The sequence below is a fragment of the Candidatus Methylomirabilota bacterium genome, assembly GCA_035936835.1.
Taxonomy (GTDB): domain Bacteria; phylum Methylomirabilota; class Methylomirabilia; order Rokubacteriales; family CSP1-6; genus AR37.
The window spans coordinates 1-93,149 of record DASYVT010000135.1 but is presented as its reverse complement, the minus strand read 5'-3'; the positions used below and the strand labels follow the sequence as shown (position 1 = coordinate 93,149).

The window sequence follows — 93,149 nt, the reverse complement described above, 5'->3', positions numbered from 1 at the left end:
GACGGCCGCGCGAGTGCTCGGAGCGCAGGCGGCGCATTCCTCGGTGACGCTCCACCGCCTGGCCGCGAACCACGGCAAGGGCTTCGCCGTCCGGGCGGGCATGCGCGCGGCGCGCGGCGAGCTCCGACTCATGGCCGATGCTGACGGCGCCACGCCCATCGGCGAGGTCAAGCGCCTCGAGGCGGCGATCCACGCGGGCGCCGATGTCGCCATCGGCTCGCGCGCGCTGGCCGACCCGTCGGTGAGCCGGCGCGTGCGGCTGCACCGGAAGCTCTCGGGCGACGTCTTCAACTTCCTGGTGAGACGGCTGGGCGTCCCCGAGGTCAGCGACACGCAGTGCGGCTTCAAGCTCTTCCGTGGCGCCGCCGCCGAGGCGCTGTTCGGGGAGCTGCGGACGGAGGGCTTCGGCTTCGACGTGGAGCTGCTCCTCCTGGCGCGCCGGCGCGGCTATCGGGTGACGGAGGTCGCCATCAACTGGGCCGACCAGCCGGGCTCGAAGGTCGGCGTGCTCACAGACGGCCCGCGGATGCTCGTGCAGATCCTGGCGGCGCGCCGGCGGCTGGCGCGGGCCGGGGAGACGCGGCAGTGACGTCGAAGCGCTCGCAGGTCATCGAGCCCTTTCTCGCCGTCGAGGTCTTCCAGCGTGCGCAGGAGCTCGAGCGCGAGGGCAAGGACATCATCCATCTCGAGTTCGGCGAGCCGGACTTCGACACCCCGCCGGTGATTCGCGAAGCGGCCGAGAAGGCGCTCAAGGACGGCCGGACGCGCTACGCGCACAGCCTGGGACTCGTCCCGCTGCGGGAGGCCATCGCGGAGCACTACCGCGCGCGCTACGGCGTCACGGTCTCGCCGGAGCAGGTGCTCGTGACCGCTGGGACCTCGCCCGCCATGCTGCTGCTCTTCTCGAGCTTGCTCGACCCGGGCGACCAGGTGCTGCTCACCGACCCGCGATACGCCGTCTACCCGAACCTGGTCCGCTATCCCGGCGGCGAGTGCGTCGAGGCGCCGACCTGGGAGGAGGACGGCTTCCAGTGCCGGCCCGCCGAGTTCGCGGCCCGCCTGTCGCCCCGGACGCGGGCCGTCCTCATCAACTCGCCCGCCAACCCCACGGGCGCGGTGATGACCGCCGAGACCCTCAAGGCGGTGGCGGGGCTCGGTCCCTTGGTCGTTTCCGACGAGATCTACCATGGCCTGACCTACGAGGGAGCCGAGCACACCATCCTCGAGTACACGGACCACGCCTTCGTGCTCAACGGCTTTTCGAAGGCCTACGCCATGACGGGCTGGCGGCTCGGGTATGTCATCGCGCCGCGCGAGTTCATGCGCGCGCTCCAGACCGCGCACGGCAATTTCTTCATCTCCACCAACGAGTTCGTCCAGTGGGCGGCGCTGGCGGCGCTGACGGAGGCTGGCGAGGAGACCGCGCGCTTCCGCACGATCTTCGACCAGCGGCGGCAGGCGATGGTGGCGGGGCTCAGGCGCATCGGGCTCGGTGTCGCGGTGCCGCCGACGGGCGCCTTCTATGTCCTGGCCAATGCCAAGCGCTTCGGGGCGGATTCCAAGGCCCTCGCCTTCGACATCCTGGAGCACGCACACGTAGGGGTAACGCCCGGGGTGGACTTCGGCAGCCGCGCCGAGGGGTTCCTCCGCTTCTCCTATTCCAATTCGCTCGAGCGCATCGAGGAAGCCGTCGAGCGCATCGGGCGGTACCTGCGGGAGCGGCGGCCATGACGGCTGCCGAATGCGTCATGTGCGCGCGCGTCGCCGCCGAAGGCCCGCTCTTCATCGCCGACCTCGGAACGAGCCGCGCCTATCTCAACGAAGACCAGTTCTTCCCCGGCTGGGTCTTCGTCGTGCTCAAGCGCCACGCCGTCGAGCTCTACGACCTCGAGGCCCGCGAGCGGGCGGCAATGATCGAGGACGTGAACCGCCTGGCGCAGGCGCTGGCGCAAGTCTATCGGCCCGTGAAGATGAACTACGAGCTGCTCGGCAATCAGGTGCCGCACATCCACTGGCACCTGGTGCCGCGCCTTACGGACGACCCCGAGCCCCGCTGGCCGGTGTGGCGCGTGTCTCACGACCCCAAGCCACTTCCGGCTGACGAAGCCGCGCGGCGCGTCGCGCTGATCCGCGTGGCGCTCGCGTAGAGCGCGCCACCGTGGCCGAGCCGGCGCAGGCGAAGAGGGCAAGGGCCGCCAAGATCCTGGCGCGGCTCGGGAAAGCCTATCCCGACGCCCGGATCGAGCTGCGATTCAGGACTCCGCTCGAGCTCCTGGCGGCCACCATTCTCTCGGCGCAGTGCACCGACGAGCGGGTCAATGCCGTGACGGCCACGCTCTTCGACCGCTATCGCAATGCGGAGGACTTCGCCCGGGCCGACCCGCCCACGCTCGAGCGGGAGATCCACTCGACGGGCTTCTTCAAGGCCAAGGCGCGCTCGCTCGTCGGGATGGGCCGGGCCCTCTGCGAGCGCCACGGCGGCGACGTGCCGCGAACCGTCGACGAGCTGACGGCGCTGCCGGGGGTAGGCCGGAAGACGGCCAACGTCGTCCTCGGTAACGCCTTTGGCATTCCGGCCCTGGCCGTGGACACCCACGTCACCCGCGTATCGCAGCGGCTCGGGCTCACGCGGGCCGACGAGCCTGAGGAGATCCACGACGATCTTTGCGTGCTCATCCCGAAGCCGAAGTGGACCCGGGCGACCCATCTCCTGATCATCCACGGGCGGCGGACCTGTGGGGCGCGCAAGCCCGACTGCCCCCGCTGCCCGGTTCTGGCCCTGTGCCCCTGGTCCGGCAAGACGCGGGCAGAGCGCGGGCAAAGCGTGGTTGACTCGGCTGCCGATTTCCTATAGCATTACCCGTTGCCAATTTACGGAAGAGCGGTCCCCAAGTAGCTGACTTCTAAAGCGGGAGAAGGACTGAGATCATGGCGACGGTAATGCCGAAGGAAGACGAGATCGACCGGAAGTGGTTCGTGGTGGACGCCAGCGGCAAGGTACTGGGAAGGTTGGCCAGCCGGGTGGCGCACGTGCTGCGCGGCAAGCACAAGCCCACGTTCGCTCCAAACCTCGACGTGGGCGACCACGTGGTGGTGATCAACGCCGAGAAGATCCACCTGACGGGACGCAAGCTCACCGACAAGATGTACCGGTGGCACTCCGGCTATATCGGCGGTCTGCGCGAGGTGAGCGCGGAGCGCATGCTCAAGAGCCATCCCGAGCGCGTGGTCGAGTGGGCCATCCAGGGCATGCTCCCCAAGGGGCGCCTCGGCCGGGCCATGGCACGCAAGCTCAAGGTCTACAAGGGATCCGACCACCCGCACGCCGCGCAGAAGCCGGAAGCCCTGCCGACCGGCGGCCGGACCAAGAACTGACGCAGGATCCACGAGGAGAGCGAATGGCCGCAGCGACGCAGTTCTACGGTACGGGAAGGCGGAAGACGTCGGTGGCGCGCGTATGGCTCCGGCCGGGCGGCGGCCGGATCCTAGTGAACCGCCGCCCATTCGAAGATTACTTCCCTCGGGAGACGCTGCGCATGATCATCGCGCAGCCGCTCCAGCTGACGAACACCTTCGGGACCTTGGACGCGACCATCAACGTGGGCGGCGGGGGGCCGTCGGGCCAGGCAGGCGCGGTGCGCCACGGCATCGCCCGGGCGCTGCTCGTGTTCGACGTCAACCTGCGGCCGACGCTCAAACGGGCGGGCCTTCTCACGCGCGACCCGCGGATGAAGGAGCGCAAGAAGTACGGCCAGCCGGGCGCGCGGTCGAAGTTCCAGTACTCCAAGCGGTAGGCGCCGTGCTGCGCGTGGCGGTCGCGGGGGCGAGCGGCTACATGGGGGCGGAAGCCCTCCGCCTGCTCTGCGTCCACCCCAAGCTCCAGCTGGTCGCGGTGACATCCGAGCGACTGGCCGGTCAGCGGCTCGACACGGTCTTCCCGCACCTGCGCGGCCTCTCGACGCTGGTGTTCGGCGAGCTCGACCCCGCGCGCATCAGCGACGAGGCCGACCTCGTCTTCCTCGCGCTGCCGCACATGGAGTCCCAGCGCGCGGTGCCGGTCCTCCGGAAGCACGGCCGCAGGGTCATTGATCTCTCGGCCGACTACCGGCTGCGCGACGGAGCGCTCTACGCGACCTGGTACAAGGCGGGCCACATCGATGCCGAAGGGCTCGGGGATGCCGTGTACGGCATGCCGGAGCTGTACCGGAAGGCCATCTCGGGCGCCTCGCTCGTGGCCAACCCCGGGTGCTACGCCATGGGCGCGATCCTGGCGACGGCGCCGCTACTCAAGAGCGGGCTCGGGCGGGTCGAGGGCATCGTGATAGACGGCAAGTCGGGCGTGACGGGGGCAGGGGCGCAGGGGCGGATGATCGACCCCATGTACCTCTACGCCGAGGCCAACGAGAACATGCAGGCGTACGCCATCGGGACTCACCGCCACACGCCCGAGATGGAACAGGAGCTTTCGGCCCTGGCGGGCAAGCCCGTCGTGGTCGGCTTCACTCCGCATCTCGTGCCGCTCAACCGCGGGATCCTTACCACGGCCTCGGTGCCGCTCGCGAAGAGCGCGGGCACGGCCGACCTTCTCGCCCTCTACGGCGAGTTCTACGCGGGCGAGCCCTTCGTGCGGGTGCTGCCCGAGGGCGAGCGGCCGACGACCCGCTCCGTGACCGGTTCCAACTTCTGCGACATCGCCGTCGTCTCCGATCCGCGCACGAGGCGCGCCGTCTGCGTCTCGACCCTGGACAACCTGGGCAAGGGCGGCTCGGCCAACGGCGTCCAGAACCTCAACCTCATGATGGGGTGGGACGAGCGGACGGGTCTCGAAGCGCCACCGGTGTACCCGTAGGGCCCGCATGGCGGACATGCAGTGGCTCGACGGAGGCATCACGGCCGTCCCGGGCATCCTGGCCTCGGGCATGGCGGCCGGCATCAAGCCCGGCGGCAAGAAGGATCTCGCCCTGATCTATTCCTCGGCGCCCGCGCGCGCCGCCGCCGTCTTCACCAGCAACCAGGTCAAGGGCGCGCCGGTGGTCGTTTCGCAGGAGCACATCCGCGATGGCCGGGCCCAGGCCATCCTCGCCTCGAGCGGCTGCTCCAACGTCTGCACGGGTGAGCAGGGGATCAAGGACGCTCGCGAGATGACCAGGACGGTCGGCGAGCTCCTGCGTATCAAGCCCGGCCAGGTGCTGATCGCCGCCACGGGGGTGATCGGCCAGCCGCTGCCGATGGACAAGATCCGCGCGGCGCTGCCGAAGCTCGTCAAGGGCCTCTCGCCCCAGGGCGGCCGGAGCGCCGCCGAGGCGATCATGACGACCGACACGCGGCTCAAGGAAGCGGCCCTCCGCATCGAGATCGGCGGGCGCCCGATCACGATAGGGGGCATCGCCAAGGGCGTGGGCATGCTCGAGCCGCACCTCGCGACGATGTTCTGCTTCCTGGCGACGGACGCGATGGTCGCATCGGACGCGCTGCCGCGGGTGCTCAAGCGGGCGGTCGACGGGTCGCTCAACCGGATCACGGTGGACGGGGACCAGTCCACGAGCGACACGGTCGCGGTGCTGGCGAACGGGCTCGCGGAGAATGCGCCGCTCGAGCGCGGCAGCCGGGGCCTGCGGGTGTTCGCGCGCGGGCTCGAGGCCGTCGTGGCGAAGCTCGCGCGCATGCTTGTGGCCGATGGCGAGGGCGCGACCAAGGTGGTCGAGGTGAGCGTGAGCGGGGCGCGGACGCGGCGCGAGGCGCTGCTGGCCGCCCGATCTGTCGCAAACTCGCCGCTCGTCAAGACCGCGGTCAACGGCGCCGACCCCAACTGGGGCAGGATCATGATGGCGCTGGGCAAGTCGCCGGCTCGCGTGGCGCAGGACAAGGTTGCGATCAGCGTAGGCGACGAAGCGCTGGTGGAGAAGGGCATGCTCAAGGCGGGCGCGCGGCTCGACAAGATCCGCGCGCTCATGGCGGAGCCCGAGTATTCGATCAGCATAGACCTGGGTCTCGGCCGCGGTCAGGACCGGGTGTGGACATCGGATCTCAGCGAGGAGTACGTCCGGATCAACGGCAAGTACACGACGTAGTTCGAGCGGAGACGGGGCCCGCACTTCGAGCTGAGCGGCGCAGCCGCGAGGCGAGAGCTGAGTGGATCCCGTAGGTGAGGCGAGTGCTGAGATAGAGCAGTTAGGCAGTTAACTACGCACGATCGCGAGCTTCGGTCCCTGCGGCATGCGCCGCAGGGGAGTGCAAGGCACGGACCTTGCCGCTCCCGATCGGAGGCCAACCGAAGAGGAGAATGAGATGGCGGCACTGACCATGAAGGAGCTGCTGGAGGCCGGCGTGCACTTCGGTCACCAGACGAAGCGCTGGAACCCCAAGATGCAAAAGTACATCTTCGGGGAGCGCAACGGCATCTACATCATCGACCTCCAGAAGACCCTCAAGAAGTTCCGTGAGGCGTACGCCTACGTGCGCGACCTCGCGGCCGGCGGCGGCACGCTCCTGATGGTCGGCACCAAGAAGCAGGCGCAGGAGACGGTGCTCGAGGAGGCGACCCGCTGCGGCATGTTCTACGTCAATCACCGCTGGCTCGGCGGCACCCTGACCAACTTCGCCACGATCCGCAAGTCCATCGCGCGGCTCAAGAAGCTGGACGAGATGAAGGAGACGGGCGAGTACGATCGGCTGCCGAAGAAGGAAGTCATCGTGCTCGAGCGGGAGCGCGAGAAGCTCCAGCACACGCTGGTCGGCATCAGGAACCTGGATCGGCTACCGTCGGCCGTCTTCATCATCGATCCCAAGAAGGAGACGATCGCGGTGGAGGAGGCGCGGCGGCTCGCCATCCCCATCGTCGCCATCGTAGACACCAACTGCGACCCGAGCGGGATCGACTACCCGATCCCGGGCAATGACGACGCCATCAGATCGGTGCGGCTCATCACCTCCCGTATCGCCGACGCGGTGCTCGAGGGCGCCGGCACGCTTGCCAAGGAGACCGCGGCGGCCGACGAGATCCCGGCCTCTCCGGACATGCCCGTGGTGACCGAGGCCGAGATGGCCGCGTCGGCCGAAGCCCCGGCGCAGGCCTGAGGAGCGCGCGCCCAATGGCATCGTCAGCCGAGCTCGTAAGGGAGCTCCGGGACCGCACCGGGGCGGGAGTCATGGACTGCAAGGCGGCGCTCGAGGCCTCGAAGGGCGATCTCCAGGGCGCCGTCGAGCACCTGAGAAAGAAAGGCCTTGCCGACGCGGCCAAGAAGCAGCACCGCGAGGCCAAGGACGGCCTCGTGCACGCCTACATCCACCCGGGCAGCAAGATCGGCGTCCTGGTCGAGGTCAACTGTGAAACGGACTTCGTGGCCCGCACCGACGACTTCCAGCAGCTGGTCAAGGACCTGGCCATGCAGGTGGCCGCCGCCAGCCCGCTCTACGTCTCGCGGGAGCAGGTGCCGGGGCCCGTGGTGGAGAAGGAGCGCGAGATCTACGGGCAGCAGATGGCCGACCAGAAGAAGCCGCCCCAGGTGATCGACAAGATCATCGAGGGCAAGCTCGAAAAGTTCTTCGCGGAGATGTGCCTGCTCGAGCAGCCTTTCATCAAGGACGCGACCGGCAAGACCCGGATCAAGGAGATGGTCGACGGTGCGACGGCCAAGATGGGCGAGCGCGTGGTGGTCAAGCGCTTCGTGCGCTTCCAGGTCGGCGCGGACTAGGCCCCATGGCCGACGCCCAGGCCCCCGCTGTGTACCGCCGCGTCCTGCTCAAGATCTCGGGCGAGGCGCTGGCGGGCAAGCAGGGCTACGGTATCGACCCCGAGACCATCGCCGGCATCGCGGAGGAGATCCGCGAAGTGATCGACATGGGGGTGCAGCTGGCCGTGGTCATCGGCGGCGGCAACATCTTCCGCGGCATCGCGGCGAGCGCCGGCGGCATGGATCGCGCCACCGGCGACTACATGGGCATGCTCGCCACCGTCATCAACGCGCTGGCGCTCCAGGATGCTGTCGAGAAGGCGGGTGTGCCGACGCGCGTGCTCTCCGCCATCGAGATGCGCGCGGTGTCCGAGCCGTACATCCGTCGGCGCGCCATCCGCCACCTCGAGAAGGGACGCGTGGTGGTCTTCGCCGCGGGCACGGGCAACCCGTTCTTCACGACGGACACCGCGGGCGCCCTGCGCGCGGTCGAGATCGGAGCCGAGGCGCTTCTAAAAGCCTCCAAGGTAGACGGTATCTACACCTCCGACCCGGCCAAGGACCCGAAGGCCGTCAAGCTGGCGCGCGTCGGATACATCGAGGCGCTCAACCGGGGCCTCGCGGTGATGGACACCACGGCCATCTCGCTCTGCATGGACAACAAGCTGCCCATCGTGGTCTTCGACCTGACCCGGCGGGGCAACATCCGGCGCATCGTCGCCGGCGAGGCGGTGGGCTCCGTCGTCACCAACGACGCCACACCGCCCAAGGGGTAGCGCCATGCAAAACGTCATCCAGGATCTCGAAACGCGGATGCAGGCGGCCGTCGATCTTCTCGCGCGCGAGTTCTCCGGAGTGCGCACGGGCCGCGCCAACACGGCGCTGCTCGACAACCTTCGGGTCGAGGCCTACGGCAACCTGACGCCGCTCAACCAGCTGGCCTCGCTGTCGGTGCCGGATCCCAAAACGCTCGTCATCCAGCCGTGGGACGCCTCCCAGATAGGGAATATCGAGAAGGCCATCCATAAGTCGGACCTCGGCATCACGCCGTCGTCCGACGGCAAGGTCCTGCGCCTGACCATGCCGACGCTCACCGAGGAGCGCCGCAAGCAGCTGGCCAAGACGGTCGGCAAGTACGCGGAGGATGCCCGCGTGGCGATCCGCAACGTCCGCCGCGAGGCCAACGAGAAGCTCAAGGCCATGGCCAAGGACAAGCACGTCTCGCAGGACGAGGAGCGCCGCGGACACGATTCCATCCAGAAGGCGACGGACAAGTCCACCGCCAAGGTGGATGAGCTGGCGAAGAAGAAGGAGCAGGAAATCCTGGCGATGTAGGTCACCCAGCAACGGGGGCCCAGAGATGGCCCCCGTACTCCCCCCGTTGGCTGATTCCCCGACGGGCGATTTCCCGCTGGGATTTTCCCAGTTTTGCCTTGTATCGCGGCGATTTGCGTAGAATTTGCCCTTGCCGTCACGTAAAATGGCGCGATATGGCGCTCAAGGCTGGGACCGATGCCGCGGCGGCGGAGTTGACCTCACTCGGAGAGCGCGAGCTGCGTGACCGCATCCTCACGCGCCCGCTGCCTCGTCACGTCGCGATCATCATGGACGGCAACGGCCGCTGGGCGACCTCGCGCGGCCTGCCCCGGGTGGCCGGACACAGCGAGGGTGTCAAGGCGGTTCGCAACACCCTCCGGGCCGCGGGCGAGGTCGGCATCGAGTACCTGACGCTCTATGCCTTCTCCTCGGAGAACTGGAACCGGCCGAGCCACGAGGTCTCGACGCTGATGAGCCTGCTCGAGCGGTCGATCGACCGGGAGCTGCCGGAGCTCATGGCGCGCAATGTCCGCTTCCGCGTCATCGGCCGCCCGAATGGCGTGCCGCCCGAGGTCCAGCGGCGCATCGACCACGTGGTGGACGCGACGGCGGCCAACAGCGGGTTGACGCTTGTGATGGCGTTCAACTACGGCGCGCGCGACGAGATCGTGGACGCCTTTAGGCAGCTCGCCAAAGATGTCCGGGACGGGCGGGTCGAGCCCGAGGAGATCGACGAGGTGCGGATCGGCCGCGCGCTCTACACCGACGGCGTCCCCGATCCCGATCTCTTGATCCGCACGAGCGGCGAGATGCGCCTGTCCAACTTCCTGCTCTGGCAGGTCGCCTACACCGAGCTGTGGGTGACGCCCACGCGTTGGCCCGACTTCGGGCCGCGCGATCTCTATCTCGCGGTGGCGGACTTCCAGCAGCGGGATCGGCGCTTCGGGCGCGTGTGATGTCCAAAGCCCGGGGCATGCCGCTGCAGGCGCCTGTGGACGCCCCCACCCCGTCGCGCATGAGCGAGCTGGGCAAGCGCGTCCTCAGCACCCTCGTGCTCGTCCCGATCTTCGTCTGGATCCTGATCGGCGGGCCTGCATGGCTCTTCACGCTGATGATCGTCGGCGTCGGCATGCTCGGGAACTGGGAGTTCACGCGCATGTTCCACCGCGCGGGCGTGCCCGTCCTCCGCGAGGCCGGGCTTCTCTGGGGCGGGCTCGTCACGCTCGCCTTTGTGCGTCCCGACCGCGCGGGCGCGGCCTTCGCGATCGTGGTCCTGGGGCTCCTGGCCGCCAGCCTCGACAGGGACGCCGCCGGCCCCGCCCGCTGGCAGCGCGTGGCGGTCACGCTCCTCGGCGTCTGCTACGTCAACTGGCTCCTCGGCCACGCGATCTCGCTCCGCGCGCTGCCCGACGGCGTCCACTGGGTCCTGCTGCTGGTCTGGGTGACGTGCATAGGGGAGACGGCCGCCTATAGCGTTGGCTCGCTGCTCGGCCGCCACAAGCTGGCTCCCGGTATCAGTCCGGGCAAGACGGTCGAGGGCGCCACAGCACAGCTCGCGGCCTCGCTGCTCGCGGCGCTGACCGCCGGCGGGTGGCTCTTCCCGGGCCTGCGGCTGCGCGACGCCCTCGCCGTCGGCGTCCTGCTCGGCGTGCTCGGACAGGTGGGTGACCTGGTCGAGTCGGCGCTGAAGCGGAGCGTGGGCACCAAGGACACCGGGCATGTCATCCCCGGGCACGGCGGCATTCTCGACCGGATCGACGGTTTCCTCTTCAACGCGCCGGTGCTGTTCTACTATGTGACGTACGGAAGGGCATGGAGCGCATGAAACGGCTGACGGTGCTGGGGGCGACGGGCTCGGTGGGTCGGCGCGCGCTGGAGCTGATCGAGCACTTCCCCGGTCAGTTCCGGGTCGAGGGCCTCGCCGCGCGCGGCACAAACCCTGACCTCGTGGCGGAGCTGTGCCGGACTCACCGGCCGCGCGTCGTGGCGCTCGCCGACGAGCGCGCGGTGGACGTCCTGGCCCGGGCTCTCGGACATCCGCGCCCGGAGATCTTGGGCGGCGCGCGCGGGCTCGTTGCCCTGGCGCGCGACGTCCCAGCCGACGTCGTCCTCTCGGCGATCGTGGGCGGCGCCGGGCTCTTGCCCACCATGGCCGCCATCGAGACCGGCAAGGCCGTGGCCATCGCGAACAAGGAGCCGCTCGTCATGGCGGGCAGCCTGATGACGGCCGCCGCGAGACGGCACAAGGCGCCGCTCCTGCCGGTCGACTCCGAGCACAGCGCCATCTTCCAGTGCCTCGAGGGGCAGCAGCGGAGCCAGGTCCATCGCATCCTCCTCACGGCCTCGGGCGGACCATTCCGCCGGATGTCGAAGGCCGACATGGCCTCGGTCACCGTCGAGGACGCGCTCAATCATCCCACGTGGAAGATGGGGGCCAAGATCACGGTGGATTCGGCCACGCTCATGAACAAGGGGCTCGAGGTCATCGAAGCCCGCTGGCTCTTCGGCCTCCCTGCGGAGCAGGTGCAGGTGGTGGTGCACCCGCAGTCCATCATCCACTCCATGGTCGAATACGTGGACGGCTCGGTCATCGCCCAGCTGGGCGTGGCCGACATGGGCATCCCGATTCTGTACGCGCTCAACTATCCCGATCGTCTGCCGTGGCCGGGGGAGCGGCTCGACCTGACGAAGGTCGGCTCGCTTACGTTCGAGGAGCCGGACGACGAGCGCTTCCCGTGCCTGGCGCTCTGCCGCCAGGCCCTGGCCGCGGCCGGCTGCGCTCCGGCGGTCCTCAACGCGGCGAACGAGATCGCCGTCGGCGCCTTCCTCGCAGGAAGGATCCGCTACACGCAGATCGCCGAGCTTATCGCCTTGGCGCTCGAGCGGGTGCCCGCTCGCGCGCTCGACAGCGTCGAGACCTGCATGGACGTCGACGCCGAGACGCGCCGCTTCGTCGAGGGCCGGCTGCCCGGCGGGGCGCCCGCCGCCGCGGCAGGCGTGTCCGGGAGGGCGGGCCGGTGACGACCATCGTGGCCTTCGTCGCGGTGCTGGGCATCCTGATCCTCATCCACGAATGGGGCCATTTCATCGTGGCCCGCCTGTCGGGCGTGGGCGTGGAGCGCTTCTCCATCGGCTTCGGCCCCGTGCTGTGGCGGTTCAAGGGCAAGGAGACGGAGTACTGTCTCTCGGCCATCCCGATGGGCGGCTACGTCAAGATGATGGGTGACGACGAGAACCCCCTCGAAGGCGGCAAGACCGGGGCGATGGACCCCGCGCGCGCTTTCAACCTCAAGCCCGTGTGGGTGCGCTTTCTGATCGTGTTCGCGGGCCCCGGGATGAACTTCGTCCTCGCCGTGGTGCTGACGGCGCTCGCCTTCATGATCTGGGGCAAGCCCGTGGTGCCGGCCGTCGTCGGCCGCGTGGCCGAGGGCAGCGCGGCGGCGCAGGCCGGGATCATGGCGGGCGACAAGGTACTGACCGTGGACGGCCGCGCCGTCCAGTACTGGGACGAGGTGCAGTCGCTCGTCCAGGAGGGGCGTGGCCGCAAACTCGAGCTGAAGGTTACCGGTCCGGGCGGGGAGCGTACGCTCGCGGTGACGCCGCAGCGGGTGGCGGGGCGCGATCTCTTCGGCGACGAGCAGGACTACTGGGACCTCGGCGCCCGGCAGTCGGTGTCGGACCAGGCCAAGATAGGGGAGGTGGTATCGGGTGGGCCGGCCGCGAAGGCCGGGCTCAAGGCCGGCGACCTCGTCGTCTCGCTTGAGGGCAAGCCCGTCGGCTCGTGGGACGATTTCGCCGACGCGATCAGCAGGCGCGCGGGGCAGCCGACCGACCTCGGGATCAAGCGCGGGGAGCAGACGCTGACGCTGTCGGTGACGCCGGCGCCGACCGGTCCCGAGAGCAAGGGGCGGATCGGCGTCAGCCACTCGATGGCTCTGGGCGCCGGTGTCGTGTTCGTCCGCTCCAACCCGGCGACCGCGCTCTGGGAAGGGGCGCTGAAAACCTGGGATTGGACGTACCTGACGGTCAAGGGTATGTACAAGCTCGTCACCGTGCAGCTGGCGCCGTCGAATATCGGGGGCCCGATCCAGATCGCCGCGGCGGCAGGCGAACAGGCGCGGCAAGGGATCAACTACCTCACGCTGTTCACCGCGCTGATCAGCGTCAACCTCGCCGTCCTGAATCTCTTGCCCGTGCCCATGCTCGACGGCGGCCACCTGCTCTTCTTCGCCTGCGAGGCGGTCCTCGGGCGGCCGATCTCGCAACGCAAGCGCGAGATCGCGCAGCAGGTCGGCTTCGTGCTCCTGATGATGCTGATGGTCTATGCCGTGTACAACGATCTCTCGCGGCTCGACGTCTTCAACCGCTTCTTCCGCTGAGGCGAGCGCCCATGGGCCAATACCGCTGCCACGTGTTCGTATGCACTTCCGGCGAGACCTGCCCCCAGCAAGGTGACGTCGAGAAGTACGTCAAGACGCTCCGTACCGGCGCCGCCACGGCGGGCAAGCACGCCGAGGTGCGCGTGAACAAGTCCGGCTGCTTCTCGCAGTGCGGCCACGGCCCGATGATCGTCGTCTACCCGGACAACGTCTGGTACGCGGGCGTCAAGGAGTCCGACCTCCAGGAGATTCTGGACTCCCATATCCTGGGCGGGAAGCCTGTCCAGCGCCTGATCTACGACCCGGGCGTGCCCGGGTCCAACAAGGTCAAGGCGGCGCCGTAGTCCATGCGCTGGACCCGCTCGCTCATCCCGACGCTGCGGGAGGACCCTGCCGACGCCGAGGCGATCAGCCACAAGCTCATGGTCCGGGCGGGGCTCGTCCGCCAGCTGGCCGCGGGGATCTACGTGTACCTGCCGCTAGGACAGCGCGTCATCGACAAGGTCAACGCGATCATCCGCGAGGAGATGAACGCGATCGGAGGGCAGGAGATCACGATGCCGGTCCTCCACCCGGCCGAGATCTGGCGGCAGTCGGGGCGCTGGGACGTGATCGGCGGGGAGATGTTCCGGCTCAAGGACCGCAACCAGCGCGACATGTGCCTCGGCATGACCCACGAGGAGGTCGTGGCCTGGCTCGCCGCACGCGAGATCCGCTCCTACCGCGAGCTGCCGCAGATTTGGTACCAGATCCAGACCAAGGAGCGCGACGAGGCGCGGCCGCGCTCCGGCGTGCTCCGCACGCGGGAGTTCCTGATGAAGGACTCCTACACCCTCGACCCCGACACGGCGGCGCTCGACGTTTCCTACAGCGCCCACAGGCAGGCCTATTGCAAGATCTTCGACCGCAGCGGTCTGCGCTACGTCATTGTCAACTCGGATCCCGGCATGATGGGAGGCTCTGGGTCCGAGGAGTTCATGGCGCCGTCGGACGCCGGAGAAGACGACGTCGCCCTGTGCGCCGGTTGCGGCTATGGCGCCAATGTCGAGCTGGCCCGCGGTGTGCCCCTACCGGCCGGGCTTCCCGAGGCCGGGCGCCGCGAAGTCGCGACACCCGGGGCCCGGACCATCGCAGAGGTCTCGGCCATGCTTCAGATAGACCCCGCCTGCACCATCAAGTCGCTCGTCTTCATGGCCGGTGAGCAGGCGGTGCTGGTCCTCGTGCGCGGTGATCACAACCTGCACGAGCGGAAGTTGACCCGTGCGCTCCGAGCGGAGGCGCGCGCCGCCCACCCAGAGGAGATCCTCAAGCACCTCGGCGTCTCCGTGGGCTCTGTCGGGCCCGTGGGAGCGAAGGGTGTCGCCCGCATCGTGGCGGACGAGTCGCTCAAGAGCGGAGCCTACGTCGTGGGTGCCGGCCGCGATGGCTACCACCTGGTCGGGGTCACGCCGGGGAAGGACTTCGCCTGCGACTGGGCCGACCTCCAGGTCGCGCTGCCGGGCGAAGGCTGCCCCATGTGCGGCAAGCCGCTCGCGGTCGAGCGCGTCATCGAGGTTGGCAACATCTTCAAGCTCGGCACGAAGTTCTCTGAGCCCCTGGGCGCCATGTATCTCGACGAGCAGGGGCAGCAGCAGCCGATCGTGATGGGCTCCTATGGCATCGGCCCCGCGAGGATCGCGGCCGCCGCCGTTGAGCAGCACCACGATGCCGACGGGATCATCTGGCCCTGGGCCATCGCGCCCTTCCACGTGCACCTCGTACCTATCGCGATCAAGGATGCCGCCCAGATGGCGGCCGCCGAGGAGATCGAACGGGCGCTGGCGGGGGCCGGCTTCGACGTCCTGATGGACGACCGCGACGAGCGCGCGGGCGTCAAGTTCAAGGACGCCGACCTGCTTGGCGTGCCGATCCGGATCACGGTCGGCAACGCGCTCGCCAAGGAGGGTGTGGTCGAGATCCGCGAGCGGGCGACGCGGGCGGACCGGAAGGTGCCCTGTGACGGGGTCCTTGACGCCGTCCGCGACATCGCGAAAGGGCTCGCCATGGCTTGAGGCACCCCTCGCGCCCCCACTCCTTGGATCACCCCCACTCCTTGAGTTACTCTATGACGCTCGGTGAGCCTTGCGGGTGGTGGCTACATGTGCTAAAGTTTTGACAAAAGTGGGCGCCGCCCACTTTTTTGTTCTCTACGGGGCAGGGGGTGGACGGAGATGGACCCTCGGGCGGGTGACGGGGAGGCGTTCCTGGCCAAGGTCGAGGCCGTCGTCTCGCCGGTCCTGGAGGCCCACGCGCTCCGGCTGGTGGATCTCCAATGGCGCCGGGAGGGGCGGCGCTGGGTTCTGCGGTTCTTCGTGGACAAGCCGGGTGGGGCGGGGGTCGTCGACTGCCAGCGCCTGAGCCACGAGGCGGGTGACGTGCTCGACGTATCCGGGCTGATTCTGGAGAGCTACGACCTAGAGGTGTCCTCTCCGGGGCTCGACCGCGAGCTCAGGACCGACCGTGAGTTCACCTGGGCATTAGGCAAGGACGTGCGGTGCTGGGTGCGCGAGCCGGTGGACGGGCGGCTGGAATTCGCGGGGCGGCTGGAAGCGGCCGGGCCCGAGCGACTGGCCATCGCGGCGCCGGACGGGCAGACCGCCGAGGTTCCGCGGGCGCTGCTGACGAAGGCGCGTCTCGACCCGGCGTTCAGGCGGAAGTGAACGGGCAGCGACACGATGAACAAAGAACTGATCTACGTCATCGGGCAAATGGCCACGGAGAAGGGGATCGACAAAGAGATCCTCTTCGAGGCGCTGGAGTCCGCCCTCCTGTCGGCGTCCAAGAAGACCATGGGCGTGGCCGACAACACGCGGATGGAGCTCGACCGCCACACGGGGGTGCTCAAAGTCTTCGCGCGCAAGAAGGTGGTCGAGACCGTCGCGGACCCCAAGCTCGAGATCGCGCTCACCGAGGCGCAGAAGCTCAACGCCGAAGCGGAGCTCGAGGACGAGATCGAGATCGGGCTGCCGACCCAGGAGTTCGGCCGCATCGCCGCGCAGACGGCCAAGCAGGTCATCCTGCAGCGCGTGCGGGACGCCGAGCGCGACGCGGTCTACTCGGACTTCATCGACAAGCAGGGCAAGATCATCCGCGGCACGGTGCACCGGATCGAGAAGCGCAACGTGATCGTGGACCTCGGCAAGGCCGAGGCGGTGATCACCGAGCGCGAGCAAATCCCGGGGGAGCGCTACAACCCCAACGATCGCGTCCGCGCCTTCGTCCAGGAGGTCAAGAAGACCGCCAAGGGACCGCAAATTCTACTGTCGCGTGCCGACGCGGGATTCCTCGTCCGTCTCTTCGAGGCCGAGATCCCCGAGATCGCGGAGGGCATCGTGCAGGTCAAGGCCGCCGCGCGCGAGCCCGGGGAGCGCGCCAAGGTCGCCGTCATGTCCACCAAGCGCGACGTCGATCCCATCGGCGCCTGCGTGGGGCTCCGCGGCACCCGGATCCAGGTGATCAGCCGCGAGCTGCGGAGCGAGAAGATCGACATCGTCGAGTGGGCGCCGGACCCGGCGACCTTCATGGCGCGGGCGTTGTCCCCGGCCAAGGTCTCGTCGGTGACCCTCGGCCCGGCCGACGAGAGCGGGGGGCCGCGCTCGGCGCTGGTGATCGTGCCGGACAACCAGCTCTCGCTCGCCATCGGGAAACGGGGGCAGAATGCGCGCCTCGCGGCCAAGCTGACCGGGCTGCACGTGGACATCAAGAGCGAGGGCGAGGTCGAGGAGGAGCGCCGCCTTGTGGAGGAGGAGTTGGCCCACGGCCGGGAGGCGCTCGCGGAGTTCCCGGGCGTCGGTCCGCAGATGATCGAGCGGCTCGTGGAGCACGGCCTCTTTTCCCCGGCGCGCATCGTCCAGGCGGGGCTCGAGGCTCTCGAGGCCGTGCCCGGCCTCGGCGAGAAGAAGGCGGCGGGGATCCTCGCCGCAGCGCAGGAGTGGATCGAGCAGCACCCGCGCGTGGATCCTGCGCCTGAAGCAGTCGAGGAAGTCGCGGGCGATGCGCTCCCGGCGGCGGACGATGTCCCGCCGGCGGAGCAAGTCCTGCCAGCGGAGCAAGTCCGGGCAGTCGAGGCGCCTCCAGAGAGCGTGGCGAGGACCTCCGCTGAGTGACGGCGGCGCCCCAGCGGACCTGCATCGGGTGCCGGAAGGTCCGGCCCAAGGCCGCGCTCGTGCGGCTGGTGCGCGGCGCGGACGGGCGGGTACACGTGGATGACGGTGGTCGGGCCGAAGGGCGGGGTGCGTACGTGTGCCCCGATCCCGGGTGCCTGGGCAAGGCCCTCCACACGGGCCGGCTCGGGCATGCGTTCAAGCGGCCCTGCGAGCCGCCCGCATCGGGCGCGGCGGCGATTCTGAACGGCCGGGTCGTGAACGACAAGGCAAGGAGGTAAGCAGGCTGTGGCGGCACGAATCAAGGTCATCGACCTCGCGAAGGAGCTGGGTGTCACCAGCAAGGATTTGATCGTCGCCCTCGAGGCGATGGGCCAGAAGGCGATGCGGGCGATGAGCCCGCTGCAGGTGGCGACGGCGAACGAGCTGCGGGTCAAGCTGGGCCGCGGCCGGGACTTGCCCGAAGAAGCCAAGCCCAAGCGGGCGCCCAAGGCCAGGCCCGCCCCGGGCGAGGCCGAGGAGCCCGCGGTCGCGAAGAAGAAAGCCGCCGGGTCAGCGACGGCACCCAAGGGCACGCGCAAGAAGGTCGTGACGATCGAGGCCGAGACGCCTCTGGCGCCGGAGCCCGCGGAAGAGATCAAGCCCGCGGCGACGCTCTTCCGCCACAGCGCCGCTCCGATCGCGGAGCCGGTCCCCGCTCCCGCGCCTGCGGCTGATCCAACTCCCGTCGCTCCGCCTCCGGCGCCGATGGTCCTCAGGAAGGAGCCGACGCTTCTCCGTCCGACGGCGCCGGCCCCGCCGACCCAGCCGCGAATCGGGATGCCGCCTGCGGCAGTCGGTCCCGCAGCGCCGCCCGTGCCCGCGAGGCCCGCCGTGCCCGCGCGTCCTGCCGCCGCGGCGCCTGTGGCGCCGGCCGCACCTCCCAAGGTGGAGGTCAAGCGAGAGCCCAGGCCCGAGCCGACCCCGCCCGAGCCGCCCGTCGAGATCAAGCGCGAGTTGATCAAGCTGCCGGAATCCGTGACCGTCGGTGAGCTGGCGGCGGCCATGCGTCACAAGTCCGGCGAGGTGATCAAGGCGCTCCTCGACCTGGGCGTCATGGCCACCGTCAACGAGGTGTTGGACCCGACGGCGGCCAAGCTCGTTGCCGACAAGTTCTACTTCGACGTGGAGATTCGCTCGCTCGAGGGCGACATCTTGGAGGAGGAGGAGACAGATCCAGGTCAGCTCAAGCTGCGCCCGCCGGTGGTCACCGTCATGGGCCACGTCGACCACGGCAAGACGTCGCTCCTCGACGCGATCAGGACCACCAAGGTGGCGGAGAAGGAGGCTGGAGGCATCACCCAGCACATCGGCGCCTACCAGGTCGAGACCTCCCACGGCAAGGTTACGTTCCTCGACACCCCGGGTCACGAGGCTTTCACGGCCATGCGCGCCCGCGGCGCCCAGGCGACGGACATCGTCATCCTCGTCGTGGCGGCCGACGACGGCGTGATGCCGCAGACGGTCGAGGCCGTCAACCATGCCAAGGCCGCGAACGTGCCGATCCTCGTCGCGGTCAACAAGATCGACAAGCCGGGCAGCGACCCCGACCGCGTCAAGCGCGAGCTGTCGAACCTGGGCCTCGTGCCCGAGGACTGGGGTGGCCAGACCATCTTCATCCCGACCTCCGCCAAGCGCGGCGACGGCATCCCGCAGCTGCTCGAGATGACGGCGCTCCAGGCGGAGGTGCTGGAGCTGCGCGCCAACCCGAACCGGGCCGCTCGCGGCATCATCGTCGAAGGCCGGCTGGATCGAGGCCGCGGCCCGGTGGCGACGGTGCTGATCCAGTCGGGCACGCTCAAGGAAGGCGACGCGGTCGTCATTGGCCAGCACTCGGGCCGGGTCCGCGCCATGTTCAGCGACCGCGGCAAGAAAGTCACCAAGGCCGAGCCCTCGGACCCGGTCGAGATCCTCGGCCTCTCGGGCGTGCCCCAGGCGGGCGACACCCTGCTGGTCGTCGCGGACGAGCGCAAGGCGCGGCAGATCGCGACCGTGCGCGCCGACCGTGACCGTCTCAAGGGCAAGGGCACCGCGCGGATCACGCTGGAGGACCTGCACAAGCAGATCGAGGCGGGCGAGGTCAAGGAGCTGCGGCTTGTGCTCAAGGCCGACGTGCAGGGCTCGGTCGAGGCGCTGACGGAGTCTCTCGAGCGATTGTCGACCGACGAGGTGCGTCTCAAGGTCATCCACGGTTCCGTGGGCGCGGTCAACGAGTCCGACGTCATGCTCGCTTCGGCCTCGAACGCCATCGTGCTCGGCTTCAACGTCAAGGCCGAGCCCAAGGCCGCAAGCCAGGCCCAGTCCGACGGCGTGGACCTCAGGAACTACAGCGTCATCTACGACGTCATCAACGACGTCAAGGCGGCGCTCAGCGGCATGCTCGCGCCGGAGATCCGCGAGACGGTCCACGGCCGCGCCCAGGTCAAGCAACTCTTCCCCATCTCCAAGGTGGGGACGATCTTCGGTTGCGTTGTGATCGAGGGCAAGATCATCCGGACGGCGCGGATCCGCATCAAGCGGGGCGACACCCTGCTCGGCGAGAACACCATCGCCTCCCTCAAGCGCTTCAAGGACGATGTCCGCGAGGTCCTGCAGGGGCTCGAGTGCGGCATCGGGGTCGAGGGGGTCAAGGGCGTCCAGCCCGGCGACATCATCGAGGCCTATACGACCGAGGAAGTCGCTCGGAGCCTCTAGCGTGTCGGCGGCGCGGGTGGCGGTCGGCACCGTCGAGCTGCACCTGCCGGACGTGGGCTCGCTCAAGGGCAAGCGCCACGTCTTGAAGGGCCTCAAGGACAAGCTCCGCCAGCGCTTCGAGATCTCCGTTGCGGAAGTGGACCACCACGACGCCTGGCAGCGGGCCACGCTCGCCGTCGCCTGCGTCTCGGGCGATTCGCGCCACGCCAACGAGGTCATCTCCAAGGCGCTCGATTACATCGAGGACAACGTGGACGGATACGTCACCGATATTCAGGTGGAGATTTTATGAACATTTCACCGCTCGCGATCAACTCAGCCCTCGGTTCGCGCCTTCAGCGCTCACCTCGTACTGCCACGCGCTCGTGCCTGCGGCAGCTCGGCCGCGTCTCGGCTCGCACTGCATAGCCATGCAAGGCAAGAGGCTCGAGCGCGTCAACCAACTCATCAAGGAGGAGATCTCCGCGGTCCTCCAGCGTCAGATCAAGGACCCGCGGCTGGGCTTCGTGACCGTGACGGAGGTGGACACGACGGCCGACTTGAAGCTCGCCCGTGTCTACGTCTCCGTCCTCGGGCCGGAGGAACAGTGGGCCAAGTCGTTCAAGGCGCTCGAGAGCGCCCGCGGTTTCGTCTGGAACTGGTTGCGGAAGCATCTCGACCTCCGCGTGACGCCCCAGCTGGCCTTCCGCCCTGACCGCTCCATGGAGCATGCGGCGCATATCCAATCGCTGCTGGCCGGGCTCCGGCTCGATGACGGACCCGCGGGAGACGACGAGTGAGCCAGGGGTTCTCGGTCACCCCTCCGCCGCAACTGCTCGAGAGCCTCTCGGACCCGTCCGGCAGTGTGCTCTGTCTCGGCCACGTCCACCCCGACGGTGACGTCCTGGGCACGCTCTTCGGCCTCGGGCTCGTGCTCGGCGCCGCCGGCGCGTCGGTGACCTTTGCCGGGCCGCACCCCGTTCCGGAGACTCTCTCCTTCCTTCCCGGCGTCGACCGCTGGCAGGTGTGGAAGGCGGCCCCGGTGACGTTCGATATCATCGTCATGACCGACTGTCCCAATCCCGCCCGCTCGGAGGGGCTGCTCGAGGGCGCGCGCGGGCCCCAGACGCGGGTGCTCAACATCGACCATCACCCCGACAACCGGCGCTACGGCACGGTCGACTGGATCGATCCGTCGGCGGCCGCGACCGGGGAAATGGTCTTCGACCTCGTGCGCGCGCTCGGGCTCCGGGTGACGCCCGCGGTGGCGCTCAACCTCTTCACGGCCATCCACACCGACACGGGCTCCTTCCGCTACTCCAACACGACACCCCGCACGTTCAGGATCGCGGCGGAGCTGGCGGCGGCCGGCGCCGACCCGGCCCTCGTCTCCGACCGCCTCTACCAGCAGCGTGCCGGGGACTCGCTGGTCCAGCTCGGCGAGGTCCTGCGGCGGGTCGAGATCAGCGACGACGGGCAGGTCGCGTGGCTCTGCGTGCCGCGCGGCCTCGTCTCGCGCGAGTTCCTCGAGGCCGAGGACCTCGTCGGCTATCCGCGCTCGGTGCGCGGGGTCAAGGTCGCGGTGCTGTTCAGCGAAGAGGCGCCGGGGAAGATCAAGGCGAGCCTGCGCGGCAAGGGCGACGTGCCGGTCAACGCCATCGCCCACCGCTTCGGCGGCGGCGGCCACGAGAACGCCGCAGGCTGCACGCTCTCGGGCACGCTGGCCGAGGCCTCGGCGGCTCTGCTCAAAGTCGTGCGCGAGTCGCTGGGCGCCGCGCGACCGTGACTCGAGAAGTGATCCAGGCCGGGCGCTCCGGCGTGCTGCCGGTGGACAAGGGCGCCGGCCTCACGTCCTTCCAGGTCGTGGCGCACCTGCGCCGGGTGCTGCGCGCGCCCAAGATCGGTCACGGCGGCACGCTCGACCCGGCGGCTACTGGCCTTTTGCCTATCCTGGTCGGCGAGGCGACGAAGCTCACCCCCTACCTCGTGGACCTCGACAAGGAGTACCTCGCGACGGTGCGGCTCGGCGTCACGACCGACACCCAGGACCTCTCGGGGGCGGTGCTCGAGACGCGGCCGGTGCCAGGCCTCGGCGTCGCGGACGTCGAGCGGGAGCTCCTCGCCTTCGTCGGGAGCGTCTGCCAGGTGCCGCCCATGTACTCGGCGCTCCACCACGAGGGGCGCCGGCTCTACGAGCTGGCGCGCGAGGGCGTCGAGGTCGAGCGACGGCCGCGCGAGGTGACGGTGCACTCGATCGCGCTCGAATCCCTCGCGCTGCCGGACTTCACCATTCGCGTCCGCTGCGGCAAGGGCTTCTACGTCCGGACGCTCGCCGCCGATCTCGGCGCGGCGCTCGGGCCCGGCGGCGCGCTGGCGACGCTCGTGCGTACGCGCGTGGGCCCGTACCGCCTGGAAGACGCGGTGACGTGGGAGACCGTGCGCGAGGCCCGCGACGGCGGCGCGCTCTGGCCGCGGCTGCTCCCGCCCGACTCGGCGCTCGCGGTCATGCAGGAGGCGCGGTTGTCGTCGGATGGCGCACGCGCCTTCGTCAACGGGCAGTCGGTGACGGACCCCGGCGCGCCCGGTCCCGTTCGCGTGTACGGCCCGGATGGCGTCTTCCTCGGGATCGGCGCGCGGCGCGGCGCACACGTCAAGCCTGAACGGCTCCTCCATGCGGATCCTCCGCGGCCTCGCGTCCTACCCGCCTGACCTTCGGCCCTGCGTGGCGGCGCTGGGCGCCTTCGACGGCATCCATCTCGCCCACGCGAAGCTCATCACGACAGCCGTCGAGCGGGGCCGCGCCCTCGGCCTGCCCTCGGTTGTCTGCACCTTCGACCCGCATCCGGCGAGCGTGCTGTGGCCGGAGCGGGCGCCGCTGCCTATCGCCACCCTCGAGGACAACCTTGGGCGGATCGATGGCCTGGGCGCCGATGCGGCGCTGGTCATCCCCTTCACGCTCGAGTTCTCGCGCATGGAGGCCGAGGCCTTCGTGCGGGACGTGCTCGCGGGCACGCTCGGCGCCAAGGAGATCGTCGTGGGCTTCAATCACACCTTCGGTCACGACGCTCGCGGCACGGCGGCGCTCCTGACCGAGCTCGGGCCCCAACACGGTTTCGCCGCGCGCGTGCTGCCGCCGCTCAGGTTGCGCGGGCAGACCGTGTCCTCGGGCGCGATTCGCGCACTGCTACACGAAGGCGACGCCGCCCATGCGGCCGAGCTGCTCGGCCATCCCTACGCCATCACGGGCGCTGTGCTGCGGGGGGCGGGGCGGGGGAGGACGCTCGGCTTCCCCACGGCCAACCTCCGCCCCGACAGGCCGCTGGCGCTGGCGGCGGGCGTCTACGTCGCGCGGGCGACTTGGGTCGGCAGTGGGGCCGGCAGTGGGGCCGGCAGTGGGGCCGGCAGTGGGGATGGCGGGGCGGCCGACGCCGTGGTCAATGTCGGCTACCGGCCGACCTTCGGCGAGAACCAGTACTGGGTCGAGGCCTACCTCCTCGACTTCTCGGGCGACCTCTACGACCGGACGCTCAGACTCGAGTTCCTGGACCGCATCCGGCCCGAGATGAAGTTCTCCGGGGTGGACGCGCTCAAGCGTCAGGTGACGGCCGACATCGAGGCCGCGCGGGCGCGCCAGGGTGGTCGCACGGCATAGTCCTGAGCGGCTTTACACCTCGCAGCGCCCGTGGTAAACTCCTTTTGTCCTTGAAGGTTTAGGCTATCCACACGAACCCGTCCCATCGGAGCCGCGGCCAGGGCCCTGGGGGCGTGGCGATTGGGGGGGGAACCCCCGGGAGGATCCGCGCATGAAGCTGTCCGTAGAGAAGAAGAAGGGCCTCATCGAGCAGTTCAAGACCCACGAAGGGGACACCGGGTCACCCGAGGTGCAGATCGCGCTCCTGTCCGAGCGGATCAACGGGCTGACGGACCACTTCAAGACCCACCAGAAAGATCACCACTCGCGTCGCGGCCTGCTCATGCTCATCGGCAAACGCCGCGGGCTGCTCGAGTACCTGCGCAAGAAGGACACGGAGCGCTACCGAGTCGTGACGGATAAGCTCGGAATCCGCAAGTGACCGCGGATCCCGACTGGAGTCGACCCTCGACGGCCCGGACGTGCCGGGCGCGCAGGACCCACGTTTCCCACACCCCTGAATCAGCCCGGGCACCGCTTGCTGCCGCTTCATCGCCGGCGGCCGCCGCTTCGTTGGCTGCCCACGCCTCATTGGCTGGAGAAAGATTGATCTCATGACGAGTCATACTGTACAAACCAAGCTCAACGGCACCGCTATCTCGATCGAAACCGGCAAGGTCGCCAAGCAGGCCGACGGCGCCGTCGTCGTCCGCTGCGGCGGCACCGTCGTGCTGTCCACCGTGGTCGCGACCAGGTCGCCCATGGAAGGCCGCGACTTCCTGCCGCTCACGGTCGAGTACCGCGAGAAGGCCTACGCCGGCGGGAAGATCCCCGGCGGCTTCTTTAAGCGCGAGGGCCGGCCGGACGAAAAAGAGACGCTGACCTGCCGCCTGATCGACCGCCCCATCCGCCCCCTGTTCCCGAAGAACTTCCGCAACGAAATGCAGGTGATCAACCTCGTCATCTCGGCTGACAACGAAAACGACCCCGACGTGCTGGCCATGATCGGCTCCTCCGCCGCGCTCTGCCTCTCGGGCATCCCCTTCGCGGGGCCCATCGGCGCCGTGCGCGTGACCATGACCGACGGCAAGCTCGTGGTCAACCCGACGTACGCGCAGGTCGCGGCCGGGACGCTCGAGCTCGTGATGGCGGCCACCGAGGACGCGGTCCTCATGGTCGAGTCCGGCGGCCTCGAGGTTCCCGAAGACCAGATGCTCGAGGCGCTCGCCTTCGGCCACGAGTACTGCAAGCAGCTCGTGCGTATCCAGAAGGAGCTGATCGGGCAGGCGGCCAAGCCGCGATGGGCCTTCGACGCGCAGGCGGGTTCGGATCCCGCGCTCCAGGCCAAGGTCCAGCAGGTGGCGGCCCCGCGCGTGGTGGAGGTGCTGGCCATCCATCAGAAGCAGGCGAGGGCCGAAGCCATGGCGGCGGCGTTCGAGGCGGTGTGGGCCCATCTTACGAGCGTGGATCACGTGCCCGACGAGCCGGCTTCGAAGGCCAAGGCGCGCGAGTACTTCGAGAAGGTCGAGAAGGCAGAGGTCCGGCGCCTGATCGTGGACAAGGGCATCCGCGTCGACGGACGCAGCGTCAAGGAGGTCCGGCCGATCTGGTCGGAGGTCGCCTACCTGCCGCGGGCCCACGGCTCGGCGCTCTTCACGCGCGGCGAGACCCAGGCTCTGGTCGCCGCGACCCTCGGCACCAAGAACGACGAGCAGAAGATGGAGTCCTTCGAAGGCGACAGCTACCGGAACTTCATGCTCCACTACAACTTCCCCTCGTTCTCCACCGGCGAGGTGAAGCGCTTCGGCAACCCCGGTCGCCGCGAGATCGGCCACGGAGCGCTGGCCCATCGGGCGATCGCCGCCGTGCTGCCGACCAAGGAAGTGTTCCCGTACACGATCCGCATCGTCTCCGAGATCCTCGAGTCCAACGGTTCCTCCTCGATGGCGACGGTGTGCGGCGCGTCTATGTCGCTGATGGACGCGGGCGTGCCGCTCAAGGCGCCCGTGGCGGGCATCGCCATGGGCCTCGTCAAGGAAGGCGACAAGGTCGGGATCCTGACCGACATCATGGGCAGCGAGGACCACTACGGCGATATGGACTTCAAGGTCGCCGGCACGGAGAAGGGCATCACGGCGCTCCAGATGGACATCAAAATCGCGGGGGTGTCCGTCGACATCATGCGCCAGGCCCTCGCGCAGGCCCGCGAAGCCCGGCTGCACGTGCTGGCAAAGATGGCCGAGACGATCAAGGCGCCGCGGGCGGTGCTGTCCGAGTACGCGCCGCGCTTCGTCACCATCCGCATCCGGCCGGAGAAGATCCGGGAGATCATCGGCCCAGGCGGCAAGGTCATCCGCAGCATCCAGGAGAAGACTGGCGCCAAGATCGACGTCGAGGACGACGGCAAGGTGACGGTGTTCTCGTCGTCCAGCGAGAAGGCGCAGATGGCGGTGGACATCATCCAGGACATCTGCCGCGAGGCGGAGCTGGACCGCATCTACCTGGGCAAGGTCAAGAGCATCAAGGAGTTCGGCGCCTTCGTCGAGATCATGCAGGGGACCGAAGGGCTCCTGCACATCTCGCAGATCGCCGAGGCGCGCATCCGCGCCGTCGGCGACGTGCTGACCGAGGGTGACGAGGTGCTGGTCAAGGCCATCGAGATCGACGCCAACGGCAAGGTCCGGCTCTCGCGAAAGCAGGCGCTGCGCGACCAGCCGGCGCTGGCCGACAAGGAGAAGCTGAAGATCGCACCCACGGCCGGCGCCTAGCGCCGATGGAGAGGAGCGGGGCGCGTGGCATCGCCTAGCCGGGCGGAGGCGTACCGCAAGACGGTGCTGCCGAACGGCATCCGCGTGGTCACGGAGTCGCTGCCCTGGGTGCGCTCCGTCGCCGTCGGCATCTGGGTCGAGACGGGCTCGCGCGTCGAGCCCCTCGAGCGCGGCGGGATCTCCCACCTCATCGAGCACCTCGTCTTCAAGGGCACCGACACCCGCTCGGCCGAGGACATCGCCCGCGCGATCGACTCGGTGGGCGGGCAGATGGACGCCTTCACCGCCAAGGAGCACACCTGCTTCTACGTCAGCGTGCTCGACGAGCACCTCGAGATGGCGGCCGAGCTCCTGGCCGACGTCCTCCTGCGGCCCCGCTTCGCCCCCGGCGACATCGAGCGCGAGAAGGCGGTGGTCTTCCAGGAGATCAAGATGGTGGAGGACACGCCGGACGACCTGGTCCACGATCTCTTCCTGGACAAGGCCTGGCCGGGGCACCCGCTCGGGCGTCCCATCCTCGGGCGGCGCGAGGTGGTCGAGGCGCTCGACCGCGACACCATCCTGCGCCACTTCCACACCGAGTACGCCCCGGCCAAGATAACCGTTGCCGTGGCCGGCAACGCCGAACACGCGCGCGTCGTGGACGCCTTCGCCAGGCACTTCGACGGCTTTACCCGGCCCGCGGCCCAGCATGCGAGCACCGCCCCGACCTTGCTGCCGGGTGTGCACATGGTCTCCAAGCCGCTCGAGCAGGTGCAGGTGGTCCTGGGCTTTCCCGGCGTGTCGGACACGGCGCCCGATCGCTACGCGCTGTACCTCCTGAACGACATCATGGGCGGCAGCATGTCCTCCCGGCTCTTCCAGGAGGTACGCGAGCGCCAAGGGCTCGTCTACTCCGTCCATTCCGGCGCCCAGCAGTTTCGCGACAGCGGCCTCGTGTATCTCTACGCCGGCACCGAAGCGGGCAACTTCGGCAAGGTGCTTAAGGCCTTCCTCCACGAGGTGCGGGCGCTCAAGAAGGACGGGGTGACGGCCGACGAGCTTGCCCGCGCGAAGGACCACCTCAAGGGCAACCTCATGCTCTCGCTCGAGTCGTCGTCCTCCAGGATGAACCGGCTGGCGAGGCAGGAGCTGCGCTTCGGCGCGTTCCACTCGGTGGACGAGATGCTGGGCGAGATCGACCGGGTGCGCCCCGACGAGGTCGAGGCCCTCATCCATCGCGTGCTCGACGAGGAGCAGCTCTGCCTCGTCACTCTGGGCCCCGTGGACAAGAGAAACCTCCCGAGAGAGTTTGGCGCCCAGACATGATTCCGCGCTATTCGCGCCCGGAGATGGCCCACCTCTGGAGCCAGGACGCCAAGTACGAGGCGTGGCTCAAGGTCGAGCTGGCCGTGTGCGAGGTCTACGCGAAGCGCGGCGTCATCCCGGCGGACGCCCTCGGCCGGATCAAGGCCAAGGCCCGGGTGGACGCGGCGCGGATCGACGAGATCGAAGCCAAGACGCGTCATGACGTCATCGCCTTCCTGACCAACCTCGAGGAGTCCATCGGGGCGGATTCGCGCTACGTCCACATCGGCATGACGTCCTCCGATGTCCTGGACACGGCGCTTGCCCTCCAGCTCCAGCAGGCCTGCGAGGTGCTGCTGGGCGAGCTCGAGCGCTTCCGAGGCGCGCTGCGCACCCTCGCGCTCCGCCACAAGGACACGCTCTGCGTCGGGCGCAGTCATGGTGTCCACGCCGAGCCCATGGTGTTCGGCCTCAAGCCGGCGCTCTGGTATGCCGAGGCCGGGCGCAACATCGACCGGCTCAAGCGGGCCAAGGAGGCGGTCAGGGTCGGGAAGATCTCGGGGTCGATCGGCACCTTCGCCCACGTCGACCCCGACGTCGAGGAGGAGGTCTGCCGCCTGCTCGGCCTCGAGCCCGATCCGATCTCGACCCAGGTCGTCCAGCGCGACCGCCACGCGGAGCTGTGCGCGGTGTTGGCCATCGTCGCCGCCTCGCTCGAGAAGGTCGCGGTGGAGATCCGCTCGCTCCAGCGCACCGAGATCCTGGAGGCCGAGGAGCCGTTCGCGGAGGGGCAGAAGGGCTCGAGCTCCATGCCGCACAAGCGCAACCCGGTCGGTAGCGAGAACGTGAGCGGGCTGGCGCGGCTCGTCCGGACCAATGCCCTGGCGGCGCTCGAGAACGTCGCCCTGTGGCACGAGCGGGACATCAGCCACTCCTCGGTCGAGCGCGTCATCCTGCCGGACTCGACCATTCTCGTTGACTACATGCTCCACCGGATGACCGGGATCATCGAAGGGCTCCAGGTGTACCCGGAGCGGATGAAGGAGAACATGGAACGGAGCTACGGCCTCATGTTCTCCCAGCGCGTGCTGCTCAAGCTCGCCGACAAGGGCCTGCCGCGCCAGCAGGCCCACGAGATCGTCCAACGGAACGCCATGCGGGCCTGGCGCGAGCGGACCGATTTCCACGCGCTGCTCGCCGCCGACCCCGACGTGACGGCGCACCTCGATCCCGCCGATCTGAAAGCCTGCTTCGAGCCGACCTGGTATCTCAGAAACGTGGACGCCATCTATCGCCGAGCTGGTTTGCTCTGAGGAATCCCTGACATGGAGAAGCGGGACAAGCTCTACGAAGGTAAGGCCAAGATCGTCTACGCGACCGACGATCCGGGCAAGGTCATCCAGTACTTCAAGGACGACGCCACGGCCTTCAATGCGCTGAAGCGCGGCACCATCGTCGGCAAGGGCGTGATCAACAACAAGATGTCCGCCGCGCTCTTCCAGCGGCTCGCCAAGGCGGGCATTCCGACGCACTATCTCGCCACCCTGTCCGACCGCGAGATGCTCTGCCGCAAGCTGGACATCATCAAGATCGAAGTGATACCCCGCAACATGGTGGCGGGCACGCTCGCCAAGCGCACGGGTCTCGAGGAGGGCGTGGCGATCAAGCCGCCGATCTGTGAGCTCTTCTACAAGTCGGACCCGCTCGGCGATCCAATGATCACCGAGGACCACGTGCGCATGCTCAAGCTCGCCACGCCCAAGGAGCTGGTGTGGCTCAGGCGCATGGCGCTCAAGGTCAACGCCGTGCTCCGCCCTCTCCTCAAGCGAAAGGGCCTGATCCTCGTGGACTTCAAGCTGGAGTTCGGTCGCCACGGCGGCAAGCTCTACCTGGGCGACGAGATCAGCCCCGACACCTGCCGGCTCTGGGATGCCGATACGCTGGAGAAGCTCGACAAGGACCGTTTCCGCCGAGACCTCGGCAACGTGGAAGAGGCGTACCAGGAGGTCTACCGGCGCATCGTGGGGTCGGGATCGTGAGGGCCCGCGTCTTAGTAAGGCTCAAGCCCGGCATCCTGGACGTCCAGGGCGCCTCCGTCCAGCGGGCGCTCCAGGGCCTGGGCTTCGCCGAGGTCGAGGCCCTGCGGGTGGGCAAGCTCCTCGAGCTCGAGGTCAACGGGACGAGCGCCGAGGCGGCACGGCGGCGGATCGAGGAGATGTGCTCGAAGCTCCTCGCCAACCCCGTGATCGAGGATTTCACGGTCGAGATGGTGGGCTAACCTCCCTGCCTCTTGTCAGATCAGGACGGGCAGGGTAGAGTGGGGTTGCACCCACACAGGGAGGATGACCTAGCCCCATGAACTTCGGCGTCGTGGTGTTCCCGGGCACGTGGAGTGATTGCGATTTTCACTACATCGTCAGCGAGGTCCTCCACCAGCCGGTGCGCTACGTCTGGCACCGGGACGCCCAGCTGGCCGACTTCGACTGCCTGATCCTCCCCGGCGGTTTCTCCTACGGCGACTACCTGCGGGCCGGCGCCGTCGCCGGGCGCTCCCCGGTGGTCGAGGCGCTGCCCGAGTTCGTGGCAAAGGGCGGTCTCGTCCTGGGCTCGTGCAACGGCTTCCAGATCCTCTGCGAGGCCAAGCTCCTGCCGGGCGCGCTCACGCGCAACGAGTGCCTCCAGTACCGCTGCCAGTCCACATGGCTCCGCGTCGAGAACGCGGAGACATCGTTCACGCGCGCGATGCGGCCGGGGCAGGTGCTCAAGATGCCCATCTCCCACGGCGAGGGCAAGTTCTACGCCGACGCGGACACGCTTCGCCGGGTCCGCGATCAGAAGCAGATCGTCTTCCGCTACTGCAGCGAGGACGGCCGCGTCGTCAAGGACGCCAACCCCAACGGCTCCCTGGACAACATCGCGGGTCTCGTCAACGAGGAGGGCACCGTCCTCGGCCTCATGCCCCATCCGGAGCGCGCCGGCGAGAACGCCATGGGCGGCACGGACGGCCTGCTGATCTTCCACTCGCTCCTCGGCAGCCTGGTCGAGGATGGCTCGTTTCTCAAGCGGTAGGAGGCATGCGCCTGGGGTGGAGACGGGGTGACCGGGGCCGAGCCTAAGGTCACGCTGGACCTCGCCCTCGCCTCAGGCCTGACCGGCGAGGAGTACGACCATATCATCCGGCGCCTCGGCCGGGAGCCTTCCTTCACCGAGCTCGGTCTCTTCTCAGCCCTCTGGTCCGAGCACTGCGCCTACAAGCACTCGCGCGTCTTCCTGCGGGGCCTGCCCACGACGGGGCCGGCCGTGCTGCAGGGGCCCGGCGAGAACGCCGGCATCGTGGACCTCGGCGGCGAGCTGGCGCTGGCGTTCAAGATCGAGAGCCACAACCACCCGTCGTTCATCGAGCCCTTCCAGGGCGCGGCCACCGGGGTCGGCGGCATCCTGCGCGACATCTTCACCATGGGCGCGCGCCCCATCGCCGTGCTGGACTCGCTCCGCTTCGGTCCCGCGGAGGACCCCAAGAGCCGGCGCCTCATCGAAGGCGTGGTCTCGGGCATCAGCTGGTACGGCAACTGCTTCGGTGTCCCGAACCTGGGCGGCGAGGTCGGCTTCGCCCCCGAGTACGCGGGCAACCCCCTCGTCAACGCGATGGCCGTCGGGCTCGTCAGGAAGGACAGGATTTTCCGCGCCCGCGCCGAGGGGCCGGGCAATCCCGTCTTCTACGTCGGCGCAAAGACCGGGCGCGACGGCATCCACGGCGCGACCATGGCATCGGCCACCTTCGACGTGGGCGCCGAGGAGCGCAGGCCGACGGTGCAGGTGGGCGACCCGTTCACCGAGAAGCTCCTGCTCGAAGCCTGTCTCGAGGCCATGGAGACGGGTGCCATCGTCGGCATCCAGGACATGGGCGCGGCCGGGCTCGCCTGCGCCTGCTCCGAGATGCCCGCGCGGGCCGGGACGGGCATGGAGGTGGAGCTCTCGCGCGTGCCGCAGCGCGAGACCGCGATGACGCCCTACGAGATCATGCTGTCCGAGTCGCAGGAGAGGATGCTCCTCGTCGCCGCGCGCGGCCGGGAAGAGGAGATCAAGCGCGTCTTCTCCAAGTGGGAGCTCGACGCGGTCGAGATCGGTCACGTCACCGACGACGGGATCCTGAGGGTCAAGATGGACGGGCGCGTGGTCGTCGAAGTGCCGGTGCGCGCCCTCGCCGACGAGGCGCCGGTCTACGAGAAGCCGATTTCAAGGCCCGAGTGGCAGGACGGGCTCGAAGCCTTTGATCCCCTGTCGCTGCCCGCGCCCGTCGATCTCGCGGAGACGCTCCTGGCGCTGATGGGCTCTCCCGCCATCGCGTCCAAGGAGTGGGTCTACCGGCAGTACGACCAGCAGGTCGGGATCAACACGCTCGTCATGCCGGGTTCGGACGCTGGAGTCCTGCGCATCAAGGGAACTCGAAAGGCGGTTGCCGTAACTACCGACTGCAACGCCCGTTTCGTCTATCTGAATCCACGCCTCGGCGCAGCCATGGCGGTGGCTGAGGCGGCGAGAAACCTGGCCGTGACAGGCGCCCGGCCCCTCGGGCTGACCGACTGCCTCAACTTTGGTTCGCCGGAGCGGCCCGAGATCCTCTGGCAGTTCAAGGAGGCGGTAGCCGGCATCGCGGAAGCCTGCCGCGCCCTCGATATCCCTGTAGTCGGCGGCAACGTCTCCTTCTACAATGAAACTCTGGGGCAGGCGATTCTGCCGACCCCGGTCATCGGCATGGCGGGGCTCATCGACGAGGCCGAGAGCCGGCGCACGCAGTGGTTCGAGAGCGAGGGCGACCGGATCGCCCTCCTGGGTCCGGAGGCCGTGAGCCTCGGCGGCTCGGAGTATCTCTGGGCGATTCACGGCAAGATGGCCGGCCGCCTGGCGCCGCTCGACCTGCAGCAGGAGCGCCGGGTCCACGAGGCCTGCCGCGCCGCTATCGCCGCCGGGCTCGTGCGGGGGGCCCACGACTGCTCGGAGGGCGGACTCGCCGTGACGCTCTGCGAGAGCTGCGTGTCCGGGCCCAAGCCCATCGGCGCCACCGTGGAATTGGATGGAGGCGAGTTGGATGGTGACGGCCGGCGCGCGGACTTGGTACTCTTCGGTGAGGGGCCGTCGCGGGTCGTCGTGTCCGTGCCGCCGGAGGCCGAGCGGCACTTCGAGCGGCTCATGGGCGAGTTCGCGCTGCCGTGGCGCTGGATAGGGCGGGTTGGGGGCGAGGCACTGGTGGTGACCCGGGGCGGTGCCGTGGCGATCGCTGCGCCGCTCGATCGGATGGCTCACGCGTGGAGGTCCGGCTTTGAGCGACATGTCGCCTGAGGACGAGGAGTTCCGGCTCGACGACAAGTTCCACGACGAGTGCGGGCTCTTCGGCATCTGGAACCACACCGAAGCGTCCAACGTCGCCTATCTCGGGCTCTACGCGCTCCAGCACCGCGGCCAGGAGTCGGCAGGCATCGCGGCGACGGACGGGCAGGCCTTCCACGTCGAGAAGGCCATGGGGTGGGTCGCCGACGTCTTCAGCCGCGACCGCCTGAGGCGTCTCCCGGGCCACCGTGCGATCGGGCACGTGCGCTACTCGACGGCCGGCAGCTCCAACCTGCGCAACGCCCAGCCCATCACCGCGACCACGGCCCACGGGCCTGTCGCGATCGCGCATAACGGCAACCTGATCAACGCCGAAGAGTTGAGACGCCAGCTCGAGGCCGACGGCGCCGTCTTCCAGTCCTCCTCCGACACCGAGGTGATCCTGCACCTCCTGGCGCGCGCGGAGGGCGGGACCCTCGTGGACCAGCTGGCGCGCGCGCTCAGCCAGGTCAAGGGCGCCTACACGCTGCTGCTCCTGACGCCGACCTCGATGATCACGGTGCGCGACCCCTCGGGCTTCCGCCCCATGACCCTCGGCAAGCTCGAGGGCTCCTGGGTGCTGGCCTCCGAGACCTGCGCGCTTGACCTCATGGAGGCGCAGGTGGTGCGCGACATCGAGCCGGGCGAGATCGTCGTGGTGGACGATTCGGGGCTCCAGAGCTTCAAGCCCTTCCGGCCCCAGGAAAAGCTGCAGTGCGTGTTCGAGTACGTCTACTTCGCGCGCCCCGATTCGCTCCTCTGGGGGCGGAACGTGCACGTCGTCCGCAAGGCGCTGGGGCACCAGCTGGCGCGAGAGCACCCCGTCGTCGCCGACCTCGTCATCCCCGTGCCCGACTCGGGCGTGGGGGCGGCGCTCGGCTTCGCGGAGGAGGCGGGGTTGCCCTACGACTCGGGGCTCGTCCGCAACCACTACGTCGGGCGCACCTTCATCGAGCCCAAGCAGGGCATCCGGCACTTCGGCGTCAAGGTCAAGCTCAACCCGAACCGCGAGGTGCTGGCGGGCAAGCGCGTGGTCGTCGTGGACGATTCGATCGTCCGCGGCACCACGAGCCGCAAGATCGTCAAGATGGTCCGGGCCGCCGGGGCCCGCGAGGTGCACATGCGCATCTCGTCGCCGCCCATCCAGTGGCCCTGCTACTACGGCATCGACACGCCGACCCGCAAGGAGCTGATCGGGTCGAGCCACGAGGTGCCGGAGATCCAGAAGTATCTCGGCGCGGACTCGCTCGGCTACCTCTCGCTGGACGGCATGCTCAAGGCCACCGGCAACGACCCGGCCCACTTCTGCCACGCCTGTTTCACGGGGCAGTACAAGGTCGGCTTCGATGACGGCGAGGTCGCGCAGCTGAAGCTCTTCGACTCGTAGACCGGAGTTCATGGACCCACTGACGTATCGATCGGCCGGCGTGGACATCGGCGCCGGCGACGAGGCCGTGCGCCGGATCGCGCGTCTCGCCGCCTCCACGGAACGCCCCGAGGTTTTGGGCGGCATCGGCGCCTTCGCGTCGTTGGTCTCCCTCCCGGCCGGCTATCGCGAGCCCGTCCTCGTCTCCTCCACCGACGGCGTCGGCACCAAGCTGAAGGTCGCCTTCCTGGCCGATCGTCACGACACGGTGGGGATCGACCTCGTGGCGATGGGCGTCAACGACGTTCTCGTCCACGGCGCCGAGCCGCTCTACTTCCTCGACTACCTGGCGGTGCACCGGGTGGATCCCGCTCGGATCGAGGCTATCGTCTCGGGCGTCGCCGAGGGGTGCCGTCGCGCGGGCTGCGCGCTGGTCGGGGGCGAGACGGCCGAGATGAACGAGTTCTATGCCCCTGGCGAGTACGACCTGGCGGGTTTCGCCGTGGGCGTGGTGGAGAAGAGCGAGATCGTCACGGGGTCAGAGGTCAGTCCGGGAGACCGCGTGCTGGGCCTCGCCTCGTCCGGCCTCCACTCGAACGGCTACACGCTGGCGCGCAAGGTGGTCTTCGAGCGCCTCGGTCTCCAGCCCGGGGATAGAGTGCCCGGGCTTGGGCGATCCGCCGCCGACGAGCTGCTCGAGCCCACGCGCATCTACGTCAAGCCGGTGTTGGCGCTGCTGAAGACCGTGCCGGTGCTCGCGATGGCCCACGTCACGGGGGGCGGCGTCAGCCTAAACCTGCCGCGCGTCCTGCCCGAGGGCTGCCAGGCGGTGATCGACCCCCGCGCGTGGCCCGTGCCCCCCATATTCCGGATCATCCAGGAGGCGGGCTTGGTGGACGACGCGGAGATGCGGCGCACGTTCAACATGGGCCTGGGCTACCTCCTGGTGGTGCGCCCCGGCGACGCGGCGCGCGCGGCCCAGGCCTTGTCGGCGGCGGGGGAGCGCGTGTTCGAGGTCGGCGAGATCCGGGCCGGCGCCCGGTCGGTCGTCTATGCCTGAGCCGCTCCGCGTCGGCGTCCTGGCCTCGGGCAGGGGCTCGAACTTCGAGGCCCTCGTGAAGGCGGTCGAGGCCGGCAGGCTCAAGGTCACCATGGCGCTCCTCGTGTCGGATCGCCCCAATGCCCCCGCGCTCGATATCGCGCGGGCGCACAGGATCGAGGCGCTCTGCGTAGACTACAAGCAGTTCCCGAGCCGCGAGGCCCACGAGAACGCCGTGGTCGCCGCGCTCGACCTGCACCGTGTCGGGCTCGTCTGCCAGGCCGGCTACATGCGGATTCTCGGCACCGGCTATATCGAGCGCTTTCGAGGCCGGGCGCTCAACATCCACCCCTCGCTGCTGCCGGCCTTCCCGGGCCTGCACGCCCAGCGCCAAGCCCTCGAGCACGGCGTGAAGGTCGCGGGCGCCACGGTGCACTTCGCGGACGAAGGTGTGGACACGGGGCCCATCGTGCTCCAGGCGGCGGTGTCCGTGATGCCCGGCGACACCGAAGACACGCTCTCGAGCCGGATACTCGCCGAGGAGCACCGCATCTACCCGGAAGCCGTCCGTCTCTTCGCCGAAGGGCGGCTGACGATCGACGGACGCAGGGTCCACATCAGGGAGAATCCATGAGCACTGTGAGGCGCGCGCTTCTGAGCGTGCACGACAAGACCGGGGTGGTGGACTTCGCGAAGGGGCTGACGGACCTCGGCGTCGAGATCCTCTCGACGGGAGGCACCGCGAAACTCCTGAGAGAATCAGGCGTGCCGGTGGTGGACGTGGCGCAGGTGACGGGCTTCCCCGAGATGCTCGACGGCCGCGTCAAGACGCTCCACCCGAAGGTCCACGGCGGCATCCTGGCGCGGCGGGACGTGCCGGCGCATATGCAGGCGCTCGAGGCCCACGGCATCGGGCCGATCGATCTTGTGGTGGTGGCGCTCTACCCCTTCGAGCAGACCGTGGCCAAGCCGGGCGTGACCGTCGAGGAGGCCATCGAGAACATCGACATCGGCGGGCCGAGCATGATCCGCGGCGCGGCCAAGAACCACGGCGGTGTCGGCGTCGTCACGGATCCCTTGCAATACGCCCCTGTGCTCGACGAGCTCAGGAAGAGCGGCGGGGCGCTCTCAGCCGAGACGCGCGGGCGCTTGGCGCTCGAAGCCTTCAGGCGCACCTCCCAGTACGACGCCGCCATCGCCGCCTATCTTTCCGGCGGCGCTTCGGACTTTCCCGAGCGCATCTCCATCGTCGCCGAGCGGGTCCAGCACCTCCGCTACGGCGAGAACCCGCACCAGTCGGCCGCGTTCTATCGTCCGGCGGGGCCCGCCCAAGGCCTGGCGGCGGCAGAGCAGCTGCACGGGCCGGAGCTATCCTACAACAACCTGCTCGACTGGTCGGCCGCGCTCGGGCTCCTGATCGAGTTCGATCCCCCGGCGGCCGTCGTGATCAAGCACACGAATCCCTGCGGCGTGGCGCTTGGGACGACCGTTGCCAACGCCATGAGCCGGGCCAAGGCCTGCGACCCCGTGTCCATCTACGGCGGCATCGTGGGCGTCAACCGCACGCTCGACTTGGGCGTGGTCAAGGAGCTCTCCGGCATTCTTCTCGAGATCCTCTTCGCCCCCGACTTTGCCGCCGACGCCCTCGAGGAGCTCAGGCGCACCAAGAAGAAGTGTCGCGTGCTGCGGCTGCCGTGTCACGCGGCCGACTACCCGGGGCGGATGCGCGACATCCGCAGTGTCCTGGGCGGCCTCCTGGTCCAGGACTCCGACCTCACCGACCTCGATCCGGCCGCGCTCACGGTCGTCTCGAAGCGCGCGCCGACGGAGGCCGAGTTGGGGGCGCTCCGCTTCGCGTGGCGGGTGGCCAAGCACGCCAAGTCCAACGCGATCGTGCTCACCAGCGCCGACCAGGTCGTGGGACTGGGGGCGGGGCAGATGAACCGCGTGGACTCGGCGCGGATCGCCGTCATGCGGGCGCGCGCCAACGGCCTCGAGACCAAGGGCACGGTCTGTGCCTCGGACGCCTTCTTCCCGTTCCGGGACGGTCTCGACGCTGTCGCCGAGGCCGGCGCCACGGCCGTCATCCACCCGGGCGGCTCGGTCCGCGACGAAGAGGTGCGGAAGGCCGCGGATGAGCACGGGATGGCGATGGTCGTGTGTGGCATCAGGCACTTCAAGCACTGATCACGGGAGACCATGGCTCGGCCTGAGCGGGTTTTCACCTTGCGGGAGCTGACTCGGCTCCTGAGGCTGACGCCGAAGCGCGCCGGACAGCTCAAGCGCCTCGGCCTGCTGCGGAGCGATGCGGCCGGCTACCGCTTCCGCGAGCTCGTGGCGGCCCGCGCGGCCTCCGCCCTCCTCGAGGGCGGCGCCACGGTGCGCAAAGTCCGCGAGGCGCTCGACGGCGCGCGGCGACTTGCCCCGGACGCCGAAACCCCGCTGGCCGAGCTGAGACTGGTCGTACAGGACCAGCAGATCGTGGTCGAGCAGGACCGCCTGCGCCTCGACCCGCGCACGGGCCAGGCGCTCCTGGACTTCGAGAGCGGCGACCTCGAGCGTGAGACCCGCGAGTCGCTCCTCATGGGCATGGTCCGCCCGCTCATCCCGCCAGCTGACGCCGCCGAGATCTGGTTCGCGCGCGCGTCGGCCTGGGACGGTGACCCCGAGCGCTGGGAGGCGGCCGTCGACGCCTACGAGCGTGTGGTGGACATCGACCCGGGCTACGCCGCCGCGTGGAACAACCTGGGCCTGCTCCAGCACCGGATGGGGCGCTACGAGCGCGCCCAGGCCTGCTATCGCGCCGCGCTCGAGGCCGACGACTCCTGCTGCCAGGCCGCGTTCAACCTGGGCTCGCTCCACGAGGACCTGAGCGATCTCTCGACGGCGATAGGGTGGTACCGCCGCGCGCTCGAGATGGAGCCCGACTACGCGGATGCGCACTTCAACCTGGCCGGGGTGCTCGGCAAGGCGGGGCAGCCCGACGCGGCGGCGCTCCACTGGCGGCGCTACCTCGAGCTCGATCTCGGAAGCCCGTGGGCCAGGATCGCGCGCTCCCACCTCGAAGAGGGTGACGGGGGCCTGGGCGAGGGTGTGGACGAGGGAGACGACCGCCCCGAGGCCGGCCAGTGAGAGTGCTCCTGGTCGGCGGCGGCGGGCGCGAGCATGCGCTCGCGTGGAAGATCGCCCAGAGCCCGCGGCTGACCCGTCTCCTCGTCGCGCCCGGCAACCCCGGCATCGCGCGCCATGCCGAGTGTGTGCCGATCAAGGACAACGCGATCGAGGACCTCGTGGTTCTGGCGAGGCGTGAGCGGGCCGACTTGGTCGTGGTCGGTCCCGAGCTGCCGCTCTCGCTCGGTCTCGCCGACCGCCTGAGCGCAGCGGGCCTTGCGGTCTTCGGCGCCAGCCAGGCGGCCGCCCGGCTCGAGAGCTCCAAGGTCTTTTCAAAGGGCCTGATGGCGCGCTACGATATTCCGACGGCGCGATTCGGGACTTTCCAGGACACCGACTCCGCCACCGCCCGCCGCTTCTGTCGCGAGCTGGGCGCCCCCCTCGTGGTCAAGGCCGACGGCCTGGCGGCCGGCAAGGGCGCCATGGTCTGCCGCACTCTCGAGGAGGCGGACCAGGCCCTGCGCCTGTGCCTCGAGGACGGCGTCTTCGGCCCGGCGGGCCGGGTCGTGGTGATCGAAGAGTTCATGGAGGGCGAGGAAGCTTCGTTCTTCGTCATGGCCGACGGGACCCACGCGCTTCCTCTCGTGGCTGCTCAGGATCACAAGACCATCTTCGACGACGACCGCGGCCCCATGACGGGCGGGATGGGCGCGTACTCGCCCGTTGCCGCCATGGGCGAGGCGATGACTGAGCGGGTCATGCGCGAGATTGTCGCGCCCGTCTTGGCGGCCATGGCCACGGAGGGCGCGCCGTATTCCGGCGTTCTCTTCGTCCAGATCATGCTGACGAAGGACGGGCCGCGCGTCGTCGAGTTCAACTGCCGGTTCGGGGACCCGGAGTGTCAGGCTATTTTGCCGCGCCTCGATGAGGACATCCTGCCTCTCTTCGAGGCCGTCGCCGCGGGCGGGGATCTGCCTTTCTCCCTCCGCTGGCGGGCCGAAGCGTCCGTCTGCGTGGTCCTGGCTTCGCCCGGTTATCCGGACACGCCGCGCACGGGGCTCAGCATCCAGGGGCTCGATGCCGATGGCGGGCTTCCGGGCGTCAACGTTTTCCACGCCGGCACGGCGCGCCGCGACGGTAATCTCGTGACGGCGGGCGGTCGCGTTCTCGGCGTGCAGGCGCAGGCGCCCGACATCAGCAAAGCCATCGGCGCCGCCTACGAGGCCGTCGGGCGCATACGGTTCGATGGCGTGCAGTTTCGCCATGACATCGGCAGAAGGGCGCTGGCCCGGCCGTGAGGCTGACCGGAGTGATCCAGGCGGGCGGCAGGAGCGCGCGCATGAGCGGCGAGCCAAAGGCCCTCATGGACGTAGGCGGCCGGCGCATCATTGAACGAGTAGCGGAGGTTCTTCGGCAGGTCACCGACGAGCTCCTGCTCGTGACCAATACGCCCGAGCGGTACGCGTGGATGGGATACCCGATGGTCCCCGACGTCTTCCCCGACGCCGGCTCGCTGGGCGGCATCTACTCCGGGCTCAAGGCCGCGCCGGGTGAAGCCGCCTTCGTGGTCGCCTGCGACATGCCCTTCCTGGTACCAGACGTCGCGCGGCTCGTGACGTCGCGGGCGGGTCTTGCCGACGTCGTCATCCCCCTGGTCCGCGGGTTTCACGAGACGCTCCACGCGAGCTACGCGAAGCCCTGCCTCGGCCCCATGGAGCGGCGCATCGCGGCAGGGCAGCTCAAGATCACGGGCTTCTTCCCCGACGTCCGCGTCCTCGAGATCCCCGAGGCCGAGGTCGCCCGCCTCGTCGATCCGGAGCGCGTGTTCATGAACGTCAACACCCCCGAGGACCTCGAGCGGGCGCGGGCCATCGCGGCGGCCTCGGCAGAGCGCTAGCGTGGACGCGCGGGCGGGCGGTCTCGGGCTCTCCTCGATCCAGGAGATCAACCACCTGCCGCGCGAGATGGTCGAGGCGCTCTACCTCCGTCTCGTGCCCGAGCAGATGCTCGACCGCTTCGCCATCGACCCGCAGACGCTCAAGGGACCGGAGGGCACGCGCCTCGTGAGGATCACGGCGCCCGCCGACAAGCCCTGGGCCCGCGTCGAGGTGCGCTCGTCCACGGAAGACCGTGACCCGGCGCTCCTCGTGGACGTCGAGATGTCGCCGCTGTCGGTGCCGGAGCTGGCGTTCGTGCAGATCACCAACCCTCAAGGCGCCCGCTACGGCATCGACCGCGACCTCGAAGGGCGCGACACGCTCTTCGGCACGGTGTCGCGCAACATCGACGAGGAGCTGCGGGCCTTCAAGGATGGGTTGGCACCAGGGCAGGTGAGGCGGGGGCTGCAGCTCCTGCCGCACGTCCTCGATGCCATGGACGGCTTCTGCCGTCTCATGGGCGCCGAGCTCTATCTCGTCGAGCCGCTCTTCTACCACTCGGCCGTCCTGTACGAGCGCCAGGGCTGCGGCTATCTCCTCGGGCGCGAGGTGATGGACAAGATCCACGACGGCTTCGCCTTGGGCGGCCCGCTGACTTCTGTCCTCGACGGCTCGTCTCCCCTACGCTCGCCCGAGGCCGGCAGCACGGTCAGGGGGAGGAGCTGGGCGCTCCACGACGGCCTCTCGCCGGGCGCGTGGGGCGGCGTGAAGATGTATCGCGCCCCCGGCCGCCACGCCGGCATGAACACGTTCCCCGGCGGGATATACTAAGCGGGTGAAGGCAAAGAAACCCGTCCACGCCCGCGTCCGCAAGCCGATGCCGCGCAAGCCGCCGAAGGTCGAGGAGCCCAAGACCACGTACCGGCGGCGTCCCAAGCACCCCCGCCGCCCGGAGGCCGAGCCGTGAGCCGGGCAGGCCTCTCGCCCTGCGTGATCGTCCACTACCATGAGATCAGCCTCAAGCGCGGGAACCGCCCGCTCTTCCTCCGCCGGCTCCAGGAAAACCTTGCGCGCGCGGTGAGCGACCTGGGGCCCGTTCGCGTGATCCAGCTGCCGGGGCGCATCGTGCTCGACCTCGAGGGCAATCCGGATCCCGAGGGCGTGCGCGGGCGGCTCGACCGGGTCTGCGGCATCGCAAACACGGCGCTCGCCGTGCGGACGGGCTCGTCCCTGGACAGGATCAAGGCCGCGGTGGATCACGTGATCGAGGGGCAGACCTTCGCGTCCTTCCGGATCACGGCGCGGCGCGCCTTCAAGACCTTCCCGCTGACCTCCACCGATCTCAACCGCGAGCTGGGAGCCCACGTCCTGGCGAGACGGCCCGAGGCGCGGGTGGACCTCCACCACGCGGCGCTCAACGTCCATGTCGAGGTGCTGCCCCACGAGGCCTTCGTCTATCCCGACCGCCGGCCGGGCCCGGGCGGGCTGCCGGTGGGCTCGGGCGGCACGGTGGCGGCCCTGATCTCCGGCGGCATCGATTCGCCCGTGGCGTCCTGGCGCATGATCAAGCGCGGCTGCCGCGTGTTGTTCGTCCACTTCCATAGCGTGCCGTACCTGCCGGACGCGTCTATCTGGAAGGTGCGGCAGTTGGTCTCGCGACTGACCCAGTGGCAGTACGTCTCGCGCCTCTACCTCGTGCCCTTCGGCGAGATCCAGCGGGAGGTAGTGCTCGCGGTCAGCCCCATGGCCCGCGTGGTCGTCTACCGCCGCCTCATGGTCCGCATCGCCGAGGTGCTGGCACGCCAGTCGGGGGCGCAGGCGCTCGTCACGGGCGAGAGCCTAGGGCAGGTCGCCTCGCAGACGCTCCACAACCTGGCGCGCATCGACGAGGTCGCCCTGCTGCCCGTGCTGCGGCCACTGATCGGCATGGACAAGATCGAGATCACGGACGAAGCCCGGCGGCTCGACACCCTTGAGATTTCCAACGAGCCCGACGCCGACTGCTGCACCCTCTTCGTGCCGGCGCACCCGGGCACGCGGCTCAGCCAGGAGGAGATCGCCGACATGGAGGCCCGGCTCGACATCCCGGCCCTCGTGAGGGCGGGCGTCGAGGCCGCCACCATGGAGACCTTCGACTTCCCGGTCGGCGCAGGCGCCCATCCGGCCCGGCCCGCGCCGCGCCGTCGCGCGGCCCCGCCGCCCGTCGCATGAGCGCGACGCTCACCTTTTTGGGAGCAGCCGGGACCGTCACGGGCTCCAAGCATTTCCTTCAATCGGGGCAGACGCGCCTCCTCCTCGACTGCGGCCTGTTCCAGGGACTCAAGGAGCTGCGTCTGCGCAACTGGGCGCCGTGCCCCGTGCCTGCGGCGTCCATCGGCGGCGTCCTCCTGAGCCACGCTCACATCGACCACTCGGGCGCGCTCCCGCGCCTCGGCCGTGAGGGCTTCAGGGGGTCGATCTACTGCACGCCGGGCACCGCCGACCTCCTCAAGATCATGCTGCCCGACGCCGCGCGTCTTCAGGAAGAAGAGGCCCAGTTCGCCAACCGCCACCAGACGTCGAAGCACCAGCCCGCGCTGCCGCTCTTCACCACCGCGGACGCGGATCAGGTCCTGACCCAGGTCAGGTCCGTCGGCTTCTACGACAGCTTCAGCCCGGCGCAGGGCGTCAGCGCGCGCTTCATCAACTCCGGGCATATCCTGGGCGCGGGGCTGGTCGAGGTCTCGGTCGACGGGCGGACCCTCGTGTTCTCGGGCGACCTGGGCCGCTACGGCGTGCCCATCATGCGCGACCCGGATCCCGTGCCCGCGGCCGACGTGCTGCTGGTCGAGTCAACCTACGGCAACCGCCTCCATCCGGCCGACGACCACCGCGACCGACTCACAGCCGCCGTCCAGCGAACAGTCCAGAAGAAGGGCTGGCTCCTGATCCCGGCCTTCGCGGTCGGGCGCTCGCAGGAGATCCTCTACGATCTGCGCGAGCTCGAAGACGCCGCTCGCATCCCCTCGCTGCCCGTCTACCTCGACAGCCCGATGGCCATCGAGGCGACCGCGATCTACGCGCGGCATCCCGAGGAGCACGACCAGGACCTCAAGCGCGTCGAGGCCTCGGGTGAGCGCCCCTTCGCGCCGAAGCAGCTGCGCATCTGCAAGACGCCGGATGACTCCAAGCGCCTGAACGACACCGACGGCCCCGGCATCATCATCGCCGGCAGCGGCATGGCGACGGGCGGCCGCATCCTCCACCACTTCGTCCGCCGGCTCCCGGACGAGCGCACCACGGTGCTCTTCGTCGGGTACCAGGCCGCAGGCACCCGCGGCCGCCTGCTGAGAGAAGGCGCGCGCGAGATGAAGATGCTCGGGCAGAGCGTGCCCGTGCGCGCGGCCATCATGGTCAGCGATTCCTATTCGGCCCACGCCGACCAGGGCGAGATCCTCCGCTGGCTCGGCGGATTCACGCGTCCGCCCGAGACGACCTACATCGTCCACGGCGAGCCCGACGCGGCCGCGGCGCTCCAGGCGCTGATCGCCTCGCAGCTCAAGTGGCGCGCCGTCGTGGCGCAAGACGGGCAGCGCGTCGACCTTGGCTGAGCCCCCTGGGGCTGAGCCTGCCGGCTACCGGATCTTCCGGTCGCTGGCGCGATTCCTGGCCGGCCTCTTCTACCGGCGCGCCGAGGTGGCGGGGCTCGAGCGGGTGCCGCTGTCCGGCCCCCGCGTCGTGGCGGCCAGCCACCATCAAGGTCTGATGGACGAGATCCTCATGGCGCTGCTCCCGACGGGCTTCTTCGCGCTGTCCTGGACGGAGCGGCTCCACCGGGTCCGGCGCGAGGCGCGCGGTCTCCTGACGGTCCTGGTTGACCGCGACCTTCGCGCGCACCTGGTCGCGCGCCGCCGCGCGATCATGACGGAGTTTCAGGATCTCCTGCGCCTGGTGCCGGAACCCGTGCTGGAGAAGACCGCGCGATGAAGACCCGCGCCGTCGTCGTTTGGACGCTCTACGACTTCGCCAACTCGGCGTTTGCGGCCGTCATCTTTGCCACGATCTATGCCGCTTACTACGCGATGGGCGTCGTGGGCAACGACGCGGGAGCGGGCGACCTCTGGTGGGGGCGCGTCATCTCGGTCTCCATGGCGATCGTCGCCGTCACGTCGCCTTTCCTCGGCGGGATCGCCGACCGCGCGGGCATACGGCGCCCGCTCTTCATCGGCTTCACGGCGCTGTCGGTGACAGCGACCGCGCTCATGGCCACGGTCGAGCCCGGCATGGTCGTCTGGGGATTCGTCCTGGGCGTGCTCGGCAACGTGGGCTACGAGAGCGCCCTCGTCTACTACAATGCCTACCTGCCCGAGCTCGCGCCGCGCAGCCACCAGGGGCGCGTGTCGGCGTGGGGCTTCGCCGTCGGCTACGCGGGCTCCATCGCGGCGCTCCTGGCGGCGCTGCCTTTCGTGCGCGCCAAGGCCTACGGGGGCGCGTTTCTCTGCGCGGCCGCGCTCTTCGCCGTCTTCTCGCTGCCCGCCTTCGTCTTGCTGCCCCAGCCGCCGCGCGGCAGGCTGCCCGTCCTCGCGGCGGCGCGCCAGGGTTGGGCGGACGTGCTCGCCACGGCCCGCAAGATCCTGGGGCTCCGGGACCTGCGCCGCTTCCTCGGCGCCTACTTCCTGTACGAGGACGGCGTCAACACCGTGGTGGGCTTCTCTGCCATCTTTGCCGCCCAGACGCTGGGCTTCCCCATGGACCGCCTCATCGTGCTGTACATTGTTGTCCAGGTCTCCGCGCTCCTAGGGGCGCTCGCCTGGGCCAGGCCGACCGACCGGCTCGGCCCCAAGCGTGTGGTGATGGTGACCCTCTTCCAGTGGACCGCCATCGTCATCGCGGCCTACTTCGTTGAGACGCCGGGGCAGTTCTGGGTGCTGGCCGTCGTGGCAGGCACGGGACTCGGGGCCGTCCAGGCGGCGAGCCGGACGTTCCTCAGCACGCTGATCCCGCGCGGCATGGAGGCCGAGATCTTCGGCTTCTACAGCCTCTGCGGCAAGAGCGCCGCCGTCATGGGTCCGCTCGTCTTCGGCGGGATCTCGCACGCGGCCGGCGGCAACCAGCGGCTCGGTATCGTCGCGATCGGGCTCTTCTTCCTGATCGGCTTCGGCCTCCTCTCCCGCGTGCGGGCCGGCGGACCCACCGCCGGCTGAGCGCTCCCAAGCCCCACATCTTGGGGCGTCTTGACACCCGACCCCGACAGAGCGTAACGTGAGGCCGAAATGTTGTCCGTCGCCCTTGGGGCCGATCACGCCGGTTGGGAGCTCAAGGAAGCGCTCAAGGGCTGGCTCATGGAGGCCGGTTACCAGGTCCTCGACTTCGGCACCCACTCGCCCGATTCCGTCGACTATCCCGACTACGCCGCGCAGGTGGCCGAGGCCGTCGCCGTCGGCAAGGTGGATCGCGGCGTGCTCGTCTGCGGCACCGGGATCGGCATGGCCATCGCCGCCAACAAGGTCGCCGGAGTGCGGGCCGCCCTCTGCGGGGATGCTTACACGGCGCGCATGAGCCGCGAGCACAACGACGCCAACGTCCTGACCCTCGCGGGGCGCATGATCGATTCGGACACGGGGCAGGAGATGCTCCGGGTGTGGCTGGAGACGGCCTTCGCCGGCGGCCGCCACGCCCGGCGTGTCGACAAGATCGCCGACATGGAAGGTCGCCGCGGCGGCCGGGAGGGAGCGGCGTGAACCGGCTCGAGCAGGTCGATCCCGACATCGCCAAGGTGATCCGCGACGAGACCGTGCGCCAGTCGCGCAACCTCGAGCTGATCGCGTCAGAGAACTTCGTCTCCGAGGCCGTCCTCGAGGCCGTCGGGTCGGTGATGACCAACAAGTACGCTGAGGGGTACCCGGGCAAGCGCTACTACGGCGGCTGCGAGTACGTGGACGTGGCGGAGGAGCTGGCGATCAGCCGCGGCAAGGAGCTCTTCGGCGCCGAGCACGTCAACGTCCAGCCTCACTCGGGCTCCCAGGCGAACATGGCCGTGTACTTCACGCTCCTCAAGCCGGGTGACACCGTGCTCGGACCCAACCTGGCGCACGGCGGACACCTCACGGCCGGCAGCCCGATGAACTTCTCGGGGCGGCTCTACACGATCGTGTCCTACGGCGTCACGAAGGACACCGAGCGCATCGACATGGACCAGGTGCGGGACCTGGCGAAGCAGCACAGGCCGAAGCTCATCATCGCGGGCGGCTCGGCCTTCCCTCGCGCCATCGACTTCAAGCCCTTCCGCGAGATTGCCGACGAGGCGGGGGCTGCGCTGATGGCCGACATCGCTCATCCGGCGGGACTTGTCGCAGCCGGGCTGCACCCGTCGCCAGTGCCCTACGCCGACTTCGTGACCACGACCACGCACAAGACGCTCCGGGGCCCGCGCGGCGGCATGGTCATGTGCCTTGAACGGTACGCGAAAGATCTGGACCGCTCCGTTCTGCCCGGCATACAGGGCGGGCCGCTCATGCACGTCATCGCGGCCAAGGCCGTCGCCTTCCGCGAAGCCCAGACGCCGGAGTGGCGCGCCTATCAGGGGCAGATCGTCAGAAACGCGCGCGCGCTGGCGGACGCGATGCTCGCGCGCGGCTACCGGCTGGTCTCCGGTGGCACCGACACCCACCTCCTGCTGGTGGACCTCACGGGGAAGGGTGTCACGGGCAAGGACGCGCAGGAGGCGCTCGACCGCGCCTGGATCACGGTCAACAAGAATGGCATCCCCTTCGACACCAAGGGCCCCATGGTCACGAGCGGCGTCCGCATCGGGACGCCCGCCGTCACCACGCGCGGCATGGCCGAGGCCGAAATGGCGCAGATCGCCATGCTTATCGACCGCGTCCTGACCAACCTCGGCAACGGCTCCGTGGAGGCCGCGGTGCGCAGCGAGGTCCAGGAGCTGACGAACCGCTTCCCGCTCTACCCTGAGCGCCTGAGATGAAGTGCCCGTTCTGCGGACATCCCGAGGACCGCGTGGTCGACTCGCGGGTGGGACGGGAAGGGGAGTTCATCCGCCGGCGCCGCGAGTGCCTCAAGTGCCACCGCCGCTACACGACGTACGAGTACATCGAGGACGTGCTGCCCCACGTGGTCAAGCGGGACGGCCGCCGCGAGCCCTTCGACCGCCAGAAGCTGCGCGGCTCCATTCTCAAGGCCTGCGAGAAGCGCTCCGTGGGAGTCCAGGCCGTCGATGACGTCGTCGCCGACATCGAGGCGAAGCTCCACGAGCGGGCCGAGAAGGAGATCACGAGCCTCGAGCTGGGCGAGGTGGTCATGGAGCACCTCCAGAAGCTCGACCAGGTCGCCTACGTCCGCTTCGCGTCCGTCTACCGGCAGTTCAAGGACATCAGCCAGTTCATGGACGAGGTCAAGGGGCTCATCAAGGAAGGCGACAAGCCGAAAGCCGCGAAGCCCGCTCCCAAGCCCGCCCCCAAGAAGTAGCCGCGCGGGCTCCCGTCACGCGGTACACGCTGGCCTCCTCTCACTCGCCGAGGGTCTTGTGGCACTCGCGGCAGATCGGCTCCACGCGCTTTCGGGCGATGAACTGGGCCTTGGGGTCGCCGTCCGTGGTATGCGAGGTGTGACACTGCACGCAGGTTGTCCGGACACTGTCGTGGGGCCGAATCGCGTGGTACGCGTTGCCCGCGCGCCCCTCCAGCGCCTCCTCCTGCTCGGCCGTGAGCGCCGGCTGTCGCTTGAGGATCGGGGTGTGGCACTGGGTGCACTCCTTCGGGCGGAGCGCGAGCCTCATGTGGTCGGGCTCGCGGTAGCTCCCCACCAGGAACTTGCCCGTATCCATGGCCGCGAGGGACCACACGCGCAGGCGCATCACCACGTCGGCCCCGCCGTGGCAGTCGATGCAGCGCACGCGCTCGGCGTGGTGCGGGCCGGTGAGGTCGGTGAAGGGGACCGAGGTGAAGCGCTTGAACTTCTCCTCGTGCAGGTGGCAGGCAAAGCAGAAGCGGTTGTCGCGCTCCTTGGTGATCACGCCGGCGAATGTGATGCTCGCGATCAACGCGAGCCCCGCCAGGGCGATGGCGCACCATCCGAACGTGCGGCGGCGCACCGGCGGGGCCTGGCTTGTCCTACCGGACCGTGACGGTGATGGGCTTGGAGAAGAGGATGTGGCCCGACGGGCCGCCCGGGCCGCCTCTCGGGAGAATGGCACCCGCGACCGTTGTCACGGTGCCGACCGACGAGGCCTTCTCCGTGCCGTAGTGGAACGCGACGGCCAGGGTGTAGGTGCCCGGCGCGTGAGGCGCCTGCACGGTCCACGTGACCTTGCCTTCGGGGAACTTCTTGGCGGCGAGATCCGCCTGCTGGTCGAAGATCAGCACGGAATTGAGATTCTTCTTGAGCCCCGGCCCGCGGCTGTCCACCCACTTCGCCTGCTCCTTGCCGTCGCCGCCCCACACCTTGGGCGCGCCGACGATGAACCAGCCGTCGGCACTGACCGGGCGTCCCTGCAGTCTGAGGTCGCTCTCCATCAGCCAGACGCCGACCACGCCGTGTCCGCCGCGCACGGTCGCGGTGATCTGGGCCTCCTGGCCGGGCTTGAGGGTGGGTGGCGCCGAGAGCGCGGCCGAGGCGTTCTGGTCCATCAGCTTCACGTCCGCCAGGAGCTTCTGGCGGTCGGCTGGGCTCATGTCCTTGTACGGCCCGGCTCCCTCTTCGATCGCCTTGTAGTGGCGGTTCTCGACGACCATGCTGGCCGCGAAGGCGTCAGGCTCGACGCGCAGCTGCTCCTTGCCCATAGAGGAATGGCAGCCGGCGCAGGTCGGGGTGAGGTCCGTCACGTTTCTCAGCGGGCCGCCGTTGTAGGCCTGCCCGGGCCCGGCTGACAGCAGGGCCACCAGCACGAGCGCAGCGGGGACGACGAAGCGACGTCGCATACGGGACCTCCTCGACCATGAAGGTGGAGTTGCGTGGATATGCCAAACCAACCCACGGAGCCGCACCTGGGTTCCCACCACGACTGGGCGAAGGAGCGGCTCCGTGACCGGGGAGCCCGATGACCACGGCGCAACGGTCGTCTGGAGTATAAGCCGTCTTAGGCGAAGGCGCGTCCTTCCCGGGTTCAATGATCAGCGCCGGGTCGTCAGGACGACGCCGGCGATCACCACGGTGGCGCCGACGGCGTGATACCAGCGGATGGGCTCGCCGAGGATCCCCCACGAGAGTCCGATCACCAGGAATGGGATGAGATTGGTGAAGACCGCCGCCCGCCCTGCCCCCACCGTGCGGATGCCCTGGTAGAACCAGAGGTGCCCGAGCGTCACCGGGAAGGCGCCGTAGAGGACCACGCCCCAGCCGGCCCAGCCGGCGCGCGTGAGCGGAGTCCATCCCTCGACGGCCAGCGCCAGGGGCAGCAGCAGCACGGAGGAGACCACGTGGGCCCCGGCCATGATGGTCACGGGCGCCAGCTGAGTCGTCGTCGCCCGGCTGTAGAGCGCGTAGGTGACCCAGCCGATCTCGGAGGTCAGGATCAGCAGGTCGCCGTGGTTGAAGGAAAGGGTTTGCAGCGTCTGGATCGAGCCGTGAGAGATGGTCAGGACCACGGCAGCCACGGTCAGCGCAATGCCCGCCATGCCCGCCCGCGACATCCGATCGCCGAGCCAGAGCGCGCCGATCACGGCGACGACGGCGGGAGCCGCCGCCCCCAGGATGCCCGCGTTGATCGGGCTCGTGTACTTCATCCCCCAGAACCAGATCGTCGTGTTGCCCACGAGCCCGGTCAGGGAGAGGACGATGAAGGTCGTGTAGTCGCTGCGCCTCAAGGTCGGCAGGGGGCCCTGCAGAAGCCTTGCTAAGAGGAGGAGCACGGGTGTCACGAGCACGGCGCGCGCGGTCGTCAGCGTGATCGGGCCCAGCTCGGCGAGACCGATCTTGCTCACGGGGTAGTTGCCGGCCCAAAGGAGGGCGACCAGTGAGAGCAGGATGTACGCGTCTCGGTGGCTCATCGGAGTGTCGTGCGCGTGAGGCGCCGGAGATGGTTCGGCCCTGCCGGGATGGGGCCGACAGGGCCGAGCGCCAGAACGGGCGCCTTACCTCTTCTTCTTCTTGGCTGCCTTCTTCTTTTTCGCCATCGTGTCACCCCCTCCCGCACCCGCGCGTCCCGCGGTTAGGTCGGTCTTGTCGTGACTCTACGGGCAGGCCCCAAGGAGTGTCAAGGGGAAAATACACGATACGGTGTCGAGAAGGCGATCGGACCCCATATCTTGGGGGCGGGGTTGGAGGGCCGCGGCGCCACCGACGGAGCCCTAGCTCGGCTCGCGCACCGAGGAGGGCTTGCGGTGCTCGCGACGGCGGACGAATTCCTGGTTGAGCGCCATCCCCTTCTTGCACATCGGGCACTGCTCGGGCGGATACGTCGGGAAGTCGCGGCTCACGAGGCTGAAGATCTCCTTGCCCGCGACCTCGGCCTTCTTCGTGCGGCGCCAGAGGGCGCCGATGCCGATGACCTGCCCTCCCAGCTCCTCGACGAGATCGCTCAAGAGCTTGACCGTGGTGCCGGAGCTGACGAGGTCTTCCACGATCAGCACCTTGGTGGCGGGGCGGATCAGCCGGTGGAACTCCGCAGGCAGCGTCACCTTGCGCTTCCCCGCGCTCACGCCCTTGGTGCCGTACATGAGGGTGGGGCGCGACGGGTGGGCGCGCGCCACGCAGTGGGAGAGGATGAGCGCGCCGGGGCCGGTCGAGAGCACCACGTCGATAGGCCACGGGGCGAAATGCTTGGCGATGACGGCGCCCAGCCCTTCGGTGAAGGAGGCCTCCGTGGTGACCAGAGTCTTTTCGATGTACTCGCTCGTGTGCTGCCCCGACGGCAGGAGGATGTGGTCGTTGGCGTGGTAGGCGCCGGTGCGCTTGAGGATTTCCAGGTGGATCTTCTCGCGTACTTCGGCGTCCATGCGGGCGTTTTCCTTCGGGGTCGGCGGGGTCATGGAGGCTTAGGATGACGGCCGGGGCGCGGCCTTGTCAATGCCAAAGATGCCCCGGAGAGGCGCGTGGTAAACTTTGCGGATTATGAAGCTGCTCGCCGTCGAGAGCGCCACGCTGTCGGGCGGAGTCGCGCTGCTGGACGACGACCGCCTGCTCGGCGAGATCACGCTGAACATCGCCATCACGCACTCGGAGCGCCTCATGTCCGCGGTGGACCGCCTGCTCACCGACTGCGGCCTCGCTCCGGCGGATCTGGACGGTCTCGCCGTCTCCGTGGGGCCGGGCTCCTTCACGGGGCTCCGCGTGGGCTTGGCGACCGTCAAGGCGCTTGCCATGGCGCTCGACCTGCCGGTGGCCCCCGTGCCGACGCTCGACGCGCTCGCCGCCCGTCTACCCTTCGCGGATGCTCCCGTCTGCCCCATCCTCGATGCGCGCAAGGGAGAGGTCTATCTCTCGCTCTACCGGTGGAGCGGGAGCGGGATGGAGCGGCAGTGGGACTACCTGGCGCTGCCGCCGGAGTCGGCGGCGGCGCGGCTCGAGGCGCCGATTATCCTGCTGGGCGACGGGATCGAGGCCTGCCGCCCCTGGCTCCATCGGCTGGGCGAGGGCGCTCGGGTCACTCCGGCCGCCCAGCGATTGCCCTCGGCGGCCGCCGTGGCCGTACTCGGGCGCGCTGCGCTCGTCGCGGGCGGCGGCGTGAGCGCCGAGGCGCTGGCGCCGCTCTATCTCCGCCCGTCGGAGGCCGAGCTCAAGGCGCGGCGGGGCTGAGCGGCGTGGACCAGGAGCTGACTGCGGCCCCGATGGCCGTGAGCGATCTCGACCAGGTGCTCGACATCGAGCGCGCGTCCTTCCCGACTCCATGGACCCGCGCGGCCTTCTGCTACGAGATCGAGCAGAACAAGGTCGCCCGCTGCACGGTGCTGCGCGGCCGGCGCGGGATTGTCGGCTACCTGTGCCTGTGGGAAATCGGCCACGAGATCCACATCACCAACCTGGCCGTGCAGCCCGAGTGGCGGCGGCGCGCGGTCGGTCGTCGGCTGCTCGCCGGCGCGCTGGCTGAGGGGATCGCGCGCGGCGTGGCCCTGGCGTTCCTCGAGGTGCGTCCGAGCAACACGCGGGCGCTGGCGCTCTACGAGAGCCTGGGGTTCCAGGTCATCGGTAGACGCATGGGTTATTATTTCGACACAGGCGAGGATGCCCTCGTCATGGAGGCGCGGCTGGGCGGCGATGCCGCCCAGGCCGTGGCTGGGAACCAGAGCACGGGCTCCTGAGTTATTCCCGCGACGCGCGACTTCCGCGCGGGGCTACGTAACCCCCTGGAGGAAAAGACCGATGATCCGACGACTCATCGTGGCTGTGCTTGCCCTGGCCGTGGCCCTGCCGGCCTGGGCATCGGCGGAGCCGATCAATCTCAAGATGCTGTCGAACTATTCGCGCGCCACGTTCAAGACGGACGCGCCGCTCGAGACGATCGTGGGTACTACGGCGGGGCCCGCGGTGACGGGCACCCTCACCGTGGATCCGCTCAAGCCCGCAGGCGGCACGGGCGTGATCAAGGTGGACCTGACCACGCTCACCAGCGGTCTGGCCAAGCGTGATGCGGACATGCAGCAGCCGCAGTACCTCGACACGGCCAATGAGGCGAACAGGTTCGCCGTCTTCGAGATCAAGAGCATCGACATCGAGGGGCCGCTCGAGCCGGGCAAGGAGATTCTGGCCAAGGTCCGGGGCATTCTCACGATCAAGCAGAAGCCCTTCGAGACCGTGGCCGATGCCCGCGTGACCTATATCAGGCTCACGCCCGCGCAGGTCGAGGCTCAGAAGCGGTTCGGCTTCACCAGCGACAATGTCAAGGCGCGCGTCCGATTCGGCACGACCTTCAGCAACCACGGCATCACCATCCCGCAGTTGATGTTCCTCAAGCTGTCGAACGAGATCCAGCTCGAGACCGACCTGACCTTCGTCAAGCAGTAGCCGTAGCGGCGCCCCGGAGAGGCTTGCCGCGTCTCTGGGGCGCCGCCCCAAATCTGCTAGAATCGCCGGGTGCTTCCCCCCGAGCCCGCTCCTCAGCAGAAGCTCGTCGAGCGTATGTTGGCGGGCGACCGTCTCGCGCTGGCCCGCCTCATCACCCGCGTCGAGAACCGCATGCCCGGCGTGGCCGAGATCATGCGCTCCGTCCAGCCGCGCCTGGGCCGCGCGCACCTGCTGGGTGTCACCGGGCCTCCGGGCGCGGGCAAGTCCACGCTCGTTGACCGGCTCACGGCCAGGCTCCGCGCGGAAGGCGCCAGCATCGGCGTCATTGCCGTCGACCCGTCGAGCCCCTTCACGGGCGGCGCCGTCCTCGGCGACCGCATCCGCATGCAGGCGCACACCCTCGATCCCGACGTCTTCATCCGCAGCATGGCCACCCGCGGCAGTCTCGGAGGCCTCGCCGCCGCGACGGGAGACGTCATCAAGCTCATGGACGCCTTCGGCTTTCCGTGGATCCTCATCGAGACGGTCGGCGTCGGGCAGACGGAGCTCGACATCATCAGGCAGGCGGACACCACGGTTGTGACGCTCGTGCCCGAATCCGGCGACTCCATCCAGGCGATGAAGGCCGGGCTCATGGAGGTCGCGGATATCTTCGTGGTGAACAAGGCCGATCGCGACGGAGCGCATGCGCTCATGGGCGAGCTGCGCTTCTCGGTCCACCTCCACTACTCGAGCAGCGTGGCCGCCAAGGACATCGACTGGGAGATCCCCGTGCTGGCCGCCCAGGCGACCAACGACGTGGGCGTCGCCGAGCTGCTGGCGGAGGTGAAGCGCCACCGCCGGGTCCTCGAGGAGGCGGGCGCGCTCGAGAAGCGGCGCCAGGCGCGGCGGAGGGCGGAGCTTCGCACGCTCCTGGTCGAGGAATTCGCGGGGCGCGTGATGGCTCAGGTCGAGCGGGACCCGGAGCTGATCGCGGTCGTCGACGCCGTTGCGGGCGGTACGCTGGACGCCTACTCCGGCGTGGAGCGCATCCTGGCGCGGCTGCTGCACCAGCCTTGACACATCCTGGGCCCCAACGCACTATGATGCCCAACCGTCGCCTCGAACGGAGGTTTCGCTACCCGAGCGGAGGTTTTGCTACCCGAACGGAGGTTTCGCTAGATGTCGCCCTCTCACCAGTGGTATGGGGTCATCCCCGGCGCGGTGTTTTTCTACGCGCTGATCGTGGTTGCCGTCGCCCTCTTCGCGCGCCGGGCGACCTTCCTCACCCGCCTCATGCTGACCGGGAAGCCGGCCGCCCGGTGCGACCACGTGCCCGCGCGCCTCGGCTCCGTCATCGTGAACGTCCTGGGCCAGGCGAGGCTCCTGCGGGGGGACTTCTGGCCCGGGCTCATGCATGCCACGATCTTCTGGGGCTTCTGCATCCTGACCCTCGGCACGCTCGAGTTCTTCGGCAAGGGCGTGACAGAGGCGTTCTACCTCCCGCTCCTTTCGAACACCCCGGCCTACCTGATCCTTCAAGACGCCTTCAGCCTGGGGGTCATCGCGGCCATCGCGTATGCGATGTTCCGCCGGCTCGTGACCAAGCCGCGCCGCCTGACGATGTCCACCGAGGCGCTGTTGATCCTGCTCCTCATCTTCGGTCTCATGGTGACGGACCTGGCTGCCGATGCCGGCCGGATCCTCCTGGCCCCGGCCCCGAGCGATCGCTGGCAGTTCGCCGGCCGGGCGTTGGCGCTCGTCTCGGCAGGGCTCCCCCACGGGGCGGTGCAGGCGCTCTTCCACATGTCTTGGTGGCTCCATGCCGTGCTCCTCCTGGGCTTCCTGGTGTACCTGCCGTACTCGAAGCACCTGCACATCATGGCCGCCCCGCTCAACGTGTTCTTCGGGCCGCAGACCCCGAAGGGCCAGTTCCCGACCGCGGACCTGGAAAACGCCGAGAGCTTCGGAGTCGGCGCAGTGACGGAGTTCACCTGGAAGGATCTCTTCGACCTCTACAACTGCACGGAGTGCGGGCGGTGCACGTCCGGCTGTCCTGCCAACGTCAGCGGCAAGGAGCTGGACCCGAAGTGGCTCATCCTCAACCTCCGGGAACACCTCCTGGAAGGCGGCCAGAGGCTGCTCGCCCCAGGGCTGCTCGCCAAGGCCGAAAACGGCGGGCACGAGACGGCCCATGAGGTGCCCATGGTGGGCGGAGTCATCAAGGACAACGTCCTCTGGGCCTGCACGACCTGCCGCTGGTGCGTGGACGCGTGCCCCGTGTTCATCGAGCACGTGCCGAAGATCGTGGACATGCGCCGGTGGCTTGTGCTGACCGAGTCGAGGTTTCCGGCGGAGCTGCAGCCCACGTTCCGCAACCTCGAGACCAACGGGAACCCGTGGCAGATGTCGTGGCAGACGCGGGCCGACTGGGCGAAGGACCTGGGCGTCAAGGTCATGAGCGACGTGAGCCAAGCCGAGTACCTCTACTGGGTCGGCTGCTACGGGTCTTTCGACGAGCGCAACAAGAAGGTCGCGCGGGCGTTCGTGAAGCTCCTGCAATCCGCCGGAGTGGATTTCGCCATCCTGGGCAACGAGGAGAAGTGCACGGGCGAGCCGGCCCGTCGCCTGGGGCACGAGTACCTGTTCCAGACCCTGGCCCAAGGGAACATCGAGACCCTGAAGCGCTACCGGTTCCAGAAGATCATCACCGCGTGCCCCCACTGCTTCAACACCATCCGGAGCGAGTACCCGAACTTCGATGGCCACTTCAAGGTCATCCACCACAGCCAGCTGCTGGACGAGCTGATTCAATCGGGCCGGCTCCGCGTCTCGCGCGAGCGGGATGAACGGATCAGCTATCACGACCCGTGCTACCTGGGCCGCTACAACGACGTGTACGACGAGCCACGGCGCGTGCTCCGCTCCATCTGCAGGAGCGAGCTGATCGAGATGCACCTCCACCGGGAAAAGGGGTTCTGCTGCGGCGGCGGGGGCGGCCGCGTCTGGCTCGAGGAGAACGAGGGCCGCCGCGTGAGCCAGGTGCGCGTGGAGCAGGCCATGGAGGTGAATCCCGACATCCTGGCGTCGGCATGCCCCTTCTGCCTGACCATGTTCGAGGACGGGGTGAAGGGCAAGGAGGTTGCCGACAAGATCAAGACCCGGGACATCGCCGAGATCCTCGCCGAGAGCCTCGAGTAGCACGATGGACGCCGCCTACCACGACGTGATCAGGCGGCGCCTCGAGCTGCCGCTTCACGAGGGACCGGACAAGACCGCGACCCTCGAAGAAGCCGTGCGTCGCCACGTCAAGGCCGGCGACACGCTCTATTTCGGCGCCGCCCACGGCCGCGCCAATGTCCTGGTCAGAGAGATCACGCGCCAGTGGTGGGGCAAGCGCCCGGACTTCACGCTGGCGGCCATCGGCATCGGGTCTCCATGGACCGCTCTCATCCACGGCGGCCTCGTCCGCCGCGTCATCACGACGTTCATGGGCGAGGGCTATCCCTTCCCGACACCGCAGGCCCTGATCTCGCGGGCGGTGCTCGAGGGGCGGCTCGAGGTCCAGAACTGGTCCATGCTGACCCTGCCGCTCCGGCTTCTTGCCGGCGCCATGGGTGTGCCATTCCTCACGACGAAGTCGCTGCTCGGCTCCTCCATGGAGGAGGACAACGCGCGCGCCGGCGACTTCATCGCCGCCGCCGACCCGTTCGGCGGCGAAGGGCGCGTGGGCTATGTCCGGGCGCTGGTGCCCGACGTGGCGCTCGTTCATGGATGGGTGGCTGATCGCGCGGGCAATGTGCTCACGGCGGCGCCGCTCAACGAGAACCTCTACGGCGCCATGGCCGCCGGACGCGGTGCCATCGTCACGGTCGAGCGCATCGTCTCGACGGATTTCATCCGGCGCCATTCGAATCTGGTCAAGCTGCCGGCTCAGTACGTTCGGGCCGTGGTCGAGGCGCCGCAGGGCTGCCATCCGGGCGGCATGTATGCTATGGGCGTGCCCGAGCTCGAGGGCTATGCCGAGGACCTCGAGTGGATCCTCGAGTGCCGCCGCGCCTTCCGGAAGCCCGAGACCGCGGACGCGTGGATCAAGGAGTGGATCCTCGAGGTGCCGGACCAGCAGGCCTATCTCGCCAAGCTCGGCTATGCCCGGATCATGGGGACCAAGGGGCGGGCGCATGCCGACGCGTGGGTCTCCGAGCTCGAGTCGCTGTCCTCGACGCTGCCGGCGCCGGGCGCGCCGGCCTCGCCGGCCGAGTGGATGGTGGTGACGGCGGCCCGGCTGCTCGGCGAAAAGGTGCGCGCGCACGGCTACAAGAGCTTCCTCGCCGGTGTCGGCAACTCCAACCTTGCCGCGTGGCTCGCCGCCTATGAGCTCAAGCAGTCGGGCGTGGACGTCGAGATCATGGCCGAGACGGGCATGGTTGGCTACCTGCCGCGCCCCGCCGAACCCTTCGTCTTCTCCTTCCGCAATTTTCCCACGTGCAAGATGCTGACGGACATCCTCCACGTCATGGGCATCTTCATGGGCGGGCGCCACAACGCGTGTCTCGGCTCGCTCGCCGCCGGCCAGATCGACAAGTACGGCAACATCAACTCGACCATCATCCCTGGGAAGACGTACGTCACCGGCTCGGGCGGCGCCAACGACATCACTTCCTCGGCGAGGGAGGTGGTCGTGTCCCTGCCGCAGTCGTCGCAGCGCTTCGTGGACAAGGTGCCGTACATCACGGCGCCCGGCCGCACGGTGCGCACGGTCGTCTCCGATCTCGGCGTCTACGAGAAAGTGCACGAGGACGGCGCGCTCAGGCTCACCGGCGTCTTCGGCAACCGCCCCGAGGCGCAGGCGGTCGAGGCGGCGCGCGCGGCCTGTGGCTGGGATCTCGCCGTGGCGCCCGGGCTCAGGCGCTTCGAGCCGCCGACGTCGGACGAGCTGGGGCTGATCCGTCTATTCGATCCGCGCCGGTACTTCCTGGGCGAGTTCACATGATCGGCATCTTGATCTTGTCCCCATGATCGGCATTTTGTCGGTCGGCGGGCACGTGCCGCCGTAGCGGCTCTCGGGCAAGGCGCTGGGCGCGGTCTGGGGTGGCGACGGGGCCGGCGAGCGCGCCGTCGCCAACTACGCGAGGACAGCCTGACGATGTCCTGCGACGCCGCCCTCAACGCGCTGCACGGGCGGGATCTCAAGGGCATCGGCCTCTGTCTTGGAGAGCAGTGCCGCCTAGGCGAGAGGACTCCCTGCGCTGGCAGCTGGACGCAATTGCAGCGGCCTTGGCGCGCTGGGCGAAGCTCAGGCGGCGTGCGGAGCGCTGAGCTCGAGCTGGATATTGTCAGGGTCGCGGAAGATGAGGACGTAGATCCCGAAGGCCGGCCCGAGATCCCGGATCTCTGAGTGGGCCACGCCCCGCTGATCGAGCACGCGCACGGCGTGCTCGAGGTCGGCCCGGCTCGCCACCCCGAAGCTCAGGTGATCGAGGCCGATCCGGTTTTCGTCGAAGCGGTCGCCCTTGATGGCGCGGGCGGGTTCGGGGTGAGGACCGATGCCCAGCCCCATCCGGCCGTTGCTCAGGTAGGCTCCCGGAGTAAGATCCATGAGCTTCTTGAAGCCCAGGACCTCGGTGAAAAACGTGACGGTCCGGTCGACGTTGCTGACCGTGAGCCGGAGGTGGTGGACACCCTGCGTTGCAATGGGATCGGCCATGGGGATACCTCCCTTATCTGAATCGGTCTGGGTTGCATGACTTTCTGCTCGTCGTGCCAGCTTGTCAAGGGCTTCACCGCGATGCTAGCCTAAGGCACGTTTCGGGTGTCCGGTCAGCCTGAGGGAGGCGCAGCGCGGATGAAGTGCTCCCGATGTCAGCACGACAGCCCGCCCAACGCGAAGTTCTGCGAGGAATGCGGGAGCGCGCTCGCCACCCGGTGCGCCGGCTGCGGCACCGAGATCTCGCCGGCCGCCAAGTTCTGCGCCGAGTGTGGCCGGCCGGTCGCCGCGGCCGGTCAGCCTCGGTTCACCTCGCCAACCGCGTACACCCCGAAACACCTCGCCGAGAAGATCATCAGCTCGAAGGCCGCCCTCGAGGGTGAGCGGAAGCAGGTCACCGTCTTGTTCGCCGACCTCAAGGGCTCAATGGAGCTCCTGGCCGACGGCGATCCCGAGGACGCCCGCAAGCTCCTGGACCCGGTGCTCGAGCGGATGATGGAAGCGGTGCACCGCTACGAGGGCACGGTGAACCAGGTGATGGGTGATGGCATCATGGCGCTCTTCGGCGCGCCTCTCGCTCACGAGGACCATGCCGTGCGCGCGTGTTACGCGGCGCTCCGGATGCAGGAAACGGTGAAGGCGTACGCCGAGGAGCTGCACCGCGACCGCGGGCTCCCGATCCACATCCGTGTCGGCCTCAACTCGGGCGAGGTGGTGGTGCGCTCCATCGGGAACGACCTCCACATGGACTACACGGCTGTCGGGCAGACCACCCACCTCGCCGCCCGCATGGAGCAGATGGCCATGCCGGGATCGATCCTCGTGCCGTCGGAGACGCTGAGGCTGGTCGAGGGCTACGTCCTCACCCGGTCACTCGGGCCGCGGTCGGTCAAGGGCCTGGAGGTGCCCCTCGAGGTGTACGAGGTGACGGGCGCCTCGCCGATCCGGTCTCGTCTGCACGCGGCGGCGGCGCGCGGCCTTACGCGCTTCGTCGGGCGCGACCCGGAGCTCGAGCAGCTCGACCGGGCGCTCGGGCGCGCCAGATCCGGGCACGGGCAGGTCGTGGCCGTGGTGGGGGAGCCCGGCGTGGGGAAGTCGCGTCTGTACTGGGAGTTCACCCGCTCGCATCGCACGGAGGGGTGGCTCATCCTGGAATCCGCCTCCGTCTCCTACGGCAAGGCGACCGCCTATCTTCCGGTCATCGATCTGCTCCGCGCGTACTTCAAGGTCGAGGACCGCGACGAGCCCCGCGCCATCCGGGAAAAGATCACAGGCAAGCTGTTCACCCTCGACGAGCAGCTCCGTGGCGCGCTGCCCGCGTTCCTGTCGCTGTTCGGTGTGCCCGTCGCCGACGGTCAGTGGGAGTCGCTCGGGGCCGCCGAGCGCCGGCAGCGGACCCTCGACGCCGGCAAGCACCTCATCCTTCGCGAGAGCCAGGTCCAGCCCGTCCTGCTCCTCTTCGAGGATCTGCACTGGATCGACGACGAGACGCAGGCGCTGCTCGAGAGTCTGGTGGAGAGCCTGCCCACCGCCCGTGTCCTCCTGCTCGTCAACTACCGGCCCGAGTACCAGCACGGCTGGGGCGGCAAGAGCTATTACACGCAGCTCCGGATCGACCCCCTCACGGGTGAAGGCGCGGCGGCGCTGCTCGACGCCCTCATCGGCGCGGCTCGCCCGCTCGATGCGCTGAAGCGCTTGCTCATCGACCGCACGGAGGGCAATCCCTTCTTCCTCGAGGAGAGCGTGCGTACGCTCGTCGAGACGCACGTGATCGTCGGGGACCGGGGCGCCTTCACACTCGCCAGGCCGGTCGAGACGATCCAGGTCCCCGCCACCGTCCAGGCGGTGCTCGCGGCCCGCATCGACCGGCTTCCGCCCGCGGTCAAGCACCTGCTCCAGTCAGCAGCCGTCATCGGCAAGACCGTGCCGGTCGCCCTTCTCGAGGCCATCGCGGAGACGCCCGCTCTCGAGCTCCGGCGCGGGCTGGCCCAGCTCCAGGCCGCCGAGTTCCTCTTCGAGACGAACCTCTTCCCGGAGCTCGAGTACACGTTCGCGCATGCCCTCACCCTGGAGGTGGGGTACCAGGGCGTCCTGCGCGAGCGCCGGCGCCGGCTCCACGCGAGCGTCCTCGGCGTCCTCGAGCAGCGCGTCGCGGACCACGCCCCGGAGAAGGTCGAGGTGCTGGCCCATCACGCGGTGCGGGGCGAGATGTGGGCGCCCGCGGCGTCCTATCTCTACCGGGCAGGGGCCACGGCGCAGGCGGAAGCGCGGTACGTGACGGCGATGACGTTCTACGAGGCGAGTCTCGACGCGCTCCATCATCTGGGCGAGGCGGCGGACCGTGGCCTCGAGCTCGACGCCTATCTCGATCTGTGGTCCACCCGGATCTCGGCGAGCCGACTTGACGGGCTCGGCGAGCTCGGCACCAAGGTGGAAGCCCTCGCGCGCGCCTTGGGGGACGGTCCACGGCTCGCCCGCGTGCAGGTCCGCCAGGCGCAAGCGATCGCCTTCACGGGGAACATTCCCGGCACGCTGCAGTCGGCCATCGATCGCGCCCGGGAGGCGGCCACCTGTGCCGACGCGTCGGATCTCAGGACCCGGAGCTACGCGCGGTTCATCGAGGCGGTGGCCTGTCGGGACCTCGGGCGCGTCGAGGAGGCGGTCGAGGAGTTCGATGTCGGCATCGCGCTCTTCGCGACCGCCGTGGAGGGCGCCAGGGAGCCGGGTCTCGTCTACCCGATCTACGTGAGCCTTTGCGGGTGGCGGTCGGAGGCGCACGCCGCGCTCGGACGCTTCGACACCGCGCTCGCGTCAGCCACCGAGGCCCTCCGGATGGCCATGGAAATCCATCACGTCTCCAGTCTCTCGATCGCGAATGCCTTCCTGGGTTACGTGCACATCATGCGGGGCGACGTGGAGAACGCGATCCCGGTCCTCGAGCGCGGCCTCGCGATCGCCCAGGAGCACGACCTCGTCCATGGCATCTGCGCCAACGCGGTTTATCTCGCCTGGGCCGCACTCCTCACCGGCAATCACGCCCGCGGCCTCGAATGCCTCGCGCGAGGACTCGAACGGCCGGCGGGCGCACTGCTGCAGTGGACGCGCTACGGGACGGTGACGGCGGCCGCGTATCTCGCCGCCGGTCGGCCCGCCGAGGCGCGGCAGCATATCGTGCGGGGCCTGGCGGAGGTCGCCGCGCGCGACGCGCGCGGCTATCGCGCCCCGCTCCTGCGGCTGGAGGCAGAGGTTCTGGTCGGTGAGGGCGAGGAGGCCGTGGCCCGGCAGCGCGCCGAGGAGGCCCTCGCGGTGGCGGTCGAGATCGGAGTGCCCCCCGAGATCGGCCACTGCCACGCCGCTCTCGGAAGGATCGCGGCGCGTCTCGGTGAGAAGGCGACGGCCGCGCAGCAGCTCGCGGCGGCGCAGCGGATCTTCGAGGAGCTCGGGATGGCGTTCTGGGCCGGTCGCGTCGGAAATTAACCGGGCGTTGGCGTTCACCAGACACAGGAGGCAGCCATGGGAGCACGAGCCGAACAGCTGGCCAGCAAGCTCGATCAGTCCTGTCGCGAGATCAACGCGGCAGTCGAGCGGCTGAGCGATGCCGAGTGGAAGACGGTGGCGTCAGCCGAGCAGTGGTCTGTCGGCGTGGTCGCCCATCACGTCGCCGAGTCGCATGCGGAGGAGGCCGGGTTCGTCCAGATGATCGCCAAGGGCCAGCCCGTGCCGCCTCTCACGATGGAAATGATCGACGAGGGCAATGCGAGGCACGCCAGGGAGCACGCCAACGTCACGAAGGCCGCGACGCTCGCACTCCTGCAGACAAACGGCGCACAGGCGGTCGCCATGGTGCGCGGGCTCAGCGATGCCGAGCTCGACCGGAGCGGAACACTCCTGGTCGGGACGCCGCCTGTGACGGCCGCGCAGGCGATCCAGGAGATCCTGATCGACCACGTCTACGAGCACCTGGAGAGCATCAAGGCGACCACGAAAGCGAAGTAGCGCCGCGCGTCATTGGACCCTGGTCCAATACCGCAGGGGGACAGAGGGCGTAGATAACATAATGCCCGTTCTCAGTCATGGCCCGCCGCGCCCGAGGGTCTTCCGTCGGGACCTGCCTTCTCACAGTTCTCGAACATTACGTACACCATCAAGCAACGTCGTGTAACGAGGGTCATTCGTGCGGGCGCTGGGCGTGGACTGAGAACACTGGCCTTGGCCAGACTCGAGGGTGCGGGTGCTCGAGATTTCCGGCCCTCCGCCAGCTTACGCCCAGCACCATGGGTGCTGGGCAACACCGTCAATTCCCGGGGCGACCGAGTAGCCGAGCCACGTGATCCGCTTCACCCAAGTGTTCATAGCTGTGGCCAATCGCCTCAACGCAGAGCAGGAACCACCGCGGTCGTGTCGTCATAAGTTCGGCGACGTATTCGGCTCCCGGGCCCAGGTGGCCGGAGGCGAGAGCCCGCTGACCCGCTCCAGCCACCGGTTTGTCAAGGTCGTCAAAGTCGCTCGCGGTTAAGCCAGACCGTGTTTCTTGCGCCACGGCGGCCCGATACGCACGCACGGCCGCCACGTCGACTTGGGCGCTGAATTGGGCAACCTCTTCGGCGCTCATGCCGGTACCTATATCCCGCCGTGTCACCCCGAGCCGTGCCTGCCAGTTCCCACGGTCGATCACCTCCGGTACACCGCGCACGCCGGTGTTGATCGTCAAGTCCTCAACCCGGGCGATGTGCCACAGTAGCCACACAATGGAATTGTGGTGCTCGAGACACTGGCGCAACTGGGCGTCAGTAAGTCCCGCCAGGATGGAATCCTGTCTGCTCGGCGCCCCCGGCGTCGTGGCGGCGTGGACGTGAGCGTGTTGGGTCAAGAACACCTGCGGTATCGAGCTTTCCATCCTTGGCTCCTTCCTTTCCAGCCGCGATACCTGTGCGCGCCGCGGCGAACCAACTCATCTTCCCACAAATGTCTTTCGGACAATCAAGAAGGTCTCATAAATTTATTCTAAATTCTGACGTCGTTGAGACCGGAAGCCTCCAAGAACGGCCGATCAGCGCGGAGCCGGAAAGGCGAAGCTAGAGGGGGTCGTCGTCGCCCATGTCAAAGCGCGGCCGGCCTGTGCCCTCGGTGCTGTCGTCCCAGGCGCTGGTGCGCCAGTCATCGAGCTCATGGTCCGCGGCGCGCATCTCGCTGCCATGCAGCAGAACGGGCTACGCGCCTGGTGTCACGATCCATCACGACTGCGGCCGATTCGACGCCCCCGGCCGCCGCGAACAGCTCGCGCAGGCGTTCGTTCGACGTGGAATTGGCCAAGCCTCCGATGAAGAGTGTGTGCGCCATGGTGAGCCTCCAGACAAGACTCCCGCAGGGAATGGCAGTTTCTGGATCGCGGACGAGTGAAGCAGAGTTGAGGTCTGGTGAGGAGGGAGGCCCGCGACGAACCGACGGCCGGGCCAGACACAAGGATCAGGACACATCTGCATCCCGGCGGTGCTCTTAGTTTCGAGCCGCGCGGGGCAGAGGCTTCCTGTACACTGTTGCCCTCTCGAAGACGCGCTGTGCGGGGCCGGGCGCCCCCGCCACCCTCTCGAATTCTCGGGCAGTTCACGGTCTTCCTTCGGCGCCGCCACCGTTTCTCGCGGCTCACGCTCAGGGCACGACAGGGAGATCCATGGCAGCCGCTCATCGGTCGATGGAGCTGACCCCCGAGACGCTCGAAGAGCCGATCCGGGCGGAGCTCTTCGGTGTCGAGCGCTTCGAGCAGCACGCCGAGAGCCTGGCGGCCGCCCAGCCCGTCCTCAGCGGATTCGTCAGGGGACGTCCACTGCTCCCGCGCGTCCAGGACAACGGGCGCGTGTTGCGCGAGACGTATCGCGCGGTCGCCAAGGCGATCCGCGAAGAACGCTCGATCGTGCCGGCGGCGGAATGGCTCGTCGACAACTTTCATATCGTGGACGAGCAGCTGCGCGAGATCCGCGACGACCTGCCGGCGGGCTTCTATCGCGAGCTGCCCAAGCTGGCCGGCGGGCCTTTCGCCGGCTATCCGCGCGTCTACGGCATCGCCTGGGCCTTCGTCGCGCACACGGATAGCCGCTTCGATCCGGACCTTCTCCGCCGATTCGTGCTCGCCTACCAGCGCGTCCAGCCGCTGACCATCGGCGAGCTCTGGGCGGTCGCGATCACCCTGCGGGTCGTGCTGGTGGAAAATCTCCGGCGCCTCGCGGAGAGTATCCTGCGCGGGCGCGCGGCACGCGAGGACGCCGACGCCCTGGCGGACGATCTCCTTGGCCTCCGCGGCGACGAGACGGGGCCGGCGACACGGACGCTCCGGAAGCTCGAGGAGGCGCCGCTGAAGACCGCCTTCGCCGTGCAGCTCGTCCAGCGACTCCGCGACCAGGATCCGGCGGTGACACCCGCCCTCGTATGGCTGGATCGGCGCCTGGCGGCCCAGGGGACGACATCCGACGAGATCGTCCGCGTCGAGCACCAGCGGCAGGCCGCGATGAACGTCACCGTCCGGAACGTGATCATGAGCATGGGCCTGATGTCCGCGCTCGACTGGACGGAGTTCTTCGAGAGCGTCAGCATGGTCGACCGCGTGCTCCAGGCGGACGTCAACTATGCCGCGATGGACTTCGCGACGCGCGACAGCTACCGGCACGCGATCGAGGAGCTCGCAAGAGGCTCGAGCCGCGCCGAGTTCGACGTCGCCCGTGAGGCGATCGTTCAGGCGGCGCGAAGCGAGGTGCGCGACGGCCGCCGGAATGATCCCGGGTTCTATCTCGTCGGGGCCGGGCGCCTGGCACTGGAAGCGACCCTCGGCTTCCGGACCTCCATGCCGCGACGGCTGCTTCGCGCATATATCGCGGCGGCAACCTTCGGGTACGTCGGTACGAATGCCCTCCTCACCCTGGGCCTTCTCGCGCTGCCCCTCATGGCCGCCTGGGCATCCGGGGTGGGACCGGCGGCTCTCGTCGTGCTCGGGCTGCTGGCCGCCGTCCCGGCCTCGGATCTGGCGATCGCGTTGGTGAATCGCTTCGTCGCAGCGGTGGTCAAGCCGGGCTCGCTGCCCCGGTTCGAGCTTCGCGATGGCGTCGGGCCGACCCTGCGCACCATGGTCGTCGTTCCGACACTGCTGGCTTCCCGCCCCGAGATCGACGAGCAAATGGAGCGGCTGGAAGTGCACTACCTGGCGAACTCGGACGGTGACCTTCGCTTCGCCATCCTCTCCGATTGGACGGACGCGCCCACGGAAACCATGTCGGGCGACGAGGATCTTCTGGCGGCGGCGCGCGAGAGCATCGCGGGGTTGAACCAGCGCCATGGAACGGCCGCGGATGGCGGCGACCGATTCCTCCTCTTCCATCGCCGCCGGCTCTGGAACGAGCGAGAGGGGCTCTGGATGGGGTGGGAACGCAAGCGGGGCAAGCTCCACGAGCTGAACCGCTTGCTTCGAGGGGCCACCGATACCTCCTTTCTGCCGGCTCCGAGCCCCGGCGCCGCGGCGCCGCGGGACATCCGCTACGTCATCACCCTCGACGCGGACACACGTCTGCCGCGAGGCGCCGTCAACCGGCTGGTCGGTACGATGGCGCATCCGCTCAATCGGCCGAGGCTTTATTCAAAGACGGGTCGCGTCGTCGAAGGGTACGGCGTGCTGCAGCCCCGGGTCACGCCGCCCCTGCCGGGGCGCCAGGGTTCCATCTTCCAGCAGCTCTCGTCAGGTCAGTCCGGCATCGACCCGTACGCGGCGACCGTGTCCGACGTCTACCAGGACCTTTTCGGAGAGGGCTCCTACACGGGCAAGGGGATCTACGACGTGGACGCGTTCGAGTCGGCCCTGGCGGGACGGGTGCCGGAGAACGCGCTGCTGAGCCACGATCTCTTCGAGGGGCTGTTCGCGCGCGCGGGACTGGTCACCGACGTCGAGCTGTTCGAGAGCGCGCCCTCGCACTACGGCGTCGCCGCGGCCCGCCAGCATCGATGGGCGCGTGGCGACTGGCAGCTGCTGCCATGGATTCTCCGGGCGCGGATTCCGCTGATCGGGCGCTGGAAGATGGCGGACAATCTGCGCCGCACCTTGTCGGCCCCGACCGCTTTTCTCACATTGGTCGCCGCGTGGGCCATGCGGGGCACGTCACCCGCGATGTGGACTCTGTTCGTCCTCGCCACCATCGCGGTCCCGGCGCTCCTGCCGGTCCTCAACGGGCTGATTCCCCGGGGGCGCGGCATCTCCAAGCGCAGCCACCTGCGCGCGGTCGGTCGAGACCTCCTCCATGCCGTCTCGCAGACCGCGTTCGTGATCACCATGCTGGCGCATCAGGCCTGGCTGATGAGCGACGCGATCGTGCGGACGCTCGTTCGCGTGTATGTGACGCACCGCCATCTATTGGAGTGGGTCACGGCGGCACAGGCAAGGTCCGGACTCGGGCTCGATCTCTGGGGCTTCTATCGCCGCATGGGCGGGGGGCTTGCTCTCACCCTGTGCGCGGCGGCCATCGTCGGCTGGCGGCGGCCCGAGGTCCTGGCCGCTGTCGTGCCCTTCCTGCTGCTGTGGATAGCCTCCCCTGCGGTGGCGCGATGGGTCAGCTCGCCTAGGCTCGCCGCCCGGACCTCGCCCCTGTCCGCGGCCGACGCGCGCGCCCTCCGGTTGATCGCGCGCCGGACGTGGCGGTTCTTCACCACGTTCGTGGGGCCTGAAGATCACTCGTTGCCCCCCGATAACTTCCAGGAAGACCCAAAGCCGGTCGTGGCTCATCGGACCTCGTCCACGAACCTGGGCCTCTATCTCCTGTCAACCGTGGCCGCTCGAGATTTCGGATGGATCGGCACGCTCGACGCCGTCGATCGGCTGGAGGCCACGCTCCAGACGATGCAGCGCCTCGAGCGTTTCCGCGGTCACTTCTTCAACTGGTACGACACGACGGACCTCCGTCCGCTCGATCCGCGGTACGTGTCGTCGGTCGACAGCGGCAATCTCGCGGGCCACCTCATCGCGCTCGGCCAGGCCTGTCGGGAGATCATCGAGCGGCCGCTCCTGCCTCAGACGGCTCTCGCCGGGATCGAGGACGTCGCGCTTCTCGTCCGTGAGTCGGCGCGCGCCCTGGCCGCTGGCCGGCGTACGGGTTCGGTCACCCGGCACCGGCTGGACGAAGCCCTGGATGCCGTCTTGGCGGCCGTCAAAGAGGTGCCCGAGGCGGCCGAGTGGTCGGCGCGACTCGCCGGGCTCAAGGCTCATGCCCGCGCCGTGACGGACCTCGCGCGGGGCCTGGTCGAGGACGATCGCAGGAGCTCGCCATCGGAGGAGCCTTCGGAAGAGGTGATCGTCTGGGCTCTCGCCTTGCACGCCACCGTCGAAAGCCATACCCGTGATCTCGATGGGACGAGCCCGATGTCCGAGCTTCTGATCCAGCGTCTGACGAACCTTGCTCAGAGCGTAGAAGCGGTGGCCAGGGGTATGGAGTTCGGCTTCCTTTTCGATCCGGTGCGCAAGCTCTTCTCGATCGGCTACCGCGTCCCTGACGGCAGCCTGGACTCTGGCTACTACGACCTTCTCGCCTCGGAGGCCCGCCTCACGAGCTTCGTCGTGATCGCGAAAGGCGATGTCCCCGTCTCGCACTGGTTCCGGCTGGGCCGCGCCTTGACGCCGGTGGAACAGGATTCCGTGCTCGTGTCCTGGTCGGGCTCGATGTTCGAGTACCTGATGCCCGCCCTCGTCATGCGCGCGCCGGCGGGAAGCCTGCTTGATCAGACGTGCCAGCTTGTGGTCCGCCGCCAGATCTCGTATGGTGCGGAGCGCGGCGTGCCGTGGGGAGTCTCGGAGTCTGGCTATAACGCGCGCGACCTCGAGATGACCTATCAGTACTCGAACTTCGGCGTGCCCGGCCTCGGGCTCCGGCGGGGGCTGAGCGACGATGTCGTCGTCGCCCCGTACGCGACCGCGCTGGCGGCCATGATCGATCCAGGGGCCGCGGTCCGAAACTTCCAGCGTCTCGCGGAAGCCGGCGGCAGCGGCATATACGGTTTCTACGAAGCCCTCGACTACACGCCGTCTAGGCTTCCGGAGAACGCCGAGGTGGCCGTTGTCCGCGCGTACATGGCGCACCACCAAGGCATGTCGCTCGTCGCCCTCGACAATGTGCTTCACGGCGGGATCATGCGCGCGCGCTTTCACTCCGAGCCCCTCGTCCAGGCGACCGACCTCTTGCTGCAGGAGCGGACACCGCGAGACGTCGCGGTCGCCCGACCGCCTGCGGAAGACGTGATGACGGTTGGCGACGCGCGAGAGTTCGTCCCTCCGGTCGTTCGGCGCTTCACCACGCCCCACGGAGCGCTCCCGCGCACGCATCTCCTGTCGAATGGGCGCTACGCGGTGATGGTCACGGCCGCGGGCGGAGGCTACAGTCGCTGGCGCGGCATCGCCGTGACCCGCTGGAGAGAGGACGTCACGCGGGACGTGGGGGGCACGTACGTTTACCTCCGCGATGCGCACAGTGGGCAGGTCTGGTCGGCCGGCTACCAGCCCGCCGGACGGGAGCCGGACAGGTACGAGGTGGTGTTCTCCGAGGACCGGGCCAGGATCGCCAGGCAGGATGGCTCGATCACCACCACGCTCGACGTGCTCGTCTCTCCGGAAGACGACGCTGAGGTGCGCCGCGTTTCGGTCATGAACCTGGGCACACGAACCCGGGAGATCGAGCTGACATCGTATGCCGAGGTCGTGCTGGTGCCGCCGGCAGCCGATGCGGCCCACCCGGCGTTCTCGAACCTCTTCGTCCAGACCGAGTGCCTCCCCGAGCTGGACGTGGTGCTCGCGACGCGCCGGCCGAGATCGCCTGACGAGCCGCGGCTCTGGCTGGCGCACGTGGTGGCCGTCGAGGGCGAGACAGTCGGCGACCTCCAGTGGGAAACCGACCGCGCCCGGTTTCTCGGCCGTGGCCGCGGGGTCCGGATACCCCTCTCGCTGATCGAGGGCCGGGCCCTCTCCAACACCGTAGGCTCCGTGCTGGATCCGATCGTGAGTCTGCGACGGCGGGTGCGTATCCCCCCGGGCGTCACCGTTCGGGTGTCGTTCTCGACCATGGTCGCGCCGTCGCGCGTGGAGGCCCTTGGCCTCGCCGAGAAGTACCGCGACGCGGTCACGTTCGACCGTGCCGCCACCCTGGCGTGGACCCAGGCCCAGGTGCAGCTGCACCATCTCAGCATCGGGCCCGACGAGGCCCACCTCTTCCAGAGCCTCGCCCGCCGCGTGCTCTTCCTGGACCGGACGCTCCGGCCCTCCGCCGACGTGCTCACGCGTGACACGGGCGGTCCCGCGGCGCTGTGGCCGCACGGGATCTCGGGGGATATCCCGATCGTCCTGGTGCAGATCGACGACCCCGACGATGTGGGCATCGTGCGGCAGCTGCTCCGCGCCCACGAGTACTGGCGGATGAAGCAGCTCGCGGTCGACCTGGTGATCCTGAACGAGCGGGCCCCGTCGTACGTGCAGGATTTGCAATCCTTGCTGGAGACGCTGGTCCGCACGAGCCAATCGGCAGCTGCCCATGACGGACACGCGCCGCACGGCAGCGTGTATATCCTCCGATCGGACCGCATCACCCCTTCACAGCACGATGCCCTGCTCACCGTGGCCCGCGCGGTGCTGTCGAATCGGCGTGGGACATTGGCCGAGCAAATCACGCGCGAGCAGCGACCCGACGCTCCGCCGATCGCTCCCCTGCGGCGGCCGCCCGTGACCAAGCCGCTGCCGGACCTCCCGTTGCCACGGCCGGAGCTCGAGCTCTTCAACGGCCTGGGAGGCTTTGCGGCGGACGGCCGGGAGTACGTGACGATCTTGGAGGGCGAGCAGGCGACGCCGGCGCCCTGGATCAATGTGATCTCGAATCCGGTCTTCGGCTTTCAGGTCTCCGAGTCGGGCTCCGGGTACACGTGGTCGGCCAATAGCCGCGAAAACCAGCTCACACCGTGGTCGAATGATCCGGTCAACGACGCGCCGGGTGAGGCAATCTACGTCCGGGACGAGGAGAGCGGCGAATTGTGGAGTCCGACGGCGCTGCCGATCCGCGAGGCCGGCCAGCCCTACACGGCGAGACACGGCCAGGGCTATAGCCGCTTCGACTACGTCTCGCACGGCATCTCGCTCGAGCTGCTGCAGTTCGTGCCGCTCGAGGACCCGATCAAGGTGTCCCGCCTGACGGTGAGGAACGCGTCGGGCCGGACGCGGCGGCTGTCGGTGACCGCCTATGTCGAGTGGGTTCTCGGCGTGTCTCGCAGCGCCTCCGCGCCGTTCATGGTGACCGAGATCGACCCGGATACGAAGGCGATGATCGCGCGCAATACCTGGGCCAGTGACTTTGCCGGCCGCGTGGCGTTTGCCGATCTCGGCGGGGCGCAGACGGCGTGGACGGGTGACCGGACGGAGTTCCTGGGGCGGAACGGTGTTCTCGAGCGGCCCGCGGCCCTCATCCGCGAGGGCCGCCTCTCCGGGCGGGTCGGCCCCGGCCTCGACCCGTGCGGCGCGCTCCAGACCATCCTCGAGCTTCGCGCGGGGGAGCACGCCGACGTCGTGTTCTTCCTCGGCCAGGCCGCGACTCGCGAGGAAGCGGGCGCCTTGATCGCGCGCTATCGGACGGCCGACCTCGACAGGGTCCTGCGGGCCGTCGAGGCCCGCTGGGACGAGGTGCTTGGCGCGGTCCAAGTGAGGACTCCGGACCGGTCCATGGACCTGCTGCTCAACCGCTGGTTGCTCTACCAGACGCTCGCGTGCCGGGTCTGGTCGCGCTCGGCCTTCTATCAGGCGGGTGGAGCCTATGGATTCCGCGACCAGCTCCAGGACGTGATGGCGCTGTCGGTGGCGACGCCGGGAATCGCGCGCGAGCACTTCCTTCGAGCGGCGGCCCGCCAGTTCGTGGAGGGCGACGTGCAGCACTGGTGGCACCCTCCCTCCGGTCGCGGCGTCCGCACGCGAATTTCCGACGATGCGGTCTGGCTGCCGTACGCCGTCCTCCACTATCTGGACACCACGGGCGACGCGGCGGTGCTGGACGAGGTCGTGTCCTTCCTCGAGGGACCGACACTCGCGACGGGACAGGACGAGTCGTATTTTCAGCCCGGCGTGTCATCGGAGCAGGGGACACTCTTCGAGCACTGCGCCCGCGCTCTCGACCGGGCTCTCGCCGTCGGCGCGCACGGCCTTCCCTTGATCGGCACGGGCGACTGGAATGACGGTATGAACCGAGTCGGCCGGGAGGGGCGCGGGGAAAGCGTCTGGCTCGGGTGGTTTCTCCATGCGACGCTCCGCGAATTCGCGCCTGTGGCCGAGGGCCGTGGCGACCAGGCGCGTGCCGCCGCGTGGCGAGAGCATGCGGGCGCGCTCAAGGTCTCCCTGGAAGCGCAGGCGTGGGACGGCGACTGGTATCGCCGCGCCTACTTCGACGACGGCACCCCGCTCGGATCCACGAAGAGCGAGGAATGCCGGATCGATTCGATCGCGCAGTCCTGGGGAGTGATCTCGGGCGCCGCGGAGCCTGCCCGCGCGGCGCGGGCAATGGCCGCGGTCGACGAGCATCTGATTCGGCGGGACGAGGGACTCATGGTCCTCCTCGCTCCGCCATTCGACCGCACGGCCGTCGACCCCGGCTACATCAAGAGCTATCCTCCGGGCATTCGCGAGAACGGCGGCCAGTACACCCATGCCGCTCTCTGGTCCGTGATCGCCTTCGCCACGCTGGGCGAGGGAGACAAGGCGTACGGGCTTTTCTCGCTCTTGAACCCGATCAACCATGCGAACACCCGCGCGAAGGCCGATCGCTACAGGGTCGAGCCGTATGTCGTGGCCGCCGATGTGTACGCCGAGCGTGCCCACGTCGGACGCGGCGGCTGGACCTGGTATACGGGTTCGGCGGGGTGGATGTACCGGGCCGGCCTGGAATGGCTGCTCGGATTCCGTGTGCGGGGGGAGTTCCTTCACCTCGACCCGTGCATCCCGCGTGGCTGGCCGCGCTTCGAGATCGTCTTCCAGTATCGCTCGGCGCGCTACGAGCTCACGGTGGAGAACCCGCGCGGTGTCTCGCGCGGCGTCTCGAGCGTGGAGGTGGACGGCGCCTCTCTGGCCTCCGGCGGCGGGCCGCTCCGGCTCACCGATGACGGCGCCACCCACTCCGTTCGCGTCGTGCTCGGCTAGTCAGGCCGGCTTCGCGGGCCAGGGGATCTGCAAGGCGTCGAAGCGCTGCGCCGGGCGGATGCAGCTGATGACCACGATCGATGCCCCCGTCGTCATCCAGCGGATCCTCGCCCATCTCGGGCTCCCGGGTGCGAGGGCCCGCCCGTCGCCCCCGTACTCCGGTGCTGCGGCGCGAGATGCCGCGGTTTGTCCGAGCTGTGACACGGACACCCAGGGCCGTCGGGTCGGAGAACAGGCGTTATGTTCCTTACGCGCTCACATACGCCGCGCGAACCGCTCGATGCCGTCCTGGCAGCGGACGCATGTCTGCACCTCGGGCACCGCGTGCAGCCGCGCCGGGGAAATCCGCTCGGCACACTCCACGCACACGCCGTACTCACCGTCGTTCAGCCGGTCGAGGGCGGCCGAGAGACGATTCACGCGCTCCACCAGCCTCTCGCGCGTGGCGAAGCTGATCTCCCGGTTCTCGCTGGCCTGGATCTCGTCAACCTCGTCAGCGAGGCGGGAGTTGTCGCGGATCGCACCGGGCAGCTCCTCAACCGCTACGGCCCCGCCGAGCTGGCAAAGTCGAAAGAGAGCCGCCGTCAGGTTGTGATCGAGCCGCTTTCTGATGTCATCCATGGTGAGCCTCCTGACACCTCATGACCGGTTCCGCGCCCGCGGGACTTCACGAGGTGAATCGGCCTGAGTGGGGATCGTGTGATAGAGGAACATGTCCATCACGCACGGACTCTAGTCGTCGTCATCTTGCGTGCCTATTGGACCTTGGTCCACGGGGGTCCACGGGGGTCCACGGGGGTCCACGGGCCGTTTCGCTCGACAGGCATGGGGCTTAGGTCCAATAGGCCGCCGCCTCCGCCGGGACTACAGTCACCTCTAGAAAGCGAAGAAGCGTCTTTCACGTGGGTTGGGGACGCGCCCGTTCCTACGGCGCAGGACTCTCGTCCAGGGAGTGCGGCCATGTTTGAAGCTCGTTTTCCCGGTACTCTTATGCCGCAGATTCTCAAGGTCTTGATCCGGGTCGCTTCGACGCCGAACTCGACAAGGACGGCAAGGCCTTTCGTCCCGACGGCAAGCAGGCGGGGATTCTGATGCCGCCGGCATTCGAGCTGGCCGGCGTCAACCTGCACACGTGGACGGGGTTTGGCTCGGTGCCCTACTGGAATGCGTACGTCGCGGCGACCGAGATGAATGGCTCGGGGGTCTACTTCGCCGCGCGGCTCAAGGATCCGGCGCGGTTCCCCGTGGCCGCCAGGTCAGGTTCGTGGGACACGCGCGGCACGCCCGACAAGGTCACCGCCAAGCTGGCCGCCCTGCACTTCTACCAGCTCGCGATCCCCGCGCCGCAACCTCCCGCTGGGTCGTTCGACGACGGGTTCTTCAGACTCGGTCTCACGAAGCAGGTGAAGAACGACCTGGTCCAACATCTGCTCGGCTGTAGTCCCGGCCCGTGGGAAGCGGTGCGTCGGGGGTCTCACGCATGACGCCGTATCGGCGCGCTGTTCTCGCCATGCTCATCGTTCTTGCGCCGTGGTCTCCTCTCGAGGCCGCGCCCATCGAGGTGAGGCTGGTAGAGGGAACCGCACACGGCCTGCTGCTGGTCCGGTCTGTGAGCGGTGAGATCTTGGGACATGGCGATTTCCTTCAGGCCGCTCACAGTGACCGCGTCGAGAGCCGGCTCGTGCTTCGCTTCAAGGACGGCTCGCTGCACGACGAGACCATCACCTTCTCGCAGCAGCGCGTCTTCACCCTGCTCAACTACCGGCTGGTGCAGCGCGGGCCGTCGTTTCCGGAGACGCTGGAGGCCGTGCTCGACCGGAAGACGGGGACCTACAAGGTGCATTCGACGCGGGGTGGCAAAGAAGAGGCGTCTAACGGGAGCATCGAGCTGCCCCCCGATGTGTATAACGGCATGGTGCCGATGCTCCTGAAGAACCTCGTGTCGGCCGCGAGCGAGACCGTTCACGTCGTGGCGTTCACGCCAAAGCCGAAGCTGATCCAGCTCGAGATGGTTCCCGCGGGCAACCAGCGACTGGTGGCTGGCGATTCCACCTGGCAGGCAACGCGCTACGCGCTGAAACCCAAGCTCGGCGCGACCCTTCGCGTCTTCGCCACCCTCTTGGGAAAGGCGCCGGCCGATCAGGAATGCGTGATCCTGACCGAGGACGTCCCCGCCTTCGTGCGTTGCGACGGCGCCCTGTACCTCAAGGGACCCGTCTGGCGAATCGAGATGACGACCGCCAGATGAAGGTATCATCGGCGCACAGGAGAATGGATGAGCGCAGCCAAGAAGAAACTCGGCGGCCCTGACTTCACGAAGGGAGTCGCGGTCGGGTCGGTCGCGGACGGCGCCTCACTCCTCGGGCACGCGCAGGGCGAACCCGTGCTGCTCGCGCGGCAGGGGGACGAGTTGTTCGCCGTCGGTACTTCCTGCACGCACTACGGCGGCCCGCTCGCGGACGGGCTCATCGTGGGTGGCACGATCCGATGCCCGTGGCACCACGCTTGTTTCAGCCTGCGCACCGGCGAAGCGCTCCGCGCGCCGGCGCTGAAGCCCGTCGCGTGCTGGCATGTGGAGCAGCGCAACGGGAGGGCGTATGTCGGGAAGAAGGTCACGCGTGCCGGACTGCCCTCACCGCCTGCCAACGGGGCCGCGCCGCGATCGGTGGTCATCCTGGGCGGCGGCGCCGCGGGTCATGCTGCCGCGGAGATGCTCCGGCGCGAGGGCTACACCGGCCGCATCACCATGCTGAGCGCCGATGCCTCTCTTCCCTGCGACCGCCCCAGCCTGTCCAAGGGCTACCTCGCCGGCACCGCGCTCCCGAAGTCCGTGCCCCTCCGGTCGCGGGCGTTCTACGAGAAGCACAAGATCACCGTCAAGTTGAACGCGCGCGCCGCCGCGATCGACGCCGCGGCCCGCCGGGTGGAGCTTTCGGGCGGCAAGCGCGTTGCCTATGATACGCTCCTGCTCGCCACCGGCGCCGATCCGGTGCGGCTCGACGTGCCGGGGCACGATCTCCCCCACGTGCACTATCTGCGTACCTTCGCGGACAGCCGCGCGCTCCTCGCGAAAGCCAAGGCGTCGGAGCGCGCCGTCGTGATCGGCGCGAGCTTCATCGGACTCGAGGTGGCGGCCGCGCTCCGTGCGCACGATGTGGAGGTGCACGTAGTCGCACCGGAAGAGGTGCCCATGGAGAGCATCCTGGGAGCGGAGGTCGGCAAGTTCTTCCGCACGTTGCACGAGAAGCACGGCGTGATCTTCCATCTCGGTGCGACGGCCGCCTCCTTCCAGGAGCGCACGGTCACGCTGATGAGCGGGGAGCGGCTGTGGGCAGATCTCGTGGTCGTCGGCGTCGGGGTCCGCCCCGCCATCTCACTCGCGGAGAAGGCCGGCCTCGCGATCGATCGCGGCGTCACGGTGAACGAGTATCTCGAGACGAGCGTGCCGGGGATCTTCGCGGCCGGCGACATCGCGCGCTGGCCGGACGCGCGCACCGGCGAGCGGATCCGCGTGGAGCATTGGGTGGTGGCCGAGCGTCAGGGGCAGACCGCGGCGCGCAATATCCTGGGCAGGCGCGAGCGCTTCGACGCCGTGCCCTTCTTCTGGACCGATCAGTACGATCTCTCCCTCTCGTATGTCGGCCACGCGGAGAAGTGGGACAGCGCCGAGATCGATGGGCAGCTCGACGCGCGCGACTGCACGATCACCTACCGAAGCGGTCGCAACATCCTGGCGGTGGCCGCGATCCATCGGGACATTGCGAGCCTGCGCGCGGAGGTCGAGCTTGAGAGGAAGACCGTCGCCAGGGCCTGACCAAGGCGTTTGGCCAAGATCACGTATCCGCCGCCGGGGACGCTGTCCGTGAACCTGTGAGCCCCGCGCACGCCGGGGCCACGGAATCGCGCATGCTGGATGTGATCCGGCGCGATGCCTTCGGCTACTTCCTGTATGAGACTAATCGCGCCAACGGATTGGTCGTCGACAAGACGTGCAAGGACTGGCCGGCGAGTATCGCCGCGGTGGGGCTGGGGCTTACCGCGTATCCGGTGGGCGTGGAGCGCGGGCTCATCACGCGCGCCGAAGCCGCCGAGCGTACGCTCACGACCCTGCGATTCTTCCGGCAGAGCAGGCAGGGGACGGAGCCCGACGCCACAGGATACAAGGGCTTCTACTACCACTTTCTCGACATGCAGACCGGCGCGCGCGCATGGCAATGCGAGCTCTCGACCGTCGATTCCGCCCTCCTGCTCGCGGGTATGCTCGCGGCGGCGGAGTACTTTGGCGGCGGTGCGCCGGTCGAGCGCGAGATCCGCGAGCTCGCGCACGAATTGTACGCCCGCGTCGATTGGCGGTGGGCGCAGGATGGCGGACTCACGGTGACCCACGGCTGGAAGCCGGAGAGCGGGTTCCTTCCGTACCGCTGGGAGGGGTATGACGAGGCGCTGGTGTTATACGTGCTCGGCCTCGGCTCGCCCACGCATCCGCTCCCCGCGGCGAGCTACCAGGCCTGGGCCTCGACCTATGAATGGCGCACCATCTACGACACGCCGTACCTGCACGCGGCGCCGCTCTTCACGCACCAACTCTCGCACCTCTGGCTCGACCTGCGCGGCATCCAGGACGCCTTCATGCGGGCGCATGGGATCGACTATTTCGAGAACAGCCGGCGCGCGACCGTGGTGCAACAGCGGTACGGCATCATGAATCCCGGCGGCTTCGCGGAGTACAGTGCACTCTGCTGGGGGCTCACCGCGAGCGACGGGCCGGGGGAGATCACCCGCGTCCTCAATGGCGTCGAGCGCCAGTTCTTCGGCTACCGGGCGCGCGGCGTGCCCGACGGTCCCGACGACGGCACGATCGCTCCGTGGGCGGTGGTCGCTTCGCTTCCCTTCGCGCCGGAGATCGTGCTGCCGACGGTCGCGGATTTCCAGCGACATGAGCTCTACGGCACCCATCCCTACGGCTTCAAGGCGACGTTCAATCCCACCTTCCTCGATCCGGGCGGATCGGCGAATTGCTGGGTGTCGCCATGGCACTTCGGCCTCCACTCCGGCCCCACCGTCGTCATGGTCGAGAACTACGAGTCGGGGTTGATCTGGCGGTTGATGCGCGGCTGTCAGTACATCACCGCGGGACTGCGAGCCGCCGGATTCAACGGCGGATGGTTGGGGGTTCGCGCGTGAAGATCAGCCCGCTCGCGGGGAAGCCGGCGCCCGCGGCGATGCTCGTCGACGTGCCGCGACTGGTCACGGCCTACTATACCGATACGCCGGACCCGTCGGTGCCCGAGCAGCTTGTGGCGTTCGGCACGTCGGGGCATCGTGGCTCTGCGCTCGAGAGAACGTTCAACGAATGGCACGTGCTCGCCATCAGTCACGCCATCTGCGAGTACCGCGCGCGGCAGGGCACTGACGGACCGCTTTTCCTCGGCATCGACACGCACGCGCTGTCCGTGCCGGCCTGCGCCACCGCGCTCGAAGTGCTCGCGGCCAACGGCGTCAATGTGAGGCTCGCGGCGCACGACGAAGTCACGCCGACCCCCGTGGTGTCGCACGCGATCCTCACGTACAACCGCGCGCGCACTACGGGCCTCGCGGACGGCATCGTCATTACCCCGTCGCACAACCCGCCGGACAATGGCGGGTTCAAGTACAACCCGCCCAATGGCGGACCGGCTGACACCAGCGTCACCGATTGGATCCAGACCAGGGCCAACGATCTGCTGCGTGGGGCGCTCAAGGGCGTGAAGCGAGTGCCGTACGAGCGGGCGCTCCGCGCCGCGACGACGCACCGCCACGATTATCGCGACGCCTACGTACGCGACTTGGGCAACGTGATCGACATGGACACGATCCGCGCCGCGAACATCCACCTCGGCGTCGATCCGCTCGGCGGCGCCGGCGTGCACTACTGGGGCGCGATCGCCGAGCGCTACGGGCTCGATCTCACCGTCATCAGCGAGGAGGTCGATCCGACCTTTCGATTCATGCCCGTCGACTGGGATGGTCGTATCCGCATGGACCCGTCGTCCTCCTATGCGATGCAGCGGTTGATCGGCGTGAAGGAGCGGTTCGACATCGCCTTCGCCTGCGACACCGATCACGACCGGTTCGGGATCGTCACCCCGGCCGGGGGACTGCTCTCTCCCGATCACTATCTCGCGGTGGCCATCCGGTACCTCTTTCAGCATCGGCCGCAGTGGCGCGAGCAGGCAAGGGTGGGAAAGACCGTCGTCAGCAGCTGGATGGTCGACAAGGTGACCGCGAAGCTCGGTCGGGCGCTCTACGAAGTGCCCGTCGGCTTCAAGTGGTTCGCGGACGGTCTCTTCGACGGCTCGCTTGGCTTCTGCGGCGAAGAGAGCGCGGGCGCGTCCTTTCTCCGTCGCGACGGCACAGCGTGGACCACGGACAAGGATGGCATCGTCGCGGGTTTGCTCGCGGCCGAGATCACCGCGCGCGCGGAGCGCGATCCGGGGGAAACCTACAGCGATCTCACGCAGGAGTTCGGCGCCCCGGCGGCCGCGCGTGTCCAGGCGACAGCCACCGCGGCGCAGCGGAAGAGGCTCGCCGCGCTCTCGCCGAAGGAGCTGCGCTGCACGGAGCTGGCCGGCGAGAGGATCGTGAGCATCCTCGATCGTGCGCCCGGCAACGACGCGCTGATCGGCGGAATGAAGGTGATCGCGAAGAGCGGCTGGTTCGTCGCCCGGCCATCGGGCACGGAAGAGATCTACAAGATCTATGCGGAGAGCTTTCGTGGCGAAGAGCACCTGGCCCGCATCGTGGATGAAGCGCAGGCGATGGTGGACGCCGCTCTTGCGCCGGATTAGCGATACGGCCAACTGTAGAGGGCTCTCCGGAGGCTCATGCCATCTCAGGCCGACCTGATCCGCGAATTCTACGCCGCGTTCTGACACTGGCACCCAGGGCCGCCGGCTCCGAGAACGGGCGTTATGTTACGTACGCGCCCAGTCGCACGCCTCGCCCACAGGTCGGGCTCCCTGTGCTCGCAAGCCTTCACGCTTTGGGCCGGAACGACCAGAAGCGGCAACTTGTTGCGGTGGGCCGCCTCGACCATCCGCGCCAGATCGGTGCGCGAGGATCGTAGCTCCGTGACCAACTCCGTGATTGTAGTGGTCAGTGTCCTGGCGACAATGCCATCGTCGCTCGATGTTCACCGGCCTCTGACTTCATGAGAGTCAGAAGCGCGACGACCCAGGCCAGCCGGCTCTGAGCCACCGGCTTCGGGACGTGATATTGAAAACCGGCTCGCAAGGTGGCCAGCCGGTCCTCTGCTGTGATCAGTCCCGTGAACGCCGCCGCCGAGACGTCGCCTCCCTGGTCCGGCGGCAGCTTTCGCACCTCTCGAATGAGCCAATAGCCGTCCTTGTCGGGGAATGAAAGGCTGCTGACCAGAGCGCCCGGCCTTTCTCGCTTGAGGATGGGCAGGCCCGCGACGGCGGAATCGACGGCCGTCACATGCGCGCCGCATTGCCCAAGGACCTCGGCCACGGCACCCCGGACAGCCTCAGCTGGCGAGGCGGCGAGCGCTCGGCCCCTGAAGTCGCCGTTCGATCATCCGCCAGTCAATGTTCCGGAAGAAGGCCTCGATGTATTTACCTCGTTCCGTCGCTTTGTAATCCCGCATGAAGGCGTGCTCCCACACATCCATCACCAGCAGAGGTGTGAAGCCCGCTGGTACGCCCTCGTGATGGAGAGTGACCCAGTGATTCGTCAGCCAGTGCGTAGCCGGATCCTCAAAAAGGATGACCCAGCCGACGCCACGCATCTCACCAATCGCGTGGAAGGCCGCCTGCCACTGCTCGACGGAGCCGAAGGACTCGGTGAGGGCGGCCGCCAGACCGGAGCCGCTCGCCGGTGTCAGCTCGGCGGCCGGGCTGAGACCGGAGAAGTAGTGCTCGTGCAGAATCATTCCGTTGTACTCGAAGCCCAGGCGACGGGTCAGCTCGGCGAACTCTGGGTTCTTGCCCGACGCCTGCCCGTGGCCGATCAGCGCCGCGAGGTCGTCATTGAGCAGGTTGACCTGCTTCACGTATCCCGCGTACAGGGCGAGGTGCTCTGCTATCTGCGCGTCGGAGATCCCGTCGAGACCATGCAGGTCGAAGAAGCGCTCCGCATAGGGCTTCGGGACGAACGTCTTGGGGCTGTGTGTGTTCATCGGTCCTCCTCTTAGAGCTTTTTCAACGCGTCGATCCGTTCCTGCGTCCCCGGATGACTCGCGAGGATGCCTCCGCTGCTGGCGCCCTCCGTTAGCACGAGCCAGGTCAGCGTGTTGATCATCACGTTCTTGGAGTAGCCGGCGCGCGTGAGGATGTCCACCCCGTGGCGGTCGGCCGCATACTCTTCTGTGCGGCTATAGCTGCTTGTGACCAGGGCGCCGGCGATGGGTGTGATGCGACCGCTGCCGGGGAAGATCTGGTCGAGAATTATCATCCCGATGCCCAAGCCGGCGCCCAGCACCTGTGCCTTTGCCACGTGTCCGAGATCGTCGTGGGCGAGTTCATGGGCCAGCACACCTCGAAGATGCTCATCGCTGGCCTTCTGAAGGAGACCAGTCGTGACGTAGAACTCTCCCCCGCCGGCGCTGGCCGCATTGACGTGAGAATCGTCCATGATCCCAACCTTGACCTGATTCAGGGGCCGCGGATGGTCCATGGCGGCGACGAGGGGGCCCATGATGCGGCGGATGCGCTCAGCCTGCTGCGCATCGAGCGGATGCGGCGCGGGCTGGCTCCCGCCCGTCTGTGTCGGCTGGGGCTCGCCTGGCGGCGCGCCTCCGACTCCGGCGCAACCCGCAGCCAGGAGGAAGATGAGAACGGCCGCGCTACGGTGCGTGCGCAGCATCTGTCTAGGGTCCGAACACGAACGTCGCGATCACGAACGCGAGACTCATCGTAAAAACGCACACGCCATCGATTTGCTCATTGCAGGGCCTCCTGGCTCAGTGACTTGCCATCATGCTAACCGATTCATGGGGCGAGTGACTATTGGACCAAGGTCCACTAGCCCCTCATGATCCGGAGCAGTTACCGTAGACCACGGAGGATCGCAAACATGACAAATGAAAGCTGGAAGAACCCGTGGAAGCTGACAGCCATCGGGATGGCTCTCGTGATCGCGACCGCGCTCGTGACGGGCCTCGTCGTGGCGAACTGGAGCGGCAGGGAGAGCGACAAGAAGGTGGTCGACGTCAGCCCGGGCCGCGCGGCGCCGCGCGTGGCAACCTCACCGGCGGCACCGACGGCAGCGGGCGTGCCGACGCAATCGGCGATCGACACGTGCAACCAGTCCGCGGCGGCCCAGGCCGGCCAGCGTGAGAAGACCAAAGATACCGTGATCGCTGGCGCGATCGGCGCGGTCGCGGGTGCCGCAGTCGGCGCGGCGGGCGGCGCCGTCATTGATGGCGGGAGCGGCGCCGGCAAGGGTGCGGTCATCGGTGGCCTCGTGGGCGCCGGCGGCGGGACGCTCTATGGCTTGAACGAGAACGGGAAGCACGACGAGCGCTACCGCAATGCCTACGCAGCCTGCATGCACTCGCGCGGCTACACGGGCTGAGGAGGATCACGCTGTGCGATGGATACATTCGACGCGCCTTGGAGTCCTCGTGGGCATCCCGATCGTGATGACGGCCGCGCTCACGGGCCTGGTGTGGGCGGACGAGCCGGTGTCACCGCCGCCCGCCGCGAAGGCCGCCGTGTCAGGGGCCGGGGCCAGGACCCGTCACGTGCGAGAAGTCCAGCAGGCTCTGGTGGCCGCCGGCTACGATCCTGGTCCGATTGACGGGATCATGGGCCCGCGCACGAAGTCCGCCCTGCGGAAGTACATCGCCGTTCCCCCGCCCCAGGTGCCGAGCCCCGCGGACCGGGCCCTCGCGCCCTTCAGGGCAAATGAGCGACGCGAGGGCCAGTAGACCCCGAGTGTCGGGCACAGGAGGCCACCATGGTCTTCGTATACGTTCTGATCGCGCTCCTCGGCGCCGCGGCAATGGCGTTCGCCGTCCAGAATCCGGACCCTGTGACGGTGAGCTTCCTCAACTTGCGAACCGTGAGCCTGCCGCTGTCCCTGCTGCTCCTGCTGTCGGCCTTCGTGGGCGTCCTCTTCGCGTCGGTGAGCGGCTTCGCGCGGGAGATCGAGCTGAAGCGTAAGGTCCGACGGCTCGAGAAGCGGATCGTCGAGCTGTCCGCCCCGGTGAACCAGACCCCACGCGTGGAGAGAGGGCCGGCTCACCACGTGCTGCCGAAAGTCTGAGCCGCGCTCGGGCCCTACGTTCGGCCCCAGAGCGTGCCCTTGCCCAGCCGGCCGTTGTCCGCCACGAACAGGACAGCCCACGGCGCGACCTCGACTAGGCCCTCGGCCACTCCCTCACCACCTAAGCCCGGGATCGCCCAGCATCGCAACCTGCTCCTGATCGGCCCCACCGGCATCGGCAAGTCCCGGCTCGTCGAGGCCTTCGCCGAACGGGCCTCGACCCTCATCACCAGCCAGGTGCCGGTCAAAGGCTGGCACGACCTGATCCGGGAGCCCACCCATGCCGACGCTATCTGCGATCGCCTCTTCTGCACGGCCTACGTCAACCTGCGAGGAGAATCGAGAGGGGAGACCACCGGGCGGGCGTCGCGAAGGCGAAGACGAGCGATCAGCGCTGTTATTCTGCCCCTTAGGGGGGCGGGACACACCCCGCCCCCCTGCGTCTCAAAAGCTCAGCGGGCCGCCCGCGCGGCGACCACTATCTCGACGCGCCGATTCTGCTGCCAGCAGGCCTCGGACCCTTCTGAGCACAGGAGCCGACCTCTGTCCCCATTGCCCAGCCTGACCCGGGTCTTCTCCAACCCTGCTGTGATCAGTGCATCCCGAACGAGACGAGCGCGTAGATCGCTCAGCGCATCGCTACGCGCGCTGTAGCCCGACCCGTCCCATGAGTACTTGTTCAGGGCCTCCCGCTGGTCCAGGTAACCCTGAAGCTCGATCTGAGCCGATGGATTGCGCTGCGCCCAGGCAACAATCTGCGCAATCTTGCCTTGGCACTCGGACAGGAGCTGCGCCGTCTGGAACTGGAAGTGGACGCTATCGAGCGTCGCCCCCGGCCTTCCCTGCAGCCCTCGGGATCCCGGAGGGCCCGATATTCCAGCAGGTCCAGGAGGACCGGGAGGCCCGACAGGCCCCTGAGGCCCAGGAGCGCCGCTTACGCCGGCGGCTCCGGGGGGTCCGGCAGGTCCACGAGGTCCGGCGAGCCCCAGACGGCCTGCCGCTCCCATCCGACCCGGCTCGACGAGCTGCGGTTGCGGCGTGCAAATGGTGATGACCTTGAAGTCATCGTTATTCGTGTAGTTCAACGCGACGTACCCGTCCTGGTAGGCGTAGAAGTTCTGGCCTTTCCACCCGGGAGTCGAGTCGGGGCCGACGTACCCCCAGCGCGGCGGGGACGCGCTACAGCCGGCAACCGCGACGAGGAGGCCGGCGGTTGCGATGCTGATCATCAGGTTTCGCATCATGTCTCTCCCTTTGCCTTCCGTTACCGAGCCGAGGCTGGAATTGCATTGGGCCGCACGTACACTTCAACCCGGCGGTTCTTCTGGAAGCAGCTCTCGGTGTCTTCACCGCAGTTTCGGTTCTTCTCTCCCTCGGCTCCGGTTCGAATCGCGCCGGCCGAGGCCCCCGCAGCCACCAGGGCGTCACGAATGGCCTTGACCCGCCGCTCGCTCAGGGCCTGGTTGTACGCGTCCGTACCACGGGGATCCGCGAAGCCCTCGATCCCGATCTCGAACGTCGGGTTCTGCTTCATGAACGCCACGATGTCCTTGATCTTGCTAACCTCATTCGCCCGCACATCCGACTTGTCGAAGTCGAAGAGAATGTCCCTGAACGATTGCCAGACAGCAGCGACTCCCTGTGGCCCCTGCGGGCCTTGCGGTCCCTGTGGTCCCTGTGGTCCCGAGAGCCCAGCGAGGCCGGGAGATCCAGCGGGGCCTGCGGGACCTACGAGCCCGGCAGGGCCCTCAGGGCCTGCGGGCCCATATACCTTCCACCCCGTCTCCCCGCCCATGGGTCGGGCGCTACACCCCACTGCGAACAGCGCGAGAACCCCAAACAACAGTGCGCGTTTCACGTGTCTTCCCTCCTGCTATTGGTGAACTGCCATGCGTCGATTGCACACTCGACTCCTTCATTGCGTTTTGAGTCTAGTCGTCGCTATCCGGACCGCCTAGGGGACGTTGGTCCATTGGGCCTTGGTCCACCTCGCGACTGCGCTGCGGCTCCCCTCGGAACGCTGCACGTCGTGAGGAACCTTCCGAAGCGGCCAGCCTGCGTATTGGACCTTGGTCCACTAGTCGGACGGAATCCCGTCGCCTAAGATCTGGAATCATGGTGTCGAGGTCGCGTCGTCCAAGTAAAGAGGCATCTCGGGGGACAATCCAGCGCCCGAAGACTGGAGAGTGACGTCATGTGCCTTCACCAGGACCGGGGACCGGGAATGCGGCAGATGGACAGCCTCATGCCCACGCTCAACGATCTGTACAAGCAGGGCCGGATGACGTGGACGGAGCAGGGGAAGGGTTGGATTGGCCGGCCGGAAGAGGTGCTGGGCGCGCTCGCGACGGATGGCTTTTACGAGTGCCACCGCGAGAGGGCCGCGAGCCCGAGCGGGCGCCGGCCGACGGAGGGCGCGTGGGATGGGGTCAACCCGCACACGAGATCCGTGGCCTCCGTCACCTGGACGGTCCGGCGGGCGGCGGAGCCGCCGATGGTGTTCATCGAAATTGACGGAGACTCGATCACACGCCCCGCGCCGACTGCGGTCGAGCGCTGACAAGGAGGCTGCCATGCTTTGGACCATCGCGGTGATTCTGCTGGTGTTGTGGGCGCTCGGCATGATCAGTTCGTACTCGGCCGGCGGGTTTGTCCACCTGCTACTGGTGGTCGCCGTCATTGTCGTCGTGGTCCAGTTCCTTGGCGGCCGCCGATCCATCTGACGGCGCCGCGGTGACCTGCTCGCTGGACCGCGGCGGGTCGGCCCTCTGACTGATGCTCACCTGGATCGTCATTCGAATGGAGGTATGGCCATGAGACCACTTAGAGGGTTCGGGATCCTTGCTCTCAGCATCCTGTTGGCGTCGGCCGTGGGGTGCGCTTCGACAGCAACGAAGGAGGGGACTGGAGAATACGTGGACGACTCCGTGATCACGGCGAAGGTGAAGACGGCGATCTTCAACGACTCCAGCCTGAAGGTCAACGAGATCAACGTCGAAACGTTCAAGGGGTCGGTCCAGTTGAGCGGATTCGTCAGGTCTCAGGCGGACATCGACAGGGCGGTGCAAGTCGCACGCGGGGTCGCGGGCGTCACGTCCGTCAAGAACGACATGCGGATCAAGTGACAGCAGGTCGAGCGGTCGCGACGGGATCGCCTGATATCGCAAACGAGGCTTGAACGTTAGAACTCGAAGGAGGGACGTCATGACGAAGCGGCTAGTCACGTGGATCATTGGCTTGTGGATGCTCGCGGTCACGTTCGCGGGCTGCGGGACGGTGACCGGCGCCGCTGTGGGCGCGGGGGCAGGTGCGGCGGTTGGCGCCGGCACGGGGTATGGCGCCGGCAAAGGCGCATTGATCGGCACGGGGGTGGGCGCCGCGGCTGGGGCAATCTACGACATCTATAACCACAACAAGAACTGAGGGGGCTGGCAATGCTCATGTGGCCACGGTTGGCGGCGGGACTCGCGGTTGCGCTTATGATGCTGTGGACGGGAACGGCGCTGGGGCAGAGCAAGCCTGCCTGCGATCCCCAGGGCACGGTGAAGACCCCTGAGAAGGTCGGGGGCCAGGTCGTCAAAGTGGACCCGGGCCAGAGCAAGGTCACGGTGCGGGAGGCTGACGGTACGGTCCATGAGTTTCAGGTCTCCGCGGAGACGCTCCAGAACCTCAAAGTCGGCGACCGCATCGAGGCCAAGCTCAGGGAAGCCCCAAAGTGCCAATAGGGATGCTTGAGCTGTAACGACATGCGGATCAAGTGACGGCAGGTCGAGGCGTCGCGACGGGATCGCCTGAAATCGCAATCGAGGAGGACCGCGATGGGAACCAGTAGGGCTTTTGTCCTGGGAGCGATCATGGGGGCAGCCGTCGTGTGGCTGTGGGGACGGGAGATGGAGGAGTACGTGGAGGAGAAGACGCGCGGGGTACGCACGAAGGCGGCCGAGGGCGTTCGGGCGGTAGAGGAGAAGGCTGAGAAGGTGCTCGACCGCAGCGGGCATGCCCTGCGTCGTGCCGACGAGTTCTTGCAGGACACGAGGGCGCATGTCAGCGAGGCTCTCCGGACAGGGGAGGAAGCGATTCGCCCGGTACCAGCAGCCAGAGAAGCATGACCAGGAGAGGGAGGAGAGCGCCATGAAACCCGTAACTCTCGTCGGTGTCGTCCTGATCATTCTCGGTGTGCTCGCCCTGGCCTACCAGGGCATCACGTACACGACGCGCGAGAAGGTCGTGGACCTTGGGCCGCTCAAGATCACGGCCGACAAGGAGAAGAGCATTCCCCTGCCGCCGATCCTCGGCGCACTCGCCCTTGCCGGCGGCGTGGTGCTGGTCATCGCCGGAGCTCGAAAGTCGTAAGAGTGGCCGTCGCCGTGAGCGACTGACTGTCACACGGGACCACAAGCTTCGTCGTGCAGGAATGAGAGAGGAGCGGACATGAGCCTGATCGGACTCGTCATGACGCTGGCGGTCGTCGGGGTTCTACTCTGGCTGCTCAACAACTACGTGCCGATGGATTCGAAGATTAAGTCGATCATCAACGCCGTGGTCGTCATCGTGGTCGTCATCTGGCTGTTGCAGTCGTTCGGTGTCCTGGGCTCGTTGCGCGACCTGCGCATTCGGTAGCGCGCGCCGGAGTCAGGCTGCAGGGCGTTCTCCCCGGCGGAGGGTCCTCCTCGAGGCTGCTTGGTGGCCACCGTATCAGCGCCGCAACAATGACGCCTGGTGGACCTTGGTCCATGAAGGCCAGCACCTCGGGGAACCTCCTCCGCGTACAGGACGCGCAGGAGATCCCCCGACCGCGGGGGCTAGTTGCTGGCGCGGACCAGCACTTCGACTCGCCCCTCGCGCTGCGAGCACTGCTCGGTGGACGGATTACACATGACCCGATCCGAACCGAACGTGCCCGTCTCGATCCGGTCCGCCGGCACTCCCGCCTGAATCAGCGCGTCACGAACAGTCGTGACCCGCCGCTGGCTCAGCGGCAGATTGTACTGACTGGTGCCGCGCAAATCCGTGTAGCCGTCGATCCCGAGCCGCACCGACGGGTTCTGGCTCATGTAGGCCGCGACCTCGGCGGGCTTCCTCGACTCCGAATACCGAATGTCCGACCTGTCGTAATCGAACATGAACTCCTTCAACGACATCCAGCGAACGCCCGGCATCGGCGGCGACGCCGGCGCGCCCTGGGCCCCCGTAATTCCTGCCGGGCCCTGTACCCCCGTCATCCCAGCCGAGCCTTGCACGCCGGTCATCCCAGCGGAGCCCTGCGCCCCCGTCATCCCGGGAGAGCCCTGTACCCCCGTCATCCCTGGAGCGCCTTGCGCCCCTGTCATCCCCGTCGGACCCGCCGGACCCGTGCACCCCACCGCCACCAACACCCCCGCACACAGCGGGAGCAGCGCAACCAGTAGTCGTCGTTTCATCGTCCGTCCTCCTGTCAAAATGATGAGCTGCAATCCCATGCCGGCGATTTCCGTCTGATCCGCAATGCGGCACTCACCGCGGTCGTCTGTACAGCTTGTCTTCGATCCCGAGCGCGGCCAGGGTCTCGGGATTCGCCTGGCCCGTGATTTTGAGCCCTTGCTCGCGCTGGAAGGCGCGCAGCGCCGAGGCGGTCTCGAAGCGCATGATCCCGTTGATGGCGCCCGGCGCGTAGCCGAAGCTCCTCAACGTCTCCTGCGTGAGCTTCATCTGCTCCAGGTACGTGGCAGAGGAATCCACGGGCCGCCGGTCGACGCTCGCCAGCACCTGCGCGCCGTTCATCAGACCGTCGGTCTCGGTGGCCACCGTGTAGACCAAGGCGCCCGAGGTTACGGCGGCCAGCCCGATGGCACCGAGGAGGTAGCGGCAGAGCATGGGTGTCAGTCGGCCCCGCGTCATCGACTGCGCCACGCGCCGGCGAGCAAGATGACGCCGCCGGCCAGCGCGAGGCCGCCGAGAATCGGCGACAGCGGAATCGTCTTCTGTGTGTCCGCGGTGGCCTTGATGGGTCCGAGGTTCACCACCGTCTCGCGGCTCGTGTACGTGATGCCCTGGTACACGAGGGACACCAGGCCGACCGCGATGAGCACTATCCCGATGATGATGAGCGGAAGTTTCATGGAGCGTCTCCTTTCGGTTGCTCTCTCACTCTATGCGTCGACACCTCGCTTACCTATTGGACCTTGGTCCAGTCGAGTGCCGACGCGGCCTGCTACTTGAAAACTGCGCCACAGGGATGGTGAGGATTTGGCTCGGATGGCCGCGGTGAGGGCCCGCGATGCGTCGGAAGCGGTTCACGGAAGAGCAGATCATCGGGATTCTGAAGGAGGCCGAGGCGGGCGCGAAGAGCAGCGACCTCTGCCTGCGGCACGGCATCAGCGAACAGACGTGTTATCGGTGGTAGGCGAAGTCCCACGGCCTGGAGGTCAACGAGGCGCGCCGGCTCCGGCAGCTGGAGCACGAGAAGACCCGCCTGAAGCGCCTGGTGGCCGCCCTCACCGCGGGCGTGCGGGCTGGTGGGGCCGGGCCGATCCACGTCTCGCGATCAGGCGCGGCGCGCTGACTGGCCGGCGTTGCGCGAGCGGCTCCGTGCCCTGGCGGCCGAGCGCCGGCGCCGCATCCCCCGCCGGAGGCCGCTCGCGGGGCCAACCCGGATCAACGAGCGCTGGTCGCTCGACTTCGTGTTCGACACCCTCGAGGACAGCCGACGCGTGCGGCTCCTGACGGTGGTGGACGCCTTCACCCGGGCCTGCCTGCCGATCGAGGTCGACACCTCGATTGACCGAGCGGCAAGGCCGATTCTCACATCCTGACTGGAGCAGCGTTGCGTCGCAGGTCGGACCCACCGACCGCTCCACGGATCGCATCGAGCAAGAGCTCGTCGTTGAATGGCTTGATGAGGTACGCGGCCGCTCTGGAGTTTTCGATGCGCTCGCGCGTGAGGACATCGTCATGGGCGGTGATGAAGATGATCGGGATGACGATACTGTCGGCGGTCAACTGCGCCTGAAGCTCGAAACCGCTCATTCCACCATTCAGGTGGATGTCCAGCACCAGGCAGGCAGTCCCGACCAGAGACGCTGAGCTCAGAAAATCTTCCGCCGATGCGAACGTCTCGGCGGTGAAACCGGCAAACTGAACCAGCCGACGAAGCGCTCGGCGGACCGAGTGGTCATCGTCAACGATGGAAACTAGCCGTGTGGTCTTGGGCATGGAGTCATAGTTCTCGAATGCAGCCTACAGGACGGCCGGCATGACTCGGTATTGGACCTTGGTCCAATGGGATCGGCGAAGGGGACCGACCCGGGAGGGGGACGATCAGGGCTTCGCGATGATGCCTGCCCGATCAGCCAGCCGGACCAGCTCGGCCAGCGAGCCCGCCCGCATCTTTGCCATGACGCGAGCGCGGTGCACTTTGACGGTCTTCTCGACTATGCCCAGTTCGGCCGCGACCTGCTTGTTGAGCATCCCGGTCACGACCAGCGCGAAGACCTGTGCCTCCCGCGCTGTCAGGGTCTTGAGGCGGCCCTGCACGTCCGTGGCTCCGGCCTGATCCCGCTGCGCCGTGAACGCCTTGGCCACAGCCCGCTCGATCGCGTCCAGGAGCTCCCGGGCGTCGACGGGCTTCGTGAGAAAATCGATCGCCCCGCCCTTCATGGCCTTGACGCTGCCCACGACGTCGCCGTGGCCCGAGACGAAGACGATCGACATCCGGCGCCCCGCGATCGCGAGCGCCTCCTGCAGCTCCGGCCCCGTCAGGCCGGGCATCCGAACGTCCAGGAGCAGGCAGGAGGGGTCCTCCTGCTGCGGACGCGCCAGGAACTCGCGGGCCGACGCGAAGACCTCGACTCGATACCCGGCGGTCTTGACCAGGCGCGCCAGACTCTTCCGCACGGACGGGTCATCGTCCACGATACCCACCAGGGCTCCCGCCACCAGGGTTCCCGCAGGAGCGCTCATGGCCCGTCGTGGTCCCCGTCGTGGCCCCCGTCGTGGCCGATGGGCAGCGTGAAGGAGAAGGTCGCCCCGCCGTCCGGGTTATTGTGGGCCTCCAGGCGGCCGCCGTGGACGTCGACAATGGATCGGGTGATCGCCAGGCCCATGCCCATCCCGTCGGGCTTGGTCGTGTAGAACGTCTGGAAGATCTTGCCCATGTCGCCCTCGCTGATTCCCGTCCCTGAGTCCCGCACCTCCACCCGAACAGTCCTCGCGCCGGCCCTGGCCGTCCGGAGGTCGAGGACCCGGTCACGAGTGCCCGGCTCTCGCATGGCGTCCATCCCGTTGAGGACAAGGTTCAGGGCCACCTGCTGCAGCTGCACCCGGTCGCCCAGCACGGGAGGAAGCCCATCGGCCAGCTCGAGCCGGATCGAGACGCCGCGGACAACCGCGTCGCCGCTCACGAGCCGCGCCACCTCACCCAGCGCTTCGTTGAGGTCGAGCGTCCTCATCTGCGGATCGCCCTTCGTAAGGAGACGGCGCAGCCGGCGGATCACCTCACCGGCTCGCTTGTCGTCCTCGACGATGTCCTTGAGGATCTCACCTACCTCCTTGAGGTCCACCGGGGCGGTTTCAAGGACACGCTGGCCGGCCTGAGCATTGCTCAGGATCGCGGTCAGAGGCTGGTTGAGCTCATGAGCCAGCGACGTGGTGAGCTCCCCGATGGTCGCGACGCGCCCGGCGTGGGCGAGATCGTTCCGCAGTCCCTGCGCCTCCAGTTCCGACTGCAGAAGATGCGCTTCGGCTTTTGTGCGCACGCTGATGTCGCGGATCGCCGCCGTCACCAGGATTCCTTCGGCGCTTTCCAACGGGCTCAGCATGATCTCGATTGGAAACTCGCTTCCATCCTTCCGCCGTCCGGTGAGCTCGATCCCCGTACCGATCTGCTGCGCCAGCGCGTCGGCCGCGGTTCGGGTACCGTCCGCGATCAGCCGTTCCGCGAAGCCTTCCGGAATGATGTTCTTCACCGGCTGCCCTACGAGCTCATCGCGGCGGTATCCGAACTGCTTCTCCGCCTGAAGATTCAGCAGCACGATCTCTCCGCCCTGGTTCACCACCACCATCGCATCCGGAGCCGCCTCCAGCAGCCCGCGGTATCTGCCTTCCATCTGCGCCAAATGCTTTTCCGCATCCTTGCGCACGCTGATGTCGCGGATCGCCGCCGTCACCAGGATTCCTTCGGCGCTTTCCAACGGGCTCAGCATGATCTCGATTGGAAACTCGCTTCCATCCTTGCGCCGTCCGGTGAGCTCAATCCCCGTGCCGATCTGCTGCGCCAGCGCGTCGGCCGGGGATCGAAGACCGTCAGCGATCAGCCGTTCGGCGAAGCCTTCCGGAATGATGTTCTCTACCGGCTGCCCTACGAGTTCATCACGGTGATATCCGAACCGTTTCTCCGCCTGAAGATTCAGCAGCACGATCTCTCCGCCCTG

92 protein-coding genes and 4 pseudogenes are annotated in these 93,149 nt (G+C 68.3%); 79 read left to right on the top strand and 17 right to left on the bottom strand.

The genetic code is table 11. The annotated features are described in order from the left end of the window. From VGV06_11935 to nrdR, 51 genes are all read left to right on the top strand, one after another. A partial coding sequence (locus VGV06_11935; protein HEV2055866.1) for a glycosyltransferase occupies nt 1-589 on the top strand: 589 nt, incomplete at its 5' end. Next, the gene (locus tag VGV06_11930) at nt 586-1,731 is read left to right on the top strand and encodes a pyridoxal phosphate-dependent aminotransferase (GenBank protein ID HEV2055865.1); all 1,146 of its coding nucleotides are present in this window, start codon (nt 586-588) and stop codon (nt 1,729-1,731) included. The genes VGV06_11935 and VGV06_11930, both read left to right, overlap by 4 nt. After that, on the top strand, nt 1,728-2,147 hold the full coding sequence (locus VGV06_11925; protein HEV2055864.1) for an HIT family protein: 420 nt from the start codon (nt 1,728-1,730) through the stop codon (nt 2,145-2,147). The genes VGV06_11930 and VGV06_11925 overlap by 4 nt, the downstream gene beginning before the upstream one ends. A gap of 11 nt (nt 2,148-2,158) precedes the next feature. Beyond that, the gene (nth, locus tag VGV06_11920) at nt 2,159-2,854 is read left to right on the top strand and encodes an endonuclease III (GenBank protein HEV2055863.1); all 696 of its coding nucleotides are present in this window, start codon (nt 2,159-2,161) and stop codon (nt 2,852-2,854) included. Between the two features lie 74 nt (nt 2,855-2,928). Continuing rightward, a complete protein-coding gene (gene rplM, locus VGV06_11915) occupies nt 2,929-3,375 on the top strand; it encodes a 50S ribosomal protein L13 (protein HEV2055862.1) in 447 nt (148 codons plus the stop codon). Between the two features lie 23 nt (nt 3,376-3,398). Next, nucleotides 3,399-3,794: a 30S ribosomal protein S9 gene (gene rpsI / locus VGV06_11910; protein HEV2055861.1), complete on the top strand. Its 396-nt coding sequence runs from the start codon at nt 3,399-3,401 to the stop codon at nt 3,792-3,794. 5 nt (nt 3,795-3,799) lie between these two features. Then, entirely contained in the window at nt 3,800-4,849 is a 1,050-nt protein-coding gene (gene argC, locus VGV06_11905) for an N-acetyl-gamma-glutamyl-phosphate reductase (GenBank protein ID HEV2055860.1), read from the top strand. A gap of 7 nt (nt 4,850-4,856) precedes the next feature. Further along, nucleotides 4,857-6,071, top strand: coding sequence for a bifunctional glutamate N-acetyltransferase/amino-acid acetyltransferase ArgJ (argJ, locus tag VGV06_11900; GenBank protein HEV2055859.1), 1,215 nt, complete (start codon nt 4,857-4,859; stop codon nt 6,069-6,071). 217 nt (nt 6,072-6,288) lie between these two features. Then, on the top strand, nt 6,289-7,077 hold the full coding sequence (gene rpsB / locus VGV06_11895) for a 30S ribosomal protein S2 (GenBank protein ID HEV2055858.1): 789 nt from the start codon (nt 6,289-6,291) through the stop codon (nt 7,075-7,077). A gap of 14 nt (nt 7,078-7,091) precedes the next feature. Then, nucleotides 7,092-7,694 carry a translation elongation factor Ts gene (tsf, locus tag VGV06_11890; protein ID HEV2055857.1) on the top strand — a complete coding sequence of 201 codons (603 nt, stop codon included), beginning with the start codon at nt 7,092-7,094 and terminating at the stop codon, nt 7,692-7,694. Nucleotides 7,695-7,699: 5 nt separating this feature from the next. Further along, complete coding sequence (gene pyrH, locus VGV06_11885) at nt 7,700-8,449, top strand: UMP kinase (protein HEV2055856.1); 750 nt, start codon at nt 7,700-7,702, stop codon at nt 8,447-8,449. 4 nt (nt 8,450-8,453) lie between these two features. Further along, the gene (gene frr, locus VGV06_11880; GenBank protein HEV2055855.1) at nt 8,454-9,008 is read left to right on the top strand and encodes a ribosome recycling factor; all 555 of its coding nucleotides are present in this window, start codon (nt 8,454-8,456) and stop codon (nt 9,006-9,008) included. A 155-nt stretch (nt 9,009-9,163) separates the two neighbouring features. Continuing rightward, entirely contained in the window at nt 9,164-9,946 is a 783-nt protein-coding gene (locus VGV06_11875) for an isoprenyl transferase (GenBank protein HEV2055854.1), read from the top strand. Beyond that, nucleotides 9,946-10,815, top strand: coding sequence for a phosphatidate cytidylyltransferase (locus VGV06_11870; protein HEV2055853.1), 870 nt, complete (start codon nt 9,946-9,948; stop codon nt 10,813-10,815). Before VGV06_11875 ends, VGV06_11870 begins: the two co-directional genes overlap by 1 nt. Then, the gene (locus VGV06_11865; protein ID HEV2055852.1) at nt 10,812-12,011 is read left to right on the top strand and encodes a 1-deoxy-D-xylulose-5-phosphate reductoisomerase; all 1,200 of its coding nucleotides are present in this window, start codon (nt 10,812-10,814) and stop codon (nt 12,009-12,011) included. The genes VGV06_11870 and VGV06_11865 overlap by 4 nt, the downstream gene beginning before the upstream one ends. Beyond that, complete coding sequence (gene rseP, locus VGV06_11860; GenBank protein ID HEV2055851.1) at nt 12,008-13,369, top strand: RIP metalloprotease RseP; 1,362 nt, start codon at nt 12,008-12,010, stop codon at nt 13,367-13,369. The genes VGV06_11865 and rseP overlap by 4 nt, the downstream gene beginning before the upstream one ends. A gap of 11 nt (nt 13,370-13,380) precedes the next feature. Continuing rightward, on the top strand, nt 13,381-13,713 hold the full coding sequence (locus VGV06_11855; protein ID HEV2055850.1) for a (2Fe-2S) ferredoxin domain-containing protein: 333 nt from the start codon (nt 13,381-13,383) through the stop codon (nt 13,711-13,713). Between the two features lie 3 nt (nt 13,714-13,716). Next, nucleotides 13,717-15,420: a proline--tRNA ligase gene (locus VGV06_11850; GenBank protein ID HEV2055849.1), complete on the top strand. Its 1,704-nt coding sequence runs from the start codon at nt 13,717-13,719 to the stop codon at nt 15,418-15,420. 159 nt (nt 15,421-15,579) lie between these two features. After that, nucleotides 15,580-16,068 (top strand): ribosome maturation factor RimP, encoded by a 489-nt coding sequence (locus VGV06_11845; GenBank protein ID HEV2055848.1) that lies wholly within the window; start codon nt 15,580-15,582, stop codon nt 16,066-16,068. Between the two features lie 15 nt (nt 16,069-16,083). Then, nucleotides 16,084-17,514 carry a transcription termination factor NusA gene (nusA, locus tag VGV06_11840; protein ID HEV2055847.1) on the top strand — a complete coding sequence of 477 codons (1,431 nt, stop codon included), beginning with the start codon at nt 16,084-16,086 and terminating at the stop codon, nt 17,512-17,514. Continuing rightward, the gene (locus tag VGV06_11835) at nt 17,511-17,792 is read left to right on the top strand and encodes a YlxR family protein (protein HEV2055846.1); all 282 of its coding nucleotides are present in this window, start codon (nt 17,511-17,513) and stop codon (nt 17,790-17,792) included. The genes nusA and VGV06_11835 overlap by 4 nt, the downstream gene beginning before the upstream one ends. Before the next feature lie 7 nt (nt 17,793-17,799). Then, on the top strand, nt 17,800-20,244 hold the full coding sequence (gene infB, locus VGV06_11830; protein ID HEV2055845.1) for a translation initiation factor IF-2: 2,445 nt from the start codon (nt 17,800-17,802) through the stop codon (nt 20,242-20,244). Between the two features lies 1 nt (nt 20,245). Beyond that, complete coding sequence (locus VGV06_11825) at nt 20,246-20,536, top strand: DUF503 domain-containing protein (GenBank protein ID HEV2055844.1); 291 nt, start codon at nt 20,246-20,248, stop codon at nt 20,534-20,536. Between the two features lie 118 nt (nt 20,537-20,654). Further along, on the top strand, nt 20,655-21,023 hold the full coding sequence (gene rbfA, locus VGV06_11820) for a 30S ribosome-binding factor RbfA (protein ID HEV2055843.1): 369 nt from the start codon (nt 20,655-20,657) through the stop codon (nt 21,021-21,023). Next, the gene (locus VGV06_11815) at nt 21,020-22,009 is read left to right on the top strand and encodes a bifunctional oligoribonuclease/PAP phosphatase NrnA (GenBank protein HEV2055842.1); all 990 of its coding nucleotides are present in this window, start codon (nt 21,020-21,022) and stop codon (nt 22,007-22,009) included. The genes rbfA and VGV06_11815 overlap by 4 nt, the downstream gene beginning before the upstream one ends. Then, a complete protein-coding gene (gene truB, locus VGV06_11810) occupies nt 22,006-22,932 on the top strand; it encodes a tRNA pseudouridine(55) synthase TruB (GenBank protein ID HEV2055841.1) in 927 nt (308 codons plus the stop codon). Before VGV06_11815 ends, truB begins: the two co-directional genes overlap by 4 nt. Continuing rightward, nucleotides 22,895-23,875, top strand: coding sequence for a bifunctional riboflavin kinase/FAD synthetase (locus tag VGV06_11805; protein HEV2055840.1), 981 nt, complete (start codon nt 22,895-22,897; stop codon nt 23,873-23,875). Before truB ends, VGV06_11805 begins: the two co-directional genes overlap by 38 nt. Nucleotides 23,876-24,026: 151 nt before the next feature. Then, complete coding sequence (gene rpsO, locus VGV06_11800) at nt 24,027-24,296, top strand: 30S ribosomal protein S15 (protein HEV2055839.1); 270 nt, start codon at nt 24,027-24,029, stop codon at nt 24,294-24,296. Between the two features lie 172 nt (nt 24,297-24,468). Then, nucleotides 24,469-26,622, top strand: a complete 2,154-nt coding sequence (gene pnp, locus VGV06_11795) for a polyribonucleotide nucleotidyltransferase (protein HEV2055838.1) — start codon at nt 24,469-24,471, stop codon at nt 26,620-26,622. A 24-nt stretch (nt 26,623-26,646) separates the two neighbouring features. Next, nucleotides 26,647-27,930 (top strand): pitrilysin family protein, encoded by a 1,284-nt coding sequence (locus VGV06_11790; protein HEV2055837.1) that lies wholly within the window; start codon nt 26,647-26,649, stop codon nt 27,928-27,930. Continuing rightward, entirely contained in the window at nt 27,927-29,222 is a 1,296-nt protein-coding gene (gene purB / locus VGV06_11785) for an adenylosuccinate lyase (GenBank protein ID HEV2055836.1), read from the top strand. Before VGV06_11790 ends, purB begins: the two co-directional genes overlap by 4 nt. Nucleotides 29,223-29,234: 12 nt before the next feature. After that, nucleotides 29,235-29,948, top strand: coding sequence for a phosphoribosylaminoimidazolesuccinocarboxamide synthase (purC, locus tag VGV06_11780; GenBank protein HEV2055835.1), 714 nt, complete (start codon nt 29,235-29,237; stop codon nt 29,946-29,948). Further along, nucleotides 29,945-30,187, top strand: coding sequence for a phosphoribosylformylglycinamidine synthase subunit PurS (gene purS / locus VGV06_11775; GenBank protein HEV2055834.1), 243 nt, complete (start codon nt 29,945-29,947; stop codon nt 30,185-30,187). Before purC ends, purS begins: the two co-directional genes overlap by 4 nt. Nucleotides 30,188-30,264: 77 nt before the next feature. Next, nucleotides 30,265-30,978, top strand: a complete 714-nt coding sequence (purQ, locus tag VGV06_11770) for a phosphoribosylformylglycinamidine synthase subunit PurQ (GenBank protein ID HEV2055833.1) — start codon at nt 30,265-30,267, stop codon at nt 30,976-30,978. Between the two features lie 27 nt (nt 30,979-31,005). After that, nucleotides 31,006-33,249, top strand: a complete 2,244-nt coding sequence (gene purL / locus VGV06_11765) for a phosphoribosylformylglycinamidine synthase subunit PurL (GenBank protein ID HEV2055832.1) — start codon at nt 31,006-31,008, stop codon at nt 33,247-33,249. Further along, nucleotides 33,239-34,663, top strand: coding sequence for an amidophosphoribosyltransferase (gene purF / locus VGV06_11760; GenBank protein ID HEV2055831.1), 1,425 nt, complete (start codon nt 33,239-33,241; stop codon nt 34,661-34,663). Before purL ends, purF begins: the two co-directional genes overlap by 11 nt. A 10-nt stretch (nt 34,664-34,673) precedes the next feature. After that, a complete protein-coding gene (gene purM, locus VGV06_11755) occupies nt 34,674-35,702 on the top strand; it encodes a phosphoribosylformylglycinamidine cyclo-ligase (GenBank protein HEV2055830.1) in 1,029 nt (342 codons plus the stop codon). After that, a complete protein-coding gene (gene purN / locus VGV06_11750) occupies nt 35,695-36,315 on the top strand; it encodes a phosphoribosylglycinamide formyltransferase (GenBank protein ID HEV2055829.1) in 621 nt (206 codons plus the stop codon). Before purM ends, purN begins: the two co-directional genes overlap by 8 nt. Further along, nucleotides 36,312-37,868 (top strand): bifunctional phosphoribosylaminoimidazolecarboxamide formyltransferase/IMP cyclohydrolase, encoded by a 1,557-nt coding sequence (gene purH / locus VGV06_11745; protein ID HEV2055828.1) that lies wholly within the window; start codon nt 36,312-36,314, stop codon nt 37,866-37,868. The genes purN and purH overlap by 4 nt, the downstream gene beginning before the upstream one ends. Nucleotides 37,869-37,880: 12 nt before the next feature. After that, nucleotides 37,881-38,813, top strand: coding sequence for a tetratricopeptide repeat protein (locus VGV06_11740; protein ID HEV2055827.1), 933 nt, complete (start codon nt 37,881-37,883; stop codon nt 38,811-38,813). Continuing rightward, the gene (gene purD / locus VGV06_11735) at nt 38,810-40,090 is read left to right on the top strand and encodes a phosphoribosylamine--glycine ligase (protein HEV2055826.1); all 1,281 of its coding nucleotides are present in this window, start codon (nt 38,810-38,812) and stop codon (nt 40,088-40,090) included. Before VGV06_11740 ends, purD begins: the two co-directional genes overlap by 4 nt. Then, a complete protein-coding gene (locus VGV06_11730) occupies nt 40,087-40,689 on the top strand; it encodes a molybdenum cofactor guanylyltransferase (protein ID HEV2055825.1) in 603 nt (200 codons plus the stop codon). Before purD ends, VGV06_11730 begins: the two co-directional genes overlap by 4 nt. Nucleotide 40,690: 1 nt before the next feature. After that, the gene (locus VGV06_11725) at nt 40,691-41,500 is read left to right on the top strand and encodes a hypothetical protein (protein ID HEV2055824.1); all 810 of its coding nucleotides are present in this window, start codon (nt 40,691-40,693) and stop codon (nt 41,498-41,500) included. A 4-nt stretch (nt 41,501-41,504) separates the two neighbouring features. Continuing rightward, nucleotides 41,505-41,636 (top strand): hypothetical protein, encoded by a 132-nt coding sequence (locus tag VGV06_11720; GenBank protein HEV2055823.1) that lies wholly within the window; start codon nt 41,505-41,507, stop codon nt 41,634-41,636. Then, nucleotides 41,633-42,880 carry a tRNA uracil 4-sulfurtransferase ThiI gene (gene thiI / locus VGV06_11715; GenBank protein HEV2055822.1) on the top strand — a complete coding sequence of 416 codons (1,248 nt, stop codon included), beginning with the start codon at nt 41,633-41,635 and terminating at the stop codon, nt 42,878-42,880. The genes VGV06_11720 and thiI overlap by 4 nt, the downstream gene beginning before the upstream one ends. Then, nucleotides 42,877-44,259 carry an MBL fold metallo-hydrolase gene (locus VGV06_11710; protein HEV2055821.1) on the top strand — a complete coding sequence of 461 codons (1,383 nt, stop codon included), beginning with the start codon at nt 42,877-42,879 and terminating at the stop codon, nt 44,257-44,259. The genes thiI and VGV06_11710 overlap by 4 nt, the downstream gene beginning before the upstream one ends. Beyond that, nucleotides 44,252-44,635 (top strand): hypothetical protein, encoded by a 384-nt coding sequence (locus VGV06_11705; protein HEV2055820.1) that lies wholly within the window; start codon nt 44,252-44,254, stop codon nt 44,633-44,635. Before VGV06_11710 ends, VGV06_11705 begins: the two co-directional genes overlap by 8 nt. Then, the gene (locus tag VGV06_11700; GenBank protein HEV2055819.1) at nt 44,632-45,852 is read left to right on the top strand and encodes an MFS transporter; all 1,221 of its coding nucleotides are present in this window, start codon (nt 44,632-44,634) and stop codon (nt 45,850-45,852) included. The genes VGV06_11705 and VGV06_11700 overlap by 4 nt, the downstream gene beginning before the upstream one ends. Nucleotides 45,853-45,924: 72 nt before the next feature. After that, nucleotides 45,925-46,389 carry a ribose 5-phosphate isomerase B gene (gene rpiB, locus VGV06_11695; protein HEV2055818.1) on the top strand — a complete coding sequence of 155 codons (465 nt, stop codon included), beginning with the start codon at nt 45,925-45,927 and terminating at the stop codon, nt 46,387-46,389. Then, entirely contained in the window at nt 46,386-47,633 is a 1,248-nt protein-coding gene (gene glyA / locus VGV06_11690; GenBank protein ID HEV2055817.1) for a serine hydroxymethyltransferase, read from the top strand. Before rpiB ends, glyA begins: the two co-directional genes overlap by 4 nt. After that, the gene (gene nrdR, locus VGV06_11685; protein ID HEV2055816.1) at nt 47,630-48,133 is read left to right on the top strand and encodes a transcriptional regulator NrdR; all 504 of its coding nucleotides are present in this window, start codon (nt 47,630-47,632) and stop codon (nt 48,131-48,133) included. Before glyA ends, nrdR begins: the two co-directional genes overlap by 4 nt. Before the next feature lie 40 nt (nt 48,134-48,173). Here the strand turns inward: nrdR and VGV06_11680 are convergent, their stop codons facing one another. The 4 genes from VGV06_11680 to VGV06_11665 all read right to left on the bottom strand — a co-directional run bounded on the left by VGV06_11680 (nt 48,174) and on the right by VGV06_11665 (nt 51,600). Then, on the bottom strand, nt 48,174-48,758 hold the full coding sequence (locus VGV06_11680; GenBank protein ID HEV2055815.1) for a cytochrome c3 family protein: 585 nt from the start codon (nt 48,756-48,758) through the stop codon (nt 48,174-48,176). 19 nt (nt 48,759-48,777) lie between these two features. Then, nucleotides 48,778-49,584: a hypothetical protein gene (locus tag VGV06_11675; protein ID HEV2055814.1), complete on the bottom strand. Its 807-nt coding sequence runs from the start codon at nt 49,582-49,584 to the stop codon at nt 48,778-48,780. A gap of 192 nt (nt 49,585-49,776) precedes the next feature. Next, nucleotides 49,777-50,652 carry a DMT family transporter gene (locus VGV06_11670; GenBank protein HEV2055813.1) on the bottom strand — a complete coding sequence of 292 codons (876 nt, stop codon included), beginning with the start codon at nt 50,650-50,652 and terminating at the stop codon, nt 49,777-49,779. A gap of 300 nt (nt 50,653-50,952) precedes the next feature. Next, nucleotides 50,953-51,600 (bottom strand): phosphoribosyltransferase family protein, encoded by a 648-nt coding sequence (locus VGV06_11665; GenBank protein ID HEV2055812.1) that lies wholly within the window; start codon nt 51,598-51,600, stop codon nt 50,953-50,955. 115 nt (nt 51,601-51,715) lie between these two features. Here VGV06_11665 and tsaB point away from each other — a divergent pair, with 115 nt between their 5' ends. The 6 genes from tsaB (at nt 51,716) to VGV06_11635 (ending at nt 58,577) form a co-directional block, all read left to right on the top strand. Continuing rightward, nucleotides 51,716-52,399 carry a tRNA (adenosine(37)-N6)-threonylcarbamoyltransferase complex dimerization subunit type 1 TsaB gene (gene tsaB / locus VGV06_11660; protein ID HEV2055811.1) on the top strand — a complete coding sequence of 228 codons (684 nt, stop codon included), beginning with the start codon at nt 51,716-51,718 and terminating at the stop codon, nt 52,397-52,399. Nucleotides 52,400-52,431: 32 nt separating this feature from the next. Continuing rightward, complete coding sequence (gene rimI, locus VGV06_11655) at nt 52,432-52,902, top strand: ribosomal protein S18-alanine N-acetyltransferase (GenBank protein ID HEV2055810.1); 471 nt, start codon at nt 52,432-52,434, stop codon at nt 52,900-52,902. A gap of 61 nt (nt 52,903-52,963) precedes the next feature. Next, nucleotides 52,964-53,605: a YceI family protein gene (locus tag VGV06_11650; GenBank protein HEV2055809.1), complete on the top strand. Its 642-nt coding sequence runs from the start codon at nt 52,964-52,966 to the stop codon at nt 53,603-53,605. 69 nt (nt 53,606-53,674) lie between these two features. Further along, a complete protein-coding gene (gene meaB, locus VGV06_11645; GenBank protein HEV2055808.1) occupies nt 53,675-54,664 on the top strand; it encodes a methylmalonyl Co-A mutase-associated GTPase MeaB in 990 nt (329 codons plus the stop codon). A gap of 102 nt (nt 54,665-54,766) precedes the next feature. Further along, nucleotides 54,767-56,785, top strand: coding sequence for a (Fe-S)-binding protein (locus VGV06_11640; protein HEV2055807.1), 2,019 nt, complete (start codon nt 54,767-54,769; stop codon nt 56,783-56,785). Between the two features lie 4 nt (nt 56,786-56,789). Further along, complete coding sequence (locus VGV06_11635) at nt 56,790-58,577, top strand: CoA-transferase (protein ID HEV2055806.1); 1,788 nt, start codon at nt 56,790-56,792, stop codon at nt 58,575-58,577. 303 nt (nt 58,578-58,880) lie between these two features. On the opposite strand, the gene VGV06_11630 is transcribed toward VGV06_11635, so the two are convergent. Continuing rightward, entirely contained in the window at nt 58,881-59,291 is a 411-nt protein-coding gene (locus VGV06_11630; GenBank protein HEV2055805.1) for a VOC family protein, read from the bottom strand. Nucleotides 59,292-59,429: 138 nt separating this feature from the next. On the opposite strand from VGV06_11630, the gene VGV06_11625 reads away from it, so the two are divergent. Together VGV06_11625 and VGV06_11620 are read left to right on the top strand one after the other, a co-directional pair. Beyond that, nucleotides 59,430-62,768, top strand: a complete 3,339-nt coding sequence (locus VGV06_11625) for an adenylate/guanylate cyclase domain-containing protein (GenBank protein ID HEV2055804.1) — start codon at nt 59,430-59,432, stop codon at nt 62,766-62,768. 36 nt (nt 62,769-62,804) lie between these two features. Continuing rightward, the gene (locus tag VGV06_11620) at nt 62,805-63,287 is read left to right on the top strand and encodes a DinB family protein (protein ID HEV2055803.1); all 483 of its coding nucleotides are present in this window, start codon (nt 62,805-62,807) and stop codon (nt 63,285-63,287) included. 298 nt (nt 63,288-63,585) lie between these two features. Here the strand turns inward: VGV06_11620 and VGV06_11615 are convergent, their stop codons facing one another. Then, on the bottom strand, nt 63,586-64,188 hold the full coding sequence (locus VGV06_11615; GenBank protein HEV2055802.1) for a DinB family protein: 603 nt from the start codon (nt 64,186-64,188) through the stop codon (nt 63,586-63,588). Nucleotides 64,189-64,962: 774 nt separating this feature from the next. On the opposite strand from VGV06_11615, the gene VGV06_11610 reads away from it, so the two are divergent. Then, nucleotides 64,963-73,476, top strand: coding sequence for a glucoamylase family protein (locus tag VGV06_11610; GenBank protein ID HEV2055801.1), 8,514 nt, complete (start codon nt 64,963-64,965; stop codon nt 73,474-73,476). A 255-nt stretch (nt 73,477-73,731) separates the two neighbouring features. Here VGV06_11610 and VGV06_11605 read toward each other — a convergent pair whose 3' ends face one another. Beyond that, nucleotides 73,732-74,097 (bottom strand): TraR/DksA C4-type zinc finger protein, encoded by a 366-nt coding sequence (locus VGV06_11605; protein HEV2055800.1) that lies wholly within the window; start codon nt 74,095-74,097, stop codon nt 73,732-73,734. 395 nt (nt 74,098-74,492) lie between these two features. Between VGV06_11605 and VGV06_11600 the strand changes: the two are divergent. The 5 genes and pseudogenes from VGV06_11600 (at nt 74,493) to pgm (ending at nt 80,303) form a co-directional block, all read left to right on the top strand. Continuing rightward, nucleotides 74,493-74,846 (top strand): annotated as a pseudogene (locus VGV06_11600) (hypothetical protein). Nucleotides 74,847-74,956: 110 nt separating this feature from the next. Further along, nucleotides 74,957-75,724: a hypothetical protein gene (locus VGV06_11595; protein HEV2055799.1), complete on the top strand. Its 768-nt coding sequence runs from the start codon at nt 74,957-74,959 to the stop codon at nt 75,722-75,724. A 27-nt stretch (nt 75,725-75,751) separates the two neighbouring features. Next, nucleotides 75,752-77,290, top strand: coding sequence for an FAD-dependent oxidoreductase (locus VGV06_11590; GenBank protein ID HEV2055798.1), 1,539 nt, complete (start codon nt 75,752-75,754; stop codon nt 77,288-77,290). 92 nt (nt 77,291-77,382) lie between these two features. Further along, nucleotides 77,383-78,660 (top strand): glucoamylase family protein, encoded by a 1,278-nt coding sequence (locus tag VGV06_11585; protein ID HEV2055797.1) that lies wholly within the window; start codon nt 77,383-77,385, stop codon nt 78,658-78,660. Further along, nucleotides 78,657-80,303 (top strand): phosphoglucomutase (alpha-D-glucose-1,6-bisphosphate-dependent), encoded by a 1,647-nt coding sequence (gene pgm / locus VGV06_11580; GenBank protein ID HEV2055796.1) that lies wholly within the window; start codon nt 78,657-78,659, stop codon nt 80,301-80,303. The genes VGV06_11585 and pgm overlap by 4 nt, the downstream gene beginning before the upstream one ends. A 307-nt stretch (nt 80,304-80,610) precedes the next feature. On the opposite strand, the pseudogene VGV06_11575 reads toward pgm, so the two are convergent. The 3 genes and pseudogenes from VGV06_11575 to VGV06_11565 form a co-directional block, all read right to left on the bottom strand. After that, a pseudogene (locus VGV06_11575) lies at nt 80,611-80,988 on the bottom strand (response regulator). Between the two features lie 13 nt (nt 80,989-81,001). Then, nucleotides 81,002-81,652, bottom strand: a complete 651-nt coding sequence (locus VGV06_11570) for a Fe-Mn family superoxide dismutase (protein ID HEV2055795.1) — start codon at nt 81,650-81,652, stop codon at nt 81,002-81,004. Between the two features lie 11 nt (nt 81,653-81,663). Then, a complete protein-coding gene (locus VGV06_11565; GenBank protein ID HEV2055794.1) occupies nt 81,664-82,338 on the bottom strand; it encodes a M48 family metallopeptidase in 675 nt (224 codons plus the stop codon). A gap of 210 nt (nt 82,339-82,548) precedes the next feature. Between VGV06_11565 and VGV06_11560 the strand changes: the two genes are divergently transcribed. The 4 genes and pseudogenes from VGV06_11560 to VGV06_11545 all read left to right on the top strand — a co-directional run bounded on the left by VGV06_11560 (nt 82,549) and on the right by VGV06_11545 (nt 84,084). After that, nucleotides 82,549-83,049, top strand: a complete 501-nt coding sequence (locus VGV06_11560) for a hypothetical protein (GenBank protein HEV2055793.1) — start codon at nt 82,549-82,551, stop codon at nt 83,047-83,049. 13 nt (nt 83,050-83,062) lie between these two features. Continuing rightward, nucleotides 83,063-83,404, top strand: a complete 342-nt coding sequence (locus VGV06_11555) for a peptidoglycan-binding domain-containing protein (protein HEV2055792.1) — start codon at nt 83,063-83,065, stop codon at nt 83,402-83,404. Between the two features lie 29 nt (nt 83,405-83,433). After that, complete coding sequence (locus VGV06_11550; protein ID HEV2055791.1) at nt 83,434-83,742, top strand: LapA family protein; 309 nt, start codon at nt 83,434-83,436, stop codon at nt 83,740-83,742. Between the two features lie 216 nt (nt 83,743-83,958). Continuing rightward, nucleotides 83,959-84,084: pseudogene (locus VGV06_11545) on the top strand (AAA family ATPase). 922 nt (nt 84,085-85,006) lie between these two features. Here VGV06_11545 and VGV06_11540 read toward each other — a convergent pair. Beyond that, nucleotides 85,007-85,537, bottom strand: a complete 531-nt coding sequence (locus VGV06_11540; protein HEV2055790.1) for an OmpA family protein — start codon at nt 85,535-85,537, stop codon at nt 85,007-85,009. Nucleotides 85,538-85,975: 438 nt separating this feature from the next. Between VGV06_11540 and VGV06_11535 the strand changes: the two genes are divergently transcribed. From VGV06_11535 to VGV06_11500, 8 genes are all read left to right on the top strand, one after another. Beyond that, nucleotides 85,976-86,302, top strand: a complete 327-nt coding sequence (locus tag VGV06_11535; GenBank protein HEV2055789.1) for a hypothetical protein — start codon at nt 85,976-85,978, stop codon at nt 86,300-86,302. 13 nt (nt 86,303-86,315) lie between these two features. After that, nucleotides 86,316-86,465, top strand: a complete 150-nt coding sequence (locus VGV06_11530; protein ID HEV2055788.1) for a lmo0937 family membrane protein — start codon at nt 86,316-86,318, stop codon at nt 86,463-86,465. 90 nt (nt 86,466-86,555) lie between these two features. Next, nucleotides 86,556-86,867 (top strand): BON domain-containing protein, encoded by a 312-nt coding sequence (locus VGV06_11525; GenBank protein HEV2055787.1) that lies wholly within the window; start codon nt 86,556-86,558, stop codon nt 86,865-86,867. 79 nt (nt 86,868-86,946) lie between these two features. Further along, the gene (locus tag VGV06_11520; protein ID HEV2055786.1) at nt 86,947-87,165 is read left to right on the top strand and encodes a YMGG-like glycine zipper-containing protein; all 219 of its coding nucleotides are present in this window, start codon (nt 86,947-86,949) and stop codon (nt 87,163-87,165) included. A gap of 11 nt (nt 87,166-87,176) precedes the next feature. Continuing rightward, the gene (locus VGV06_11515; protein HEV2055785.1) at nt 87,177-87,467 is read left to right on the top strand and encodes a hypothetical protein; all 291 of its coding nucleotides are present in this window, start codon (nt 87,177-87,179) and stop codon (nt 87,465-87,467) included. A gap of 93 nt (nt 87,468-87,560) precedes the next feature. After that, nucleotides 87,561-87,851: a hypothetical protein gene (locus VGV06_11510; protein HEV2055784.1), complete on the top strand. Its 291-nt coding sequence runs from the start codon at nt 87,561-87,563 to the stop codon at nt 87,849-87,851. Nucleotides 87,852-87,873: 22 nt separating this feature from the next. Continuing rightward, nucleotides 87,874-88,095 (top strand): DUF3185 domain-containing protein, encoded by a 222-nt coding sequence (locus tag VGV06_11505; GenBank protein HEV2055783.1) that lies wholly within the window; start codon nt 87,874-87,876, stop codon nt 88,093-88,095. A gap of 78 nt (nt 88,096-88,173) precedes the next feature. Further along, nucleotides 88,174-88,362 (top strand): Thivi_2564 family membrane protein, encoded by a 189-nt coding sequence (locus VGV06_11500; GenBank protein ID HEV2055782.1) that lies wholly within the window; start codon nt 88,174-88,176, stop codon nt 88,360-88,362. A gap of 182 nt (nt 88,363-88,544) precedes the next feature. Here the strand turns inward: VGV06_11500 and VGV06_11495 are convergent, their stop codons facing one another. The 3 genes from VGV06_11495 to VGV06_11485 form a co-directional block, all read right to left on the bottom strand. Continuing rightward, a complete protein-coding gene (locus VGV06_11495; protein HEV2055781.1) occupies nt 88,545-88,865 on the bottom strand; it encodes an OmpA family protein in 321 nt (106 codons plus the stop codon). A gap of 370 nt (nt 88,866-89,235) precedes the next feature. Further along, nucleotides 89,236-89,619: a peptidoglycan-binding domain-containing protein gene (locus VGV06_11490; protein ID HEV2055780.1), complete on the bottom strand. Its 384-nt coding sequence runs from the start codon at nt 89,617-89,619 to the stop codon at nt 89,236-89,238. Further along, nucleotides 89,616-89,840, bottom strand: a complete 225-nt coding sequence (locus VGV06_11485; protein HEV2055779.1) for a DUF3185 domain-containing protein — start codon at nt 89,838-89,840, stop codon at nt 89,616-89,618. The genes VGV06_11490 and VGV06_11485 overlap by 4 nt, the downstream gene beginning before the upstream one ends. 158 nt (nt 89,841-89,998) lie before the next feature. On the opposite strand from VGV06_11485, the pseudogene VGV06_11480 reads away from it, so the two are divergent. After that, nucleotides 89,999-90,121 (top strand): annotated as a pseudogene (locus tag VGV06_11480) (transposase). Nucleotides 90,122-90,293: 172 nt separating this feature from the next. Beyond that, nucleotides 90,294-90,533, top strand: coding sequence for a hypothetical protein (locus VGV06_11475; GenBank protein ID HEV2055778.1), 240 nt, complete (start codon nt 90,294-90,296; stop codon nt 90,531-90,533). Here VGV06_11475 and VGV06_11470 read toward each other — a convergent pair. From VGV06_11470 to VGV06_11460, 3 genes are all read right to left on the bottom strand, one after another. Next, nucleotides 90,523-90,933: a response regulator gene (locus VGV06_11470; protein HEV2055777.1), complete on the bottom strand. Its 411-nt coding sequence runs from the start codon at nt 90,931-90,933 to the stop codon at nt 90,523-90,525. The two genes, VGV06_11475 and VGV06_11470, sit on opposite strands and share 11 nt — an antisense overlap. A 105-nt stretch (nt 90,934-91,038) precedes the next feature. Further along, entirely contained in the window at nt 91,039-91,680 is a 642-nt protein-coding gene (locus VGV06_11465; GenBank protein ID HEV2055776.1) for a response regulator, read from the bottom strand. Continuing rightward, nucleotides 91,677-93,149: PAS domain S-box protein (locus VGV06_11460; protein HEV2055775.1), on the bottom strand; the 1,473-nt coding region annotated here is incomplete at its 5' end. The genes VGV06_11460 and VGV06_11465, both read right to left, overlap by 4 nt.

Excerpts from the sequence above, each read along its gene's own strand:
- VGV06_11925 (HEV2055864.1), top strand. The coding sequence starts at position 1,728 with ATGACGGCTGCCGAATGCGTCATGTGCGCGCGCGTCGCCGCCGAAGGC.
- rplM (HEV2055862.1), top strand. The coding sequence starts at position 2,929 with ATGGCGACGGTAATGCCGAAGGAAGACGAGATCGACCGGAAGTGGTTC.
- rpsI (HEV2055861.1), top strand. The coding sequence starts at position 3,399 with ATGGCCGCAGCGACGCAGTTCTACGGTACGGGAAGGCGGAAGACGTCG.
- argJ (HEV2055859.1), top strand. The coding sequence starts at position 4,857 with ATGGCGGACATGCAGTGGCTCGACGGAGGCATCACGGCCGTCCCGGGC.
- rpsB (HEV2055858.1), top strand. The coding sequence starts at position 6,289 with ATGGCGGCACTGACCATGAAGGAGCTGCTGGAGGCCGGCGTGCACTTC.
- tsf (HEV2055857.1), top strand. The coding sequence starts at position 7,092 with ATGGCATCGTCAGCCGAGCTCGTAAGGGAGCTCCGGGACCGCACCGGG.
- pyrH (HEV2055856.1), top strand. The coding sequence starts at position 7,700 with ATGGCCGACGCCCAGGCCCCCGCTGTGTACCGCCGCGTCCTGCTCAAG.
- frr (HEV2055855.1), top strand. The coding sequence starts at position 8,454 with ATGCAAAACGTCATCCAGGATCTCGAAACGCGGATGCAGGCGGCCGTC.
- VGV06_11875 (HEV2055854.1), top strand. The coding sequence starts at position 9,164 with ATGGCGCTCAAGGCTGGGACCGATGCCGCGGCGGCGGAGTTGACCTCA.
- VGV06_11870 (HEV2055853.1), top strand. The coding sequence starts at position 9,946 with ATGTCCAAAGCCCGGGGCATGCCGCTGCAGGCGCCTGTGGACGCCCCC.
- VGV06_11865 (HEV2055852.1), top strand. The coding sequence starts at position 10,812 with ATGAAACGGCTGACGGTGCTGGGGGCGACGGGCTCGGTGGGTCGGCGC.
- VGV06_11855 (HEV2055850.1), top strand. The coding sequence starts at position 13,381 with ATGGGCCAATACCGCTGCCACGTGTTCGTATGCACTTCCGGCGAGACC.
- VGV06_11850 (HEV2055849.1), top strand. The coding sequence starts at position 13,717 with ATGCGCTGGACCCGCTCGCTCATCCCGACGCTGCGGGAGGACCCTGCC.
- VGV06_11845 (HEV2055848.1), top strand. The coding sequence starts at position 15,580 with ATGGACCCTCGGGCGGGTGACGGGGAGGCGTTCCTGGCCAAGGTCGAG.
- nusA (HEV2055847.1), top strand. The coding sequence starts at position 16,084 with ATGAACAAAGAACTGATCTACGTCATCGGGCAAATGGCCACGGAGAAG.
- rbfA (HEV2055843.1), top strand. The coding sequence starts at position 20,655 with ATGCAAGGCAAGAGGCTCGAGCGCGTCAACCAACTCATCAAGGAGGAG.
- VGV06_11805 (HEV2055840.1), top strand. The coding sequence starts at position 22,895 with ATGCGGATCCTCCGCGGCCTCGCGTCCTACCCGCCTGACCTTCGGCCC.
- rpsO (HEV2055839.1), top strand. The coding sequence starts at position 24,027 with ATGAAGCTGTCCGTAGAGAAGAAGAAGGGCCTCATCGAGCAGTTCAAG.
- pnp (HEV2055838.1), top strand. The coding sequence starts at position 24,469 with ATGACGAGTCATACTGTACAAACCAAGCTCAACGGCACCGCTATCTCG.
- purB (HEV2055836.1), top strand. The coding sequence starts at position 27,927 with ATGATTCCGCGCTATTCGCGCCCGGAGATGGCCCACCTCTGGAGCCAG.
- purC (HEV2055835.1), top strand. The coding sequence starts at position 29,235 with ATGGAGAAGCGGGACAAGCTCTACGAAGGTAAGGCCAAGATCGTCTAC.
- purQ (HEV2055833.1), top strand. The coding sequence starts at position 30,265 with ATGAACTTCGGCGTCGTGGTGTTCCCGGGCACGTGGAGTGATTGCGAT.
- purF (HEV2055831.1), top strand. The coding sequence starts at position 33,239 with ATGTCGCCTGAGGACGAGGAGTTCCGGCTCGACGACAAGTTCCACGAC.
- purM (HEV2055830.1), top strand. The coding sequence starts at position 34,674 with ATGGACCCACTGACGTATCGATCGGCCGGCGTGGACATCGGCGCCGGC.
- purN (HEV2055829.1), top strand. The coding sequence starts at position 35,695 with ATGCCTGAGCCGCTCCGCGTCGGCGTCCTGGCCTCGGGCAGGGGCTCG.
- purH (HEV2055828.1), top strand. The coding sequence starts at position 36,312 with ATGAGCACTGTGAGGCGCGCGCTTCTGAGCGTGCACGACAAGACCGGG.
- VGV06_11740 (HEV2055827.1), top strand. The coding sequence starts at position 37,881 with ATGGCTCGGCCTGAGCGGGTTTTCACCTTGCGGGAGCTGACTCGGCTC.
- VGV06_11710 (HEV2055821.1), top strand. The coding sequence starts at position 42,877 with ATGAGCGCGACGCTCACCTTTTTGGGAGCAGCCGGGACCGTCACGGGC.
- VGV06_11700 (HEV2055819.1), top strand. The coding sequence starts at position 44,632 with ATGAAGACCCGCGCCGTCGTCGTTTGGACGCTCTACGACTTCGCCAAC.
- nrdR (HEV2055816.1), top strand. The coding sequence starts at position 47,630 with ATGAAGTGCCCGTTCTGCGGACATCCCGAGGACCGCGTGGTCGACTCG.
- VGV06_11675 (HEV2055814.1), bottom strand. The coding sequence starts at position 49,584 with ATGCGACGTCGCTTCGTCGTCCCCGCTGCGCTCGTGCTGGTGGCCCTG.
- VGV06_11670 (HEV2055813.1), bottom strand. The coding sequence starts at position 50,652 with ATGAGCCACCGAGACGCGTACATCCTGCTCTCACTGGTCGCCCTCCTT.
- VGV06_11665 (HEV2055812.1), bottom strand. The coding sequence starts at position 51,600 with ATGGACGCCGAAGTACGCGAGAAGATCCACCTGGAAATCCTCAAGCGC.
- tsaB (HEV2055811.1), top strand. The coding sequence starts at position 51,716 with ATGAAGCTGCTCGCCGTCGAGAGCGCCACGCTGTCGGGCGGAGTCGCG.
- rimI (HEV2055810.1), top strand. The coding sequence starts at position 52,432 with ATGGCCGTGAGCGATCTCGACCAGGTGCTCGACATCGAGCGCGCGTCC.
- VGV06_11650 (HEV2055809.1), top strand. The coding sequence starts at position 52,964 with ATGATCCGACGACTCATCGTGGCTGTGCTTGCCCTGGCCGTGGCCCTG.
- VGV06_11640 (HEV2055807.1), top strand. The coding sequence starts at position 54,767 with ATGTCGCCCTCTCACCAGTGGTATGGGGTCATCCCCGGCGCGGTGTTT.
- VGV06_11635 (HEV2055806.1), top strand. The coding sequence starts at position 56,790 with ATGGACGCCGCCTACCACGACGTGATCAGGCGGCGCCTCGAGCTGCCG.
- VGV06_11630 (HEV2055805.1), bottom strand. The coding sequence starts at position 59,291 with ATGGCCGATCCCATTGCAACGCAGGGTGTCCACCACCTCCGGCTCACG.
- VGV06_11625 (HEV2055804.1), top strand. The coding sequence starts at position 59,430 with ATGAAGTGCTCCCGATGTCAGCACGACAGCCCGCCCAACGCGAAGTTC.
- VGV06_11620 (HEV2055803.1), top strand. The coding sequence starts at position 62,805 with ATGGGAGCACGAGCCGAACAGCTGGCCAGCAAGCTCGATCAGTCCTGT.
- VGV06_11615 (HEV2055802.1), bottom strand. The coding sequence starts at position 64,188 with ATGGAAAGCTCGATACCGCAGGTGTTCTTGACCCAACACGCTCACGTC.
- VGV06_11610 (HEV2055801.1), top strand. The coding sequence starts at position 64,963 with ATGGCAGCCGCTCATCGGTCGATGGAGCTGACCCCCGAGACGCTCGAA.
- VGV06_11605 (HEV2055800.1), bottom strand. The coding sequence starts at position 74,097 with ATGGATGACATCAGAAAGCGGCTCGATCACAACCTGACGGCGGCTCTC.
- VGV06_11595 (HEV2055799.1), top strand. The coding sequence starts at position 74,957 with ATGACGCCGTATCGGCGCGCTGTTCTCGCCATGCTCATCGTTCTTGCG.
- VGV06_11590 (HEV2055798.1), top strand. The coding sequence starts at position 75,752 with ATGAGCGCAGCCAAGAAGAAACTCGGCGGCCCTGACTTCACGAAGGGA.
- VGV06_11585 (HEV2055797.1), top strand. The coding sequence starts at position 77,383 with ATGCTGGATGTGATCCGGCGCGATGCCTTCGGCTACTTCCTGTATGAG.
- VGV06_11570 (HEV2055795.1), bottom strand. The coding sequence starts at position 81,652 with ATGAACACACACAGCCCCAAGACGTTCGTCCCGAAGCCCTATGCGGAG.
- VGV06_11565 (HEV2055794.1), bottom strand. The coding sequence starts at position 82,338 with ATGCTGCGCACGCACCGTAGCGCGGCCGTTCTCATCTTCCTCCTGGCT.
- VGV06_11560 (HEV2055793.1), top strand. The coding sequence starts at position 82,549 with ATGACAAATGAAAGCTGGAAGAACCCGTGGAAGCTGACAGCCATCGGG.
- VGV06_11550 (HEV2055791.1), top strand. The coding sequence starts at position 83,434 with ATGGTCTTCGTATACGTTCTGATCGCGCTCCTCGGCGCCGCGGCAATG.
- VGV06_11540 (HEV2055790.1), bottom strand. The coding sequence starts at position 85,537 with ATGGGCGGGGAGACGGGGTGGAAGGTATATGGGCCCGCAGGCCCTGAG.
- VGV06_11535 (HEV2055789.1), top strand. The coding sequence starts at position 85,976 with ATGGACAGCCTCATGCCCACGCTCAACGATCTGTACAAGCAGGGCCGG.
- VGV06_11530 (HEV2055788.1), top strand. The coding sequence starts at position 86,316 with ATGCTTTGGACCATCGCGGTGATTCTGCTGGTGTTGTGGGCGCTCGGC.
- VGV06_11525 (HEV2055787.1), top strand. The coding sequence starts at position 86,556 with ATGAGACCACTTAGAGGGTTCGGGATCCTTGCTCTCAGCATCCTGTTG.
- VGV06_11520 (HEV2055786.1), top strand. The coding sequence starts at position 86,947 with ATGACGAAGCGGCTAGTCACGTGGATCATTGGCTTGTGGATGCTCGCG.
- VGV06_11515 (HEV2055785.1), top strand. The coding sequence starts at position 87,177 with ATGCTCATGTGGCCACGGTTGGCGGCGGGACTCGCGGTTGCGCTTATG.
- VGV06_11510 (HEV2055784.1), top strand. The coding sequence starts at position 87,561 with ATGGGAACCAGTAGGGCTTTTGTCCTGGGAGCGATCATGGGGGCAGCC.
- VGV06_11505 (HEV2055783.1), top strand. The coding sequence starts at position 87,874 with ATGAAACCCGTAACTCTCGTCGGTGTCGTCCTGATCATTCTCGGTGTG.
- VGV06_11500 (HEV2055782.1), top strand. The coding sequence starts at position 88,174 with ATGAGCCTGATCGGACTCGTCATGACGCTGGCGGTCGTCGGGGTTCTA.
- VGV06_11495 (HEV2055781.1), bottom strand. The coding sequence starts at position 88,865 with ATGTTCGATTACGACAGGTCGGACATTCGGTATTCGGAGTCGAGGAAG.
- VGV06_11490 (HEV2055780.1), bottom strand. The coding sequence starts at position 89,619 with ATGACGCGGGGCCGACTGACACCCATGCTCTGCCGCTACCTCCTCGGT.
- VGV06_11485 (HEV2055779.1), bottom strand. The coding sequence starts at position 89,840 with ATGAAACTTCCGCTCATCATCATCGGGATAGTGCTCATCGCGGTCGGC.
- VGV06_11470 (HEV2055777.1), bottom strand. The coding sequence starts at position 90,933 with ATGCCCAAGACCACACGGCTAGTTTCCATCGTTGACGATGACCACTCG.
- VGV06_11465 (HEV2055776.1), bottom strand. The coding sequence starts at position 91,680 with ATGAGCGCTCCTGCGGGAACCCTGGTGGCGGGAGCCCTGGTGGGTATC.